110 protein-coding genes (1 of these 110 running past the window's edge) are annotated in these 115,343 nt (G+C 55.0%); 47 read left to right on the top strand and 63 right to left on the bottom strand.

Going from position 1 to position 115,343, the window contains the following annotated elements; translation table 11 throughout:
• The 4 genes from TH30_RS17930 to aptA form a co-directional block, all read right to left on the bottom strand.
• On the bottom strand, positions 1–80 hold the 5' portion of the coding sequence (locus TH30_RS17930; RefSeq protein ID WP_258548782.1) for an ABC transporter permease. The gene continues 850 nt to the left of window position 1, outside the view; 80 of the gene's 930 nt are visible here — the first part of the coding sequence; it begins with the start codon at positions 78–80; its stop codon lies off the left edge, out of view.
• Positions 70–861, bottom strand: a complete 792-nt coding sequence (locus TH30_RS17925) for an ABC transporter ATP-binding protein (protein WP_114099506.1) — start codon at positions 859–861, stop codon at positions 70–72. The genes TH30_RS17930 and TH30_RS17925 overlap by 11 nt, the downstream gene beginning before the upstream one ends.
• Before the next feature lie 262 nt (positions 862–1,123).
• A complete protein-coding gene (locus TH30_RS17920; protein WP_114099470.1) occupies positions 1,124–1,990 on the bottom strand; it encodes a nitrilase-related carbon-nitrogen hydrolase in 867 nt (288 codons plus the stop codon).
• Between the two features lie 241 nt (positions 1,991–2,231).
• The gene (gene aptA, locus TH30_RS17915) at positions 2,232–3,563 is read right to left on the bottom strand and encodes an omega-aminotransferase AptA (RefSeq protein ID WP_114099469.1); all 1,332 of its coding nucleotides are present in this window, start codon (positions 3,561–3,563) and stop codon (positions 2,232–2,234) included.
• A 453-nt stretch (positions 3,564–4,016) separates the two neighbouring features.
• On the opposite strand from aptA, the gene TH30_RS17910 reads away from it, so the two are divergent.
• The 3 genes from TH30_RS17910 (at position 4,017) to TH30_RS17900 (ending at position 7,304) form a co-directional block, all read left to right on the top strand.
• On the top strand, positions 4,017–4,694 hold the full coding sequence (locus TH30_RS17910; protein ID WP_258548781.1) for a TetR/AcrR family transcriptional regulator: 678 nt from the start codon (positions 4,017–4,019) through the stop codon (positions 4,692–4,694).
• Positions 4,695–4,814: 120 nt separating this feature from the next.
• Positions 4,815–5,666, top strand: coding sequence for a substrate-binding periplasmic protein (locus TH30_RS17905; RefSeq protein WP_258548780.1), 852 nt, complete (start codon positions 4,815–4,817; stop codon positions 5,664–5,666).
• Between the two features lie 138 nt (positions 5,667–5,804).
• Positions 5,805–7,304 carry an alkaline phosphatase D family protein gene (locus TH30_RS17900; protein ID WP_114099468.1) on the top strand — a complete coding sequence of 500 codons (1,500 nt, stop codon included), beginning with the start codon at positions 5,805–5,807 and terminating at the stop codon, positions 7,302–7,304.
• A 93-nt stretch (positions 7,305–7,397) separates the two neighbouring features.
• On the opposite strand, the gene TH30_RS17895 is transcribed toward TH30_RS17900, so the two are convergent.
• From TH30_RS17895 to TH30_RS17885, 3 genes are read right to left on the bottom strand one after another with little or no spacing between them, the layout of a single operon-like run.
• Positions 7,398–8,675: a Zn-dependent hydrolase gene (locus TH30_RS17895; RefSeq protein ID WP_114099467.1), complete on the bottom strand. Its 1,278-nt coding sequence runs from the start codon at positions 8,673–8,675 to the stop codon at positions 7,398–7,400.
• A gap of 34 nt (positions 8,676–8,709) precedes the next feature.
• Positions 8,710–9,987 carry an NAD-dependent dihydropyrimidine dehydrogenase subunit PreA gene (gene preA, locus TH30_RS17890; protein WP_114099466.1) on the bottom strand — a complete coding sequence of 426 codons (1,278 nt, stop codon included), beginning with the start codon at positions 9,985–9,987 and terminating at the stop codon, positions 8,710–8,712.
• Positions 9,988–10,012: 25 nt separating this feature from the next.
• Positions 10,013–11,371, bottom strand: coding sequence for an NAD(P)-dependent oxidoreductase (locus TH30_RS17885; RefSeq protein WP_114099465.1), 1,359 nt, complete (start codon positions 11,369–11,371; stop codon positions 10,013–10,015).
• A gap of 526 nt (positions 11,372–11,897) precedes the next feature.
• Here TH30_RS17885 and TH30_RS17880 point away from each other — a divergent pair.
• Positions 11,898–12,323 (top strand): acyl-CoA thioesterase, encoded by a 426-nt coding sequence (locus tag TH30_RS17880; protein WP_114099464.1) that lies wholly within the window; start codon positions 11,898–11,900, stop codon positions 12,321–12,323.
• Positions 12,324–12,543: 220 nt separating this feature from the next.
• The gene (locus TH30_RS17875; RefSeq protein WP_114099463.1) at positions 12,544–14,190 is read left to right on the top strand and encodes a U32 family peptidase; all 1,647 of its coding nucleotides are present in this window, start codon (positions 12,544–12,546) and stop codon (positions 14,188–14,190) included.
• A 107-nt stretch (positions 14,191–14,297) separates the two neighbouring features.
• On the opposite strand, the gene TH30_RS17870 is transcribed toward TH30_RS17875, so the two are convergent.
• Positions 14,298–15,800, bottom strand: a complete 1,503-nt coding sequence (locus tag TH30_RS17870; protein ID WP_114099462.1) for a SagB family peptide dehydrogenase — start codon at positions 15,798–15,800, stop codon at positions 14,298–14,300.
• Between the two features lie 6 nt (positions 15,801–15,806).
• Positions 15,807–18,077, bottom strand: coding sequence for a TOMM precursor leader peptide-binding protein (locus TH30_RS17865; RefSeq protein ID WP_181850386.1), 2,271 nt, complete (start codon positions 18,075–18,077; stop codon positions 15,807–15,809).
• A 250-nt stretch (positions 18,078–18,327) separates the two neighbouring features.
• Between TH30_RS17865 and TH30_RS22015 the strand changes: the two genes are divergently transcribed.
• Positions 18,328–19,068 carry a hypothetical protein gene (locus TH30_RS22015; RefSeq protein WP_147252044.1) on the top strand — a complete coding sequence of 247 codons (741 nt, stop codon included), beginning with the start codon at positions 18,328–18,330 and terminating at the stop codon, positions 19,066–19,068.
• A gap of 174 nt (positions 19,069–19,242) precedes the next feature.
• Positions 19,243–20,172 carry a GNAT family N-acetyltransferase gene (locus TH30_RS17855; protein WP_114099459.1) on the top strand — a complete coding sequence of 310 codons (930 nt, stop codon included), beginning with the start codon at positions 19,243–19,245 and terminating at the stop codon, positions 20,170–20,172.
• Positions 20,173–20,253: 81 nt separating this feature from the next.
• On the opposite strand, the gene TH30_RS17850 is transcribed toward TH30_RS17855, so the two are convergent.
• The 3 genes from TH30_RS17850 to TH30_RS17840 all read right to left on the bottom strand — a co-directional run bounded on the left by TH30_RS17850 (position 20,254) and on the right by TH30_RS17840 (position 22,580).
• The gene (locus TH30_RS17850) at positions 20,254–20,847 is read right to left on the bottom strand and encodes a DedA family protein (RefSeq protein ID WP_114099458.1); all 594 of its coding nucleotides are present in this window, start codon (positions 20,845–20,847) and stop codon (positions 20,254–20,256) included.
• Between the two features lie 84 nt (positions 20,848–20,931).
• On the bottom strand, positions 20,932–21,345 hold the full coding sequence (locus TH30_RS17845) for a DUF3830 family protein (protein WP_114099457.1): 414 nt from the start codon (positions 21,343–21,345) through the stop codon (positions 20,932–20,934).
• Between the two features lie 8 nt (positions 21,346–21,353).
• Positions 21,354–22,580, bottom strand: a complete 1,227-nt coding sequence (locus TH30_RS17840; protein WP_114099456.1) for an SLC13 family permease — start codon at positions 22,578–22,580, stop codon at positions 21,354–21,356.
• A 341-nt stretch (positions 22,581–22,921) separates the two neighbouring features.
• Between TH30_RS17840 and TH30_RS17835 the strand changes: the two genes are divergently transcribed.
• The 4 genes from TH30_RS17835 to TH30_RS17820 all read left to right on the top strand — a co-directional run bounded on the left by TH30_RS17835 (position 22,922) and on the right by TH30_RS17820 (position 26,621).
• Entirely contained in the window at positions 22,922–23,296 is a 375-nt protein-coding gene (locus TH30_RS17835) for a hypothetical protein (protein ID WP_114099455.1), read from the top strand.
• A 103-nt stretch (positions 23,297–23,399) separates the two neighbouring features.
• Entirely contained in the window at positions 23,400–24,383 is a 984-nt protein-coding gene (locus TH30_RS17830; protein WP_114099454.1) for a GNAT family N-acetyltransferase, read from the top strand.
• Between the two features lie 575 nt (positions 24,384–24,958).
• Positions 24,959–26,092 carry a type III PLP-dependent enzyme gene (locus TH30_RS17825; protein WP_114099453.1) on the top strand — a complete coding sequence of 378 codons (1,134 nt, stop codon included), beginning with the start codon at positions 24,959–24,961 and terminating at the stop codon, positions 26,090–26,092.
• Between the two features lie 22 nt (positions 26,093–26,114).
• Complete coding sequence (locus TH30_RS17820; RefSeq protein WP_114099452.1) at positions 26,115–26,621, top strand: GNAT family N-acetyltransferase; 507 nt, start codon at positions 26,115–26,117, stop codon at positions 26,619–26,621.
• A gap of 151 nt (positions 26,622–26,772) precedes the next feature.
• Here the strand turns inward: TH30_RS17820 and TH30_RS17815 are convergent, their stop codons facing one another.
• Positions 26,773–28,338 carry a YbaY family lipoprotein gene (locus TH30_RS17815; protein WP_114099451.1) on the bottom strand — a complete coding sequence of 522 codons (1,566 nt, stop codon included), beginning with the start codon at positions 28,336–28,338 and terminating at the stop codon, positions 26,773–26,775.
• A 204-nt stretch (positions 28,339–28,542) separates the two neighbouring features.
• Entirely contained in the window at positions 28,543–29,433 is an 891-nt protein-coding gene (locus TH30_RS17810) for an SMP-30/gluconolactonase/LRE family protein (RefSeq protein WP_114099503.1), read from the bottom strand.
• A 309-nt stretch (positions 29,434–29,742) separates the two neighbouring features.
• Between TH30_RS17810 and TH30_RS17805 the strand changes: the two genes are divergently transcribed.
• Genes TH30_RS17805 through fhuB form a run of 4 tightly spaced genes read left to right on the top strand, consistent with a single transcriptional unit; the run spans position 29,743 to position 34,463 of the window.
• The gene (locus TH30_RS17805) at positions 29,743–30,519 is read left to right on the top strand and encodes an ABC transporter ATP-binding protein (RefSeq protein ID WP_114099450.1); all 777 of its coding nucleotides are present in this window, start codon (positions 29,743–29,745) and stop codon (positions 30,517–30,519) included.
• A 51-nt stretch (positions 30,520–30,570) separates the two neighbouring features.
• Positions 30,571–31,542: an iron-siderophore ABC transporter substrate-binding protein gene (locus TH30_RS17800; protein ID WP_114099502.1), complete on the top strand. Its 972-nt coding sequence runs from the start codon at positions 30,571–30,573 to the stop codon at positions 31,540–31,542.
• Positions 31,543–31,545: 3 nt separating this feature from the next.
• Entirely contained in the window at positions 31,546–32,481 is a 936-nt protein-coding gene (locus TH30_RS17795; protein ID WP_114099449.1) for an ABC transporter substrate-binding protein, read from the top strand.
• Complete coding sequence (fhuB, locus tag TH30_RS17790) at positions 32,478–34,463, top strand: Fe(3+)-hydroxamate ABC transporter permease FhuB (protein WP_114099448.1); 1,986 nt, start codon at positions 32,478–32,480, stop codon at positions 34,461–34,463. The genes TH30_RS17795 and fhuB overlap by 4 nt, the downstream gene beginning before the upstream one ends.
• 49 nt (positions 34,464–34,512) lie before the next feature.
• On the opposite strand, the gene TH30_RS17785 is transcribed toward fhuB, so the two are convergent.
• The 5 genes from TH30_RS17785 to TH30_RS17765 all read right to left on the bottom strand — a co-directional run bounded on the left by TH30_RS17785 (position 34,513) and on the right by TH30_RS17765 (position 39,671).
• The gene (locus tag TH30_RS17785; RefSeq protein ID WP_114099447.1) at positions 34,513–34,914 is read right to left on the bottom strand and encodes a GFA family protein; all 402 of its coding nucleotides are present in this window, start codon (positions 34,912–34,914) and stop codon (positions 34,513–34,515) included.
• 91 nt (positions 34,915–35,005) lie between these two features.
• A complete protein-coding gene (locus TH30_RS17780; protein WP_114099446.1) occupies positions 35,006–35,419 on the bottom strand; it encodes a hypothetical protein in 414 nt (137 codons plus the stop codon).
• Between the two features lie 85 nt (positions 35,420–35,504).
• Entirely contained in the window at positions 35,505–37,925 is a 2,421-nt protein-coding gene (locus tag TH30_RS17775) for a TonB-dependent receptor (RefSeq protein WP_258548779.1), read from the bottom strand.
• An 87-nt stretch (positions 37,926–38,012) separates the two neighbouring features.
• Positions 38,013–39,071 carry a FecR family protein gene (locus TH30_RS17770; protein ID WP_114099444.1) on the bottom strand — a complete coding sequence of 353 codons (1,059 nt, stop codon included), beginning with the start codon at positions 39,069–39,071 and terminating at the stop codon, positions 38,013–38,015.
• 75 nt (positions 39,072–39,146) lie between these two features.
• Complete coding sequence (locus TH30_RS17765; RefSeq protein WP_114099443.1) at positions 39,147–39,671, bottom strand: RNA polymerase sigma factor; 525 nt, start codon at positions 39,669–39,671, stop codon at positions 39,147–39,149.
• Positions 39,672–40,160: 489 nt separating this feature from the next.
• Between TH30_RS17765 and TH30_RS17760 the strand changes: the two genes are divergently transcribed.
• Entirely contained in the window at positions 40,161–41,510 is a 1,350-nt protein-coding gene (locus TH30_RS17760; RefSeq protein WP_114099442.1) for a flagellin N-terminal helical domain-containing protein, read from the top strand.
• A gap of 115 nt (positions 41,511–41,625) precedes the next feature.
• Here the strand turns inward: TH30_RS17760 and TH30_RS17755 are convergent, their stop codons facing one another.
• The 5 genes from TH30_RS17755 to kdgD all read right to left on the bottom strand — a co-directional run bounded on the left by TH30_RS17755 (position 41,626) and on the right by kdgD (position 46,566).
• Positions 41,626–42,420 (bottom strand): NAD-dependent epimerase/dehydratase family protein, encoded by a 795-nt coding sequence (locus tag TH30_RS17755; RefSeq protein ID WP_114099441.1) that lies wholly within the window; start codon positions 42,418–42,420, stop codon positions 41,626–41,628.
• Between the two features lie 33 nt (positions 42,421–42,453).
• The gene (locus tag TH30_RS17750; RefSeq protein WP_114099440.1) at positions 42,454–43,743 is read right to left on the bottom strand and encodes a TRAP transporter large permease; all 1,290 of its coding nucleotides are present in this window, start codon (positions 43,741–43,743) and stop codon (positions 42,454–42,456) included.
• Positions 43,744–44,289, bottom strand: a complete 546-nt coding sequence (locus TH30_RS17745) for a TRAP transporter small permease (RefSeq protein WP_114099439.1) — start codon at positions 44,287–44,289, stop codon at positions 43,744–43,746. It lies immediately after the preceding gene.
• A gap of 108 nt (positions 44,290–44,397) precedes the next feature.
• Complete coding sequence (locus tag TH30_RS17740) at positions 44,398–45,390, bottom strand: TRAP transporter substrate-binding protein (protein WP_114099438.1); 993 nt, start codon at positions 45,388–45,390, stop codon at positions 44,398–44,400.
• A gap of 249 nt (positions 45,391–45,639) precedes the next feature.
• Positions 45,640–46,566: a 5-dehydro-4-deoxyglucarate dehydratase gene (kdgD, locus tag TH30_RS17735; RefSeq protein WP_114099437.1), complete on the bottom strand. Its 927-nt coding sequence runs from the start codon at positions 46,564–46,566 to the stop codon at positions 45,640–45,642.
• Between the two features lie 280 nt (positions 46,567–46,846).
• Here kdgD and TH30_RS17725 point away from each other — a divergent pair, with 280 nt between their 5' ends.
• A complete protein-coding gene (locus TH30_RS17725; RefSeq protein WP_114099435.1) occupies positions 46,847–47,611 on the top strand; it encodes a 2-keto-4-pentenoate hydratase in 765 nt (254 codons plus the stop codon).
• 101 nt (positions 47,612–47,712) lie between these two features.
• Here TH30_RS17725 and TH30_RS17720 read toward each other — a convergent pair whose 3' ends face one another.
• The 3 genes from TH30_RS17720 to TH30_RS17710 form a co-directional block, all read right to left on the bottom strand.
• On the bottom strand, positions 47,713–48,612 hold the full coding sequence (locus TH30_RS17720) for an SMP-30/gluconolactonase/LRE family protein (RefSeq protein WP_114099434.1): 900 nt from the start codon (positions 48,610–48,612) through the stop codon (positions 47,713–47,715).
• Between the two features lie 190 nt (positions 48,613–48,802).
• Entirely contained in the window at positions 48,803–49,519 is a 717-nt protein-coding gene (locus tag TH30_RS17715; RefSeq protein ID WP_114099433.1) for a FadR/GntR family transcriptional regulator, read from the bottom strand.
• A 128-nt stretch (positions 49,520–49,647) separates the two neighbouring features.
• Positions 49,648–50,634: an aldose epimerase family protein gene (locus tag TH30_RS17710; RefSeq protein ID WP_114099432.1), complete on the bottom strand. Its 987-nt coding sequence runs from the start codon at positions 50,632–50,634 to the stop codon at positions 49,648–49,650.
• A 163-nt stretch (positions 50,635–50,797) separates the two neighbouring features.
• On the opposite strand from TH30_RS17710, the gene TH30_RS17705 reads away from it, so the two are divergent.
• Positions 50,798–51,529: a FadR/GntR family transcriptional regulator gene (locus tag TH30_RS17705; protein WP_114099431.1), complete on the top strand. Its 732-nt coding sequence runs from the start codon at positions 50,798–50,800 to the stop codon at positions 51,527–51,529.
• Positions 51,530–51,533: 4 nt separating this feature from the next.
• On the opposite strand, the gene TH30_RS17700 is transcribed toward TH30_RS17705, so the two are convergent.
• Positions 51,534–52,319 (bottom strand): HAD family hydrolase, encoded by a 786-nt coding sequence (locus TH30_RS17700; protein WP_114099501.1) that lies wholly within the window; start codon positions 52,317–52,319, stop codon positions 51,534–51,536.
• A gap of 190 nt (positions 52,320–52,509) precedes the next feature.
• Between TH30_RS17700 and TH30_RS17695 the strand changes: the two genes are divergently transcribed.
• Positions 52,510–54,099, top strand: coding sequence for an FGGY-family carbohydrate kinase (locus TH30_RS17695; RefSeq protein ID WP_114099430.1), 1,590 nt, complete (start codon positions 52,510–52,512; stop codon positions 54,097–54,099).
• Positions 54,100–54,351: 252 nt separating this feature from the next.
• Here the strand turns inward: TH30_RS17695 and TH30_RS17690 are convergent, their stop codons facing one another.
• Positions 54,352–57,498, bottom strand: a complete 3,147-nt coding sequence (locus TH30_RS17690; RefSeq protein ID WP_114099429.1) for an efflux RND transporter permease subunit — start codon at positions 57,496–57,498, stop codon at positions 54,352–54,354.
• Between the two features lie 11 nt (positions 57,499–57,509).
• The gene (locus TH30_RS17685; RefSeq protein WP_114099428.1) at positions 57,510–58,676 is read right to left on the bottom strand and encodes an efflux RND transporter periplasmic adaptor subunit; all 1,167 of its coding nucleotides are present in this window, start codon (positions 58,674–58,676) and stop codon (positions 57,510–57,512) included.
• Between the two features lie 135 nt (positions 58,677–58,811).
• Between TH30_RS17685 and TH30_RS17680 the strand changes: the two genes are divergently transcribed.
• Together TH30_RS17680 and TH30_RS17675 are read left to right on the top strand one after the other, a co-directional pair.
• Positions 58,812–59,480: a TetR/AcrR family transcriptional regulator gene (locus tag TH30_RS17680; RefSeq protein ID WP_114099427.1), complete on the top strand. Its 669-nt coding sequence runs from the start codon at positions 58,812–58,814 to the stop codon at positions 59,478–59,480.
• A gap of 196 nt (positions 59,481–59,676) precedes the next feature.
• Positions 59,677–60,840 carry a hypothetical protein gene (locus tag TH30_RS17675; RefSeq protein WP_114099426.1) on the top strand — a complete coding sequence of 388 codons (1,164 nt, stop codon included), beginning with the start codon at positions 59,677–59,679 and terminating at the stop codon, positions 60,838–60,840.
• 225 nt (positions 60,841–61,065) lie between these two features.
• Here the strand turns inward: TH30_RS17675 and TH30_RS17670 are convergent, their stop codons facing one another.
• Positions 61,066–61,428: a hypothetical protein gene (locus TH30_RS17670; protein ID WP_114099425.1), complete on the bottom strand. Its 363-nt coding sequence runs from the start codon at positions 61,426–61,428 to the stop codon at positions 61,066–61,068.
• A gap of 167 nt (positions 61,429–61,595) precedes the next feature.
• Between TH30_RS17670 and TH30_RS17665 the strand changes: the two genes are divergently transcribed.
• The gene (locus TH30_RS17665) at positions 61,596–61,817 is read left to right on the top strand and encodes a hypothetical protein (protein WP_114099424.1); all 222 of its coding nucleotides are present in this window, start codon (positions 61,596–61,598) and stop codon (positions 61,815–61,817) included.
• A gap of 22 nt (positions 61,818–61,839) precedes the next feature.
• On the opposite strand, the gene TH30_RS17660 is transcribed toward TH30_RS17665, so the two are convergent.
• Positions 61,840–62,574, bottom strand: a complete 735-nt coding sequence (locus tag TH30_RS17660) for a Crp/Fnr family transcriptional regulator (protein ID WP_114099423.1) — start codon at positions 62,572–62,574, stop codon at positions 61,840–61,842.
• Between the two features lie 169 nt (positions 62,575–62,743).
• Between TH30_RS17660 and TH30_RS17655 the strand changes: the two genes are divergently transcribed.
• Positions 62,744–62,977 (top strand): hypothetical protein, encoded by a 234-nt coding sequence (locus tag TH30_RS17655; RefSeq protein WP_114099422.1) that lies wholly within the window; start codon positions 62,744–62,746, stop codon positions 62,975–62,977.
• Between the two features lie 114 nt (positions 62,978–63,091).
• Here TH30_RS17655 and TH30_RS17650 read toward each other — a convergent pair whose 3' ends face one another.
• From TH30_RS17650 to TH30_RS17635, 4 genes are read right to left on the bottom strand one after another with little or no spacing between them, the layout of a single operon-like run.
• Positions 63,092–63,964, bottom strand: a complete 873-nt coding sequence (locus TH30_RS17650) for a transglutaminase family protein (RefSeq protein WP_114099421.1) — start codon at positions 63,962–63,964, stop codon at positions 63,092–63,094.
• A gap of 54 nt (positions 63,965–64,018) precedes the next feature.
• Positions 64,019–64,822 (bottom strand): transglutaminase-like domain-containing protein, encoded by an 804-nt coding sequence (locus TH30_RS17645; RefSeq protein ID WP_114099420.1) that lies wholly within the window; start codon positions 64,820–64,822, stop codon positions 64,019–64,021.
• Positions 64,823–64,877: 55 nt separating this feature from the next.
• Positions 64,878–65,372: a hypothetical protein gene (locus tag TH30_RS17640; protein ID WP_181850384.1), complete on the bottom strand. Its 495-nt coding sequence runs from the start codon at positions 65,370–65,372 to the stop codon at positions 64,878–64,880.
• A gap of 29 nt (positions 65,373–65,401) precedes the next feature.
• On the bottom strand, positions 65,402–65,875 hold the full coding sequence (locus TH30_RS17635) for a hypothetical protein (protein ID WP_258548778.1): 474 nt from the start codon (positions 65,873–65,875) through the stop codon (positions 65,402–65,404).
• A 439-nt stretch (positions 65,876–66,314) separates the two neighbouring features.
• On the opposite strand from TH30_RS17635, the gene TH30_RS17630 reads away from it, so the two are divergent.
• The 4 genes from TH30_RS17630 to TH30_RS17615 all read left to right on the top strand — a co-directional run bounded on the left by TH30_RS17630 (position 66,315) and on the right by TH30_RS17615 (position 69,894).
• Positions 66,315–66,626 (top strand): hypothetical protein, encoded by a 312-nt coding sequence (locus TH30_RS17630; protein WP_147252042.1) that lies wholly within the window; start codon positions 66,315–66,317, stop codon positions 66,624–66,626.
• 222 nt (positions 66,627–66,848) lie between these two features.
• A complete protein-coding gene (locus TH30_RS17625; protein WP_114099417.1) occupies positions 66,849–67,835 on the top strand; it encodes an ABC transporter substrate-binding protein in 987 nt (328 codons plus the stop codon).
• A gap of 342 nt (positions 67,836–68,177) precedes the next feature.
• Positions 68,178–68,957: an ABC transporter ATP-binding protein gene (locus TH30_RS17620; RefSeq protein ID WP_114099416.1), complete on the top strand. Its 780-nt coding sequence runs from the start codon at positions 68,178–68,180 to the stop codon at positions 68,955–68,957.
• Positions 68,958–68,964: 7 nt separating this feature from the next.
• Positions 68,965–69,894, top strand: a complete 930-nt coding sequence (locus tag TH30_RS17615; protein WP_114099415.1) for an ABC transporter permease — start codon at positions 68,965–68,967, stop codon at positions 69,892–69,894.
• A 99-nt stretch (positions 69,895–69,993) separates the two neighbouring features.
• On the opposite strand, the gene TH30_RS17610 is transcribed toward TH30_RS17615, so the two are convergent.
• From TH30_RS17610 to TH30_RS17595, 4 genes are all read right to left on the bottom strand, one after another.
• On the bottom strand, positions 69,994–70,581 hold the full coding sequence (locus tag TH30_RS17610; RefSeq protein WP_114099414.1) for a HupE/UreJ family protein: 588 nt from the start codon (positions 70,579–70,581) through the stop codon (positions 69,994–69,996).
• 129 nt (positions 70,582–70,710) lie between these two features.
• Positions 70,711–73,125 (bottom strand): TonB-dependent siderophore receptor, encoded by a 2,415-nt coding sequence (locus TH30_RS17605; RefSeq protein WP_114099413.1) that lies wholly within the window; start codon positions 73,123–73,125, stop codon positions 70,711–70,713.
• A gap of 202 nt (positions 73,126–73,327) precedes the next feature.
• Positions 73,328–74,443 (bottom strand): FecR family protein, encoded by a 1,116-nt coding sequence (locus TH30_RS17600; protein ID WP_114099412.1) that lies wholly within the window; start codon positions 74,441–74,443, stop codon positions 73,328–73,330.
• A gap of 148 nt (positions 74,444–74,591) precedes the next feature.
• The gene (locus TH30_RS17595) at positions 74,592–75,074 is read right to left on the bottom strand and encodes a sigma-70 family RNA polymerase sigma factor (protein WP_114099411.1); all 483 of its coding nucleotides are present in this window, start codon (positions 75,072–75,074) and stop codon (positions 74,592–74,594) included.
• A 246-nt stretch (positions 75,075–75,320) separates the two neighbouring features.
• Between TH30_RS17595 and TH30_RS17590 the strand changes: the two genes are divergently transcribed.
• The 10 genes from TH30_RS17590 to TH30_RS17545 all read left to right on the top strand — a co-directional run bounded on the left by TH30_RS17590 (position 75,321) and on the right by TH30_RS17545 (position 86,987).
• Positions 75,321–75,704, top strand: a complete 384-nt coding sequence (locus TH30_RS17590; protein ID WP_114099499.1) for a c-type cytochrome — start codon at positions 75,321–75,323, stop codon at positions 75,702–75,704.
• A gap of 322 nt (positions 75,705–76,026) precedes the next feature.
• The gene (locus TH30_RS17585; RefSeq protein ID WP_114099410.1) at positions 76,027–76,749 is read left to right on the top strand and encodes a FadR/GntR family transcriptional regulator; all 723 of its coding nucleotides are present in this window, start codon (positions 76,027–76,029) and stop codon (positions 76,747–76,749) included.
• Complete coding sequence (locus tag TH30_RS17580; RefSeq protein WP_114099409.1) at positions 76,733–77,920, top strand: PLP-dependent transferase; 1,188 nt, start codon at positions 76,733–76,735, stop codon at positions 77,918–77,920. The genes TH30_RS17585 and TH30_RS17580 overlap by 17 nt, the downstream gene beginning before the upstream one ends.
• 32 nt (positions 77,921–77,952) lie before the next feature.
• Positions 77,953–79,221: an ABC transporter substrate-binding protein gene (locus TH30_RS17575; RefSeq protein WP_114099408.1), complete on the top strand. Its 1,269-nt coding sequence runs from the start codon at positions 77,953–77,955 to the stop codon at positions 79,219–79,221.
• Positions 79,218–80,159 carry a carbohydrate ABC transporter permease gene (locus tag TH30_RS17570; protein ID WP_258548777.1) on the top strand — a complete coding sequence of 314 codons (942 nt, stop codon included), beginning with the start codon at positions 79,218–79,220 and terminating at the stop codon, positions 80,157–80,159. Before TH30_RS17575 ends, TH30_RS17570 begins: the two co-directional genes overlap by 4 nt.
• A gap of 10 nt (positions 80,160–80,169) precedes the next feature.
• Positions 80,170–81,021: a carbohydrate ABC transporter permease gene (locus TH30_RS17565; RefSeq protein WP_114099406.1), complete on the top strand. Its 852-nt coding sequence runs from the start codon at positions 80,170–80,172 to the stop codon at positions 81,019–81,021.
• A 13-nt stretch (positions 81,022–81,034) separates the two neighbouring features.
• Positions 81,035–82,144 (top strand): ABC transporter ATP-binding protein, encoded by a 1,110-nt coding sequence (locus tag TH30_RS17560; RefSeq protein WP_114099405.1) that lies wholly within the window; start codon positions 81,035–81,037, stop codon positions 82,142–82,144.
• A 162-nt stretch (positions 82,145–82,306) separates the two neighbouring features.
• On the top strand, positions 82,307–83,086 hold the full coding sequence (locus TH30_RS17555; protein ID WP_258548776.1) for a substrate-binding periplasmic protein: 780 nt from the start codon (positions 82,307–82,309) through the stop codon (positions 83,084–83,086).
• A 129-nt stretch (positions 83,087–83,215) separates the two neighbouring features.
• The gene (locus TH30_RS17550) at positions 83,216–84,205 is read left to right on the top strand and encodes a GAF domain-containing DNA-binding protein (RefSeq protein ID WP_114099404.1); all 990 of its coding nucleotides are present in this window, start codon (positions 83,216–83,218) and stop codon (positions 84,203–84,205) included.
• 268 nt (positions 84,206–84,473) lie between these two features.
• Positions 84,474–86,987 (top strand): autotransporter family protein, encoded by a 2,514-nt coding sequence (locus TH30_RS17545; protein WP_181850382.1) that lies wholly within the window; start codon positions 84,474–84,476, stop codon positions 86,985–86,987.
• A gap of 74 nt (positions 86,988–87,061) precedes the next feature.
• Here the strand turns inward: TH30_RS17545 and TH30_RS17540 are convergent, their stop codons facing one another.
• Positions 87,062–87,985, bottom strand: coding sequence for an arylamine N-acetyltransferase family protein (locus TH30_RS17540; RefSeq protein WP_114099402.1), 924 nt, complete (start codon positions 87,983–87,985; stop codon positions 87,062–87,064).
• Between the two features lie 393 nt (positions 87,986–88,378).
• Between TH30_RS17540 and TH30_RS17535 the strand changes: the two genes are divergently transcribed.
• A complete protein-coding gene (locus tag TH30_RS17535) occupies positions 88,379–89,233 on the top strand; it encodes a D-amino-acid transaminase (protein ID WP_114099401.1) in 855 nt (284 codons plus the stop codon).
• A 97-nt stretch (positions 89,234–89,330) separates the two neighbouring features.
• On the opposite strand, the gene TH30_RS17530 is transcribed toward TH30_RS17535, so the two are convergent.
• Positions 89,331–90,191: an SDR family oxidoreductase gene (locus TH30_RS17530; protein ID WP_114099400.1), complete on the bottom strand. Its 861-nt coding sequence runs from the start codon at positions 90,189–90,191 to the stop codon at positions 89,331–89,333.
• Positions 90,192–90,287: 96 nt separating this feature from the next.
• On the opposite strand from TH30_RS17530, the gene TH30_RS17525 reads away from it, so the two are divergent.
• Both TH30_RS17525 and TH30_RS17520 read left to right on the top strand, forming a co-directional pair.
• Positions 90,288–91,226 carry a LysR family transcriptional regulator gene (locus tag TH30_RS17525; protein WP_114099399.1) on the top strand — a complete coding sequence of 313 codons (939 nt, stop codon included), beginning with the start codon at positions 90,288–90,290 and terminating at the stop codon, positions 91,224–91,226.
• Between the two features lie 45 nt (positions 91,227–91,271).
• Positions 91,272–92,153, top strand: coding sequence for a DMT family transporter (locus tag TH30_RS17520; protein ID WP_114099398.1), 882 nt, complete (start codon positions 91,272–91,274; stop codon positions 92,151–92,153).
• Here TH30_RS17520 and TH30_RS17515 read toward each other — a convergent pair.
• The 4 genes from TH30_RS17515 to TH30_RS17500 form a co-directional block, all read right to left on the bottom strand.
• A complete protein-coding gene (locus TH30_RS17515; RefSeq protein ID WP_181850380.1) occupies positions 92,150–92,608 on the bottom strand; it encodes a pyridoxamine 5'-phosphate oxidase family protein in 459 nt (152 codons plus the stop codon). The two genes, TH30_RS17520 and TH30_RS17515, sit on opposite strands and share 4 nt — an antisense overlap.
• A gap of 192 nt (positions 92,609–92,800) precedes the next feature.
• The gene (locus tag TH30_RS17510) at positions 92,801–92,995 is read right to left on the bottom strand and encodes a hypothetical protein (RefSeq protein WP_114099396.1); all 195 of its coding nucleotides are present in this window, start codon (positions 92,993–92,995) and stop codon (positions 92,801–92,803) included.
• Positions 92,996–93,116: 121 nt separating this feature from the next.
• A complete protein-coding gene (locus TH30_RS17505; RefSeq protein ID WP_114099395.1) occupies positions 93,117–93,998 on the bottom strand; it encodes a TIGR01459 family HAD-type hydrolase in 882 nt (293 codons plus the stop codon).
• 169 nt (positions 93,999–94,167) lie between these two features.
• Positions 94,168–95,298 (bottom strand): quinone-dependent dihydroorotate dehydrogenase, encoded by a 1,131-nt coding sequence (locus tag TH30_RS17500; protein WP_114099394.1) that lies wholly within the window; start codon positions 95,296–95,298, stop codon positions 94,168–94,170.
• 276 nt (positions 95,299–95,574) lie between these two features.
• Between TH30_RS17500 and TH30_RS17495 the strand changes: the two genes are divergently transcribed.
• The gene (locus TH30_RS17495) at positions 95,575–95,808 is read left to right on the top strand and encodes a helix-turn-helix transcriptional regulator (protein ID WP_114099393.1); all 234 of its coding nucleotides are present in this window, start codon (positions 95,575–95,577) and stop codon (positions 95,806–95,808) included.
• Entirely contained in the window at positions 95,792–97,141 is a 1,350-nt protein-coding gene (locus TH30_RS17490) for a HipA domain-containing protein (protein WP_114099392.1), read from the top strand. Before TH30_RS17495 ends, TH30_RS17490 begins: the two co-directional genes overlap by 17 nt.
• On the opposite strand, the gene TH30_RS17485 is transcribed toward TH30_RS17490, so the two are convergent.
• Positions 97,138–97,521 carry a winged helix-turn-helix transcriptional regulator gene (locus TH30_RS17485; protein WP_114099391.1) on the bottom strand — a complete coding sequence of 128 codons (384 nt, stop codon included), beginning with the start codon at positions 97,519–97,521 and terminating at the stop codon, positions 97,138–97,140. The genes TH30_RS17490 and TH30_RS17485 overlap by 4 nt on opposite strands.
• Before the next feature lie 164 nt (positions 97,522–97,685).
• On the opposite strand from TH30_RS17485, the gene TH30_RS17480 reads away from it, so the two are divergent.
• Positions 97,686–98,798, top strand: coding sequence for an NADH:flavin oxidoreductase (locus TH30_RS17480; protein WP_114099390.1), 1,113 nt, complete (start codon positions 97,686–97,688; stop codon positions 98,796–98,798).
• Positions 98,799–98,935: 137 nt separating this feature from the next.
• On the top strand, positions 98,936–99,184 hold the full coding sequence (locus TH30_RS17475; protein ID WP_114099497.1) for a DUF1413 domain-containing protein: 249 nt from the start codon (positions 98,936–98,938) through the stop codon (positions 99,182–99,184).
• On the opposite strand, the gene TH30_RS17470 is transcribed toward TH30_RS17475, so the two are convergent.
• Entirely contained in the window at positions 99,181–99,540 is a 360-nt protein-coding gene (locus tag TH30_RS17470; RefSeq protein WP_114099389.1) for a DUF952 domain-containing protein, read from the bottom strand. The two genes, TH30_RS17475 and TH30_RS17470, sit on opposite strands and share 4 nt — an antisense overlap.
• Positions 99,541–99,725: 185 nt before the next feature.
• Here TH30_RS17470 and TH30_RS17465 point away from each other — a divergent pair, with 185 nt between their 5' ends.
• Complete coding sequence (locus TH30_RS17465; RefSeq protein ID WP_181850378.1) at positions 99,726–100,037, top strand: helix-turn-helix domain-containing protein; 312 nt, start codon at positions 99,726–99,728, stop codon at positions 100,035–100,037.
• The gene (locus TH30_RS17460; protein WP_114099387.1) at positions 100,034–101,335 is read left to right on the top strand and encodes a type II toxin-antitoxin system HipA family toxin; all 1,302 of its coding nucleotides are present in this window, start codon (positions 100,034–100,036) and stop codon (positions 101,333–101,335) included. The genes TH30_RS17465 and TH30_RS17460 overlap by 4 nt, the downstream gene beginning before the upstream one ends.
• Here TH30_RS17460 and TH30_RS17455 read toward each other — a convergent pair.
• From TH30_RS17455 to TH30_RS17385, 15 genes are all read right to left on the bottom strand, one after another.
• Entirely contained in the window at positions 101,297–101,662 is a 366-nt protein-coding gene (locus TH30_RS17455) for a PIN domain-containing protein (RefSeq protein WP_114099386.1), read from the bottom strand. The genes TH30_RS17460 and TH30_RS17455 overlap by 39 nt on opposite strands.
• A gap of 6 nt (positions 101,663–101,668) precedes the next feature.
• On the bottom strand, positions 101,669–102,139 hold the full coding sequence (locus tag TH30_RS17450; RefSeq protein WP_114099385.1) for a helix-turn-helix domain-containing protein: 471 nt from the start codon (positions 102,137–102,139) through the stop codon (positions 101,669–101,671).
• A 115-nt stretch (positions 102,140–102,254) separates the two neighbouring features.
• Positions 102,255–102,743 carry a 3TM-type holin gene (locus TH30_RS17445; RefSeq protein ID WP_114099384.1) on the bottom strand — a complete coding sequence of 163 codons (489 nt, stop codon included), beginning with the start codon at positions 102,741–102,743 and terminating at the stop codon, positions 102,255–102,257.
• 11 nt (positions 102,744–102,754) lie between these two features.
• Complete coding sequence (locus tag TH30_RS17440; protein WP_114099383.1) at positions 102,755–103,207, bottom strand: cell wall hydrolase; 453 nt, start codon at positions 103,205–103,207, stop codon at positions 102,755–102,757.
• On the bottom strand, positions 103,200–103,514 hold the full coding sequence (locus TH30_RS17435; protein ID WP_114099382.1) for a hypothetical protein: 315 nt from the start codon (positions 103,512–103,514) through the stop codon (positions 103,200–103,202). The genes TH30_RS17440 and TH30_RS17435 overlap by 8 nt, the downstream gene beginning before the upstream one ends.
• Positions 103,515–103,602: 88 nt before the next feature.
• Positions 103,603–104,025, bottom strand: a complete 423-nt coding sequence (locus TH30_RS17430) for a DoxX family protein (RefSeq protein WP_114099381.1) — start codon at positions 104,023–104,025, stop codon at positions 103,603–103,605.
• 325 nt (positions 104,026–104,350) lie between these two features.
• Positions 104,351–104,656 carry a hypothetical protein gene (locus TH30_RS17425; RefSeq protein WP_114099380.1) on the bottom strand — a complete coding sequence of 102 codons (306 nt, stop codon included), beginning with the start codon at positions 104,654–104,656 and terminating at the stop codon, positions 104,351–104,353.
• A 290-nt stretch (positions 104,657–104,946) separates the two neighbouring features.
• A complete protein-coding gene (gene terL / locus TH30_RS17420; RefSeq protein WP_114099379.1) occupies positions 104,947–106,449 on the bottom strand; it encodes a phage terminase large subunit in 1,503 nt (500 codons plus the stop codon).
• A gap of 29 nt (positions 106,450–106,478) precedes the next feature.
• A complete protein-coding gene (locus TH30_RS17415; protein ID WP_114099378.1) occupies positions 106,479–107,405 on the bottom strand; it encodes a DUF2971 domain-containing protein in 927 nt (308 codons plus the stop codon).
• Positions 107,406–107,495: 90 nt separating this feature from the next.
• Positions 107,496–107,816 carry a hypothetical protein gene (locus TH30_RS17410; RefSeq protein ID WP_114099377.1) on the bottom strand — a complete coding sequence of 107 codons (321 nt, stop codon included), beginning with the start codon at positions 107,814–107,816 and terminating at the stop codon, positions 107,496–107,498.
• 9 nt (positions 107,817–107,825) lie between these two features.
• Complete coding sequence (locus TH30_RS17405; protein WP_114099376.1) at positions 107,826–108,923, bottom strand: phage head spike fiber domain-containing protein; 1,098 nt, start codon at positions 108,921–108,923, stop codon at positions 107,826–107,828.
• Between the two features lie 55 nt (positions 108,924–108,978).
• The gene (locus TH30_RS17400; RefSeq protein WP_114099375.1) at positions 108,979–110,421 is read right to left on the bottom strand and encodes a hypothetical protein; all 1,443 of its coding nucleotides are present in this window, start codon (positions 110,419–110,421) and stop codon (positions 108,979–108,981) included.
• Positions 110,422–110,425: 4 nt separating this feature from the next.
• Positions 110,426–110,875 (bottom strand): hypothetical protein, encoded by a 450-nt coding sequence (locus tag TH30_RS17395; protein ID WP_114099374.1) that lies wholly within the window; start codon positions 110,873–110,875, stop codon positions 110,426–110,428.
• Positions 110,875–112,842 (bottom strand): phage tail protein, encoded by a 1,968-nt coding sequence (locus tag TH30_RS17390; protein WP_114099496.1) that lies wholly within the window; start codon positions 112,840–112,842, stop codon positions 110,875–110,877. The genes TH30_RS17395 and TH30_RS17390 overlap by 1 nt, the downstream gene beginning before the upstream one ends.
• A 143-nt stretch (positions 112,843–112,985) precedes the next feature.
• The gene (locus TH30_RS17385) at positions 112,986–113,564 is read right to left on the bottom strand and encodes a phage connector family protein (protein WP_114099495.1); all 579 of its coding nucleotides are present in this window, start codon (positions 113,562–113,564) and stop codon (positions 112,986–112,988) included.
• 135 nt (positions 113,565–113,699) lie between these two features.
• Here TH30_RS17385 and TH30_RS17380 point away from each other — a divergent pair, with 135 nt between their 5' ends.
• Complete coding sequence (locus TH30_RS17380) at positions 113,700–115,325, top strand: tetratricopeptide repeat protein (RefSeq protein ID WP_181850376.1); 1,626 nt, start codon at positions 113,700–113,702, stop codon at positions 115,323–115,325.
• Positions 115,326–115,343: the final 18 nt, after the last annotated feature.

Raw genomic sequence — 115,343 nt, 5'->3', positions numbered from 1 at the left:
CCGGTCTGTCCCGACATCATCCGGGACCAGATCGACGGTCCGGCAAGGGACCCGGTCATGGTGGCAGTGTTACTCGTCATTGCTGTGCCCCGCGCGCAAACCTTCGCGAACCCGATGCGCGATCTCGAGGAATTCCGGTGTTTCACGGATATCAAGATTACGCTCACGCGGGAAATCGGTTTCAATCACATCAATGATGCGGCCCGGACGCGGTGACATGACGACAATCTTGGTCGACAGATAGACCGCCTCGGGGATCGAGTGGGTGACAAAGGCCACCGTCTTGTTGGTGCGCGCCCACAGCTTCAAAAGCTGTTCATTAAGGTGATCACGCACGATTTCATCAAGCGCGCCAAACGGCTCGTCCATCAAAAGCAGATCGGCATCAAATGACAATGCACGCGCAATTGAGGCACGTTGCTGCATCCCGCCTGACAGCTGCCATGGGAATTTCTTTTCAAAACCGTTGAGTTCAACAAGCTTAAGGGCTTCATGCGCACGTTTGATCCGCTCTTCCTTGGAAATCTCCATGATTTCAAGCGGCAAGGTGACGTTACGTTCAATCGAACGCCATGGCAAAAGGGCTGGCGCCTGGAACACATAGCCATAAGCGCGGTTTTCGCGGGCCTGTTCGGGCGAAACGCCATTGATCGAAATATCGCCCCCGGTGGCCTTTTCAAGGTCGGCGATCACGCGCAACAGCGTGGTCTTGCCACAGCCCGACGGGCCGATAAAGGAAACGAAATCGCCTTCATTGATCGTCAGATCAACATCAGAAAGCGCATAAACCGGACCGTCCGCCGTCTGAAAGGTCAGCGACAGGTTTTTGATATCAACAACTGCGTTCTTTGATGCGGGCATCTCAGCAACATTATTGACGACTTGTTTTAGCGTCATGGGGTTTCCCCTGATCGTATGTCTCTCTCGGAACCAGAAAAGACTTTTCTGGCACACTCGATGGAAGCTTCCCTTCAGGGACGTTGCCCTGGACCTTGCCAACATTTGATCAGATGCATGTGTTGCGTCTGCCCGGTCATTGCCGGGATTACGGGATCATGGCCCGTTCATGTCGGTCAAAGCAAAACGGCAAGCAGATCTTTGCCCGCTTGCCGGTATCCAGAAATCAGTTTCCGTCCGTCAGGCGCGTATAGGTCGACGGACGACGGTCGCGGAAGAATTGCCAGTTATTGCGGATTTCACGCACCATCGACATATCCATGTCATGGACCAGCAATTCGTCCTTGTCGCGCGAAGCCTGGGCTTCGATCTCGCCACGCGGATTGACGAAATAGCTTTGACCGTAAAACTCGCCAATATCCCACGGCTGTTCGCGGCCAACCCGGTTGATCGCCCCGATAAAGCAGCCATTGGCAACCGCCGATGCAGGCTGTTCGAGTTTCCAGATATATTCCGAGACGCCTGCAACCGTGGCCGACGGATTGACGATATATTCCGCACCATTAAGCGCCAGCGCACGCCAGCCTTCCGGGAAGTGGCGGTCATAGCAGATATAAACGCCAAGCTTGCAATACTGGGTCTCAAAGACCGGCCAGTCCGAAGCGCCCGGCTTGAAGAAGAATTTCTCCCAGAAACCGGCGACATGAGGGATATGGGTTTTGCGGTATTTACCAAGATAGGTGCCATCGGCGTCAATCACCGCAGCAGTGTTGTAATACACCCCGGTAATGTCTTCCTCATAGATCGGAACAACGATCACCATTTTGTATTTGGCTGCCAGTTCGCACATCAGTTGTGTGGTCGGACCATCGGGAATTTTTTCCGCGGCCGCGTACCATTTCTTGTCCTGGCTCGGACAGAAATAGGGCTGTGTGAAAACCTCCTGAAAGCACAGGACCTGCACGCCTTTTTTACCCGCCTCTTCAATAAGGGGCAGATGTGCGTCGATCATGGCCTTGCGGATTTCTTCGGGGGTCTGATCAGTTGAACCCTTAAGGCTCATTTGAATCAGGCCGCCTCTCAGCATTGACATCCGAGATACCTCCTTGATCTGATATTTTATGTCCTTGCCACTTTTGTGGTCTGACGGACTTATGTCCTTACGCGCCCCAAAGACCCTTTTGTTTTTATGCGGGTCTGTTCCCAGACGGGACGCGGTCGGAAAAATCGCGAAACAGATGTTTCCTCCGTGGCGTTGCCAGATCAGGTATTTTTTTGTCGATCCGGCAAGCCCCCATCGCCCGTCACCGGGCGATGGGTATCAGTCTTCGATCTTAATCGATCTCTTTAAGCACGTCGCGCAATGTACCAAACAGCTGATCGATATGTGATTTTTCAATGATCAGCGGCGGTGAAAGCGCAATGATATCGCCCGTGGTGCGGATCAGGATGCCTTTCTCAAATGCCTTGAGGAATGCACTGAAGGCACGCTTGGTCGGGAAACCTTCGATCCCTTCAAGTTCGATCGCCCCGATCAGGCCAAGGTTACGGATATCCTTGACGCGCGGCAGATCAATCAGGCTGTGAACCGCATCTTCCCAATACTGGCCAAGTTCCTTGCCCTTTTCATAAAGACCTTCTTCTTCATAGGTCTCAAGGGTCGCAAGGCCAGCCGCACAGGCAACCGGGTTGCCCGAATAGGTATAGCCATGGAACAGCTCGATCATGTTTTCCGGGCCGGTCATGAAGGCATCATGAATCTCGTCGGTCGCAAAGACCGCCCCCATCGGGATCGTCCCGTTGGTCAGGCCCTTTGCAGTCGTGACCAGATCGGGCTGAACACCGAAATAGTCAACCGCGAACGGCGCACCCAGACGGCCAAAGCCGGTGATGACTTCATCAAAGATCAGAAGGATGCCATGCTTGGTGCAAATCTCGCGCAGACGTTCCAGATAGCCTTTCGGCGGGATCAGAACGCCGGTCGAACCGGCAACCGGCTCGACAATCACGGCGGCAATGGTTGACGGATCATGCAGCGCGCAAATGCGCTCAAGATCATCGGCCAGGAACGCGCCATGTTCGGGCATCCCGCGGGTCACACCGTTTTCTTCTGGCAGATAGGTGTGACGCATATGGTCAACACCGCCCAGCATCTGGCCAAAGGTCTTGCGGTTGCCCGAAATACCACCAACCGAAATGCCGCCAAAGTTAACACCGTGATAGCCGCGTTCACGACCGATCAGACGGGTACGCTGACCGTCGCCGCGTGCGCGGTGATAGGCCAGTGCAATCTTAAGGGCGGTTTCAACCGATTCAGAACCGGAGTTGGTATAGAAAACATGGTTGAGATTGCCCGGCATCAACTGTGCCAGACGGCTGGCAAGTTCAAACGCCTTGGGATGGCCCATCTGGAATGCTGGCGCATAATCCAGTTCGTCCATCTGCGCCTTGACGGCTTCGACGATTTTCGGACGCTTGTGACCGGCGTTGCAGCACCAAAGGCCCGCAGTACCGTCAAGGATTTCACGATTATCGTCGGTTTTGTAATACATGCCATCGGCAGAGACCAGCATACGTGGGGTCTGCTTGAACTGGCGATTGGCCGTAAAAGGCATCCAGAACGCTGAAAGATCGTTCGGACGGCTGATTTTCGTGGTGGCTGTCATAAAAGGTCTCCCGTACCTTTTTTATTACTTCCCTGATCCCGGACGGATGGCGGGCACCCGTATTTCCGGCATCTGACATCTTTTATTCCGTTTGCCTGACAAATTTGGCCAAGTGACCAAAATGTCGCACATTCGATTTCCGGAACGGCCTGACAGGCAGGCGCGCAAAAATCGTTAGCATGAGACACGCCCACGCACTAGAGCTTAAACGCTACCGGGAAATTGTTTCGAATATTCGACCGTCAAACACCATTTCAGCGACCCTGTTTTTTATTTATGGCGTCTATTTTCTCTTTATCTTTCATCGGTGCTGTTCGATATTTCGGACAAACCCGACTCTCGACCCTGGTCAAGAACGACGCGCATAAAAAAGTTTCTTTTGCATATTTGTGGTAGAGGTTATTTTAACCTGACCAAACGGTCAAGATAAATGACACAAATCAGAGAGCACGAATGACCTCAGTAAAAAGCGGCTCGAAACAGGACACACGGATAGGCGCCAAACCCGCAGTAAACGGGGCACACAAGGCCGCGATCCGACAGGAAAACGAAGAACAGATTCTTGCCGCCGCAGAACAGGTTTTTGCCGATTACGGCTTCAAGGGGGCGACCACCGCACGTATTGCCGAAATCGCCAATGTGCCCAAGGCCAACGTGCATTACTATTTCAGCACCAAGGAGGCGCTGTATCGCCGGATCATGGAAGATGTCTGTGATCACTGGCTTGAAGCCGCCATGACCTTTGACAACAGTGCCGACCCGGCCGTGATCCTGCGCGGCTATATCGAAGCCAAGATGGATTTGTCGCGTGCCCGCCCCTATGGTTCGCGCCTTTGGGCCCATGAAATCATCCGTGGGGCCAAATTCTCGTCCGATTACATCTCGACCACCGTCAAGAATTGGCTTGATAGCCGTGTTGTGGTGATCAGGGGCTGGATCGACGAAGGCAAGATGGATGACATCGAACCCTATTCGCTGATGTATATGATCTTTGCCACCACCCAGCACTATGCCGACTTTGGCCGCCAGATCGAGATTTTCAACAATGACAAACCGCTTAGCGAAGAACAGTTCGCCGAGGCCAAGGAAAATGTTGTTAAAATCATCCTGAAAGGCGTCGGGCTTAACTGATCATTCGCCAGGAACCACCTCAAAGGGGGTGGACTGGCACCACTTCTGCATAGTTGTGCAAACGTCCGACCGGACAAATCTGTAGACGCAGTATCTGCAACATGATTGCCCGGGACCAAAATGACGCGTCACATATCGTCGACCCGCGTCGCAGGAGCTTGCATCGCAGTCATCCTTGTTGGTGGCCTGATTTCCTTGTTTGACGGCCTTGCGCTTGCGGCGGATGGATCTGAAAAATCCCCCCTGAACGGCACGCTGATGCGGCCTTGCAGTACCATGTCTGTTGGCGGAGCGGACGGGTGGGAACCGATTTCCTATATTGATGCCGATGGCCGGCAGGTCGGGGTTGCGATTGATATCTTGCGTCGCTATAGCGCCCAAACCGGCACGCATCTGTCGCTTCAGCTTGAAATTCCCTGGACCCGCGCCTTGCAGATGCTCGAACAGGGTGAACTTGATGTCATTGCCGGGGCCTATTTCACCACGGAACGCGACCAGATGTTCCACTACAGCACGGCTTTTGCGTCCGATGACATCATGGTCTTTCAACGACATGACAATCTTTTTGATGTCGAAGAACTGCGAGACCTGATCGGCTATACCGGTGCCCGCCCGCAAGGGGGCAGTTATGGCGACAAACTGGATCGCTATGCGCAGGATAATCTTGATATGATTTTCTCGCCGACCGGCAACAAGATTTTCAATATCCTGCTCAATGGTCGCGTCGATTACGTCATGCTGGGCCGCTATGACGGTCTGAGCAACCTGTATCGTGACAAACTGACCGACAAGATCAAAGCCGTTGAACCGCCACTGGTCCGTAACGAGGTCCTTTTCCTGTTTTCCCGCTCAAGCCCCTGTGTGCGCGACATTGCAAATATCAATCTGCTGATCGAGGCCCTTGATGAAGACGGGACACTCGAACTCTGGACACAGAATCACATCATTCTGAATGCCGAAAGCGGCAGCTAGGATGGTCTGACCATCAGCAGCTTGAATAAGGAATGTTTGCCCCTGCCCTCTTTTCCTGCCGTCGATTTCGACTTAAAGTTGTCAAAGTTATATTCAGGAAAACTTTAATTTTGCGGCCCGCACCGCAGGGGAGGATCAATGAAAATCCTGATGGGACCCGTTCTGTCATTCAAGGGATATGACAAGGCCAGCAATCGCTGGAAACTAAGTGCCCTGATCGTCACCGACAGCGATCAGCCCTGCCCGATATTCTTTACGAACGCCCATGCAGCCAATGCGGGTCAGCCGGAAACGATCTGGCAAAACGGTAACCGCTTTGCCCATTGCATCGCCTTTGATACAGCACTTGCCGATGTGCCCGCCACCCTGACCTATAGCATTGAAGACGGTGTCTATTATAACATTGCCCTCCCCGCCAAGGGGGATGCACCCAACATGTCCTATGCATCCTGCAACGGGTTTTCATCGCAAAAGGTCATGAAAGGTGTCGAGGTCAAAAACCGGATGTGGCAGGAAATGGCCAAACGCCATGACAACAAGCCCATCCATCTGATGCTTTTGGGCGGCGATCAGGTCTATGCGGATTCCATCTGGGAAGTCGTCCCATCCATCAAGGAATGGAACAACAAACCCAACGACGCTGCAAACAAGGCAAGCTTTACCAAGATCATGGAAAAGCAGGTCGAGGCATTTTATTTCAACCTTTACACCGAACGCTGGGCACAGCCGGAAGTCCGCGCCATGATGGCCAGCATCCCGTCGATTGCGATCTGGGATGACCATGACATCTTTGATGGCTGGGGCTCCTACCCGCCTGCCCGTCAGGACTGTGCGGTGTTTCAGGGGATCGGTGCCATCGCAACCAAAGCCTTTGGCGTCTTTCAGCAACATATCGCGCCGGGCGTTCAAAAGCCGGACGCCTATCTGGCCCCCGATTACGGGTTTTCGATGGGCCATGTGATTGGCGATACCGCCATTTTGTGCCTTGATATGCGATCCGAACGCAGCCAGCGTCAGGTTCTGTCAAACGATCACTGGAAACAGATTTATGACTGGGTTTCGGGTCTGGCCGACATCAAACATCTGTTTGTGATGTCGAGCATTCCGGTGGTCTATCCCGATTTCAATGTGCTTGAAAGCCTGCTTGGCGTGGTGCCCGGCCAACAGGAACTGGAAGACGATCTTCAGGATCACTGGAGCAGCCGAAGCCACAAGGGCGAACGCACCCGCATGGTTCACCGCCTTTTTGATTTCCAGAAAACCGGCATGCGGATCACCATTCTGTCGGGCGATGTTCATGTCGCAGCCCTTGGTATTCTGCAAAATGACCGCATGGAATATGGCGGCAAAACGCGCGTCATCAATCAGCTGATTTCATCGGCCATCGTCCATCCGGCCCCAAGCAAGATGGTACTGTTTGCCCTTCGCCACCTGCTGGATAACGACAAGGAAATTGATCCGGGCATTCAGTCGCGGATGGCAAACCTGCCGGGGGCGGATGTCAAATTTGTCGGGGCGCGCAACTTCCTGTGTCTTGAACCGGATGATCGCAATGGTCAGAAACGCTATTGGGCGCACTGGATTGCCGAGGGACAGGAAGAACCCTTTACCAAGGTCATTCACCCGGTCCCGGCCTAGTCCCGAAATCCGGACAAGAAGAAGGGCGGGTATAAAACCCGCCCCGCTCTGGGTGGCTGCATGGTCAGCCACGGGAGATCGAAAATCCTGAAATCAGTCTGATTTCTGCATAACGGTTTCGTCAGCCTTGGCCAGAACCGCGTGCAGCAGAACCTGTCCGCCAGCATCCGACCAGTGTTTGTGGACTTCCTCGATTTCGTTGTGCGAAATACCGTCCACACAGGGGATAAAGATCATTGCCGTCGGGCAGACCTGTGCGAGATAGCAGGCATCATGCCCGGCACCCGACACGATTTCACGGGCCGAGAACCCGCCAAGTTCCGCACCCTTGCGTACCGCATCAACACAGGATGCATCGAACGGCACCGGGGCGTAATAGAAAATCTGTTCAAGCTCGGTCTGAAGGCCGATCTCGGCTGCGATTTTCTCCACCCCTTCGCGAAGGGCCTTGTCCATATCGGCCAGCACCGCATCATCGGGATGACGGAAATCAACGGTGAAGAAGACTTCACCCGGGATGACGTTGCGTGAATTCGGATGGATTTGCATCATGCCCACCGTGGCACAGGCAAGCGGGGATCGATCCAGACCGATCTTGTTGACCAGATCAATCACGCGCGCCGCACCAAGCAACGCATCCTTGCGCGTTTTCATCGGGGTCGGACCGGCATGGGCTTCGACACCGGTGAATTTGATTTCGTACCAGCGCTGCCCCTGTGCATCGGTGACGATACCGATATCCTTGCCTTCGTCTTCAAGGATCGGGCCCTGTTCGATATGGGCTTCGAAATAGGCCCCCATCGGATGGGCATCAATGGTCGGCTCGTCCGGGCCCATATAGCCGATCCGCGTCAGTTCCTCGCCCATGGTCTTGCCGTCAACATCGGCCCGTGAATGACCGTATTCAAGGTCAAACACCTTGGCAAAAACGCCTGATGCCACCATTGCCGGTGCAAAACGTGAGCCTTCCTCATTTGTCCAGCACACAACTTCCAGCGGGGCTTCGGTTTCGTATTTGGCTTCATTGAGCGCACGGATGACTTCAAGCCCCGAGAGCACACCATAAACGCCGTCATATTTACCGCCGGTCGGCTGACTATCAAGGTGACTGCCCATCACGACCGGTGGCAGGTCGGGGTTGCGGCCTTCACGACGGGCAAAGATATTGCCCATCTTGTCGATGCGGATCGAGCATCCCTCGGCCTCGCACCATTTGATAAACAGATCGCGGCTTTCGCGGTCAAGATCGGTCAGCGCCAGACGGCATACGCCGTCCTTTGCAGTTTTGCCGATTTTGGCCATTTCCATCAGGCTGTCCCAAAGGCGGTCACCGTCAATTGACAGATTTCGAACACTGGGTTGAAGAGTCATTATTCAATCCTTTTAGGTTGGTGGCGCTGATGGATTATTCCGCAGCCATACGCATCGGGTTCAATGGATGTTCCGGCCAGGTCATTGGCGGCTTGTCGGTTTTGACCGGTTCCATCGTGATGCAATCGGGCACCGGACAGATGTGATAGCAAAGGTTACAGCCAACGCATTCCTCGTCGACAACCTCGAACAGACGGCCGCCTTCAGGCTTGTTGGTCATGGTGATTGCCTGATGTGAGGTATCCTCACATGCGATATGGCAACGGCCGCACTCGATGCAGTTATCCGGGTTGATCACGGCCTTGGTGTCAAAGTTCATGTTCAGCTCGTTCCAGTCCGCAACCTGCGGAACGGCGGCACGGGTGAACTGTTCGACACTGGTGTAGCCCTTGTCATCCATCCACTGGCTCATGCCGTCGATCAGATCATCGACCACACGGAAGCCATAGATCATCGCAGCGGTACAAACCTGAACCGCGTTAGACCCCAGCGCCATGAATTCGACCGCATCTTTCCAGGTGGTGATGCCACCGATACCGGAAATGTGAAGGTTCTTCGTTTCCGGGCTGCGCGCGATTTCAGCAACCATGTTCAGTGCAATCGGCTTGACTGCCGATCCGCAATAACCGCCATGCGTACCTTTGCCATCGACCATCGGTTCGGGCACCATCTGATCGATATCGACCGAAATGATCGAGTTAACGGTGTTAATCAGTGATACCGCATCCGCCCCGCCCTTATAGGCAGCCTCGGCCGACCACAGGATATTGGTGATGTTTGGCGTCAGTTTGGTAAAGACTGGAATATCAACGCTTTCCTTGACCCAGCGGGTGACCTGCTCAACCATTTCAGGCACCTGACCAATGGCCGAGCCCATACCGCGTTCGCACATGCCATGCGGGCAACCAAGGTTAAGTTCGATCCCGTGCACACCGCTTTCGGCGATCTGCTGGGCAAGGTCCTTCCAGGCGCGCTCCTCGATCGGGGCCATCATCGATCCGATAATGACATGATCGGGATATTCCGCACGGCATTCGCGGATTTCCTGAAGGTTGACGGCAAGCGGCCGGTCGGAAATCAGTTCGATATTGTTGATGCCAAGCAGACGGCGGTTCTGGTCATGATGGGCACCATAACGCGACGATACGTTGATCACGGGCGGATCAATGCCCAGCGTCTTCCAGACAACCCCGCCCCATCCTGCTTCAAAGGCGCGAACGACGTTGTATTTCTTATCGGTCGGCGGTGCAGAGGCCAGCCAGAACGGGTTAAGCGAATCAATTCCGGCGATTTTGCAGCTTAGATCAGCCATTTTTCTCTCTCCCTTTGGCTACGGTTCAAGCGGATTTCAGGAATGCATCGATGGCGATGGCGGCCTGTTTGCCGTCCTCGACCGACTGAACAGTCAGGTCTTCGCCACTTTTGATGCAGTCCCCACCGGCGAACACGCCCGGGGCTGTTGTCTGATAGTTTTCATCGACCACGATTTTGCCACCGGCGATCTCCATTCCGGCAAGGTCATCGGTTTTGATTTTCTGTCCGATGGCTTTCAAAATCTGGTCGGCACGCACTTCAAAGGTCTCGCCGGTTCCAACCAGCTTGCCGCTGGCATCCAGTTCGGTTTTCTCGAACTCCATGCCCTGAAGCTTGCCATTGGCCTTGATCGCAACGGGCTTGGCCCAATAGCGAACGACAACACCGTTGGTTTTCGCAAGATCCTGTTCGAACTCGGTCGCCGACATGTTTTCGGCACCGCGACGGTAAACAAGGGTGACTTCATCGGCACCAAGGCGTTTGGCCTGAACTGCGGCATCGATTGCGGTGTTACCGCCGCCAATGACAATCACATTATTGCCAACCGGCATGTCGGATTTCGGTTCGGTCTGACGGAGCTTCTCGATAAAGCTGATCGCGTCATCAACGCCCGGGAAATCTTCGCCCGTAAGTCCAAGATTGTTGGTCGATCCAAGACCGACACCGACAAATACCGCGTCATAGGAATCCTTAAGGGCAGCAAGGCTGATATCCTTGCCAAGCGCCTTGCCGTATTCGATGCGAATGCCGCCGATGCCAAGCAGGAATTCAACTTCGCGCTGGGCGAAATCATTGGTCATCTTATAGGCGGCCAGACCATATTCGTTCAGACCGCCCGGCTTTGCCTTGGCTTCGAATACGGTCACATTGTGACCCAGCATAGCGGCACGGTGCGCACATGAAAGCCCCGCCGGACCGGCCCCGATCACGGCAATATTCTTGCCGGTTTCCGGCGCACGCTTGAACGGATGGGGCAGATCGCGCGCCATCAGATGATCAACGGCAAAGCGTTGCAGGCTTCCGATTTCAACGGCGGTATCTTCGGCGACATTGCGCACACAGGCCTGTTCGCACAGAACTTCGGTCGGGCAGGCACGGGCACAGGTGCCGCCCATGATATTGGCCGACAAAATGGTCTTTGCCGCCCCATCCGGGTTGCCGGTGCTGATCTTGCGGATGAAGGTCGGAATGTCGATTGATGTCGGGCATGCGGTGACACAAGGGGCGTCATAGCAATAGAGGCAACGATTGCTTTCTGCCATTGCCTGAAGGGTGGAATATGCCGGATGCAGATCGGAAAAACCGTCATCTGCTGCATTGTGCCCGGCCCCACCATGGATGGCACCGGATTTGGAAACTTGCTTGGCCTGCAAGGTGGTCATTGGTTTTGTCTCCCTGCCAAAAAGGCGTCCTCTCCTGATGTCATCGAGAGACAAAACAAGAATGCAAAAACAGTCTGACCAGCGCGGGCACTGCGATCCCGCATACGGGATCAGGATAGATTTATGGCGTGCGCGGACGGGCGAGCCCGACCAACTCTGGGTCTTCCTGTTCTGACATTCTTGGCGTATCCGTCCGGACAATGCCGGACTTTTCCCAGTATCTAATCTGTCGTGTGATTATAGTTTCGGGGTTATCCCCGGTTGATTACACGTACAGATGCCTCTCTCTGACAGATACAGCATGTCCAATCCTGATCATTTGGTCAAGATTAAAAATCCGAATTCTTGTCAGGCTCTGAATATGGCTGAATTCCCCTTGAAACTCACCTCTGAAACGGCCCGGTCCGCATTGTGTTTCAGACTACGTGACATCTGGTAGAGCCCTGATTTGGCGATACTTTACGCTGGCTTTAATTAGATAAACTAAAGTAACGTTGCGCGAATAACCCATTTCGGAACGCCTGTAATGACATCAAAAGAAACCGCAACGGACATCCTTCCCGATCGTCAACCTTCGGTCCGGGCCGTTGCAATGCCTTCTGATACCAATCCGAGCGGCGATATCTTTGGCGGCTGGCTGATGTCGCAAATGGACCTTGCCGCGGGCACCGCAGCCGCACGCCGGGCCAAGGGCAGAACCGCCACGGTCTTTGTCGATACCATGTCGTTCCTGCGCCCGGTGCATGTCGGCGATGAAGTTTCGTTCTTTACCGAAATCATCCATACCGGGCGCACATCGCTTCGCATCAATGTCGAAGCCTGGCGTCAGACACGCTTTGCCGAAACGTCTGATAAAGTGACCGAAGGCGTCTTTACCTTCGTCGCCCTTGACGATGAAGGCCGTCCGCGCCCGATTGATCCCGATCCGCAGGATCCGGTTTCCAAAGCCTGATTGAGCGTCGGTCTGGCTGCAATCCCCCCCCAGTCGGCATACGATAATCCGCAGCCCTGCGCACCGGGCATGGCGGGTACGCAGGGCTGCGACCTATGCAAACGGGCTTGAATATGCGATTTTGGTCGGAAATCTGGTCGCGCCATGTTATGAAGCGCGCCAAGTCCCATATGAAACGGGACAGAGAGATTTCCCGCATACCGACGAAAAGACCCAAGTGATGAGTAATCAATCGCGCCGTTCCGAATTGCTGATGCCGGCAGGTTCGCTCGAAAAACTGAAAGTGGCTGTGCTTTATGGTGCAGACGCCGTTTACATGGGCACGCCCGACCTGTCCTTGCGTGTCAAAAGCCAGTTGTCGCTTGAAGACGTGGTCGAAGGCATCGACTTTGCCCATAGCCACGGTGTGCGCGTTTATCTGACGCTGAACCTGTTTTCGCATAACAAGGATATCGACAAGCTTCCGGAATATGTCGATACCGTGCGCAAGGTCCGTCCGGATGGTCTGATCGTTGCTGATCCCGGTGTTTTCATGTTTGTGCGTGAACATGCGCCGGAACTTGATTTGCATGTGTCGACACAGGCCAATGTCTGTTCCTGGCAGTCGGTGAAATTCTGGCAAAGCATCGGGGCAAAGCTTGTGGTGCTCGGCCGCGAGGTTTCCTATGCCGAGCTGACCGAAATCCGCGAAAAATGCCAGGACATCAAGATCGAGGCCTTTGTGCATGGTTCGATGTGCATGACCTATTCAGGTCGTTGCCTTTTGTCGAACTTCATGGCCGAACGTGGCGCCAATCAGGGGGCCTGTGCGAACTCGTGCCGCTGGAAATACAAAGTCCATATGAAGCTCAAGGACGGCACGGTCAAGGAACTGAACCTGACCGAAGAAAACCTTGAGATGTTTGACTTCTTCCTTGAAGAAGACATGCGTCCGGGCGAGCTGATGGAAATTCAGGAAGACGAGCGCGGCTCCTATATCCTGAACTCGCGTGATCTTTGCATCATGCCGAAGCTTGAAGATTACCTGAAAATCGGCGTCGACAGCCTCAAGGTCGAAGGCCGCGGCAAAAGTCCCTATTACGCCGGCCTCGTTGCCCGTGCCTATCGCATGGCGATTGATGACTGGTACAAGGATCCGGAAAACTGGTCAGCTGACGAATATATGAAGGAACTGTCGACCATTCCGAACCGGGGTTACACCCTTGCCTTCCATGATGGCCGTCTGACCAACTATGCGCATGGCTATGACAGCAACACCAATGTGTCGGATTGGGAATTTGCCGGAATGATCGAGGAAGTCGAAGACGACGCCTTTATCATGTCGGTCAAAAACCGCATGCTGCCCGGTGACGTGATTGAAATCGTCCCGCCGCGCTCGCGTCAGACCATTTTCATCCGCATGTATGAATTCATCGACGCCAAAACCGGCAAGGTCGGCGAAGCTGTCCACGCCAACACCCATCCGCGCATCCGCCTTCCGTTCTCGCTGTTTGAACAGGAAGACCCGGAATTCCTGCGTCGCGAAGTGCTTCCGATGACCATCGTACGCAAGGAAAAAGCCCTTTCGGAAGACGAATGGCAGCGCCTGAAACTTGATCAGGAAGGCCACAAGATCGAGATGGGCAAAGGCAATGAAGACCGCTATGACGCCAAACGCGATGCGCTTCAGACCGCCCTTGATGATCGTCAGAAAGAACGTTCTTTCCGTACACCGCGCGTGGGCACCAAAGGCTGTTGTGGCCGTGGCTGTAACGGTTGCCTGATCTTCTGGCACGATGACACCTATGCCAAGGCACGCGAAATCCTTGCCAAACGCAAACAGGGCGAGATGCTTGAAAAAGACGGCAAGACGATTGCTGCGGAATAAGCATTCTTCAGATTGCTGATCACACAAAGCCGCCGGACAATCCCGGCGGTTTTTTGTTTGGCCCACCAAATCCAAAGTCGGCAGTCCCCGGATCACTTCAGCCCGGATCAGTGATAGGATTTCTTGATCGGCGGGCCATTCAGGATGAATTCGCCAATCGCGGTTTCATGCTCGATGCCAAGACCTGTGGCAAGCGCAAACAGCGCGCTATCGCCGCTTCCGGTGGCACAGGGCGACAACCCCATTTCAGTTGCCACCAGATAGAAGGCTTCCATCATCACCCCTGCATTAAGCAGCGAAAGCCGATAACAGAGATTCTGGTATTTCCAGCCAAGGCGCGGCATCCGGCTTGCCATCACGATCAGACTATCGGGTAACTTGGAACCAAGACCCGTAGCACCGCTTGCCACACCAAGGATGGCTTTGCGCACCTGTTCACGAGCAGGCAAGGCATAAAGTGCATGTTCCGCCCCCTGATAATGATAGATGCCCGGTTTCAAACCATCGCAGCGATTGATGACCAGATAGATTTCGATCTCGTGGATCGCGCCACCGGCAGGAACCGGACGTTCCAGCAAATCCTGCGACGTGCCATGCTTGATATGTTTGCGGGTAGAAACAGACCGCCATAAAAAGCCGCCCAGATCATCAAGCCTCAGCGGGCGAGCGCCCGGTTCGCGGATGGATTTGCGCGCATCCATCACATCATAAAGCGACAGCGGCTTATGCTTGGCATCGGCTGAATTGTCATCCGGGCGCGGCAATGCGATCTTGTGGGCAGACATTGGCGCCTTGATCGCGGGCAGGGATGGCACCTTGTCCTTGAACCGATAGGTCCCGCCAATCATTCTCTGATCCAGAAAACTGCGGGATCGGGAATGGAACAGCCGTTCATGAAATTCCCAGCTTTGACGATCAAAACTGTCATGAGACGGGCTTTGCAAAAAGCCGAACCGCCACAGAAAATGCCAGAAACCGGGATAGACCAGTTTGCCTTCATCGCCTGAATTCATGCTATTGCCATGCTTCGGATCGCCAAAGATGTGGGCCAGCAACCCGTCACCCTGCGGACCAAGCACCAACCGCACACCGATCTCACAGTTTTCAAGAACTGTCTTGCCGCCTTCGCGCTGAACAAAGGCAAAGCGCGAAATCTCTGCATCCTCGGGCGCCGCCCCGATTTCAAGCGGCGTATAATAAAGCCGCGACCCTGACTCAATATGACACAGCGGCGCACCAGAAGATTTATCTGGCCAATACCACCACTGCAACGCCTGAACCTTGGCCAGCTCATGTAGCAATTGATCGGCCTTTTTCCAAACCTGTTCCTCGTTCAGTTCGGGGCAGATATCGCCAATCTGTTCACAGAGCGTTGCAACCGGCACCCCATTGTCGACACCCCAGGATGCGACCAGATCGACAAACCGCGGGTCTGACCAACCGGTTGGATGATCATAAAGCGTCGGTTCATCGCCAAAGGCCGTTTTCAACACCATGCGCCCACCGGTCTCATCGAATGAGACCGCCCGAACATGGGGACCAAGCCCGATACCAAGATAGGGGTCAGAAGATGCAAAAAAAGCAGATCCAGTCGATGCATTCGCAGTCATGACGCCTCACAGGAAAAAGGCCAAGGGGTGCAGATCGTCATAGCTATGGGGGTGATCAAGTGCGCCCATCTTGACCGGCGCATCAAACAGCCGTCCCGGCGCACGGCGGTTCCAGAAATGACGCAGACCCGGCACCACAACACGAACACAGGAAAGCGGCAGGTCCGGGCGGCTGTAATCGACAACAATGGTATCGAGCCCTTCTTCTGCCATCCGATCGACACAAAACCGGACTGCCTGATCAATCGTATCAAACCCGGCGCTTGGAAGATCATCGACCGACTTTTCCGCACCGGTCCCGGCAATATAGGGATGGTCGGCGAGATTGGCGGTTGCCAGCCATTCCATCATAGCATCTTCGATCCCGCCCTTGGTCTGGATCGTTGAGGGCTCGATATCATCATGCATCAAAATCTGGTTGAGTTCGGTCAGGGCACGCAAAGCGGCAATCCGCCCGTCAAGATGTGATCCGAAACCAAGCAATATCCGGCTGCCATCCTGTTTGGCTGATGCAGCAATCATCACCGGAATCCCAAGATCGGTGGTCAGATCAATCACCCAGAACGTTCGTCCCAGTGACTGGTAATGGGCCTGCATATTGGCAATAAACGCATCATCAAGCCCGTCAAGCGATACGCGCCTTGGCACAAGGCGGTTATACCACCAGATCGAAATCGCATCGCGTTCAACCAGTTCAAGCACCCCCTGCAGGATTGCTTCTTCGATGCTGCCACCTGTCGCACAGCCATTTGAATCCGCCATACAGAAATCATGATCACCGGGCGCATTACCCCGATATTCGTAATAACAGAACCGGGTCGGCACCCAGCGCGGCGCGTGATCCCGCAGCGACCAGGCCGGGGTCCAGTCAATCACCGCTGTCTCGTCAAACGGTTCGGGAATGCGGGCCATCGTGGTGGCATTCCGGTTCAGGCTTTCGCGGTTCTGATATTGCTGCGCGGCATAGTCCAGAAACGAAGCTGGATGCGGGGCATGTTCGCGAATTTCCCGCCAGCTTGCCTGATGGCGGGGTTCAGAGCCCGACCATTGCGCACTATAGCGTTCAACAGCCTCGGCCAGACAGCTGATCTTGGCCTGACTGTCACTTAACCCCTTGCCTGCGGCCCCGCCCGGACGCCCAAGCGATCGGTTCTGACGTGGATCAATCGACATCCGGCGTCCCTGCGAGGCGGAATAAACATGCAGCCCCTCCGCCAGATCAGCCTTGTGCAGATGGCCAACAATCCCGGTCAGGGGGCTGACAATCGGTTCCAGTCTGGCCAGTGCCTGTTCCGGGGTCAGCGCCCGCCAACCGCCATCCGCCCCATCCTGATTTTTGATCCGTGACAGGGTGATTGGTCGATGCATCTGATCGGGTGTTTGCGGTGTTGACTGCAGAGCATGTTCGGGACAATCGGCAAATAACGGCACGCCATGCTGCTCATTCACCCCATCGCTTAACGACCAGACCTGCAACTTCGTGCGAAGATCATCGCACAGGCCAAAACTCAGACGCACCGTTTCAAGCGCCGCCCGACCAAATGCAACCGCCAGACTGGCCTTGGTAAAGGCCCGTGCCGGACGGGCACCTTCTGGTGATGCCGGGGCCACTGTATCGCCCTGACGATGTTCGGCCAGTCGCCTTGCCAGACAGAAATAACAATTGCCCGCACCGCTATCAGCCCCAATGACGGGCCCAAACCATGCATTTAATCCACCTGGCTTGAACGGCACCCATGCCATTTCGCTTTTGGCCGCCATGCGGGCGAAATCCGAAAGTGCCGGTTGCAGATAATCTTCGGTCAGAACAATGGTCAGATTGGCATTTTTAAAATCGGTAATGCTGAAACCTTGCGCCATAAGCATCGCGGCAAGTTCGGACGCCTGCACCGACCCGGCAGCCCCATCGCGACCCAGCCCGACAACGCCAAGCTTGACCGACTGGGCAAAGCTTTCACATTCATCAGGTTGCAAGACATTGGCGCTCCAATATGCAGATCGGGCATGATCCGCCCATGGATCAATCGCAACGACATAGCCCCGCTTACGCATATGCGCGATCATCTCGGATATATCCGCAGGCGGAATGCGATCACCGAGCCGGGCGATAATCTCCTGCTCGCGCAGACGTCCATCAAGATAGGGGAACAAAATCCCGTATCTTTCGCCATTCAGGCGAAAACTTTGGGTTTCCGACAATAGCAAGTAGGTGTGATTGCCAATTGTGTGCAGGGTGAAATGTGGGGCAATCGCAAGGTATTTCTGATCTTCCGCCATTGCCATTCTTCCCCCGCAAGTGTTGTTATAACCGTCCAGATCTCAGATCAGGTTGCCCTGCCTTGCATCTTTTACGCAAGAGCAAAAACAACTAAATATCAATGCACAATCGGAAAAATCGCGCAATCTGCGTTGCACAGTATATTAGACATATGTTAGCGTATTTTTCGCGCCAAACGTTTGTGACACCAAGAATAAATAAGGGTGCCCAAGCAGTTCGTCGGGCAACCGGTTTCAGGAGTTTCTGGATATGACACAGGAAAATCTCGCTGCAGGGTCATTGCCGACACCAGCTTTCCTTCGTCTGTTTGACGATGATCACATCAGCGACAACAATCTGGCTTTCAGTCGTCCGCCCGCTCCGGGGCAGAGTATTACCATCCTGCGGCCAGAAAGTGATGATGTCACCGACAGCAATCTGGCTTTAAATCACCCGCCCGCTCCGTGCCAGTGTATTTGCACCTTGCTGCCAGAAAATGCTGAGCTCAGCGACAGCAATCTGGCTTTAAGTCACCCACCCGCTCCGTGCCAGTGTATTTGCACCTTGCTGCCAGAAAATGCTGAGCTCAGCGACAGCAATCTGGCTTTAAGTCACCCACCCGCTCCGTGCCAGTGTATTTGCACCTTGCTGCCAGAAAATGCTGAGCTCAGCGACAGCAATCTGGCTTTAAGTCACCCACCCGCTCCGTGCCAGTGTATTACCACCCTGCGGCCAGAAAGTGATGATGTCAGCGATGCCAATCTCAACGCCGCCCTTCCGCAGCCACCAAGTTTTTGCGTCAGGCGCGGTAAAGATGAACTGTCTGTTCAATTTGACGACCTTGATCTGAGCGCACCGCCTCCCGGCTTTCACACCCAAAGCTGCTCATGCGGTCTGGGGTGTCGTGCACCGGTCGCCGACAAGTCTGAATTCTCTGACAATGACCTGACGCTTAGTGCACCGATTCCCGGCGGCCCGAAACCCTGCTACTCGGCATGCGGTGTATGGTAATTTCCCTTACATAGATGCCCGGACCTGCCGTCGTGCGAACATCCCTGAAGACGGGGAAGCGACGTAAGAGGATTCCGTTCAGGCCAGTCCACATAATCAACATTTGGCCTGAACGGAGACTCTGGCGTGCCGTTGTTTGCAAACAGGCCCTGATCGAAAGCGTGCCGAGATATCATGTCTGACACCGATTTGGCCTTGCATGTCGCACAATATGATCCCGCCACGATGGAAGAACCGTTTCGCGCGTTGCTGACCGGTTGGGGAGTGCTTGAGCAAAGCTCTCCCTTCTATGATTACTGGCAACCAATCCTGAAAGACCATCGAACGGTCCTTGATGGATTGGTTATGGCCTTTGATGGAACTTCGATCATAGGACTGGCACAGATCAACTGGCGGCCGACCATTGATAAAAATTCGCGCTCGGTTTCCTATTTCATTGATCGCAACCAGCCTAGGGAAACAGTTGCGCGGGCCTTGAAGCAGCATCTCGATATACTGTTTCGCCAACGGGGATGGACCACGCAAGTCGCCTTTGCCCCCCCGGAACTTGCCGAATATAGTACCCTTTATGAAAAAGTCGGTTTTGCCCATCAGGCAGAATATGATTCAATGCGCATGATCTGGGATGGCGGTGATTATGCTAAGCCCGCCGTCGCAGGGCTCAGCATCCATCATTACGACCGCGATCATCCCGATCCGGTGATCGAGGCCGAACTGGCCACCCTGTTTAACCGCACCTTTGCCAATGAACCGGCCTGTGCTGACCTTGAAGGCAAGGACATTCGCAAACTGGCCACCCATGGCGGCACGTGGTTTGCCTTTGCCCGCGAACAGGCAACCGGGGCAATCGTTGCCTATGCCGAATGCGGCGTAGATGGAATGTTCTCTGCGATTTCTGTCATTCGTCCCTATTGGGGCAAAGGTGTTGCCGAATGGCTCGCCGCCCATTGCATGGATCATTTCAGGGCAAACGGGATCGACAAGCTCTGGAGCCTTGTACGCACCCGCAATGCCGCATCAATCCGGTTGCACGAACGGATGGGCTGGAAACGCGATGGCGACGGAATTTACCGATACTTTTTTTCGCAGATCGAGCAGGCCTGATCAGCGGACCCCACATTCCCTGCAACAGCACAAAGCCTGAATACAGAAACGGCAGCCCGTGTGGCTGCCGTTTCTATTTGATTACTTGATGGCGCGTTCGGCCTGCTGTTCGAGCTTGTCGATGCGTTTAAGCCCGAACCAGCCAAGCCCAAGGAACACAATCAGCAAGATCGGACTGAGCAGTGTGAGGTTGCGTTCAAGCAGTTCCGACATCCCCTCTCCCAGCACATAACCAAGTGCAAAGTAAATCCCTACCCAAAGCAGGATTGATGCGATGCAAAGCGGCAGGAAGCGCATGAATGACATCGAACTCATGCCGACCGGAAACACACTGATCGAGCGGATGGTATTGGGATAGCGGCACAAAAGGATATAGGCGACGCCATAATGCTCAAACAAACGCATGGTTTTGCCCAACCACTTTGACAGACCATCCGGGAGCTTGCGCATAATCACGTCACCATATTTGCGCCCCAGCCAGAACCGTATCATATCGCCGACAAAGGCCCCGGACAGCATCGCGACAATAGACGGCCCCGGCAACAGGCTTTCGGATACCACAAAGATGCCGACAAACACCGGCAGGATGCTGGCCTTGCTGACGCAATAGGTAAAGATCAGGGTGTAGACCAGCTGTTGGTGGTCCTGAATCCACAGATTGATTGTCTCGAACACGGCATCACTCGCCCGTTTAATAAAGATTGCAAGCCTTCTAGGGCAATCCGGGCCTCAAGACGAGTGTGCCCGTTCACAATGCGATCATGCAACCTCGAACCGGATCGGCTGGGCACCTTCCCACAGCGTCATTTTACCAAGTTTTTCAAGGTCATCGAGATTGCTGGTCACCGTGATGAAATGGTTCCCGGCAAGCTGGCCGACCTTGGAGGCGAAATGAACGCCGCCATAGGCAAGCAGGATTTCGGTTTCGCTGATCCCGCCGGGATAAAGGATGATCTGGCCCGGTGCCGGGAAGCTGGTGTGGTTTTCATAACCAACACCGAACTGATAATCGCCCAGCGGCATCCAGACACCCTCGCCGCTCCAGCGGACATGGACGGCCTTGCTTTCAAACGGCATGCGGTCAAGAAACGCCTTGCAGGTCTGCGGGGCTTTTTCGGTTTCAAGCACGCCGTCAAAGGTGAACGGGCCTGCGGTGATCTTAATCTTGGTCATCTTGGATCCTACGAAATCAGTGTCATCCAGCCCAGCGCCATTACAAGACTGATCAACGTGATCGGCACGCCAAGGCGCGCATAGTCTGTAAATGAAATCACCGTTCCGGCCTTTGCGGCCTGTTCAACGGCAATGATATTGGCGACCGAGCCGACAATCAGAAAATTACCCGACAATGTGCTGAAAACAGCCAGGCCATGCAACATGCTTTGCGACCAGTCCGGGCCAAGGGATAGCAACATCATCACCAGCGGCACATTGCCAATGGTGTTTGATCCGGCAAGTGACAGACCGACAAGAACCGCGGGCTGATCAATATGAAGCGTGATCAGGATGTCACGAAAGAACCCTGCAATCACGTCATCGCCCGACATTGCGCCGGTGACAATGAACAACCCGCAAAACAGTGCCAGCAAATGCCAGTCGACCCGCCCCAGGACCTGATCCGTGCCAAGCCTGCGGCTAAGCAACAGCATGGCAACAATCAGCAGGCACCAAAGCGCACGTTCATCGACAAGGATAAAGATCAGGATCACGGCAATGGTTGCCGCCACCGCCTTGATCAGCATCGGACGATCAGGCAACACGGCCGTTGCGTCCGAACCGGCTGCGATCCTTTCGACCTGCTGTAACGCGCCACGCGTCATCGGGCCATAGACCAGCACGGCATAAACAGTCAGCAACCCGATCAGGGCCGGAACACTGCAAACCATCAGGAATTCGATGAAATCAAGCTGCCCAAATTCGGCAATCATCAGGTTTTGCGGATTGCCGATCAGGGTCGCGGCCGATCCGGCATTGGCCGCACAGGCCACCGCTATGACAAAGGGTTTTGGATCAAGGCCGCGCGCGATCACCCCTGAGATCAGGATCGGCGTTACCGCCCAGACCACCACATCATTGGTCATGACCGCCGACAAGCCACCGCAAATCATGATCACCCCGGCAAGCAATCCGCGCGGTGTCAGATCAAGATGGGTAATGCGATTGCCGATCCAGTCAAAAAAGCCGCTGGCTGCATATTGAGATGACAGCACCATCAGGGTCAGCAAAACCGACAGGGTCGCAAAATCAATTGATGCCAGTGCCTGACCCCCGTTGACAGCGCCAGCCAGCAACAGGATCAGCGCCCCGATCACGGCAATTCCGGTGCGATTGATCGCAAGCCCCGGCCAGCGCCCCAGCGCCATGCCGAAATAGACCCCCGCAAAGACAGCAACAATCAACCAGTCCAATTTGCAACATCCTGTTCTGATAGAAGTCCAGACCCTGCGCGATGTTTAGCGCCAACAAACCCCTCAGGCACGATCATTTTTTGACTGTTCTCCCTTTCCCCACCCGGCAAGCATTAACGATGCCGTTTATGGGGCTTCAATTGAATGAACCTGCAGTTGCGCACCGTGAATTACTATTGTAAAGTTTTGCAAGAACAAGACCCGGAAAAAATAGAAAAATCAGGACTTTCCGGTACGAATGGTCAATTTTGAACCAATGTCACTTCCGTAATTGATGTTGGTTGATAGTTGGACTTGCGCCTCCACAGATCATCAACCTCGCCATCAGGAGTATCAGGGATATGACAAACGAAAACCTGACCGCCGGATCCGTTCCGTCGCCAGCATTTTACCGTCTTGCCAGTGACCAGGGTCGTCCGCTTTCGACCTCGCAGCCACAGAACAGTTTTTCCTTCGACCGTTCGGATGAGGATCTCGGCATTTTTCCCGGCCCGCGTCCGGGGGGACCATTTTGCGGTTATGGTATTACGGGCGACGCTGAAATGTCCCCCCCTGCAAAAAGCCTGACCCGTAATGACGAAGAGCTCGGCATGTCCGGCTACCCTCGTCCCTGTCAAGGTGGTTTCACACCTTGCATCATCTCTTCGGACGAGGAACTGAGTGTCTCGATGCATCAGATGCAGCAATGCTTCGGCTGCATTAGTGGTGATGTCTGAGGCACTTAAAGGCAGCTAAGAACCTCAAGCCCTGCATTTCAACGCGATTGCCGATATCGGCAATCGCATTTTTCTTGTCTTTTGCTCTGTCGAGAAACCCGCGATGCGATCCAGTCCTTCCCCGCTGACAGCAACGCTATCTGTTACGGAATATGATCCATCCACTATGCAAGACATGCTCTATCGCGCAGTTGAGGAATGGGGCTTGACCAAGCCGGAATCGAATTATTACGATTTCTGGCAATCCATCCTGAAAAATCCCTTCGACCGTCTTGCGGCACTGGTCCTTGCCACTCACAACGATCAGTGCATCGGTGTGGGCCTGGCGCACTGGCGTCCCTATTTTTCTGAAGGATGCAGAAGCGTTGTCTACATGGTTGCCGCCCCCTATCGCAATCAGGGCGTGGGGGATGTCCTTAAAGACGGGATGGACCGTGTTTTTCAACAACGGGGCCTGACACATCAATATGCACTGGTCACGCCCGAAAATGCCGAGATCATTCCGTTTCTTGCGCGTTGCGGATTTACCGAGAATCTGCACGAACGGAGCTTTCGTTTCTGCTGGGATGGCGCCCCCTATTCTTATATCCCCGTGCCGGGTTTGACCCTTTATCCTTTTGACCGCGACCATTTCGACCCCAAGGTTGCTGGCGAACTGGCCGATTTTTACAACCGAGCCTACAGTACCGAACATGTTCATCCGACAGTCACAAGCGATCTGATCTCGAAGCTGATCAAAACTGACGATGCCTGGATGGTTTATGCCCGTGACGATGCGACCGGACAAATTGCCGCCTGTACTGAATGTACCCGTTTCGGGATGTTTTCAGGGATTGCCGTCTTGCGCCCATGGTGGGGAACCGGACTTGCCAAATGGATCACCGGCTATTCGCTGGATGAGTTTCAAAAAATGGGGATAAAACCCCTTTGGTCGATGGTCCGTGAAAAAAACGCCGCCTCGATACGGCTTCACAAAAGTGTGGGGTCTTATGAAAACGGCTATTGCAGGCATTTTATCTCGGAAATCCCGGATCAAGATCCGGGTGCGCCTCAAACAGGTGAAACAGCCCCCGCAACGCGCCGGTAACGCTTCCCCGGTTCATGCAATTCCATACCATTGAGCACCTGTTTCAGACCTGACATGAAACATCACCCAGGTCCCGGATATGCACAAATTGCAATGCCCCATACCAAAATGCGTGAACTCATCTTCTTGCAAACCGAAAACACGGCCTTTTGAGCCATTTTGTGCGTTGCCGCATGTGTTCTTCGACGATCCTGCGATTGTTTCAGGACAAAAAGGGTGAAAATTTCACTTGCGCGGAAAAAGCAACAGGCGTAAATCGCGACTTGCCCAAAGTCGCACGTGCCTGTGGTGGTCCTGCTTACTGGAACCCTGTAGGACTTACTTAAAGCAACGACGGTGTAGGGCTTTTTTGGTCTCAGGTGGCGTCCAAATCCACCGACACTAAAGAGGCACACCATCATTGCCCACGTGCGGAACGGGACATCCCATTCCATAGCGAGGCAGACTTACTTCGCAGTTCCGGTTGGCCCCGGAGCTTTACAGCACGCAGGTAGTCCGCGTCACGCGCCTCCACCGCGCCCATACGCATCAGGTACCGGCACGCTGCCATATTCGTGGAATGGGAGAACGCCCCAATGGCAACTCAGCGTATTATTGATTTTCTCGCACAGAACCGACCGGAAGGCCCGTGCCTTGTTGTTGATCTCGACGTTGTTCAGCGCAACTACGAGACCTTTACCCGTGCCCTGCCGGATTCCCGCATTTTCTATGCGGTCAAAGCAAACCCGGCCCCGGAAGTTCTGAGCCTGCTTGCCGACCTTGGCAGCAACTTCGACACCGCATCCGTACCCGAAATCGAAATGGCGATGGCCGCTGGTGCGACGCCTGAACGTATTTCGTTTGGCAACACCATCAAAAAAGAACGCGACATTGCGCGCGCTTATCAGATGGGTGTTCGCCTGTTCGCCGTTGATTGCGTCGAAGAAGTCGAAAAAATTGCCCGTGTTGCTCCGGCATCGCGTGTGTTCTGCCGCATCCTGACCGATGGTGTTGGTGCAGAATGGCCGCTGTCGCGCAAATTCGGCTGCGCACCAAGCATGGCCCTCGAAGTTCTTGAACATGCCCATCACATGGGTCTGGACGCTTATGGCGTATCCTTCCATGTTGGTTCGCAGCAGTGCAACCTTGATGCCTGGAACACCGCACTTGCAGAAGCATCGGCGATCTTCCGTACCCTGGCCGACAAAGGCATTGTCCTTCGCATGGTCAATATGGGTGGGGGTTTCCCGACCCGTTACCTGCGCGACGTACCGGCGACCGAAGCCTATGGCTCGGCGATCATTGACGCGCTTCACACCCACTTTGGCAATCACATGCCCGAAACCATTATCGAACCGGGCCGCGGCATGGTTGGTGATGCCGGCGTGATCAAAGCCGAAGTCGTTCTGATTTCGCGCAAGCACGAAGATGATCCGGTGCGCTGGGTTTACCTTGATATCGGTAAATTCGGTGGCCTTGCCGAAACCATGGATGAAGCGATCCGTTACCCGATCACGACCATTCATGATGGCGGCGATGTTGCCCCGTGCGTGCTTGCAGGTCCGACCTGTGATTCTGCCGACGTGCTTTACGAGAAAAAACCTTATGACCTTCCGATTGCCCTGACCATCGGTGACGAGGTTCTGATCGAAGCAACCGGCGCTTACACCACCACTTATGCATCTGTGGCGTTTAACGGCTTCTCGCCGCTGACCGCCTATATCATCTGACCCTTTCGGGAAAGACAGATCAGTGATCACGTTTGATCGCGAAGGCCGCTTTGACCACGTCGAACGTGAAAAGCTGCTTGATCGCGTCATGGGTCCGGCGCGTTTTCAGAAATCTTCTGAAATCCTGCGCCGCGACCGGCTTCCGGCGAACGGTCTTGCGTTTGTCGCCCACGACGGCAAACAGCTGATCGGTACTGTCCGGTTATGGAATGTCAATGCGGGTGACAGTGGCTCTGCCCTGTTGCTCGGTCCGCTGGCCGTTGAAAAGGTCTATAGCGGATCGGGTGTTGGTGCCGGTCTGGTTTACGCAGCCCTTAACGCTGCGCAATCGGCTGGTCACCGTTCGGTTCTTCTTGTCGGAGACCCGGATTACTACGCACGCTTTGGCTTCAAGGCCGCACCGGCAAGCGGGCTTTTGATGCCCGGCCATTTTGATCGTCACCGGTTCCAGGCGATCAATCTTGGCAATGACGACGTCCTGACCGGCGCGCAAGGTATGCTTTGTGCTACCGGTGCCATGGCCCACTAAGGCAATAAAAAGAATTCCGACTTTGAAATCCCGGTATGGCTAGCCCCCTGCCGGGATTTTTTTATTCCAGACGGTGTACTTCTTGAAGCGAAGTCAAAAAGCCCCGCAGCATCTGCGGGGCTTTGTGATGGATATCCAAAACCGATCCGGACTAGCAGGTTTTTTCCGACAGCCAGCCAACAAAGGTCGCGCCGTCTTCAAGCCGTTCATGGCTAAAGCATTTGCCACCGGGATAGGCACCGGTTGCCGGGGTAAAGCGGACATCGTCTTCGCCGGGCAGAATGTTGGTGGTCGTTTCGACCAGTTCGGTATGAACCGTGCCAAGACCATCGGCCGGGACAAGGCAATCATAACGACCGCCATTGCCATTGACCGTGCGCACGCCAACCATGCCATGGTTCATCGGCCAGGCCTTAAGCACCGACACAAGATCGCCGGGATTTTCGGCAAGACAGGCGATGATGGCCGGTTGCAAATCTTCGAAATACTCGGTCCAGAGCCCCTTGCCCGCGGCTTTAAGCTCGGCCACCTTTACGACCGGGAAATTGCCCGGTGCCAGCGCAAGGCTGACAGTCTCGGCCGAAACGGCGCAATGAGTATCGCCTGACGGCGTTTGCCAGATTGCATCTTCGCCCTTGCCGCGCAATTCATAGATTTCATTGCCATAGCCATATCCCGACCCGGTCTCGATCCGAGACAGCGACAAGGGTTCGCGGCCCGGGAATTCAACAATGGCGCGTTCAATCCGCTTTTCGAAGGTTACCGAAAACCGGCTTTTGTCGTCGCAGACAAATATTTTCGGGCCAGCCGCCTCGGTCGGGTTGGTATTCATCTGGGCCAGCATGGCGTCAATGCGGCTGAGTGCGACCTTGCTTTGGGCCTGCGCCCCGCTGACTTCATGCTCATCGGGGCTGCTTGCGATACCATTGACGGTTTTGGTTCCCGATGAAAAGCGCCCCTGGGCAAAATCAAGCTGCAGGCTGTATTGAAGCGGCGTATCACTTTCCGCGCCCCCGAAATTGACACGGGTGGCATTTTCGGAAAATCGCAGCAACTGGTTGTTGCGGTAATAAAGCTTCACATCGGACTTGCCGTATTTGCCAAGGTCGCGATGCTCCTCGACCATCATCGGTTCGCCTTCAGGCGACACATAGGCCTTGTAGGTGACGGTATGATCGCTTGCGACATACTGACCGGGAATTACCCGCATGGCCGGAAGCCGTTCCTCGATCGCGGCAATGTCGCGCGAAATGTCCGTGCCGTTGGTTTTGCGCGCCCCGTCAGAAAGCGTATGTGCGACCGGACGTACCAGAATTTCAACATCGCTTGGCGCACCGCGCGTCAGAACCCCATAGGACTGATCATTGCGGAACAAGGTATCGCCATTTGCATTGACGATTTTTGCCTCGATCGCATAACTCATGCGCGGGTCGATCTTTGCCGCGTCATAGGGCAGAACGAAGACCATCGGCGGACTGGAAACCGGCTGACGCAGGGATGCGATTTCGACCGATGGCGCACCGGCGCGCGACACATCAAGCAGCCGCACGACAAGAAACGCATTGTCTGGCGACAATGCTATGCGTTCACGATAGGAAACCGATCCGGTGACCTTGGTCGTGCTGGTTTGAAGTGCAGCACAGCCCGATAAAATCGTGACCATGCCAACGGTAAATAACGCCCTTACCCACATTTTTGCGGACGATACTGGATTCATTGTGACCCCGGTTTGCTCGTATTTTGGAGTGTGCGTTGCTCTGCACACAATGTTGCCGCCAAAAATACCTAAAACCAAGGCCAAAAAGCGGCAAAGGTGTTATTTCCCAATCAAATGCTGCAATGCGGCCATTACGCCCCCCTGATCAGGACGCATATCGTCACGATCAGACAGATGCCCGGTATCCGGAATGCCCGTGGCTGATCAGCCGGCAAAACGGGTACAGGGCAGCCCGGCGACATCGGTCTGAATCGACAGAAGTGCGCCTTCAAGTTCGTTGCCATTGCCCTCAAGCCCGACCGAGGCAGAGGTGATGTAAAGGGTTTTAAGGTCCGGCCCGCCAAACACACAGCTGGTCGGCTGGGTCACCGGCAGATCTATGATCCTGTCGATTTCACCTGCCGGATTAAAGCGGATCAGACATCCCCCGCCCCAGCGCGCGTTCCAGATATAGCCATCTGCATCCATGGCCGATCCATCCATATTGCCACGATCCTGCGGACCAAAGAAGACGCGCGGATTGCTGGGCACACCGGTTTCCATGTCAAAATCATAGACATTAAGCGTGTTTTTGATCGTATCGCCAAAGAACATTCTGGTGCCATCTGCCGACCAAAGCAGCGTGTTCGAAATCCCGATGTCAGACAGGAAACGGGCTGTCTCCCCGTCAGCTCCGACCCGGTTAAGCGTCCCGGTCGAAGCCGTCACCGGCAGGTCTTCGCCATTCGGACCGATATTGTTTTGCATGGTCCCGTGCCAGAAACGCCCGGCCGGATCAACGCGACTTTCATTGGACCGATTACCGGCATGGTCGCTATCGGGGGCGACAAATGGCGTGGTTTCCCCGCTTTCCGGATCAAGGAAAGCCAAACCATCGGCAAGTGCAACCATAAGACCGCCATTCTCGCGCGGGACAATTGCAGCCACTGGCTGATCAAAGGTCCAGCTGCGTGATCCGCCATCATTGGGGCGGAGCGCATAGGCGGTTTTCCCGACGATATCCACCCAATACAGGACACCTTCCCGGGAGTCCCAATGCGGGCCTTCGCCCAATGTACATCGCAGGTTTGGCAATACGGTTTTCACGTTGGCCATGATTTCTCCCTGATATTCTGGGCGGTCTTCCGCGCTGGTTTGCCCGATCATTCAATGCAGTATCCGTTGACCCGCATCGGATCGAAGTCGTTATTTCTATTGCTACCCGGAATGGGAAGTTCTGAAAAGTCATTTTGTATGATGATTGTTTTTCCCGGCCAAAATTTTCTCCAGATGCAATCGCAACTCGGTTGCAATTTCTACAAGTAATTGATAGGCATTCTCATATCATCATTGGCATGCCGTCATGACCTGGCCAATTGGTATGGGCGGCCCTGCCCGATTACTGCATTTACGAGTTTCCAGCATATGTTCGACCTCCAAGACGTTACCTTCAAAAGTGACGGCAAAAGCCCAAAGACGCTGCTTGAGAACATCACGGTCAATTTCCCGACCGGAGCATTCAGCGCGATTGTCGGCCATAACGGATCGGGCAAAAGTACGCTTTTGAAATTGCTTGCCCGCAAGAACAAAAAGCATTCCGGCACCATCACCCTTGATGATGCGGTTCTCGAACATCACGGTACGCGCGATTTCGCCCGCAAGGTCGCCTATCTGCCGCAAAACCCGGTGGTGCCACCGCATCTGAGCGTGCGCGAACTCGTCGCATTCGGACGCTATCCCTGGCGCGGCGCATTCGGGCGCTATCGCGCCGAGGATCACGCCAGGATCGACCAGGCGATGGAACTGACCCATGTCACCGGCTTTGCTGACCGTCTGGTTGCCAGCCTTTCCGGCGGGGAACGCCAGCGTGTCTGGCTTGCGATGCTGCTGGCACAGGATGCACCGGTTCTGCTGCTGGACGAACCGACATCGGCCCTTGATGTCGGCCATCAGCGCGACATTTTGCAGCTGGTCGCCAATCTGAAAAATCACGGCAACCTGACCGTGATTGCCGTTCTGCACGATATCGACATGGTGGGACGTTTTGCCGACCACATCATTGCCTTGCGCGGCGGTCAAACCTGCTGGCAGGGCACAGCCCGCGATTTCATGCAGGGCGAAACCCTTCGCGATATTTTCCAAACCGACATTGATGTCATCCATCTGCCCGACCATGACCGTTTCGTCAGTTTTGTCGCCTAGCGCGCCTGACATGCGGAAATGATCGACCAACAGGGATCAGGAATATTTACCATGCGCACCCGTTTGATCAGCCAGATTACGGCAAGCTGCCTTGTGACCATGGCGTCATTGTCGCCCCTGAGTGCAACAGCCCAGACCGCAAGCCAGACTACCGGTCAGACCATCAGCCACGAAATGGGCGACGTGACCTTTGAGACCACGCCGACCCGCTTTGCCGGATCGAACTGGGCGCTGACCGAAAGTCTTCTGGCACTTGGCATTGATCCGGTTGCCGTGCCTGAGGCAGATGGCTATCGCGCGTGGGTCGTCGAACCGGAACTTCCGGCCGAGTTTGCCGATCTGGGCACCCGCCGCGAACCGAATTTCGAGGCGCTGCGCGATGCCAAACCCGACGCGATCCTGATCAGTGCAGATGTTGCCATGGCCTATGACAAACTCTCAGTCATCGCCCCGACACTGGTCTATTCGATCTATAATACCCAATCGGGCGAACCCGCCATCGACCGTGCGGAAATGTTATTGCGCAATGTCGCAAAAATCGCGGGCAAATCCGACAAGGCCGAAGAAGTCATCACATCGGTCAATGCACGGATTGATGCCGCAGCCGCGCGTATCCGTGACGCGGTTGGTACGGACGCCAGATTTGCCATCGTCCGTATCATCGACGAGGCCCATTTCCGCATCCATGGCAAAACATCGCTGTTTGGCTCGCTGATTGAACGCATGGGTTTTGCCAACGCCTGGAAAGGTGACGTCAATGGCTGGGCTTTCCATAACGGCGATGTGTCCGATCTTGCCGGGATGGGCGATGTGCATTTTGCCTATATCGAGCCGATTGCCCCGACCGTTCAAAGCCGTTTGCTTGATACCGCGATCTGGAAGGCCATGCCCTTTGCCCGCAACGACCATGTTTACGCCGTGCCCGCAAGCTGGACCTTTGGCGGGGTTTTGTCCGCAGCGCGCTTTGCCGAACTTCTGGCCGATGCCGTGACCGGCACCCGGACCACCGCAACCGGATCGTAAATCATGAAGACCATACGCGCTGCCTTTCGTTGTCTTGTCCTTTGCATCGGCCTTGTTGCCGTGAACGGCACATACGCCAAGGCTGATCCGATCCGGATTGAACATGAACGCGGGATCCTTGAACTTCCGGCACCGGCAAAGCGGGTGGCGACGATCAACTGGTCCTTTACCGAAACAGTGATTGAGCTTGGCCTGTCGCCCGTCGCGGTCGCCGATCCGCAGGATTATGCCGACTGGGTCGCAGAACCGAAACTCCCCGATGGTTTTGTCGACCTTGGTCAACGGTCATCCCCCAATCTGGAAGCCCTGCGTGCCGCCAAACCCGACCTGATCATCACCATTCCCGATATCGGCATGAGCTATGAAAAGCTTTCCGAGATAGCCCCGGTTCTGGAATTGAAGCTGTTTGATGAAAAGCGCCCGGCATTCGAGGCCGCACGCGATGTTTTCGCCAAGATCGCCAAGGCCACTGGCCGCGAAGCCGAAGGACAGGCATATCTGGCACATGTTGATGCCAAGCTTGCCGAATATGGCGAACGTATAAGGATGGCGCTGGGCCCCGATCAGAAACTGAATGTCATTTATTTCTTTGATGAAAGCACGATCGGCATTTTTGGCGGCACGTCCCTTCCCGGATCGGTGATGGCCGCGATGAATGTGCCCATGGGTTTCACCGGTGAGGTCAATAAATGGGGCTTTGCACGTGGCGGGCTTGAACTTATTGCCCCCTATGCCGAGGGAAGCGTGGTTTACACCAACCCTGTACCCGACACCATTCTGGAGAAAATGTTTGCATCCCCGATGTGGAAATTCATGGCCTTCACCCGCAACAACCGGGTCTATGAGCTTCCGGTCGTCTGGATGTATGGCGGTGTTCCATCATCGCTTCGCTTTGCAAGGCTTTTGACCGAAAGCATCGAGAACGGCCCGCATCGATGACCAATACCCGTTCCCGGCTTCCCGCTACCTTCCTGATTCTGCTTGGTCTGTCCTGTGTCGGTGTTCTGATCACGGATTTCTGGCCGTTCCTGCAGAAAGGACTGGCTGGGCAAGTCATGTTCAGTCCCGATGAAACCGACTTTGACCAGATCCTGTTTCATTACAGCATCCTGCCCCGGCTTGCGATGGCGTTCCTGTGCGGGGCGGGACTGGCCTTGGCCGGTGCGGCAATCCAGACAGTGTTGCGCAATCCGCTGGCCTCCCCGACCACCCTTGGCGTCGGGGCCGGTGTTGAATTTGCCCTAACCATTTTCCTGCTGATTGCCCCGGCATCAATGGCACTCTTTCAGGAAGCCTTTGCCCTTGCCGGGGGCATGATTGCATTGGGTGCGGTGTATCTGATTGCGTCAAAGCGCGGCAATGCGACACTGTGGCTTATTCTGGCCGGAATGATCGTCAATCTGCTGTTGCAGTCGGGATCGCAGATCGTCTTGCTGTTTAACGAGCAATATCTGCAATCGATCTTTATGTGGGGGGCCGGTGATCTGGCCCAGAATGGCTGGGAAGCAACCGAATTTGTGCTGCCGCGTGTGATCATTGGCATGATCGCGGTTCTGGCCCTGTCGCGTCCGCTGGATTTGCTGGCACTGGGCGATGAGACGGCCAGTTCGCTTGGCGCCAAAGTCACGACCTTACGTTTTTTGATCCTTGGCTTTGCTGTCTTCATCACCGCATCGGTGATTTCGGCTGCGGGCATGATCGGTTTTGTCGGGCTTGCGGTTCCTGCCGCGCTGCGTATTGCCGGACTGACCCGGTCACGCGATCTTATGATCTGTTCGGTTGTGACCGGCGGGTTTGTTCTGGTGCTGATTGATTTTATCGTGCGCCAGTTTAATGGCCTTGGCGGCGATGTTTTGCCGACCGGGGCGGCAACCGCGCTTTTCGGGGCACCTTTTATTATCCTGATCCTGCGCAAGGCCCGGATCATGCCGGGCACCCAAAGCGAAGACCAGCACAGCGATCAGGAAATCGTATCCAAAACGCGGCTGACCGTGATCCTTGGCGTCACGCTTGTGGCTGGTATCTTCGTCTCGCTGTTTGTGTCGCTTGATGGCAATGGCCTTGTGTTTCTGGGCTGGAATGCGGACAGTTTAGATATCCTTCTGGGTCGCTCGGAACGCAGTTTTGCCGCGATGATTTGCGGCGCGGCACTGGCGGTTTCAGGCACGCTTATCCAGCGCGTCGGTCGCAATCCGCTGGCCAGCCCGGAAATTACCGGGGTCAGTTCGGCCACCGCGCTCGCCATGATCATTGCCCTTGCCATTTTCGGGTTCGGGCAACGTGCCGAACTGATGATGATCGGGGCAGCAGGCGGGATCATATCGCTGTTTGTGTTGCTGATCCTGTGCCGCAAATTCACCCATGCTCCGCATTACATGCTGCTCAATGGTCTGGCCCTGACCGCGATCCTGGGGGCGATGGTCCGCATCGTTCTGACGCGCAGCGGCACACAGACATCCATGCTGATGTCCTGGCTGGCCGGGACGACATACTTCACCAATATGGATGAAGTCCTGATCGTTGCCGGGGTGACGGCGGTGTTGCTGGTGGTGGCGATTGCGCTTCGTCGCCCGCTTGAACTGGCATCCCTTGGCACCGATCAGTCGGTGTCGCTGGGTCTTGGCATCACCGGTTTCCAGTTTGCCATGATGTTACTTGCAGCAATCCTTGCGGCCAGTGCCACCCTGCTTGTCGGGCCGCTTAGTTTTGTCGGCCTGATGGCCCCGCATCTGGCGCGCGTTGCCGGTTACCGGCTGGCGGGCGGGCATTTGCTGGGGGCTGTTCTGATCGGGGTCAATGTGATGATGGTGGCCGAATGGCTGGCACGGAACATGATCTATCCGGCACAGCTTCCCACCGGGCTTATCGCCGCCCTGATCGGCACCGGATACTTCCTGATCCTTGCGGTGCGCAAACGATAATAATCCCGTGCGTCAGACAATATCTGACGCACGGCACATGCACCCGGCCTTACTGATCCGCGATATAATCGCCTTCGAATTTCCTGAGCTCGTCGGTGATTTCATACCAGTCGGGTTTGGATGCGGTATGGATATGAAGGGATGGTCTGATCTTTGGATCATCATCAAGGGCCGATGCCGCAACCACGTAAATCGAGCCCGAAGACATATCGCCAAGCGATGTGCCGCATTCCTTGCAAAAGCAGCGTTCGAACTTTGAATCAGGTCCGCTGTACCGGCCAATCACATCATCACCTGATCGCAGATGAAAGTCATCGGCCTTGCCGATCACCACAGCGGAAAACACGCCTGCCGCTTTGCGACAGCGCGAACAATGGCAGTAGCTCAGCGATGATGGCGTGCCCGAAATTTCAAACCGGACCTTGCCACACAAACAGCTTCCCTTGATCATTTCTCATCCCTTTATTTTTAATTTCAGAGAAAAGAACATAACATGAACATTTATCACATTCCAACCCCGTCACAATAATTTATCAATGAGATCAGTCTGCTGACACTGATGGCCAATCGCGCGCTAGGGCAAAGGCGTCGTCACGTGTGACGACATGCCGGACCGGAAATGGCAGCATGCGGGCAAAGTTGCTGTGTTCAGGATCATCGCTGCCATGGCTGTGAACATTTCCGTCGCCATGATGATGGCCTTCATCAACGCGAATAAGGCCCTTGGCGAAATGCCCCAGCCGGTCGCGATTGTGCTTAAACCAGATTGCCGCCTGTTTGCGGATTTCATGATCCTGATCGACAAAACCCGACACAAGAAAAATCAGGATTACCGGATCGCTACGCGCGGCCAGATCATCGAGTGCAGCCAGATAGGCCTGCCCGTCCGCATCACTTTGACGGTCGATCATTTCAAACAGTACAATATCACTGGCGGGTTGGCTTGCGCGAAACATCCCGGACCTCCTGTGCGCGAATGGCCCGGCGAAAAATCACCGGGCCATCGTGTGGTGTTAACTGGATTAACTTCGGACAACCTGATCAGAATTCACGACGGAATCCGATGGTAATGCTCCGCCCGTGCCCGGCAACGGCATACCCGCGAAGGGCCGTTGCTGCCGGGTTTTCGTAACTGGTATCAAGGATGTTCTCGATACCAAAGCGCGCGGTCCCGCCCAGCACCGGATAGTTGCCCATCAGGTTAAAGACGAGGCTTGGCTTGATCTTGGCGGTTTTGATCTCGTTACGCGCCGCCGTATAGGTCCCGTCAAGGCGCATATTCAGATCCCCCCAGACATAGCTGTCGACATATCCGGTAAAGCGGAACGGCGACGGAATGCGGTTATTGGGAAGCGGACTGTCAAGATCACCATCCTTGTTGGTGTCATAACGGCCTTCGACATAGGAAGCCAGGGCACCGACATAGGTATCGTCAGTGATGTCATATTCCCCGGTCAGTTCGGCCCCGAGAATGCGTTCCTTTTCCTGACTGAGCGAGTTGGTCGCAGCATCGAAATTGTCGCCACGTTCGTTGGTGCTCATGTAAACAGCACCCGTGGTACGGAAATCCTGCCCGTTATAACGCGCCGCCAGCTCGTAGGTTTTAACCTTGGAGGCCTCGACATCCAGTGCGCTGAAATTCATTGGCACGCCGCTAAGACCGGCACGACGGGTATAGGCCCCGACATCAGGAACAGAGAAACCTTCGCTATAGCTGAGTGAAGTGTCGAACCGGTCTGTCCAGTGAACAACAGCAGAGGCGTTATAGGTCACCGCACTATAGGTCGTATTGCCCCCGGTATATTGCGCGGCGGCAAGGATGGCCTGACCTGCACCGGCGTTATAGCGCATATAGTTCGGACGCAGGAAATCCTTGACCGTCAGGTCGTATTTTTCATAACGCACCCCGCCGGAAAGGTCGACAAACCGGGTTACCGGCGCACTCAGCTGCGCAAATACGGCCCGGCCATCCTGTTTCATCGGGGCACCGATATCACGGCCGCTGATCGTACGATATTTGACATCATCAAAGGTCAGATCCCCACCCCAGGTCAGGGTAAGTCCGTCATAGGCGGCATCAAGGCTGGTATCGGTCGAAAGCTTCACCCCGTATTTGACCGTATCAATCACCGACTGCCCCAGCGGGTCTTCGACCGAACCGGCATCGGACAGCGCAACCAGTGCCGGGTTGTAACTTGAATGGTAATCGGCACGCGCAGCCTGTTTGTAGCTGTCATTGTAAAACAGCTTCAGATCGCCGGTACCGATCTTGCCGAAATCATATTCGTATCCGGCAGTGAAATACTGGCTTTCATCTTCCAGCGGCTGGGCGGTGTAGGGATTATCATAGTCAACCGACACCGGATGGGTCGTCAGATCGACGTTATATTCAATGTCCTGACGGAACCGGACAATCTCGGTCGACAGGAACAGGCGATGCCCGTCGGCAACAGTCACACCGGCCTTGCCAAACAGGTTCAAATCCTCGGCATTGTCAAAGCCCCCCTGCCCCAGCATGGCATCGGATGGCACCTGATTGCCATAACCGTCATACGCATTGCCGGTTTTCGAAGCCGTCACACTGGCGGCAAGATCGATCGCACCGACACCGCCACTGCCCGAAAGCGTCAGCGACGGCGAAAAACTGTCACCGATATCATCGGTATAGCTGGTCATATGACCATCGACGACAAAGCTGTTATTTCCGACTTCGCCGGTCCTGGTGATGATGTTGATGGTTGCCCCGGTCGCTCCATCACCATTCATGGCATTCGACCCCGGAATGACTTCGATGCTGTCGACCTGCGCGATATCGATCATCGACAGAATGCGGCTGCTGTTACGAAGCGGCGTATTGCGCGACACGCCATCGACCAGCACCTGGACATCACGGCCCCGGAAAGTTTCCGTGCTTGAAATCAGGCTTTGATCATCGAACATGAAGCCCGGCACGGTGTTGCGAATGACATTGGTGATGTCGCTGCTTTTGGCCATCTGGGTTTCGATCTGATCACGACCAATCACCACAACCGATGGCGACATGGATTTGATCGAACGGCGTGAACGTGTCGCGCTGACCACGACATCGGGCAGGACCATGGCACCGTTATCCCCCATGCTTTGGGTCGGCACCGGTGCAATGCGCACACTATCATTGGTGACAAATTCAAACTGGTAACCACTTCCGGCCAGAAGACGCCCCAAGGCATCAGCAGCACTTAGCTCGGCCGATATTGCCGCACTATCAAGTCCCGCCAGGTCCCCCTGCACGATCAGTTGCAGACCGAACTGGTCGGCCACCCGATCAAGGGCCGCACGCAGATTGCCCGCGGAAATGCTGACCTGTTGCATGGCGGCGGTTGTATCCTGTGCCGATGCCATCGGCACTGCCGTAATCATCAATGTCGCCACAAGCGCGCTGGTTCCCAACAGGCGCGACATCCCGAAATTCTCAGCTTTCAAAGCTTAACCCCTTCGCTCGAAGATAATAATGCAAATCACTATTATCCTCATGACGAATGGCATCAGGATTTGAGGAGTCCATTTTTTCTATTTTCTTGAAATTATTCTGAAGCCGCCCGGAAATGCGCTTTCCTGCAAACCATAGGCGGCCAGAATTGCATCATGGGCACTTTCGGGTTTCGCAAGATCAAAGCTTCCCGATACGGTGATTTCATCCAGGCGAGGATCACGTACAAAGGTCAGACCACCCAGAAGCGGGGAAAGGCGCGCCAGCAACTCATCAACGGGCATGTCATCGACAATCCAGCGGCCACCGCGCCAGAGGGCGACGCGATCCGGGGCCACATCGGCATAATACAGGTCACCATCCGCATCCTGCCATGCAGACCGCCCCGCGGTCAGCCTGGCCAGACGCATCTTGCGATCTTCGAGATCGACCGTGCCCTCCGCAACCTCGATGCGGGTATGACCGCCCCATTTGGATGCACTGAACGCGGTTCCAACGGCAATGGCCGTGAACTGATTAAGATGAATGCGCAAGGGACGGGTTGCATCCTTGGCGACTTCGATGAAAATACCGCCGTCCAGAACCGTGATATCGCGCAGGGTATCGCTGTAATTCAGGCTGACGCGGGTTCCGGGCTCCATCCAGACACGCGATCCGTCTGGCAGGGAATGAACTTCTGTCACCACCGAAACATTTGCCGCCGCCACCAGATCGGGGGCCGGTTGCAGGGCAGAATAGGCAAACAGCCCCACCAGCAACAAACAGGTTATCAGGGCAACAAGCGGGCGCGGCCGACGCTTGGCCGATCGCATTCCGGGCAACCGCCCATCCCCGCCTTCAAGTGCGCCCAGCCGTTCCAGATCACGGCGAATACCCTCTTGATCAACCGGCCGTTTGTCCTGATCAGAGGCAGATGAAGATGGCCCGGACAACGCCGTGTCGGCCGCCACAATTTCCATGCTTTGCCAAAGCTGACAGGCCAGCACAAGGCGTTGCGGGTTTTTCGGATCGGCATCCTGCCACGCGGCAAATGCGGCTTCTTCAGCCGGGGTCAATCCCGATTGATCAAGGCGCACTGCCCAGAAATCAGCAATGTCATCATTGCTTTGGCAGTCTTCGGGATAGCGGAATTCTGTCATGGCAAAGGCATTATCCGGCTTCTGGCTGCGTGACCTGTTATCTTATAGACGTCGGGGCGCGTCATTTGAGGATGTCTAGTTTTCATGACGCGCCAGAACCTGTTTGCAATGTCCAAGCGCCTGACGCAAATGCTTTTCCACCATATTGCGACTGACACCAAGATGTTCAGCGGCCTCGGTCGGGCTGAAATGATCGCGTTTGCACAGCAGGAACACCTCGCGACAGCGTGGCGGCAGATCATCAATCGCACGTCGGACGATCTCAAGCCGCTGGCGATCAGAACTGATCTGTTCAGGCGTGACAGACTGCCTGCCTGCACCATCCATCTCGCTGATCGCGACCGGGTCATTGAATTCAACCGGATTGCGTTTGTGACGACGCAAGGCATCAATTGCCAGATTGGTCGCCATACGCATCAGAAAGGCCGGAGGATTGTCAATCTGGGCCGGGTCGACATTGCGATGGCGCAGCTGCACATAAAGATCCTGCAACACATCCTGGCTTTCGTCGCGCGTCGGCAGGTATTTTTGCACCTGTCGCAACAAACGGTCATGATATTGCTGATAAAGATTATCCCAGGAACGGTCACAGACCGCCATAGCTGCACATCCAGAATTCGATAATGATAACTGTTATCATTTTCATTCATGCTTATAAGCAATCCTGACCATGCGTCAATTCAAAAAGCATACGCCCTCTTCGACCATTCCCCACGGGAAAGGCCCGGGTTTGAAACCTGCATAGCGATCTGAAAATCTTGCTGTGTTCGCTACACAACAACTAACGATTTAAGCCCCAACTCTGTGCCGGATCTGTTCTAATGACAGAGTGCGAAACCGCCAGACGGTGCGAGTCCCGGCACAGAAACCCCACATGTGCTCTCAGAACGGCATTGTTTCGCCCTCTATTAATCGAAAACAACCGCCCAAAACCCACCCTAAAGAGTAGGAATGAACTGTCTATCCGTCGTGTAAATTAGATTTTGCTCGACAAGAGGATATTTTACTTATAGTTGTTATTCTCGCTTTATTACTAATTGCGAACTTTACACGTAGTAAACCACCGCCACTTTCCAGGTAGGAAAACCAATGGCACTCAACATTATTTCCAACTATGCGGCAAATGTTGCGCATCGCAATCTGACTGCGTCTGATGCAATGGCAACCAAGTCGCTTTCAAAGCTGTCATCTGGCACACGTATTGTCTCAGCCCGGGACGATGCGGCATCGATGGCAATCGGCGCGCGCCTTAACGCGACGACGCAGGCGCTTAAAACTGCCTCGGTCAATGTCGGGCAAGCCAACTCGATGTTGCAAATTGCCGACGGCGGCATGGCCACCATCGACGACGTTCTTGTCCGGATGAAAACACTGGCCGTACAGGCATCGTCAGGCAACCTGTCAGACGTGGAACGTGGTTTCCTCAATGACGAGTTCGTCCAACTGCGTGACGAGATCGACCGTATCGCGTCCTCTACCAACTTCAATGGTATCCAACTGCTTGGCGATGGGGGTGATGTTGCAATCAATCTCACGCCTGCCATCAGCAATGCAGCGCTTACGCCCGCTTTCGGCTTTGACCAGTTTGCTATCACTGACAACAATTACTGGGCACAGGACGCCACTGCAGATGGTGTCGACGATAACGGGCTGGAGATACGGATCCAGGAGATTGGCGGCAATCAGGTCATTATGACGGTATTGACGGCGATTGATGGCACGCTGGACCGGACCCAATCAATCGACGTCACTGATTTTGCCGCGACCGGCGGGTCACAATCCATTGCTGCTGGCGGGAGCAAGGTGCTCAATTTTGATGAGCTCGGACTCACAATTACAGTAAACACCAACTTCTCGGACTCAGTTGATTACGTTAGAGCCGGTGCCGCAGGTTCCAATGATTTCGGGTTTAACTCGGCCAATACGGATTTCATGGGATCTGGCATCGATACATCCGGTGGCCAGTTCTTCTTCATGGAAGAGGACAAGGGCCAGCAGCTTTCCGACTCAATTGATTTCCAGGTCGGTGGCGGCAACACCGCAAATGATCGTCTTTCGATTAATCTGACCGCCGTTGACTCTGCTGTACTGGGATCATCTGGTATCGGTCAGGAAACGCTCGAGGATCTTGGTGCGAACGCTGTTAACACTGCTGCTGGCGCCCAGAACGCGGTCGAAGTTGTGACACGGGCGATTGACGACCTTCAGCGCGCTCGCGCAGCCATCGGCACATCCCAAAACCGTCTGGACTTTGCGGCCCAGAACCTTGCTTCGACGCAGGAAAATACGGAATCAGCACGTTCCACTCTGCTTGATCTGGATGTTGCCGCCGAAATGACGTCCTTTACATCCAAACAGATTTTGGTTCAGTCCGGGGTTGCGATGCTGGCCCAAGCCAACCAGATGCCGCAAAACCTGCTGCGGTTGCTGCAAGGCTAGTGAACGACATCTGACAAACTTTTTGACGCACCCTACCTGATGCAACGATGGCCCGAACGAGTTTCGTTCGGGCCATCGATTTTAGGCGGTTCCGAGATCGAAAGCCGATCTTGGATCAGTCTTCGAAATGGCCCTTGGCGGCAAATCCACCGCCCTGATAGATCACCGCCGGATCATGGCGATCTTCCGGGCCAAAGGCCGCTTCGATCTCGGCACGGAACTGTTCGGAGCTGTCTTGCGGTTTCCAGCCAAGGAAGTCCGCATGATCATTGCTCCACCATTTGGATTTGTTGTCCGACACACCATAGACCACCAGATGACCGGTCATGGGGGCATCAAAGATCGCCTTCATCAGCGAGATAAAGTCACGCGGGCTTAGCCAGGTTGACAGCATCCGGCGATCACGCGGTTTTTCAAAGCACGATCCGATCCGCACCGAAACCGTTTCCACATCGAACTTGTCGTAATAATAGCTTGCCACCGCCTCGCCATAGCATTTGGTGACACCATACAGGCTATCGGGGCGCAGTTCGGATTTGTCATCAAGCTTGGTGGTGCGCTTGTGGAAACCGATTGCATGGTTGGAGCTGGCAAACATGATGCGTTTAACGCCGTTCTGACGCGCCCCTTCATACAGGTTATAGGTCCCGGCAAGATTGGCCTGAAGAAGGTCGTCAAAGGCTGCTTCGATCGAAATACCGCCAAGATGAATGATGCCATCAACATCCTTGGTCAGTTCGATCACCGCTGCACGATCAGACAGGTCGCACTGCACGACTTCCTCGTTCGGACCGGCCGGGTCCATCGGGGAAATGTCGGACAGGCGAATGACATCGGCATAGCCCTTAAGCCCTTCGCGACAAATCTTGCCAAGGTTTCCACCAGCACCGGTAATCAGCAAACGTTTCATAGGTATCCTCTTTGATATCGGTTTTGCCCGCGGTCAATTCGCCCCGAACACAAGGTTAGGCAGCGTCATTGAAATCGCCGGAATATAGGTTGTCAGCAAAAGCGCACTCAAGATCGCCAGATAAAATGGCCAGATCGACTGAACTGCCTTTTCGATTTTCACCCCGCCAATCGCACACCCGACAAACAGGCACGAACCAACCGGCGGCGTACACAGGCCAAGGCCCAAATTCATCATCAGCACCATCCCGAACTGGATCGGGTCCATACCAAACTGTACCGCCAGCGGCAGGAAGATCGGCGTACAGATCAGGATCAATGCGGCCATATCCATGATCATGCCGGCAATCAGCAGCATGATATTGATCAGCAACAGAACCATGATCGGATTGTCGGTAATCCCGGTGATCGCCTCGGCCAGCGCATCAGGCACCTGATAGAAGGCCAGCATATAGCCATAGGCCGATGCACAGCCGACCAGCAGCATCACAAGGGCTGTGGTCTTGGCCGATTGCCGCACGGCGGCAACAAAGCCTGTCCAGCTGAGTTCGCGATAGACAAGCCCGGTAATGATCAACGCATAGGCAACGCCGATGGCACCCGATTCCGTAACCGTGAAGACACCGCTTAATACCCCGCCAACAATGATGACCGCCGTAAAGAAGCCCGGGATCGCCCGCACCGCCGTGCGCCAGACAACGCCCCAGCCCGGAAACGGTTCAGCCGGATAGCCATGCTTGATCGCCACAAGCCAGGTGGCAAGACCAAGCAGCAGGCACATGATCACGCCCGGAACAACACCGGCCATGAACAACTTGGAAATCGAAATCCCGCCGCCTGCGGCCACCGCATAAAGGATCATGTTATGGCTGGGCGGGATCATGATCCCGGCAATCGATGATGTCACGGTGACGTTAACGGCGTAATCGGCGCGATAGCCTTCCTTTTTCATCACCGGAATAAGGATCGATCCAAGGGCGGATGTATCAGCCACCGCCGATCCGGAAATGCCGCCAAACAGCATGGATGAAAACACGTTCACAATGCCAAGACCGCCCCGGCGACTGCCGACAAGGGCAGTTGCAAATTGCACAAGGCGCGAGGCAATCCCGCCGTGAAGCATCAGCTCGCCGGCAAAGATAAAGAACGGAATAGCCAGAAGTGAAAAGGCCGAAATGCCCGATCCTATACGCTGAAAGGCAATCAGGGTCGGAAGACCTTCATAGAAAAATGCGCCAAGGGCCGCAATGCCAAGTGCAATGGCAACGGGCATGCCAATCAGAATACCGATGGCAAACACGCCCAGAAGAATGGTCATGCCCATTTATTCAATATCCTCGTTTAACAAATCGTCATGGTAAAGGCTGGCATTTGAAATGGTTTTCCAGCGGGTGATGATTTTAAGAATATGCACCAGACTGTAAAAAGTGATCCCGGCCCCGCAAACCGCCATCGGCACCGAACGCCATCCGTCAGAAATATGAATGATCGGCATCTGTTTGGCCCAGTTAAAGGCCACCAGATCCATCCCGCCCATCAGCATCCAGTAGCCGAACCAGGCCATGGCCGCGTAGCTGATCGCAGCGACAATTGCCGCAATCCTTGGCGGCAAGGCATCGCGAAAAAACGATACCGAAAGATGGCTGTTGTCGCGCATACCGGCCGCTGCCACGGGAAAGGTAATCAGAACAATAAGGATCAGGGAGATCTGTTCGACCCAGGTCGGTGTTTCGTTCAAAACATATCGGCCAAAGACCAGCCAGGCGAAACTCGGGATCAGTGCCACAAGAGCCAGACCACCAATAAGGTTCAGAACCCCGGCAATCCCCCCGCCCAGACGGTCAATCAAATTGATAAAGCTGGAAAACATCTATGCGCCGCCAGAATTGGATTAATCAGCAACAGAACCAGAAATAGAATAACCACAGACAGAAAGAAGGGCGACGATATCATCGCCGCCCTTCGGACCGTTCATGTTTTATTTCTGAGCATCCTGGATGGCTTTGACCAGATCGGCCAGATCCGGGTTGGACTTCAGGAAGTTGTCATAGACCGGCTGCATTGCATCCTGGAAAGCCTGCTTGTCGGCAACTTCGTTGACCGCGATACCGGCAGCAATGACTTTTTCCTTGGATTTCTCGGCACGTGCGGCCCAGGCAGCGCGCTGTACGGTGACCGATGCATCAGCCGATTCCTGAACGATTTTCTTTTCGTCGTCCGACAGGCTGTCATAAAGCGCCTTGTTGATGCACAGGCATTCCGGAAGGATCAGGTGCTGGGTCACCGAGTAGTATTTGGCAGCTTCGAAATGACCCGAGCTGTCATAGGACGGATAGTTGTTTTCCGCACCATCAATGACGCCGGTTTTCAGCGACTGGTAAACTTCGCCATAGGCCATCGGGGTTGCGTTACCACCGAGGGCCGCGACCATCTGGACATAGAGATCGTTGCTCATCACGCGGAATTTCATCCCCTTGAGATCCGCCGGGGTCTTGATCGGGTGCTTGGTGTTATAGAAGGAACGCGCACCGGAATCATACCAGCCAAGCGGCTGCAGACCGGCCTTGATCAGGCCATCGGCGATCTGCTGACCGGCCGGACCATCCATGACCTTGTGCATGGCATCGACGTTTTTAAAGATGAAGGGCAGCGAAACAACGTTTGCTTCGGGGGCAACCTCACCAAGCGGGCCGAGATTGAAAACAGCCCAGTCCAGACCGCCAAGACGGACCTGCTGGATCGCATCAGGCTGGTTGCCCAGAACACCGCCGTGATAAACCTTGGCTTCAAGGTCGCCACCGGATTTTTCATTGATGATTCTGGCGAATTCTTCCATGCCGGTCGAAACCGGATATTCCGGCGGATGGATGTTCCAGCCGCGCCATTCTTTTGCCTGCGCACCGGCTGCCAGCGCCATCGATACCGCCGCTGCAGCAATCGTCAGCGTCGTGGTTTTAAGAAGATTGTTCATTAGGTTTCCTCCCGAGACATTACGTCACTTGCGTTAAAGCCTTGTTTTCCCTGATGGGAACTTTTTATTGTCGTATAATCTTACAATTCATCACTTGTAAGGACAACTGTAAGATTAGTTAACAACTAGTCTAACAGACCAGGTGGTCATTCTGTGCGCCTGTTTTTTTTGTGGCGTCACAAATCGTGATCCCGGCAGAACCACCTGCCGGGATAAAAGGCAGGCCCCAAGTCATTGCGGCCCACCCGCCTAGGTCATACGCAACGCACCATCGCCATAGGCATTGCGGATGACCTCGGCCAGCATGTTGTGTTCTTCGTCGGTCAGATCGGTCAGCGGACTGCGAACCGGACCGGTATCGCGACCAATCACCCGCATTCCCGCCTTGACGATGGACACGGCATAGCCCTTGCCGCGATTGCGGATATCAAGATACGGATAGAAGAATTCCCTGAGCACGCGGCTCATCGTTTCATCATCATCGCGGGTCAGCGCGTCATAGAAATCAAGCGCCTGCTGCGGCAGAAAGTTGAAAATTGCCGATGAATAGGTGGTGACACCCGCGGCCTTATAGGCCTTGGCAAAGACTTCTGCGGTCGGCATACCACCGATATAGGACAGGCGATCACCGATCAGGGTGCAGACCTTGGTCACCATTTCGATATTGCCATGACCGTCCTTGAACCCGACCAGGTTCGGGCAAACGTCACACAGCTTTGCCAGCGTCTCGGCGGTGATGATCGAATTATCCCGGTTATAGACAATCACACCAATCTCGACGGCATCACAGACTGCCTTCACGCGGGCAAACAGACCTTCCTGCTCCGCCCCGATCAGATATTGCGGCAACAACAACAGGCCATCGGCACCGGCGGCTTCGCATTCCTTGGCCAGTTCGACCGCCATCGCCGTGCCATAGCCACAACCGGCAATGATCGGCGTATCGCCCGCAACTTCCTTGGCCGCACGCACGGCCTGTACGACTTCTGCCGGGGTCAGCGAGAAAAACTCGCCGGTTCCGCCTGCTGCAAACAATGCCGTGGCGGGATATTGCGACAACCAGCCGACATGTGCGCGATACGCATCAAGGTCAAGCTTGCCCTCGGCATCAAAAGGCGTCACCGGGAACGAAAGCAACCCGGCCCCAATGGCCTTTTTCATCTCAAGATAATGCATCAAGCGTCCTTCAAGTCTGAATAGATCAAAATAACTATGATGACTCTATAAATTCATCATATTACTTTGTCAAACATATTACCAAGATGACCTGTAATGCGCAGAAAACTGCGCCACACACCGCTTACAAGGCGATATTAGAACCATTGCACTTTGGTATGATGACTTGGTTTTTGGCGATAAAATGGCGAATCGTACAGATTGATATGATGACTTTACCGACAAAGCCGATTAGGGTCGGCCATAACCTGTTTCACCCTCACAGCCGAGAAGACCGGGAATGACTGATATCAAAGCCGCCAGCCGCATTCTGGCCGATGCCTTTGTCAATCACACGCTGATTGAACCGCTGCCTGCCGACATTGCGCCGAAATCATTTGACGAGGCCTATGAGGTGCAGAATGCAACACTTGCCCTGACCGGGGCAAAACAGGCGGGATGGAAACTTGCCGTTGCCACCCGTGCGGCACAGGAAAAAATTGGTGCCGACGGCCCGCTGGTTGGCCCATTGCTTGACGGCCGCATTCTTGGCGAAGGTGCAAAACTGACGACCAATGATCTGAACTTCCCGAATATCGAAGCCGAAATTGCCGTGGTGATGGCAAGCACCCCTGCCCCGGATGCGACATCAAGCGACATTCTCGATCATATCAAGTCGATGCATCTGGCCATCGAGATTGCTGACCGTCGCTATCACGAAAAACAGGACCCGGTTCAGACACTGGCCGATCTGAATTCGACCGGCTATTTCGTGCTGGGTCAGGAAATTGACGGCTGGCGCGACCTTGGTTTCATCGGCGGTACGGTGACCACCAAAAGCGATGGCAATGTCCTTGCCACCAATGATGATCCCGATGCCTGGCCGGAAATCTTTGGCGGGCTGGAATATCTGGTCGGCTTCCTTGCCAAACGCGGTCAAAGCCTGAAAGCCGGTGACGTCATCACCACCGGTGCCTGCGCGCTTCCAACCATCACCCCGCATGGCAAGATCGAAGCGATCTTTGACGGATTGGGCACAGTGACGGCCGAGATCAGCAAGGCGTGATCTGCGCTGGCGTTTAGCCGGTATACGCCGACAAGGTCTAAAACAGAAAAGCCATGCGGCACATCGCCGCATGGCTTTTGCCTTGACCGGCAAAAATCGATCTAGACCTTTTCGCGGAACCGGGTAACCGGCACACCGGGAACTTCAACGCGCAGCGACACCAGCTTGCCAGCATGCGGGAACTGGGCACGCTTTTCTGCGCTATAGCCTTCCTGATGACTGGTGACATAAAGCGTTTTCATATCAGGCCCGCCAAAGCATGGCATGGTCGGGTTGGGCATCGGCATCGGGATGGATTTCAAAAGCGTCCCGTCGGGCGCAAAGCGGTTCAGGTTGCCCGCCGACACACCGGCCGACCAATAGCAGCCTTCCATATCAACCGCCGCCCCGTCCGGACGCCCGAGCGTGTCATCAAGATCAAGGAAGCGCGTGCAGTTGGAAATATCGCCGGTCGCGACATCAAAGTCCCAGCGATTGACCCAAGGTCCGCGAGAGTCGGAGTGATACATCTTCGATCCGTCCGGCGACCAGGCGATACCGTTGGAGATTTTAAAGCCCCTGGCTTTTTCTTCGATCTTGCCATCGGCTGTAATGCGATAAAGCGATGCAATTGCCTGCTTGTCGGCATTGTCATCCATGGTGCCAACCCAGAACGCCCCGTCCGGGCCGATCTTGCCATCATTGGTGCGGCTTTTGATCCCGTCTTCAATCTTGCAAAGCGGGGTGCGCTCATCGGTTTCGGGATCAAGGAACAGGATGTCCTTGCGAAGGGCCACAATGATCCGCCCGGCATCGGTCAGGCCAAAACAGCCCAGTTCACTATCAAATTCCCAGACATGCCGGTCACCTGTTTCGATATCAAGCGCATGCAGCTTTCCGTTCAGGATGTCTGTCCAGTAAAGCCGGTTTTTCAGGCCATCCCAGTTCGGGCATTCCGCCAAGGTGAAAGTTTCATCGCGCAGGATTTCCGGCTGATAAAGCCCGTGATCTGTTCCCGACATGCAGCCCCCGATAAATTCATATGATCAATTTTGATGGTCTCTGGTGTGCCCATCCGGGTCGCTGCTTGTCAACATTATTTGCCCGTTCAAATGACAGTCAGTTGGGCCAGGACATGCCTGTGCACCAACCCCAAAAGCCCGCAAGCAAAGAGCTGACGGGGATTTGGCGCGGATCGCGATGTTAGGAAAATTACATCTCGCAGGCGTGATCGGTGACGCGCTGGCGGGCCTGATGGAGGTGATAGCGCATCATGAGTTCGGCACTTTCACCGTCCCGTCCCAGAATCGCATCATAGATTTGGCGATGTTCGGCCAGCACCCGTTTGGCGCGTTCAGCCGATCCGGAACGGGTGATATTCAGTGCAACATTCATCGATTTCTGCATCACATTGTGCAGGGAATTGAGAATGGTGAGAAAGATTTCATTGCCACTGGCGCGGGCAATTGCCATGTGAAAATCAAGATCGGCCTTATCGGCAATATCCCCGGCGGCAACACCCTGTTCAAGCATTTTAAGGGCGCCTTCGATTTCGCGGTGATGACGCATACTGGCTCGTTCGGCGGCCATCCGTGCGGTTGCACCCTCAATCGCGGATCGCGCTTCAAAGCAGCGCAAAAGGCCAGCAACATCATTCACGCCGCCAAATTCAATCAGGCCCTGTGGCGGGCGCTTTTTAACAAACGATCCGACCCCTTGCCGGGCATAGACCAGCCCGTCGGATTGCAGTTTGCGCAATGCTTCGCGCACCACCGGTCGCGAGACGCCAAAAGATGCGCAAATCTCGTTCTCGGATGGAAGCTTTGTCCCCTCGCTCAGATTTCCCGAAACAATCTGTTCCAGTATCTGGCCATAAAGCTGATCCGCAAGTTTTTCGCGTTTCTGAGCCTTAAGCAGCAATTCTGCCATTCCGTCCCCCGGACCTGCTTGTAATCTTGTAAAACTTGCTTGTAAGTTTTATCGGCAAATCACCCGGCGGTAAAGCCCGTCAACCACCACCCCACGGCGAAAAATCACGCCAACAGATGACCGCATGGTCAGTCTACCAGCGAATAATCCCGGCTTTCGGGCTGTGCGATATCATCGTCATCGACAAGCCCGCTATCAGGGCGCGCAAGCAAGGTCGGGATCAATGTCATGCTGCCCGACAGGGTCTGGTTACGATCCAGAACCAGCACATCCCCGAATTCCTTGAATTCCGGACGATTATGCACATTGGGCACATGCGATACCGGCTCGACGCAAAAGGTCTTGCCGTCTTCGGGGATATAGAATTGCAGGTTCCCGAACCGCTCGCTTGCCAGCATTTTCAGGCTGTAACCGGCATCTTCCCAGACCATGTCCGCTTCGCGGTGCCAGCCGGTATAATGCACATCCAGCCCGCGGTTATGACGGATCATCTTGGAGTCCGAAAAATCGCGCCCAAGATCAATCACCGTGCGGGTCGTCGGCAACATGTCTTCGTCCGTGCCAAAACAGTCGGTGGCGATGAAGGAAACCGACACATCGTCGCCACCGGGGAACCAGGGGTGCAGGCCAATGCCATAGGGCATCGGTGTACGGCCCAAATGGCGCACCCCGATTTCAAGCGTCACATCCTGTGCGGTGACCTTGAATTCCTGCCAGGCGACATAGACAAAGCCGCTTTCGGGATCGTCATATTTGTGATTGAAGCGCAGGCTGTCGACCGTCGGGCGTTCAATATTCCATTCCGAGCCCCGGCCGAAACCGTGAATGGCATGCGGACTGGGCGGGCGGTTTGCCGGAACTTTTACGATACGACCGTCAAACTCGAACTCGGCAAAGGCCAGACGATTGGCAAAGGGCACCATCGGAAAACAGCCAAGGCTCGAAGGATTGCCCGATGCAATGTCCTGTTCGGTCACCGGACGTAACAGATTGATGATGCCCTGACCATCGGGGCGTATCCAGTCAATGCGGGAAATCGCCCCGCCCTGGGGAACAATCCCGATCTGAAATGGTCCGCTGTTCCAGCGATATTCCGCGTCGCCCTTTTTGGACATCTTGTGGTGCCTCAATTCCAACCAAAATCATATGATGACTTTACATCACCATCTCCGTTCGATTATGTGAAGATGGTAAAGCCCATTGCGCCAATCAAAGATTAACGCCGGGCTGTCATTTTTATATCCGGTTGTTTTATACCGGATTTATCGGACACGCAAAATGAAGAAGACCAGTGCGTCAAACACGCCGCGAAAAGTTTCACTGACCGAAAAGGTCATTGCCAGCCTGAGGCAGGAAATTGAAAGCGGTCAGCGCGAACCGGGCAGCAAACTGCCAACCGAACCGGTTCTGACCGAACGGTTTGGCGTCAGTCGCACGGTCATCCGCGAGGCCATTGCCGCCCTTAAGGCCGACGGACTTCTGGAGCCGCGTCAGGGGGCGGGTGTATTTGTTCTTGCGCCACAGGCACCGAGCAATGACAGATCAATCTTTGCGGTCGATTATGCGCAGGTATCGGACGTACTTGAAATTCTGGAACTGCGCATGGCGGTCGAGATCGAGGCCGCCGGTCTTGCCTGCACGCGAAGCTCGGTCGCGCAGCAGGCCAAGATCTACGAGGCCATGGAGAAAATGGAACGCGCTGTTGAAAAGGGCGAACCGACTGCACTGGCCGATTTCGAATTCCATAGCGCGATTGCCGCAGCCACCAATAATCGCCGCTTTGCCGAATTCCTTGAACATCTTGGTGACAAGACAATCCCCCGTGCACAGCTGCGCCGCCGCCCGCCCGAGGCCGAAGATCACAAGGCCTATATGGACATGATCCTTGGCGAACATCGCCGCATTTACGATGCGATTGCCACGCGCGATGATGACGGCGCACGCAAGGCCATGCGCGATCACCTGAGCCTGAGCCAGACCCGCTATCAGAAACTTCTGACCCAGCGATAAGAAATCAGGAACCAAGTGCGGCGACCAGAACCGCCATATCAGAAATCACAATATCAGCCCCGGCGTCATAAAGCCTGTTTGCGGCAATTTCTTCCTGACCGGCATAATGACCACCACCGACAAAGCCAATGCATTTCATGCCTGCGGCCACCGCCGCCTTCACCCCGGCAACGGAATCCTCGATCACGATGGTTGATGCCGGGGCATGGCCCATATCGGCACAGGCATGCAAAAACAGATCCGGGGCCGGTTTGCCGTTCCTGACGAAGTCGGCACTGTAAATCCGGTCCTCAAACCACGGACCAAGCCCGGTCACCCTCATGGTTTTTTCCAGTCGCTCGACCGAGCTGCTTGATGAAATGCAAAAGGCAATAGCGCGCTGCTTAAGCGCATCAAGGACCGCGTCAATATTGCGGATGCTGAAAAGCTCGGTCTCATAGCGCGCAAACAGTTTCTGATAAAAGAACGGTTTGAACTGTGCGCCGACATCCTGCCCGGTCAGGGCACGAATGTGATCAATCGGGGCGGAGCTTGACCGGCCGGTAAATCTTTCAGCGACCTCTTCCAGAGTCAGCGGGGCTCCGAAGTGATCAAGAACATCGACAAGGGTCGCAAGCGAGATCGGCTCGCTATCGACAAGAACACCGTCGCAATCAAACAGGACAATCTTGCACCCGTCAAACAGCCTGGCAATTGATGCCGTCGTCAGCGGCACATCGTCGATACCCGGAAGCGGTTTGCTTCCGCCGTCGTTTCCCGATCCGTTTCCATCATTGTTTTTTGTGGCCATGTTGAACCTGGCTTGTTTCATTTGTGTGATGAAAGCAGCGTAACGAATGAAATGTTTCAGCGTCAATAAAAATGAACATTTGACCAACTATTGAACTTTTGATCAAATCAGGATGAAAGAGGCCAACCAAAAGAGCATCCGGCAATCAGGGCAGACCTGAAAGCTGGGGAAATGCGGAGGAATACCCATCATGAGTCCCCAGGACACCTGCTTTATCGGTGTAGATGTCGGTACCGGCAGCGCGCGCGCAGGCGTGTTTGATGCCAATGGCAAATTGCTTGGCAGTGCCGTCCATGCCATTGCGATGAACCGGCCGAAACCCGACTTTGTCGAACAGGACTCGGAAAATATCTGGCAGTCGGTTTGCCAGTCCGTGCGCGACGCCTTGCAAAAATCGGCCGTCGCACCGGAAAAGATCGCCGCCATCGGATTTGATGCCACCTGTTCGCTGGTTATCCGCGATCAGGATAACCGTCCATTGGGCGTCACACCGGGCGAGGCCAATAACTGGGACGTAATTGTCTGGATGGATCACCGGGCAGTGCGCGAGGCAGAGGAATGCACCACCACCGGCTCACGGGTTTTGCAATATATCGGCGGCACCATGTCCCCGGAAATGGAAATGCCCAAACTGATGTGGCTTAAACGCCATAACAAACCGGCATGGGACAAGATGGGGGCGGCCTATGATCTTGCCGATTTTCTGTCCTTCCGCGCGACCGGAAGCAACGCGCGGTCCTGCTGTACGGTAACTTGCAAATGGACCTATCTTGCCCATCAGGATGAAACATGGGATCACGATTTCCTGTCGGTGATCGGCATGGAAGACCTTAATGACAAGATCAACATGCATGAAAGCGCCCTTGCCGTTGGTGAACGGATTGGCACCCTTGATGCACAAGGTGCGGCTGATCTTGGCCTGACCACCAATTGTCTGGTCGGGGCGGGTTTGATTGATGCCCATGCGGGTGCGCTTGGCACCCTTGGCGAATATCTTGATGGCGATCTTGATCAGCATTTTGCGATGATTGCCGGGACGTCGACCTGTCATATGGCCTTGTCAAAGGACCCGCGCTTTATCAAGGGGATCTGGGGTCCCTATTTCGGGGCGATTGCACCGGGGCTGTGGCTGAATGAAGGGGGGCAGTCGGCAACTGGTGCGCTGCTTGATCATATCGTTGCCATGCATCCTTTTTCGCACGATATGGGCCGCGACGCCCACAAACTGGCGGGCGAAAAGCTGTTGCCGCTGATGGGCGAAAAAACCGATCTTGCCCCGCGCCTGCATGTCTTGCCCGATTTTCATGGTAACCGGTCCCCGCTTGCCGATCCCGAAGCCCTTGGCGTGATATCGGGCCTGACACTTGATCAAAGCGAGGAAAGTTTTCTCAAGCTTTACTGGGCGACGGCCTGTGCCATTGCCTATGGCACCCGCCATATTATCGATGCGCTAAATGATACCGGCTATGACATCACCCATATTCATCTAAGTGGCGGTCATACCGCCTCAAAGGTGCTGGTCAAGCTTTATGCCGATGTCACCGGCTGTCACGTCGTGATGTCTGATTGCGAAGAACCGGTCTTGCTGGGCTCGGCTATGCTGGCTGCTGCGGCCCTTGATAGCGAAGGCGGACTGGCAAAGGCCGCCCGCCAGATGGCGGGCAAGGAAACGCTTCATGCCCCCGATGCGGGTGCAAAGGCCGATCATGACCGCCGTTATGCGATTTTCCATCAGATGCATACCCATCGCCAAGCCCTTGATGCCCTGAGCAAAAACTGACCCACAAGGTCAACTTCGGGCCGGGCATGAGCCACCCGGCCCGCCTTTCTCCCTGAGGGTTCTGTTCAAAAGGCGCTTGACGCTTCTTTTGGATAGGGCCAAAACAAAAGGGCCGATGCAAAAGCATCGGCCCTTTCTTACGCACGCGCGACGGCGGGGTCGGGGGATCATGCAGATTTAAATTTCTGCACCGCCACGAGCACGATGCCTTACAAGGCCGGTCCGGTTTGGACCGGCCTTGTTTGTTTATGCCTATTCAGCCGGATGTTCGTGGGCAGCCTTGACGTCCCCGCGTTTGGAGCGGTTCTTGGCAAAGGTGCCAACAATCAGGACGAAGAACAGGGGCACGAAGAAGATCGCAAGCACGGTCGCAGCAATCATCCCGCCCATCACACCTGTCCCCACCGCCACACGGGCAGCAGCACCGGCACCGGTCGAAATCGCCAGCGGCACGACGCCAAGGGTAAAGGCCATCGACGTCATGATGATCGGACGCAGACGCTGACGGGCCGCCTCGACGGTTGCCTCAAGAAGCCCCATGCCCTGGTCGTAAAGTTCGCGGGCGAACTCGACAATCAGGATGGCGTTCTTGGCCGACAGACCGATCGTGGTCAGAATTGCCACCTGGAAGTAAACGTCATCAGGCAGGCCACGCAGAAGCGCTGCGATCACGGCACCAAGAACACCAAGCGGCACGACCATCATGACCGAGATCGGAATGGCCCAGCTTTCATACAGTGCTGCCAGACACAGGAAGACCACGATCATGGACAAGGCATACAATGCCGGTCCCTGCTCGCCTGCTTCGCGTTCTTCATAGGACAGTCCCTGCCATTCAAGGCCGATACCACCCGGAAGTTTCGCAACCAGTTCGTCCATGGCCTTCATCGCATCACCCGATGCAACACCCGGTGCGGATGCACCCTGAATGTTGAGCGATGCCAGACCGTTAAAGCGTTCCAGACGCGGCGAGCCGAAGTCCCAATTCGTGGTCGAGAATGCCGAAATCGGCACCATCTCGCCCTGATTGTTACGGACATACCAGTATTCAAGGTCTTCGGGCATCATGCGATATTGCGCATCCGACTGCATGTAAACGCGCTTGACCCGCCCGTTTTCAATGAAGTCGTTGACATAGCTCGACCCCCAGGCCGCAGCGAGCGTCCGGTTGACGTCAGACAGGTTAATGCCAAGCGCACTTGCCTTTTCCTGATCAATATTGATCTTGAATTGCGGCATGTCATTCAGACCGTTCGGACGCACACCGACCACGCGCGGGTCCTGTGCAGCCATTCCCAGAAGCTGGTTACGGGCTGCCATAAGGGCTTCGTGACCATTGCCGCCACGATCGACAAGCTGAAGGTCAAAGCCGTTGGCAGTGCCAAGCTCGATAATCGCAGGCGGAGCAAAGGCAAAGACCATGGCTTCGCGGATCTGGGCAAAGGCCCCATAGGCACGACCGATGACCGCACCAACCGCCTGATCGGGACGAGTACGTTCAGACCAGTCCTTCATGTTGACAAAGGCGATACCGGCATTCTGACCACTCCCGGCAAAGGAGAAGCCGGCAACCGTGAACAGACCCTGTACGTTTTCCTTTTCATTCTCAAGGAAATGGGTTTCCAGCTTCTGGAGAACCTCGACCGTGCGTTCCTGCGATGCACCAGCAGGCAGCTGAACCATCGAGAACATGATGCCCTGGTCTTCGTCTGGCAGGAACGAGCCCGGCAGACGCATGAACAAGGCGGCAAGGCCGCCAACAAGCACCCCATAGACAATCAGGTAACGCCATTTGCGATGCACAACGTGATCGACACTGCCCTGATAGAACCGGTTGGTTCTATCAAAACCACGGTTAAACCAGCCAAACGGACCTTTTTTCGTCAGCGGGTCGACATGGGTCGGTTTGAGCATGGTCGCGCAAAGTGCCGGTGTCAGGACAATCGCCACAACAACCGACAAGGCCATTGCCGAAACAATCGTGATCGAGAACTGGCGATAAATCGCACCGGTCGATCCGGCAAAGAAGGCCATCGGCACAAACACCGCCGACAGAACCAGCGCAATACCGATCAGGGCGCCGGTGATCTGGCCCATGGATTTCCGCGTTGCCTCGCGCGGCGGAAGTCCGTCTTCATGCATCACACGTTCAACGTTTTCGACCACAACAATCGCGTCATCCACCAGAAGGCCGATGGCGAGAACCATGGCAAACATGGTCAGTGTGTTGATCGAATAGCCAAAGGCCGCAAGGACACCGAACGTTCCAAGCAGAACCACCGGAACGGCAATCGTCGGGATCAGCGTTGCCCGCCAGTTCTGCAAGAACAGCAGCATCACCAGGAAGACGAGGATGATCGCTTCAAACAGGGTATGAACAACTTCCTCGATCGACACTTTGACGAACGGGGTGGTGTCATACGGATAGACGATCTCGATCCCCTGGGGGAAGAACGGCTTGAGTTCGGCAAGACGGGTCTTGACGGCCTCGGCGGTATCAAGCGCGTTGGCACCGGTTGCCAGATAGATACCAATACCCGTTGCTGACTGGGCATTGTAGCGGGCAACCACGTCATAGCTTTCGCCACCGATCTCGATGCGTGCAACGTCACCAAGACGCACCTGCGCACCATCGGTTTCGACCTTGAGCAGGATGTTGGCGAATTCATCAACCGTCTGCAGTTTGCTCTGGGCGGTGATGGTCGCGTTGATCTGCTGCCCCGGAACCGACGGCGCACCACCGATCTGACCGGCAGTGACTTCGGTGTTCTGGGCTTCGACCGCCGCGCTGATGTCTGAAACCGTCAGGTTATAGGACAGCATCTTGTTCGGATCGAGCCAGATGCGCATCGCGTGCTGGGCACCGAACACCGTGACCGAGCCAACGCCATTCACACGACCCAGCGGATCCTCGACCGTCGAGACGACAAAGTCCGAAAGGTCTTCGGCATTCATCGAACCGTCAGAAGACACAAAGCCGACAACCATCAGGAACGATCCCGACGATTTGCTGACATTGACGCCTTGCTGCTGCACTTCGGTCGGAAGCGACGACATTGCAGCCTGCAATTTGTTCTGGACCTGAACCTGTGCGATGTCGGGATCGGCTTCGGGTTCAAACGTCAGTGTGATCGATGCCTGACCGTTTGCCGACGAGCTCGACGACATGTAGCGCAGATAGTCAAGACCGGTCATCTGTTGTTCGATTACCTGGGTAACCGTGTTTTCAACAGTTTGGGCCGACGCCCCCGGATAGCTTGCCGAAATCTCGACAGATGGCGGCGCAATGGACGGATACTGTTCCACGGGCAATTGCCACAGGGAAAGTCCCCCCGCCAGCATAATCACCAGGGCAACGACCCAGGCGAATACGGGGCGATCAATAAAGAATTTTGCCATTGAATAAGTCCTTATTCGGCGGCTTTGGCGGTTTCGACAGGCTGTGCTGCGACCGGTGCACCCGGTCCGACACGCTGAAGACCATCAACGATCAGCTGATCGCCATCTTCAACGCCAGCGGAAACCAGCCAGTTCTGTCCCTGAGACTGTTCGATGGTGACGTCCTTGGAGACGACTTTTCCATCCGCGACAACATAGACATAAGCCGACCCGTCCGGGCGACGCATGACTGCTTTTTGCGGCACAAGGAATGCACCTTCGAGGTGGCCCTGACGGACCTGACCGCGCACAAACATGCCCGGCAGAAGCGTTCCATCCGGGTTCGGGAAGACAACACGCAAACGAATGGTCCCGGTGGTTTCATTTACCGTAACATCCGAGAATTGCAGGGTTCCCTTGTGCGGATATTCCGCCCCGGTTGAATCAATAATCAGGGAAACTTCGACCTGACCGTTTTCAACACCCTTGATGCGACCATTGGCGATGGCCTGTTTGATCTTGAGAAGACGGCCACCCGCCTGGGTGACGTCGACATAAATCGGATCAAGCTGGGTGATCGTGGTCAGTTTGGCCGACTGATTGGCCGTTACCAGCGCACCTTCGGTATAATCGGACGAACCGATGCGACCGGAAATCGGTGCGGTAACCGTGGTATAGGCCAGGTCAATGCGCGCCTGTTCCAGTTCGGCACGGGCTGCGGCAACAGATGCCCTGCCCTGTGCTTCGGCGGCAACCGCATCGTCATAGGTCTGCTGGCTGACAGCCTGCGACTTGATCAGCGGATCATAACGCTTGCGGGTTTTGACCGCCTGTTCATAGGTCGCATTCTGGCGGGCCAGTTCAGCCTGTGCGGCATCGACCTTTGCCAGATAGACATCCTGATCAATCATATAGAGCTGCTGACCGGCTTCGACAAAACCGCCTTCGGTGAAGTTGCGCTCCTTGATGATCCCGTCCACCTGCGGACGGATATCAGCCTGACGGAAAGCAATCGTGCGACCGGGCATTTCTTCGACAAGACCGACGGTCTGGGCTTCAAGGGTGACGGTACCAACCGGCGTTGCGGGCTGTTGCTGAGGCGCAGCCGCCTGTTGTTCACCACCTTCTTTTTGCTCGCTGCAGGCAGCGACCATCAAGGCAAGCGCAGCCATCCCGGCAAATTTTAAACAAGATCGCATGGACAAAATGCTTTTCCTTCTAAGTCCTGTGCAAAGCATTCAAGACGCTTTGCCATTGCTTTTCGAAATACTGTACGGTACAGTACACATTGTGCACTGCACGATCAAGAGCCAAAAACAACAGAACAAAAAATCATGAGTGAAACGCCAGAAAAGTTTGAAAAACAATCCTCTCGCGGGTCTGCGCGGCGGCGCGCCATGATGGATGCGGCCTGGCAACTTCTGCTAGAGCGAGGGTTCGCTGGCGTCACACTTAATGATGTCATTTCGCAGTCGGGTGGCTCTCGTACAACCCTTTACGAAGCATTCGGCGGAAAGGATGGCCTGCTTGAGGCCGTCATGACAGAACGATGCGTGGAATTTTCCGCGGAACTTCAAATTTCGCTGAAAACCGATCTCCCTCCTCGTGATGCCCTGACGGACTTCGGAACCAAACTGGCCAACAAGATAGTAACCGAGGAAGTCGCCCGCTTCACTCAAATTCTGTATTCAGAGGGCCAGCACTTTCTACCCCTGATCGAAAAGTTCTTCGAGATCGGCCCTGACAGTACCCGCAAACATCTTGCCGATTATCTTTCGCGCCAGCAAAAGCTTGGTCGTATCCACATTGATGATCCGGATCACGCGGCCGAAATCTTCGAGGCCATGGTGATCGGCGACTGGCAATCACGCGTCATGAAACACCATCCACGACCGCCAATGACAGACAGCGAAATCGAAAATCGCGTATCGCGCGCTGTGAATATCTTCCTGTGCGGAATTGCGACAGACGATCACCGCAAAACGTTCGGATGTGGCAACTGAGCTCCCCCTGTTTGTGATCAAACTCAGTTGTTTGTAACGCGCCCCTCCTGACAGCATCCTGTCAGTTGTCGTCAGATGACACATAATTTTTGGTGAAATTTGCCCTATCTTCACCAAAATTGCGCTAAACAATACAACCTGTCGCAATTTGATCGTTCCATCTGTCCGGACCGATCCAGTCAAGGGGCATCACCTTATGCGCGTGCGCCACGCTTTGTTGGGATTTGGTATCTGTGCAATTTCGCTCGTTGCACTGCACACGCGCGCCCAGGCGATCACTGTCGAAAAGGCACGCAACGCCATTGATGCCATTCTGATGCAATCGGGTATTGCGGCAACCGAAACCGATGCACGCCTGATAGACGGCGATGCCGTCACCCTGACATATGACGGCATATCCCTTGATCTTCGCGGTTATTCAACGGCGCGCGAGCTGTTGATGGACGGGGTTAATGTCACGGTGCGCGATACCGACAATCCCGATCATATCGATCTTGATATCAAGCTTCCTGAGCGCGCCAGAATGGATGCCGAAGCTGCCAGCGACCGGCGCGAGCTGACCCTTCGCAATGCGGGCGGGTATCTGCGCTGGGATATTGCCCGCAACGCCCCGATGACTTTTGACGGCTTTGCCGATTTCCTGATCGGGGAAGAACCGATCACGCGCAAACACTGGATGATGAATGGTCTGATCCTGCAATGGTTGCCCGAACTGGCGCGCATTGCATGGCAGGGTGCGGAATGGACCGGCCCCAACCGGGAAAAAATGGGGTCGATCAAATCGGCAAGCTTTACCCTTTATCCCGGCGAAGCAGGCGAGACCCATCTGGATTATGCCCATGACGGGCTTTGGTTACCCAGCCTGTTTCAGCCGCGCACCGTGCGCGTCAAAAGCAGCAGCACCGGCCTGCCCTGGAGCGATGCCAAACCGATCATTGAAAAAGGCTTCCACGATATTCTGACCGGCACCGCCCCGCGCCTTGCCCGTCGCCAGATTGGCGATGCCCTGTGGCAAAAGGCCGCACATAACGGGGCTCCGGTCAAGGTCGACGAATTCTATGTGGAATCGCGCGGTCTTGAGGCATTGGGGGCGGGCGAATTCATTGCCCAGGCTGCCGCACGCTATGGCTTTGCCGGTGAATTTGATTTCAAATTGCTGGGACAGGACAAGCTGGTTGACCTGCTGGGCACCCCTGACAGCCCGACCCTTCTGGGTGCTCTTTTGCCCTTTGCGGTCAATGGCCTTGCCGCCGGACGCCCCGGCCCGCAAGGGACGACCGAATATGACGGACAGCTGCTGCCAGATGGCCGGGTGGTTGTGAATGGCATGACCGTGTTTCGAACAGCTGATGGCAGCTAGGCCCTGAAAGCGCCGCACGCCCAGGACACCCCTGATATCCTTGTCGGCCCGTGCAACCGCATTGTGACTTCCTGATTGTGATCTATTGCCTGAATATCCGGGCCATAGTGGCGTTTCACGGCGCGCATTTCGGATTGCAGGCCTGAAATCGGGCAAAGAATTCGGAGCATCATGTCGCCAGACGCCCCTGAACTCAATCGCCTGACACAAGAATATTCCACACGTCTACTTGACCGACATTCCCTCATTCTCACTGCGTTCAATTGCAAGGCGATCAAACGGAGAAATCTTCGAGCGGCCTCGTACTGCGCAATGATCCTTCAAATACCTTGCTCCATCTTGCAGGGCTGCCCGATCAAAATCATCAGGATCAATGCCGCAGACGCCGATCTCGATCGGAGCCCCCGATTTGGGAGTAAAATACAAACGTGACTTAACCCACCTGAAATCAAGACGACCACGCCGTGACGATAACGCTTCTTCTATCTCTATGCTGTAAAGCCCCGGCAGAAAGCGTTGGGCGTAACCGTCCAGGCTGAACGGATGGGTAAACGCGTATGTTTTATGTGTTGTTCTTGTCGTATTCATGACGACCAACTTTCTTGATATTAAGAGAATAAAACTTGAATAATCAGAACAATCCCATGAAATAAAAACAAAATAAACATCATAGGTTAGCTTCTGAAATTAAAATTCATTCATAATGAAAATCACAAAGAAAGATCAAAATTCACAAATAAATAAAAGGAAAAATCATGTTTGGATTTAAAGGTGGCGAAACATCCGATACCGTCATCCGGAAAAAAGGGTATCTTGCCGACGCCCAAAAGAAGTGGAACTTCCTGACACACTACGATCTATCGACCATCAAAACCAAGGGTCAGCTCTGCAACATGATCAAAATTCGCAGGGCGGTTTCCGAGGAAGAGGCCGTTGCTGACGTTGAAAAATGGATGGCTGGCAAAGATTTCTCTTAAGCACATGCAACGCGCCGAATGGCTATTTTACAAGGATGGGACCAATCTGATCCAGATAACCCATTTCGAATTCTGCAAGTGCCGTCAACCTTTCCAGATCATCGAAGCGCACAAGTCCCTTTTGGAAAGTCACCAACTTCTGTTCGCGCAACTGGCGCAAGACGCGATTGATGTGAATGGCACTCAGCCCGAGCGTATCGGCAAGTTGATATTGCGATAAAGGACAGGGATATCCCTGTGCAGTACCGACACCAATTAGTCTGAGCCGCGCACCAAGTTCCAAAAGGAAGTGCGCGGTTCTTTCAATTGCCGAGCGCCTTCCGATATTAACGAGATGTTCCACAACCATCGCCTCGTCGCAGGACACAGCCCACAGGATCGCCATCGCCAGTCGTGGTGAAGATGAGAAAGCCGACAGCATGTCATGTGCCTTGACTTCGGCGACCCGTACATCCGTAACCGCTTCAAAGCTGTGATCGGACGTACGTAACAGCAAACTGCGCAACCCCAGAAAGTCACCGGGCACCTGAAAGTCAATGATCTGTCGCGCACCTTCGGGAAGCAACTTGTAGGACATCACCCAACCGTCCTGAAGAATGAAAGCACGATGACCGCTTTGCCCCTCGTGGACGATGTCCTCGCCCGCAGGAATCATCAACGACCTGCCCGGCATTCCAGCAAGTGTGCCAAGTTCCTGATCGGTCAGGTCGATATAGTTTTTCAGCTTCTTTGAAACTGCCTCGGTCGGGGAAATCATCAAACCCGGTCTCCTCATGGAATATCGGAGCCCCTCAGTGTCGCAGTGATATGAGAATATCCTTGCTCAGACTAACCTGTGTATGCAGCGCAGAAACGAAGTGATGGTATGAAAACGCAGCGTCCAAATCGCTTTTCTTCAAACCAAAACTTAAAAGAGGGCACGAACCATGAATTATTCGATGGAGATCCAGGGATCTGCGGCACTCTCGATATGCGAGTCTACTCTATTATGCCTGGGCGATCTCGGAATTCTCCGCACAGAGGATATTGTCGGCATTCTTAAGGATGCCAAAAACGCACATGTTGCAGTGCCGCCCCACATTTCAGTCCAAACAGACCATCAGGCTGTCAACAGCCTGATCGATAGGATTATCAAGGGCGGCAACAGGCTGAAACTCTGATAATCACGTTCGCAGGCACGAAAACCAAGTCGTTTGGGGATGCTTGCCCCCATCATTTTCAGCAAAGCCAACCCGGCTTTTGTGGTTGTTTGCGGTTGGCCTGCCGTTATCTGACTAGCGCTCTGTTACCGTGATACTGACCGCAACGTTCATTTCAAGAAGGGCATCATTGCCCCCGGTGAATTCACCGGCGACCGGAACGGCCTGTTTCATTTCACGAACCACTGCCACCGCAATAAGGTTGCCAGAACCGACACTCCGATTTGTCGGATCAAAAGCGACCCACCCCGCACCGGGAAGGAACACCTCGGCCCACGCATGGGTAGACCCCGAACCGTCCGATCCGCTCAACCAGCCACCCGTATTCACCAGATACCCTGACACAATACGTGCCCCAAGTCCAAGGCACCGCGCCGCCGCCACAAACAAGACAGCGAAATCGCGGCACGACCCTTCCTGTTTATCAAGCGTTTCAAGCGGCGTCTGCGTGCCCTCGCTCTCGCGCACCTGATAGATCGTTCTCCGGGATATCCCGACGCTAATGTCCTTTAGCAACGAAAGCGTGTCTGTCGGGCACCCGAAAATAAAACTGTTCACCCATTCTGATAGCCGCCCCTGCGGGTCGGGATAATGCTGTGCTGTCAAAGCACCAAGATCGATCCAGTCATTGTCCGAATATGAGAACGGAAAACTGCACGCATCAGCCGAGATCGCAAAAACCGGCCATTGCGTGGCACTCATCTCGATCCTGGACTGGCTTATAATTTCAAGATAATCGGTCTTATCCTTGAAATTTGCTGTTGCGATCGCATTGTCGGCAACATCATGCGTCCAGATCAACTCCGTGTCGGGGTTCATCCTTACATCAAAGGAGACCAGTCGCGTTTCACGCACCTCGCGCGGGCGAAGCATCAATCTGTGCGGGCCGAGCAACACCGGCCGACGATACCGATAGGTCGTTGAATGGATAAGCTCAAGAGACAGCATAAGACAGCCCCACTACCCCGTAACAGGGTTCTTCAGATCCATATTGGCAACGCATCATATTTCTTCTGTCCACACCCGGAAGTCACGCAACGTGCTTTCGCCAAAGGTCTGCAGCAACGGCACATCGGCCGCATCGCGTCCTCTGGCGATCAGGACACGCCCGATCCGCGGGGAATTGTTTCTGGGGTCGAAAACCCACCATCTGCCCGAAAGATACACCTCCATCCATGCATCAAAGTCACCGCTCGGATGCGGAAGAGGTTCGCCAATATCGCTAAGATATCCGGTGCAATATCGCGCCGGTATATTCATGCAGCGGCACAGTGTGATCGCAAGATGTGTGTAGTTGCGGCATACACCACGTTGTTCGGACATCGCCTCGGACGCTGTGCGCGTCGCGCGTGCGTCCAGATATCCAAACGCAATATGTTGATGGACGAAATCACATATCGCTTTGACCCTGACGGATCCTGGTGTCGTATTTTCAAAAAGCCGCCAGGCTTCATTTGACAGAAGATCTGTGTCGCAATACCGGCTGCCAAGCAGATAAACCAGTACATCCGATGGCAAATCTTCGACCGCATGCTGTTCCGCGTTCTGACAAGGCTCATCTTCGGAACCATCATCAAGGATGGTTCCATCTGACTTCAGAACAAATGTTCCAACCGGCGCTATCAAACGCGTGCAGATATTCCCGAACCCGTCGACATATGGCGTTTGCACCACTTCCGGGACTGTCTGCAGGCAATCTTCGCCCTCCAGATCATCCACACGGGAATGATGCACATTCAACAGGGCAATCATTGGTGTGATCTGCTGCAGCTCATACTGAAAATGGCATCCAATGCTTAGGCGCATTTGTATTGTCCTGACCAACCAGAGCAGCACATCGGAACAGTCGCGCACTTAGCACTCATGACAATGCCAGCTTCGCAAGAGCCTCAGCTGCAAGGGCTTGCTCCCGGTCATGATAGTGCGCCCGAAAAACGCCATCCACACTGATTTCCCAGATACTGTTCTTCTTGACCAGTTGCACGCGCTCAACCCGCCCGGTGCGCTCGATACGCTCTGCATAGGGGGCGTGAGCAGGGCTGATAACACCTTGCTGTTTGTTGGCAGAACTCCTGTTCAGTTTGGATTTATCACCACCTGACAGGCCTTTCGCCTCAAGCAGCATGACAGCACGAATGAAATCTTCGGCGTATTCGTCTGTTTCCTTGTAGTCATGCTCGTGAGACACCCGTGACATGGGTAAAACGAACCTGGCCTGCAGATGTTCTACAAACTTGGGGTCGCTTCGTGACATAAACGCAAGAAGGGATTGCAATATCCGCTCATGCGCAAGAACGCGCCGTTCCAAAGCTGTCGCTTCCGGCGGCAAGGGAGAGGTATTTCTCTCATCAGACACTGTGTTTATCTCCTTGAGTTCAGCGGTTATCACAGCTCTGGTTCAAGAGCATCGAAACAGGCTTGTGCAAGATCACGATTTGGAATTTCTGTGCCCGGCATTGTCGCCCAACCAGCGTCCATCACGGCTTCTTGTTGGCGGTAACTTGAAGCATCCCGGATCGTTTCCAGTTTTTCTTCGCGATTTGAATCCGCGTTTGCCTTGGCAACACAAACCGGCACTAGCGCCGCAATCACATTGTCATGGGACATTGTTTCTGACATCTGACGCGCATCTCCGCCCGTCTTCCAGTCTCCCCATGTAAAGCCGACCACCATTGCAAAAGCTGCACCGGAAGCCGCACCAAGAACATAGGGCTTTAACCAATCGGGATAGTTCATGTCTTGTCCTCCTGAAAGGAAGATGAATGGCTTGAATGTCCGGATTTTTTCGTGTGCAAAAAGAGATCGATGAAAAATTGCTCTTTTGCCTCTCGAGGAGCTCGCAATATCGAAGGCGAACATGCCTCTCATTTTTCAAATGATTGGAAAATTACTGAAAAATACGGCGACCAGAAAGACCCTGCATAAAGCCCGCAGGAAGATACCTTTTTGATCTGAATCCAAGACCACACTTCGTAGCCTTCGATCCGGCATCGCAGAACATTCAATGAAGACTATTCTTATACAACGAGTGCGAGCCGAACGAACTAATCGAGGTTAGCTTTAAGAGAATTGTCCGCGCCCATCTCGACGCAACCGGCTTCGGATTTTGGATTTTTCGGCCAGAACATAAAGCCAACCAGATGCACAAAGCAGCTTAATGAACGGATCGACTAATCCACATTAAGTCCTCCAGATCCGGCTTGGTCCATAATGTCAGCAAAACGCGATTTAACCATCTTGGCTAAATCAGGTCTCTCGACACAGACCTTGCGCAGACATTTTCATGGATTGATCAGGCATGACGGAAAACAGACCAACCGGCCTCGACACAAGATACGACCGTTTTTTGCAAACAAAAATCGGCGCAGGTTCAAACGGAACACCTGTCACGACACTTTCCATGTTAGCCAGGCTTGGACTTGATCCCTGGCAGGTGGCACACGAGCTCAGCACAATGTCAAAAGAAGCAGCTCGCGAGAAACTTGACACCGTTATGATCAATTTCACCGACATAACGCACTCGGCTGAAAATCGTCAGAACATCGTGACAGGCCTGATTATGTCCCTGCATACGCCGAAATCATACGGACCAGCGGGATCACGTCCGTGATGACATTATGTTCGGGCACGCCTGATTAATGCCGGTCTGGATGTCGGCCCGATCCATGCCCCGGACAATTACCGGTTTGCAAATTTGCAACGTCCGAAACGCATTCGAATAATATGTAGGCAATAATACAGAGGATTGACGTTCTTCTTGGAACTTCGCATGATCCGCACACAAGGTTGGCGCCCCAAATGCCGACCCGAAAGAATCAGGGAGTTTCAGTGAATGAAAATGAATAAATCGGGCCTCCTTTCCGGACTGGTCCTGGCAGGCAGCCTTTTCGCATCCGTCACCAGCGTATCGGCCGAGGAAATCAAGGTCGGGATCGCCAATTTTGGCGAACATCCGCAGCTGAATGCCGCGATTGCAGGCTTCAAGGAAGCCATGTCTGCAAACGGCTTTGTCGAGGGCAAGGACGTTTCCTATTCCGAAAGCCACACCAATTTTGATGCGTCTCTGGTCCCCCAGATGATCACCAAGCTGCAGTCGGAAAACCCGAAACTGATCTATACGATCACCACCCCGGTTTCCCAGATCGCCAAACAGGCGCTGGCCGGTTCGGGCATTCCGATTGTGTTCTCGGCCGTCACCGATCCGGTTGCAGCCAAGCTTGTGCCGTCCTGGGAAGCAGGCGACACCAACATGACCGGCGCATCCGATCTTCAGGATATTGCAGCCGTTCTGGAATTCACCCGCAAGCTTCTGCCTGATGCCAAACGTCTGGCCCTGCCCTATAACCCGGGCGAAGCCAACGACACCGCCCTTCTGGAAAAGGTCGAAGCCCTGGCACCGGCTGCCGGTTTCTCGGTTGTTCCGGTTGGTATTGATAACGTCAACGATATCCAGCAGCGCATTACCTCGGTCGCAGGCAAGGCCGATGTCATCTATACCCCGGCATCGAACCTGATCCAGCCGGCCATTGCCGCTGTTTCGGCGGCGGCCCGCCAGATTGGCGTTCCGATTGTGAACTCTGACAGCTCCGCTGTTGCCAATGGCACCGTTCCGGCCAGCTTCTCGGTTGATTACAGCCAGGTCGGCAAAAATGCAGGCATGATTGCCGCTGAAATCCTTAAGGGCAAATCACCGGCTGACATTCCGCCGTCTGCACCGACCTATGAAACCCATGCGCCGATGATTTCGAAATCGGCTGCTGCGGCATTCGGGATCGAAATTCCGGCATCGTTTGACGATTGCGGCTGCATCGTCGAATAAGCTCGTCCAGACTTGAACAAACATTGGCGCCGTCAGGGTCAATCCCCCTGCGGCGCCAATGAGCTTGGGCCCATTCTCATTCACATGAATGTACCGGCACTCGCTAAGAAAGCGAAATACAAGGAAAGACCCGCAGTGCGGGGCGTCCCCCGCTCAAGGGGATTGACGTAGGAGTTCACTTTCTTAGCGAGTGTCCTTCGGATTGCCCGGATTTGCACGGGCTGACTTTGTCGCAAAACCTTGAAAGATTCACATCTTCCTGCAATTTTGCTCCGCGTATCCGCACAAATCCGGGCAACCGGTACGATTATGTGAATAAGAATGGACCCTGGGAGAAGACGGATGCTTGAAATCCGATCTGCACGCAAAACCTTTTATGCCGGGCAACCCGACGAAAAGGTCGCACTTGATAATCTTGACCTGACCTTGCAAACCGGCGAATTCGGCGTTGTCATCGGCTCGAACGGGGCTGGTAAAAGCACGATGCTCAATGCCGTATCAGGCGCACTGTCCCTTGATAGCGGTGCCATCCTGATCAATGGCGATGACGTCACCAGTACACCGGTGCACAAACGCGCCACCCGGATCGCCCGGGTGTTTCAGGACCCGATGCTGGGCACGGCTGCCAGCATGACGGTTGCTGAAAACATGTTGCTTGCCGAATTGCGCAGCAAGAAACGCACGCTTGCGCGTGGCCTGAATGCCAAGCGCCTTGCCGATTACAAGGAACGGCTTTCGGTTCTGGGCCTTGGCCTTGAAAACCGCCTTGAAACCAAGGTCGAACTTCTTTCGGGCGGACAGCGTCAGTCGCTGTCGCTGATCATGGCGGTTGGCGGATCGCCGGATTTGCTGTTGCTTGATGAACATACCGCTGCCCTTGATCCGCGTACTGCCGACCTTGTCATGCAGGCAACCGTGCGCGCCGTTGACAGCCTGAAACTGACCACATTGATGGTCACCCATAACATGCAGCACGCGGTTGATTACGGCCATCGCGTCATCATGCTTGATGCCGGTCGCGTCAAACTTCAGATCGGTGGCGAAGAAAAAGCCAATGTCACGGTGGCAAAACTGGTCGACCATTTCGCGGTCAAAACCGACGCAATGATGCTGGGGGCATAAGAATATAATGGAATTCCTTTCCTCAACCTTCACCAGCTATGTCGCCCTTGTGCCCGTTACCCTTGCGCAAAGCCTTATTCTGGCCTTTGTGGTTCTGGGCATCATGATCCCGTTCAGAACGCTTCATTTCCCCGATCTGACCAGCGAAGGTGCCTATCCGCTGGGCGGCTGTGTTTGCGGTATCCTGATTGCGGCTGGCGTCAATCCGGCACTGGCGATTATTGCGGCCCTTGCCTGTGGCTTTGTCGCGGGGTGCTGTACTGCGCTTATTCACTTGCGGTTCCGCATTCATACCCTGCTTGCCGGGATTTTGATGATGACGATGCTTTACAGCATCAATCTGCGCATCATGGGCAAGTCGAACCTGTCGATCTTTGGCTCAGACACGGTTTATAACTGGGCCCCGTTTGTTACGCCCGGCTTCCCGGTCAGCAAGATCATCATTGCCGGGATCATCGGGGCGGGTGTGTTTCTGGCCCTTAACTGGTTCTTCAAAACCGAAAAGGGCACAGCCCTTCGCGCGGTCGGTTCCAACCCCGCCATGGCCGAGGCACAGGGCATCTCGGTCTGGATTTCGACCATTGTCGGTGTTGGTCTTGCCAGTGCGTTTTCGGCAACCAGTGGCGCGCTGATGGTTCAGTCACAGGGCTTCGCCGATGTGAATATGGGTCTTGGCATCCTGATCAACGGCCTTGCTGCGCTTATGATCGGCGAGGCGGTTGTTGGCAAAAAGTCGGTATTCCGCCAGCTGCTGGCCCCGTTTGTCGGGGCGATCATCTACTATCAGCTGGTGTCGCTTTGTCTGGCAGCTGGCATGCCGCCGCCCGATCTTAAACTGGCGACCGGCCTGTTTGTTCTGGCCATGCTGGCCCTGCCAACGCTTAAGCGCGGTCGCGGTGCCGGTGGCGCGCCCGCCCATGAAAAGCTGCGTGAATAGTCAAACCTGACCTCATCACGCCCATAAAAACGGCCGCCCCTCATTTCCGAAGGGCGGCCGTTTCTGTTTTGGTTATTGGGAAGCTCTATCGCGCCCCAATCAGGCGGCAAGCAGGAAAACGCCAGCAGCGGCAATCGCACCACCGCCTGCGCGCAGAGCAACCGGTGCGGTTTTCTGCGCAATCTGTTTTACCGTCAGGCCCAGACCAAGACCGACCGCATGCAAGGCCGCCGTTGCAAGGGCAAAGCCGACACCATATTCAACGCCGCTTGCCGTGGTCGGCATTTCCGTACCATGGGCATGACCATGGAAGACCGCAAACAGCCCGACCAGCGCCATCGCCGCGCCGGTTGGCAAATGTTTGCCAAGGGCAATGACCGCCCCCAGAACAATGACCGAGCCGACAATGCCAAGCTCAACCAGCGGCAAGGCCACGCTGGCAGCACCAAGGATGCCACCGACAATCATCATCGCGACAAAGGACAGCGGCAGCAGCCAGATCGATTTCCCGCCCTGCTGGGAAGCAAGGATGCCAACCGCAACCATTGCCAGCAAATGATCAAGGCCCCCGACCGGATGCCCAAAGCCCGATGCAAACCCCGAAACCGTACCAGCACCGGTATGGGCAAGGGCCGGTGTTGCCACCAGCGTTGCAATGGCAAATGCCACAAAGGAAGAACGCCGCATTTTGAAATCTCCTTGGGATGCTGAAATCTGAAATTATGAAGTTTCGTAAATTTATCATACGACTGCGGAAATGCCAATGACGCAAAAAGGGCGGGGAATTTCCCCGCCCTTTTGTCTCAGGCTGTTTGCTTACCAGCTATATTTCAGTGTCGCCAGTACTGTGCGGCCATCGCCGTAATAGCGACTGCCAAAGGTGTTGGACGATACATATTCACGGTCCGTCAGGTTGGTTGCATTGACCGACAGGCTGACATCATCGGTGACCGCATAAATGATTGCCGCGTCAAACAGCGTGTAACTCCCAAGTGTTTCGGTGTTGCCGTCATTACGTGCGCGTTCGCCAGTAAAGCGCATGCCACCACCGAGCGTCAGGTCACCAAACGCACCCTGCCCCGGAATGGTGTAATCAAGCCATGCCGATGCCTGATGTTCAGGCACGTTTGCCGGGCTGTTGCCGATATTGGCTGCGGCAATGTCGTCTTTGATTTCCGCATCGAGATAGGTATAGGCAAGTGTCAGGTTGGTCTGTTCATCAAGTGACATCTTGCCTTCAAGCTCAAGCCCGCGCGAATTGATTTCGCCGATCTGCTTATAGCTGCTCGTACCTGAATTCCACTGCGACACGTTTTCCTGGGTCAGGTCAAACAGGGCGGCGGTAAACAGGGCATCAATGGCTTCGGGCTGATACTTCACGCCGATTTCATATTGCGTGCCTTCCTGCGGTTTCACACCCTCCGGGCGCGACGCCAGACCGGAATAGACCGGCTGGAAGGATTCCGAATAATTGCCATAGATCGAAACTTCGCTGGTCGCCTTATAGGTCAGGCCAAGACGTGATGTGAATTTATGATCATCGCGTTCGCTTGTCGTACCGCTGCTGATGGTGTCGGTGTCACTCTGCACATAGTCAAAACGCCCGCCAACGGTGGCAATCCAGTCATCAGCAATCGTCAGCTGTTCCTGCACATAGGCCCCATAAGTCGCCTGCGTGATTTCCGTATCGGAACTGCTGGTAAAGGTGATGCATGAAAGCCCGCAATAGGACGGGTTATAGGGATCAATCGCGGTTGCCGTACCGTCACGGCGGAGCTCCCGGTTCTGGTCGCGGTTGTAATCAATCCCGATCAGCGTCTTGCTCTCAAACATGTCGTTGAGTGCGGTGTCATATTGCAGCTGGTTATCGACACCAAACCGGTCCAGTTCCCCATAAATCGCAAAGGCATAACGATTGCCAAGCGGGGTGGTGTCATTAAGGTAAACCGTCTCATAGGTCAGATCGACATTGGTGTAGCGCGCATTCTGACGGAATTCGAGCTTGTCGGTAATCTGATGCGAAAACGCATAACCGATATTGGTTTCCTCGGTATCGAAATTGTTGAAATCCGGTTCACCGAAAAACGCATCGCGGCTGGTTTCAATCCCGATCGGATATCCATAACCAAGGCCGCTGTCACGTTCGCTATAGCTTGTCAGGATCGTAAGCTCGGTGCCTGCCTTGGGCTTAAAGGTAAAAGCCGGTGCAAGATAAAGACGGTCATCCTGCGAATAATCCTGACTGCGTTCAGCATCCTGCCACAGACCGGTCAGACGATATGTCCAGTTGCTGTCCTCAGCAACCGGCCCGGTAACATCGCCACCTGCGCGCAGATGATTTTCCCCAAAGGTGGTAAAGACTTCACCGGCCGCCACATCTTCGGGCCGTTTGGTTGTCATATTGACCAGACCGCCGGGGCCATTCAGGCCAAACAGGCTTGATGTCGATCCCTTAAGAACATCAATCTGCTGCAAGCCATAGGGTTCCGGGCGGCTGTTGGTGAAATTGTAAACCCGGACCGGAAGACCGTCGCGATAACTGCCAAGCGACGTCTGGCCAAAGCCCCGGATGCGGACATAGTCATACCGATAATCTGACCCGTATTCGGCGGCCTGGACACCGGCCGTATAGGAAACCGCCTGCTGGATGTCCTGCACATTGCGGGTTTCCATTTCCTTCTGGGTCACGACCGAAATGGCCGAGGAATCATCAAGAACCGGGGTGTCGGTTTTTGATGCCGTGCGGCTGCGCAATGCGACAAAGCTATCCGTGATGGCGGTGTCCGGACCGGATGCCTCGGCACTGTTGGCTTCGACCCGGACCGGATCAAGAACCTCGCCCCGGGCGGCATCGCCGCTGACGACTGCCTCAATCACGATGGTCTGGTCATCGGTCACGACATAAGTCAAGCCCGTCCCGCGCAACAGGCTTTCAAGCGCACGTCCCGCGCGCAGGGTGCCCGAAACGGCACTGGCATCCACATTGCGGGCAAGCGCGCCATCGACAGTTACCTGCAACCCCGTCTGCACCCCGAATTGCGCAAGCGCGCGCGTCAGCGACTGGGCCGGAATGTCAAAATCATACTGACCATCAATGCCCTTTGATGCGACCTGTGCGGCTGCCGGTGATGCCAACATCACCGGCGCAAGGGCCGTGCTCATCATCAGGGCGCTGGCGATAATTGCAACACGACCACGATTGCGCAGTTCGGTTGCTCCCCCATTCTTCATTCGTCTTGATCTCCGTTTCAGGTCATATGCCTCAACCAGATTGAGAATGCAAATGCTTCTCAATGGCGCATAAAGACAAAACGGACGGGGATGCAGCTTTTTCAAAAAAACTTTCGAAAAATCAGAACTTTTTTGAAATTGGCGATTTTCTGCGGGTTTCAGATAATCCGCATTTGCGGGATCATGGACAGACCAGAACGGATCAGGACGGGGAAACGATCAGAATCCAGGGGGTCACTTCGCGTACATTGGCCTTGTGCGCGCGCGCGATACCCCGCAATGCCGATACCGGATCATCCAGCCGATAGACCCCGGTCACGGTTTGCCGGGATAAAGTTCCATCGGTGATCAGGATGGTGCCATCATAATAGCGGCGCAGGCGATCAACGATCTCGCCCAATGGCTGATCCTGTGCGATCAGCTGGTTGTTGCGCCATGGCGCGATCTGATCGACCGGCGTGGTCGACCGGATGACTTTGCCATCGCGGGTGACGCGCGCCTGCTGACCGGGTTCGAGAATTTCCGAAACATCCGGGACATTGGCGGCATTTTCAACCCGCACCAGACCATGTTCGACAGCAACGCTTGACTGACCGGTCCCTTCGGACACATCAAACCCCGTGCCCAGAACCGTCACGGTAACATTGTCCGCACCGACCCTGAACGGTTGATCGGGATTTGGGGCAACCTCAAAGAACGCCTCACCGCCAAGCAGTTCGACAAGGCGCGTTGCCCCGTCATAATGCACCTTGATCGCGCTTTCGGGGGCCAGCGTCACCGTGCTGTTATCGGCAAGGGTGATGGTGCTGATTTCTGCTGTCCTGGTGAAATGATCGGCCTGCATTTCGGTCGCAATACGCGGGCCAAACACGGCGGCAACAAGGGATGCCGCCACGGCAACACCACCCAGACCAATCCCGCCCCACGACGTATTGCCGCGCTTTTTAAACCGGCTTTGTGCCGAGATCACCTTTGCGGTTTCTTCGGCCTGGGCGGCGATCGCATCTTCGCCAGCAGCCGTGCGAACGCGCAGCAAATCGGTGTCCGACGCACGACGTTCTTCAAGGAAACGCTGCCAGTCGGTTTTGTCGTTGGGGCCCGCTTTGTCGCCATTGGACATTACGGGCGCAATACCCGCCATCAGATCCGCAGTACGAACCGTTGCATGCCAGGCATCAGCATGAAGGGGACTTTGCGCGCACCAGTCCTCAAACCGCGCGATCAGGTCGCGGTCATCGGGGGCTTCCTGCAACAGGATGAACCAGTCGGTTGCCTCTTTGGCGGCCTTGGCGGCTTTGGCTTGGGCCGAATTTGTCATGCCTGTCTTCACGCTGCTTTGCTGTTCGTGCGATGCGGGGCTGCGGCCCGGAACAATTCGTTTGAAAACCTTTTCCGATCAAGGCCAAAGGGCTGATCGGCGTTCCGACCTTCTACACTGAAAAAACCAGTAAGGTCATGCATTACCTTCATGGCCATCCGCCCAGCCGTTCACGGCAATGATCGATCCCGTCTGCCACCAGTTTATGGGCAAGCGGCACGGAAATATCGAGATATTCGGCAATTTCGCGCAGCTTGGCCCCGCCGAAACGATGCATTTCACAGGCAATGCGCGTGCGTTCGGGAAGCTCGCCCAGCGCCTGCATCAGCCGGGCATAGTCGTCCTTATAAAGCGCGACCGTTTCCGGATCCGGTGCCTCATCAGCCGAGATATTGGCAATGACATCATAATCCGCCGCACGGGTCACACGGCTTTCCTGTGCATCGCGTCGTTTGCTATCAAGAGCAAGATTGCGCACGATCCGGTACAGATAACCGGTCGCGTCTTCCAGAAAACGGCCTTTTGATGCCTCGTCAAAGCGCAGCCATGCTTCCTGTACCAGATCTTCGGCCTGAACCCGGTTGCCGATGATCGAGCTGGCATAATTCACCAGCGCCGAACGCTGCGCCATGAACAGGATCAATGATGTCGAATTACCGGGCAAACAGGACTTCCTTCAAGCACAGCTTTCATCAGGGCTTTCGATGATGCTGATCCTTAACGTAGGTGATATTGATTATCAATAACTTTCGAATTGACGATCATCCGCGCAAAATCCGGTCCACCCCACCCCATACACAGCTTAGGAAATTCGTTACCAAACCCTGTTAGGGTCTTGCGATATCAACAAGAAACACGCAGTTCCGGGGAGATCACCTTGCAGAAAATAAGCCTTGTCATTCTTGTGACCGGTGTCGTTGCCGCAGGCATGTGGGGGATCAGCGATTATCTGTCGCGCAAGGGCGAAGAGCACGGCGATGTGACACGCGGTCAATCGATTGCCGAACAAACCTGCCTGCGCTGCCACGCGAAATTTGATGGTGATCCCCTGCCCGATCCGTCAATCACCGACGCACCGGCACTGGCCAGTTTCGGGCAACGCTGGCCGCTTGAAAATCTTGAAGAAGCACTGGCCGAGGGCATCACGGTATCCCATGACAATATGACGATGCCGGAATTTTCCTTTACCCCGGAAAGCATCGCCGATCTTCTGACCTATATGGAAAGCCTGACCCGGGAAGCCGAAGCCAAGAGCAAATAAACCCCCATCGTTTTCCCCATCGTGTAAATCCGTCATCAGGTCCCCGCCGATTCACAGCCGGTTTCCGGCTTGCCGGTTTAACAGATCAGCACCTGTCGCCATGCGTGCACTGCGAATTTGCACGTCTTCATACGGTCGAAAATGCTGCTAAAACCGCTATTTGGCTGTATTTCGCACATGCCAAAATCGCCATTCGGTTGAATCCAGACTTGACTTGAACCGATTCAATCTAAAAATTGGTCTGACGTCTGATGACTGACCAAACTGACTTTTGCAAGTCGGGCCAGATCGGACACAGTGATGACAAGCATGAAGGTGCGATGTGCCGCAAGCGGACGGAACGACCATTCGACCCATTGAAACATCGGGACGCCGTGATGCGATCCTTGAAGCGCTGACCGACTTCATTGTCAGCTCGGAACTGACTCCGGGCGACCGTTTGCCGCCGGAACGCGAATTGATGGCGGGCTTGAAAGTCGGCCGCTCCAGCATCCGCGAGGCCATCGGCCACATGCAGGCACTTGGTATTGTGGAAATTCGTCGCGGATCGGGCACCTATCTGAAACGACCGGTCAGCGAAAAGACGCTTTTCATGCCGCTCTCGATTGCCACCCAGCGTGACGGGTTGCTGCAAACCCTTGAAGTCCGCCGTGGACTTGAAGTCGAAGCAAGTATGCTGGCTGCCAGGCGCGCCACGCCCGAGGACATTGATGAAATGCGGACTGCCCTTGATGCAATGGAGGCAGAGCATCTTGAGTTTGGAACCGCCGGCGAGGCCGACCTTGTATTTCACCTCTCGATCTACAAGGCATCGGGCAATCCGCTATTTGAACAGCTTCTGGGGCAGATGCGTGAAGCCTTTGAAAGCTTCTTTGCCCAACCGTTCAACCGGCCGGATTTCGCCAGTTCATCCTTTGAATTTCACCGCATGTTGTTTGACGCCATCGTTGCCGGTGATGCCGAACTCGCACGCAAACACACCCTTGCCATCCTTGAAGTCGTCGAGAACGACATCGTGAGAATGTCTGATGAAGAACAACAATAATCCTGCCGATCCTGATCAGTTGCCACGCGCCCCCGAAAGTGTGGTCGCCTATGACGCCGAGCATTTTGCAAATGCCGTCGTTCCACCGATCTTTCAGAATTCTCTGTTCACCTTCGAGAATTTCGACGAAATGGTCGAAACCTATGCCGGGCGCAAGACCCGCCCGGTCTATTCCCGTGGCCTGAACCCCACCACACGCGCCTTTGAAGAAAAGATCGCGCAGCTTGAAAGAACCGAAGACGCCCTTGGTCTGGCAAGCGGCATGGCTGCCATTTCGTCGGCGGTTCTGTCTGTTGTCAAACCGGGGGACCGGATCGTGTCGGTCGAACATTGCTATCCCGATGCCTTCCGCTTTTTCGAGATGTTCCTGCGCGACATGAATGTCCGTGTTGATTATGTCGATGGTCGCGACCTTGATGCTGTGCGAAAGATCATGCCCGGTGCCAAGGTTCTCTATCTTGAAAGCCCGACCAGCTGGACCTTCCACACGCACGACATCGCCGCCCTTTGCCAGATCGCCCGAGATCATGGTGCGGTTTCGATGATTGATAACAGCTGGGCTTCGCCGGTTTTCTGTCAGCCCGCCACTCTTGGCTGTGATGTCGTTATCCATTCTGCATCGAAATATATCGGCGGGCATAGTGATGTGGTCGCTGGCGTGATCGCCGGAAGCAATGAATTTATCGGCCGCGTGCGCTCTCATATCCTGCCGTATCTTGGTGCGAAACTGTCGGCCTTCGATGGCTGGTTATTGCTGCGCGGCTTGCGCACATTGCCCGCACGTATGCGCGAACATCAACGTTCTGCGACGATCATTGCCCGCAATCTCGCCAATCATCCCAAAGTAACCGCTGTGCATTATCCCGGATTGATGGAACCGGCTGCACCGGGACTAAGCGGTTCTTCCGGACTTTTCTCATTCGAGTTCGCCCCCGAGGTCGACATTCCGACCTTTGTTGATGCGCTGCGCTTTTTCAAGATCGGCGTGTCGTGGGGCGGGCATGAAAGCCTGATTGTCCCCGCACTGGTTACGCGGGCGCAAGTGGGTGGACCCAATTCGGCGATACGCTTTGGCGTGCCCGAAAATCTGGTCCGCCTGCATATCGGCCTCGAAAGCGCCGAAGACCTCTGGTCTGACCTGGCGACCGCAATCGAGGCAAGCCTGAAGTAAGAAAACTATCGTTAAAAACAGGGAACTTCACAATGAACTGGAAAACAACGCTACTGGCAGGTGTGACGTCTATTGCGCTCACAAGTCAGGCCTATGCCGACACAACATTGAAACTGGTGGAAGTCATCTCCAGCCCGGAACGTACCGAAACCCTTAAAGGGCTGGTCGCCGAGTATGAAGCCGCGAACCCCGGTGTAACGGTCGAAATCACCTCCCTGCCCTGGGGTCAGGCATTCGAGAAATTCGCAACCATGGTTTCAGCCGGCCAGACGCCTGATGTCGTCGAGATGCCCGACACCTGGCTGACGCTTTATGCCAATAACGGTGCCCTGGAAAGCCTGGAACCGTATCTGGCAAAATGGGATGGTGCCAAGACGCTGAATGACCGTGCACTGGAATTTGCGCGTTCGGCAGGCAACACCGCCTATATGCTGCCTTATGGTTTTTACCTTCGTGCGATGTTCTATAACAAGAAACTGTTCGAAGAAGCCGGTGTCACCGAAGTCCCCGCAACCCTTGAAGATTTCCGGGCGGCTGCCGAAAAAGTCTCGGCCCTTCCGGGCAAATACGGCTATTGCATGCGTGGCGGACCGGGTGGTTTGAACGGCTGGGTGATGTTTGGTGCCGCCGAAGCCGGTTCGAACAAATTCTTCACCGAAGACGGTCAAAGCACGTTTAATTCCGAAGGCTGGGAAAACGGTCTGGAATATCTGATCAATCTTTACAAAGACGGTCTGGCACCGAAAGACAGCCTGAACTGGGGCTTTAACGAAATTGTCGCCGGGTTCTATTCCGGGACCTGTGCGATGCTTGATCAGGACCCCGACGCACTGATCGCGATTTCCAGCCGCATGAAGGAAGAAGATTTCGGCGTGACCACCATGCCCAAAGGTCCGTCAGGAAAGGCATTCCCGACCATCGGGTATGCCGGTTGGTCGATGTTCTCGAACAGTGAACATAAAGACGAAGCCTGGAAACTGATCGCCCATCTTGAATCCAAGGAAAGCAACCTGACCTGGAACAAGCGTATTGGTGCCCTTCCAATCCATAATGGCGCCGAAAGTGATCCGTTCTTTGCCAGCCCGCAATTTGCCGGATGGTTCGCCGAACTTTCCGATCCGGATGTCCATCCGACCGTGATGCCGACCCACCTTGAAGAATTTGCCTTCTTCAAGGACAGCCTGGTCATCCGCACCAGTCAGGAAGCGATGCTTGGCCGGATCAGCCCGGAAGAGCTTGCCAATCAGTGGGCAGACTATCTGACCCCCGCACAGAAAAAATGGATGCAGGCAAATCAGTGAACACTGGAACCCAAACCGGAAAACTCCCCGTCGAAAGACGGGGAGGCTTCTCAAGGAAGTTTTCCGGGATCATCGAACCTTATCTTTATGTCTCGCCGGCCCTTGTCCTGATCATTGCGGTGATGTTGATGCCGCTGATCCTTGGACTGAGTTATGCCTTTCGCGATATCCGTATCCTTAACCCGTTCAGTGGCGGCTTTGTCGGTACGGCCCATTTCGAAGCCCTGATATCAGATCAGGCGTTTCTGGACGCCCTTGCCAATACCGCATGGTGGACATTCGGGTCGCTGCTGTTTCAGTTCGGCCTCGGGCTTGTTCTGGCACTTCTGCTCAATCGGCAATTCCTTGGACGCAGACTTGTGCAGGCGCTGGTTTTCCTGCCCTGGGCGGTTCCGACATTTCTCTCGGGTCTGAACTGGGCCTGGATGTTTAACCCGGTTGTCGGTCCGCTGCCGCACTGGATGACATCGCTTGGACTGATGGCCGAACCGTTCAATATCCTGTCGGATCCCGACCTTGCCATGTGGGGGCCGATCATCGCCAATATCTGGTTTGGCATTCCGTTTTTTGCCATCACCCTGCTGGCGGCCCTGCAATCCATCCCCAAGGAATTGTATGAAGCGGCCTCGATTGACGGTGCCACGACCCGCCAACAATTTATCAGCATTACGCTGCCCTTCCTTGCGCCAACCATTGCCATCACACTGATGCTGCGCACCATCTGGATTGCCAATTTCGCCGATCTGATCGTTGTCATGACCAATGGCGGCCCGGCAGATTCCACCCAGATTGTTGCTTCCTACATCTTTACCCAGGCCTTCCGCCGACTTGATTTCGGCTATGCCTCGGCGATTGCCGCAGTCCTTCTTGTTCTGTTGCTGGCCTATGCGCTCAGTGTGATTGCGCTTCGTCGTGCCATGACGCATACAGATAGCTAGGGAATTCCCCATGACCCTGACCGGACAAACTTCCACACGCAAGCTGCTTTACTGGGGCAGTCACTATTTGATGATTGCGGCCTTTGTGATCTTTGCGTTGTTTCCGCTTTACTGGTTGCTCAAGGTATCGGTAACGCCCAACGACATCCTTTATACCGAAGGCGTGCGTTTGTGGCCGTCCCGCACCTCGTGGGAGAACTATGCATTCGTTCTGACCCAAAGCAACTTCCCGCATTACTTCCTGAATTCCGTGATCGTATCGGGCACAACCGCCCTCGTCACAACACTGATTGCCGCCCTTACCGGTTATGCATTTTCGCGTTTTGCCTTTCGCGGCAAGGTGATCATCGTCGCTCTGATGCTGATCACGCAGATGTTCCCGCTGGTCATGCTGATCGCACCGATCTTTAAAATTCTGGCGCCACTTGGCCTGACGGACAGCCTGACCGGACTGATTATTGTCTATACGGCCTTCAACGTCCCGTTTGCCACCTTCCTGATGCAGTCCTTCTTCGACGGGATCCCCAAGGATCTGGAAGAAGCTGCAATGATTGATGGCAATACCCGCTTTGAGGCTTTCCGGGCGATCATCCTGCCCCTGACCCTTCCGGGTGTTGCGGCAACGCTTGGCTTTGTCTTTACCGCTGCCTGGAGCGAGCTTTTGTTTGCCCTGATGCTGGTCAGCAGTGAGTCGGCGTCAACCTTCCCGGTCGGACTTCTGTCATTCGTTTCAAAATTCAGTGTCGATTTCGGTCAGATGATGGCTGCCGGTGTGCTGGCACTTGTTCCCGCCTGCCTGTTCTTCCTGCTGATCCAGCGTTATCTGGTGCAGGGTCTGACGGCTGGCGCGGTCAAAGGATAAGAGGACGTTTCAAATGGCTTCCATTCAAATTGAAAATGCGCGCAAAAGCTATGGCGCGGTTGATGTCCTGCACGGCATTGATCTCAATATCTCGGACGGCGAATTCATTGTTCTTGTCGGCCCGTCCGGTTGCGGCAAATCGACCTTGCTGCGCATGATTGCCGGACTTGAAGACATCACATCGGGCGCTATTTCGATTGCCGGCACCGTGGTCAATGAATTGCAGCCCAAGGACCGCGATATCGCCATGGTGTTTCAATCCTATGCGCTTTATCCGCATATGTCGGTTGCCGAGAATATGAGCTACGCGCTTGCCTTGCGCAAAACCGCAAAGGAAAAGATATCGGACGCGATTTCAGGCGTCGCCGAAATCCTCGGCCTGACGGCCCTTCTTGACCGTCGCCCCAAGGCACTTTCCGGCGGGCAACGCCAACGTGTCGCCATGGGGCGCGCCATTGTGCGCAAACCCCAGGCATTCCTGTTTGACGAACCGTTATCAAACCTTGATGCCCGGTTGCGAGAACAGATGCGCACAGAGATCCGCAAGCTGCATCGTCGTCTTGGCGCGACATCGGTCTATGTCACCCATGACCAGATCGAAGCCATGACCATGGCCGACCGTATCGTTGCCATGCATGACGGTATCATCCAGCAGGTCGGAAGCCCGGTCGAAATCTATGACAGGCCCGCGAACATCTTTGTCGCCAGTTTCATCGGATCACCGGCGATGAACTTCCTTGAAGGCAGCTATGAAATTGCCGACGCCACCACCGCAGGCATCCGTCTTTCGGACGGGGCGCTGATTTCGGTTCTGCCGGTTGCCGATGCCAAGCCCGGTCAGGCCATCACGCTTGGCGCACGCCCGGAACATATCTCGATTGTTGCCGATGCTCAAAGCGGCGGTCTTCCGGCAAAGGTCGAACTGATTGAACCGATGGGCCTTTCCACCCTTGTTCACGTCACGCTTGCCGGAAAGCCAATCAAGATCTTCACCATGGATCGACCTGATTATCCGGTGGACAGCTTCATCCATATCGCCTTTGACATGGCAAAAATCCATGTCTTTGATACCGCATCGGAAAAGCGCCTGCCCCCTGCCAATGCAGCCGGTATTCTGACCTGATCACCGGGCCTTTCCAACCAGCATCCCGGCAACAAAGGGTATCGTATTTGACCCCCACGGTTGCCGGGATGTGGTGCAATCGGTGATTTCGCGGTGACGGCCTCTGCAAATCAGGAAATACATCGCCATATGTTTCAGATCGCCAAGTATCTGAGATATATAATGATCATCACCGCCCGAAATCTTTTTATGTTGCTTGCCTTGATCTGCGCACCGTTCCTTGCGCGTGCAGATCATACCCTTGTGATTACCACCAATATCTATCCGCCCTATGTTCAGGAAAATGTCGAAAACAGCTTCCTCCCGGCCCTGTTTTACGAGATCGGCAAGATCATGGGTGTCACATTTGAAGTCAGGATAGAACCCTGGAAACGCGGCGAACAATCGGTCATCAATCTCGATGCATGGGGAACCTTTCCCTATACCCTTACCCAAGAGCGCAAGGACAGGTTTGCCCTGTCCGATCCGATCTATTTTGAGGACTCGCGCTTTTTTGCCTATCGCGATCCCGGCACAAGCGCACATGTCTTGCCGCCCGAAACCTATGAAAAACTTGACGAGCTCAAGCGATGGCATATTGGCGGCATTCAGGGATATTTTTACGAGCAGATATTTGCCGAGGCCGGTATTGCGGCCGATTACGCGCTGAATGAAAGTCAGAATTTTGAACGCCTGAAACTGGGACGGATTGATCTGTTCCCGGCGGCAACCACGGTTGGCTGGTATCTGATCAATCAACTGTTCCCCCCGGAAATCGCCGCCAATTTCTATACCCTTGACCCACCGCTTATTGCGCATGCCCCGCTTTTTCTGATGACCTCAAAAGACTATCCCGATAACGATAGCCTTCTGGTCAGGTTCAACACCGCTCTTGCCGAAATCCGCCAAAACGGAACCTTTAACGGCCTGATCGAACGGTTCGGGCTGGTCATGCGGTACTGAGCACATGCTCTTTTGTTGCGAATCACTCCTAAACATGCAACCCTGACACGAACAGGTCCGATAAAGCGACTTAAACGGACCTGACATAATAATAAATGAACAATATTCAGGTTGCAGGAACATACGAGTATGCTGTTGGACGAGCCATTTTCTGGCACGCCGGATGTTGCGTGCCCGCCTTTCGAGATTTTTGATCATCTGACGGGGGACACGCCCCCCGATAGTTCTAAAACCGGAACTAACTGGCTGTTTCAAGCCGCACAAATGCTGCTGTCAAAGCCCTGCGACGATGCGATTTCCCGCATTCTGGCATATATCGGCACCGCCGCCCGGGCCGACCGGGCCTGGATGTTTGAATATGATGAAACCGGGCTTTTGTTTCGCAATACCCATGAATGGAGCCGCGAAAACATTTCCTGTCATGTCGCGGATTTGCAGGACACCCCGGTCACCATGATTGCATGGCTGCATAGTCAGCTTGCCGCTGGCAGGGCTGTGATGATCAATGATGTTGCCGCACTTCCCCATGCTGCCCGTGATCTTCAAGCCGAAATGCTGCGTCAGAATGACAAAAGCGTTCTGTCTGTGCCGATCTTTTCGCGGGGAGTGCTTCGCGCCTGCATCGGGTTTGATGCCACGTCCTGTCATATGCGCTGGGGATCGGAAACCATTATTGCACTGGCACAATGCGGTGTCCTGATTGCAACAGCCCGCTACGAACGGACTACTGGCTTGCAGCCGGACGGCAATGAAAATCCCAAAACACCGCTTCCGTCTGAACCGCTGATCCATCTGCGCAGTCACGGGCTGGTACGCGGTGTGACCAGTGTAGAAATCTCCGGACTGCATTCATCCCACGATTACACAACCGTCTATCTTGATGATGGTAGCCAGATCACCGATCTCAGGCCTTTATCGGTCTGGAGTGGTCTTTTGCCCGCCAAGCATTTCCTGCGCATTCACCGGACAAGCGTGATCAATCTTTTGCATGTGCGCCATCTTGACCGTCACGCCGGTTCCAGCGGCCAGCGATGGGAAGTTCTTTTGCGTGGAACGGACAAACCCTGGACGGTTTCGCGCCCCTATCGCCGGGATTTGCGCTATCGGCTTGGCGTCTGAGTCGCCTCAACAGCCTCCAGATTTCTGTCTAAGCCCCCGAAAACACGCCATTTTCCACATATGACACTGTATTTCATGTCACTTCGTCGAACATACATGTCAAGTATTCTGTTTCCGATTGCACCGCGCATCGACACACCCTAAAGGCGAAGAAAGACAGGCGGGCAACACCTTAAAAACAAGATCCCCGCCCCGGTTGACGGGACAAACGACGATGCGGACATTTCCATCGCGGCGGTACTTTTGTGCCCTGCTGCACGATACAACTGTGCTTTGCGGACTTTCCCTTGGCGGGGGATTGATCACCCTTGTTGCGCCACAGATTGCACTGGCGCAAATCTACGTTGCCAATGGCGACAGCCAGACCGCCACGGGCATCGTTGCTGCCAACGGTGGAACGATTGAAAATAGCGGCAGTTACACCATTAACGGCCAATTTGCCAATAGCGGTGCGAGCACACTGACCAATAACGGCACACTGACCAATAACGTCACGTTTACCAATGAGAATGGCAGCACGCTGAAGAATAGCAGTGGCAGCACATTTACCAATAACGGCACGTTTACCAATAACGGCTCCTTTGATGCTGACGGCACGCTGAACAATAGCGGGACTCTGACCAATAACAGTTACATGCTCCTAAGGACCACGCTTACCAATACCGGCACCCTTAATAACGCGGGGACCCTCTCGGTAAGCGGGGGGCTGTTGGTTGGCAATATCTACAATACCGGCACCTTCACCATCACATCCACCAGTTCCAACACATATTCCGGGGTCATGACCGGCAATGGGCAGTTCAACAAGAACGGTAACCATACCCAGATTTTAACAGGGGATTCGTCTGCTTATACCGGAAGCACAGACGTTGGGCAGGGAACGCTTCAGATCGGCAATGGTGGCACCACCGGGGCGCTAGGCGGCAACATAACCACCTCCAGCAACGGAACACTTGCCTTTAATCGCAGCGATGATCAGACCTATGCCAGTGTGATTTCCGGTGCAGGTAAAGTAACCAAACTGGGTGCTGGAACCCTGACCCTGACAGGCACCAACACCTATTCCGGCACCACCACCGTTTCGGGTGGCACCTTGCTGGTGAATGGCTCTGCCAGTTCGTCGGCCTTCACAGTCCAGAACGGTACCACCCTTGGCGGGACGGGCACGGTTGGCGCGACCACCCTGCAATCGGGCGCCATTCATGCACCGGGTAATTCGATTGGCACCCAGACCGTCAATGGCAACTATACCCTTACCAGCGGATCGATCCTTGCGATCGAGGTCAATTCAGCAGGCAATGCCGATCAGGTGATCGTCAATGGTGCGGTTGATCTTGGCAGTGCGACGCTCCGCGTTCTTGGCCTGCCCGATAATGATATGTCGGGACAGAACAATTATACCCACATCATCATCGCCAATGACGGGGTCGATGCAATTGTCGGCACCTTCAACAGCATCGATAACAAACTGGCATTTTATGATGCTTCTGTTTCCTATAGTGGCGGTACCGGCAACGATGTAACACTTAGCCTCACACGCAACGACACCGATTTTACCGATCATGCCGTTACCGGCAACCAGACGGCAGTTGCCGCTGTCATTGATGATCTTCCGGGGACGGACGGTGCCGCCATCCGCACCGCCCTTCAGGGTCTGACAACCGCCGAAGTCCAGCGCGCCTATGAACAGCTTTCCGGTGACGTTCACGCCAGCAGCACCGCCATCAATGGTCAGATCGCCCAACAGGCGGGCGGGCAGATCGGCGGGCGCATGGCGGTTTTGCGGTCCGGCGGGGCCAATGCCGGAACGCTTGTTGCCGCCGAAACGCTGAGCCCTGCACAATTGACCGGCTTTGCCGCGTCCGGCCCGGCTTCCAGTGACATTATCCGCACAGATGGCGCGACCGACGCCCCGATGCTGTCGCTTGGCGATCAGGTGATGCAACAGGGGGCCTCTGTATGGTTACAGGCCATCGGTGGCAAGGGCCGTATTGATGGCGACAGTAATGTCGATACTACCGATTATAAATGGACCGGCATGATCGGCGGATATGACACAAACATGTCCGCTGACACCCGGTTCGGGGTCTATTTCGGCTATGCCGATGGCAACAGCCGTCAAAGCAACCGTGATGCCACCCTTGAGGCAGGAAACTATATGGCCGGTCTTTATGGCGACCATGATCTGGGCGATGACTGGCGGCTTTCCGGGCAGGCCGGATGGACCATGATCCGAACCGAAAGCAGCCGAAATCTTGATTTTGGTTCAATTGACCGCACCGCCTCTGCTGATTACACCGATAACGCCCTGAATGGTGAAATCGAACTGGCAAAGGGCTTTGCCCTGAACAGGAACTGGCGGATAGAGCCCTTTGGCGGATTGGGCATCTTGTGGAATGATTTTGACAGCTTTGACGAAACCGGTGCCGGTTCGGCCAATCTGTCACGCGAAGCCGACAGCCTCCTGACCGGGACTGCAAGCCTTGGCCTACGCATGGCGGGCATGATTGATACCGGCAACGGTCAAACCATCATTCCGCAATTCCGGCTGGGATGGGATCGCCATCTGGGTCCGACCACCAGCACCACCACCCTTGCCTTTGCCGGAACCTCGTCCTTCAATGTGACCGGCGGTGAAACGGATCGCGATACACTGGTTGGCAATATCGGCATGGCCCTGGCCGATGAAAATGGCTGGAGCTTCTATGCCGATTACCAACCGTCTCTGTCAGAAAATCGCACCGAACATGCACTTGCAGCAGGATTCCGAATGAACTTCTAATAAAATCATGGAGCGGGGAGCCGAAACTCCCCGCCCTTGATCATTCACAGGCGGCATAAACACCGCACAATCGTTTATCCGTTACTGTGTCTGATCATTCTTGCAAAGGCCCCCTGCCAGGCCGGATCGGGTTCGATGCCAAAGATGTCCTTGAGCGTCTGGGGGATGTCACCAATGCTGAGCGTATGTTGCTCTTCCTCGCCGGTGACAAGGCGGATGGTCAGACGGTTATTGAGCAGGGTAAAGCGCGCAAACGGGGCAGACCGCGCCACCATCAGCGTCTTGCAAAAACCGCTTTCGGGGTGATCGGATGCGTACCAGTTCATGACCTCGTAATCGATGTCACCGACCGGGGCGATATCGACTTCATGCACCGCCTTCCACACACCATCGCGTTCCAGTTCGGTGCGATAGCTGTGTTCGCCCCGGATCACGCGATAGGTATCATGCGGGGTGACCTGCGGCATGGCGGTATCCAGCAACAGCGGCGCGGTCGGCACACATCCGCCAAGCCCGACATCGGCAAGCCATGCCTCGCCATCAATGATCACCCGGTTGGCCATATGGCAGCGCGGACGGGGCATGTCAGCTTCGCTATATCCCCACAAAACCCGCCCGGCCAGTCCTTCGACCTTAAAACCAAGGCTGCGCAATACCCGGCGAAACAGCCCGTTTTGTTCAAAGCAATATCCGCCGCGCCCGCCATGGATCAGTTTCTGGTCAACCCGATCCGGCGCGATGCTGATCGGCGTGTCATTGAACACGTCAATCGCCTCAAACGGGATCACGGCCGGATGCAGGGCATGCAGGGTTTGCAGGACTTCAAGGGTTGCTTCGCGCGGGCCGTCATATCCGATACGCGCGAAATAGGCATCGAGATCGACCTCTGGCCGCGGCACAGGAACCGGTTTGGCCCAACTGGCATCGATCCGGGTTTGCACGCTGCCCCGGTCATTGGCGACAAGGACGTCACGGTTTGCGGGCTGGTGGCTATTCATCTCGTGGCTCCATCTTTTTTCGATGATGTTGTGGTCTCATGGAGCAGGACGATAGAACCTCAACTTATGTTAGGGTCAAAGGAAAAATTCTTCATTTTCAATTTTTTTGATCTGCCAATTTGAAATCGAATAATCTGCGACGATTCACCCATATTCGGGGCCAATCATCATTCATCAATCCCTATTAAGGCCCCATACAAGCAACATTCGATCATTTGAACGCATGATCCACAGCTTTTGCACGACAGGGCCCCTCGCTCTGTGATAATCAATACCCAAATAGTTCTCAGACGGTCGCCGTGACATGTGCTGCATCCGGCCCGACCGCAGGAAACGTCGCCATATCCAACAAAGACGGATATCCCTATCCGTTCCTGAGCCAGGAAAGTTGCCATGCGTACTGTTTATGTGAACGGCGAGTTTTTGCCGGAAACCGAAGCCAAGATTTCGATCTTTGACCGATCCTTCCTGTTCGCCGATGGCGTTTATGAAGTGACCTCGGTACTTGATGGCAAGCTGATCGATTTCATGGGCCATATGAAACGTCTGGAACGTTCGCTTTCCGAACTTAAATTTTCCTTCAAGCCTGATATCGATCAGCTGCTTGAAGCCCATCGTGAGCTGGTAAAGCGCAATGACATCACCGAAGGCCTGATTTATCTTCAGGTCTCGCGGGGGTCGGCGGGTGATCGTGATTTCGCAATCAACCCGGAAACCACGCCGACCATCGTTATGTTCACCCAGTCCAAGTCGCTGATCAAATCAGCCCTGGCCGAACGTGGACAGAAAATCGTCACCTTCCCCGACATCCGCTGGCGCCGGTCCGATATCAAGACCGTGCAGCTGCTTTATGCGTCGCTTCTCAAAACCGAAGCCGCAAGCAAGGGTGCCGACGATGCATGGATGGTTCTGGATGGCTTTGTCACCGAAGGATCATCAAACAACGCCTATATCGTCACCCAGGACGGCACGATTGTCACCCGCGAACTGTCGACCGACATTCTGCATGGCATCACCCGCGCATCGGTTCTGAAATGCGCCGAGGAGCTCCAGCTGAAAGTCGAAGAACGCCACTTCACCATCGAAGAAGCCCAGAACGCCAAGGAAGCCTTTTCGACCTCGGCCTCGGCATTCGTCTGCCCGGTTTCTGAAATCGATGGCAAGAAAATCGGCGATGGCGTTCCCGGCCCGATCGCCAAGCGCCTGCGCGAAATCTATATCGAAGCCAACCGCGCAACCGCACTCTGATTGGCTCCATCATCTGCGTCCCAACGCAAACGCCGCCCGGCTTCGGGCGGCGTTTTCTTTTGCATCGGGGTTTGATTTGCGGGGTTTGCTTTGCGTTTCAAACCGTTGCCTGCATCGCGGCAAGTTCTTCTTCGGTAAAGTCCGCTGCAAGGGTGACGTCCTTGCCAGCTTCAAGCACCGCCAGGCGTTCGGTCAATGCCGCGCGCACACCGGCATAGGCATCCGAGCCCAGCAACAGACGGAAGGGCATTTGGGGCGCATCCGAAGCCGCAATCATTGCATCGACCATCCGGGCCGGATCGCCCTTGATCACCCAGCCACCGCCAAAGGCCGCTTCTTTCAGGTCATGGGCTGGCGTGCCATCATAGGCAGCAATCGGGTCAGGCTGAACGATGGAGCCGATAAACGGGGTTCGTGCCGGTCCCGGCTCGACAATCATGAATTCGATGTCAAATGGCGCGACTTCCTTGGCAAGGGATTCAACAAAGCCCTCAATCCCCCATTTGGTCGCGTGATACAGGCTAAAGCCCGGATAGGCGATTTGGCCACCTTCGGACGATACCTGAATGATGCGCCCCGATCCTTGGGCACGCAGATGCGGCAAGGCGGCCTTGATCAGGACAATTGACCCCAAAAGATTGGTATCAATAATCTGGCGCATCTGATCAATGCCGGTTTCTTCGGCCGCACCAAGGATGCCAAAGGCAGCGTTGCTAACGATGAAATCAATGCGTCCGACATCGGCAAAGGCCCTATCAACAGTCGCCTGCACCGCATCAGTATCGCTCACATCAAGATCGGCGACACGAAGCTGTTCACCATATTGCGCGATCAGATCGTCAAGCGATCCCGTGCGCCGCACCGTTGCGATCACCCGATCTCCACGTGCAAGCAGCTTTTCCGTAAGCCCGCGACCAAACCCGGACGATGCACCGGTAATCAACCATGTCTTGTCCATGTCAGTTCCTTTCTGTCTTGCTCTGAACATGGGGGGACTATAGAAACCAAAGATTGATGCGATAACTACGCTTAATTTGGATTGGTTAGTGAAAATATGCCAGCAATCAGTCAGCCGACCTTAAATGACATGCGGTTCTTCATCGCGGTTGCCGAACATCGCAGCTTTCGCAAGGCGGCTGATGCGCTGGGTGTTGCGCCCTCCACACTCAGCCATGCGCTGCGCAACATGGAAAGCAATCTTGATATCCGTCTGTTTCATCGCACCACGCGCAGTGTCTCGCTGACCGAAGCAGGCGAACAGCTTCTGGACCGGTTGCGCCCGGCACTGGTCAACCTTGAAGAAGCCATCGGCACGGTTGACAGCTTTCGCACCGGCGGGACGTCAGGCACGGTGCGCATCAATACATCCGATGGGGCTGCGCGCCTTTTAACCCGTCATGTTGTGCCGGAAATGCGCAAACGATATCCGGATGTGGCGATTGATCTTGTGACCGAAGGACGGCTTGTCGATATCGTCGCCGGTGGATTTGATGCCGGGGCACGATTGGGCGAAAACGTGCCACTTGATATGGTGGCAGTCCGCTTTGGTCCGCCATTCCGGTTTCTTGCCGTGGCTTCGCCGGACTATTTCAAAACCCGCCCGCGCCCTGTCGTACCTGATGATTTGCAAAGCCATGATTGCATCCGCCATCGTTTTCCCAGCGGCAAGATCTATCACTGGGATTTCGAAAAGCAGGGTCAGGAAATCTCGATTGATGTGTCCGGCCCGCTAACACTGGATCGACATGATCTGATGGTCGATGCCGCCCGTCAGGGGCTTGGCATTGCTTACGTGTCAGAGATTTATGCCGCGCGCGCCATTGCCAGTGGTGATCTTGTCACCGTACTGGATGACTGGTTGCCCGAAATTCCGGGGCTGTTCCTGTATTACCCGGATCACCGGCGCGTTCCCCCACCCTTACGCGCCTTTATTGATGTGATGAAATCGCTCGACCCTGCGTTGCGAACCGGATATCTGGAAAGGGATATCTGATTTTAACAATGACAAAAACCGGATCAAAACGCGGGGACAGGGGCGATGACGTCCAGCAACACATCACGCCAGAACAACCTTGTCGGCATCATGACCATGTGCGCCGGTGTGGCGGCCCTTTGCATCAATGATGCGCTGGCCAAAAGCCTGATGGATCATTATTCCCCGTTCCAGATCATCTTCCTGCGCAATATGATCGCCCTTCCCTTTGCCTTCCTGCTCGCACTTAAAATGGGGGGCTATCACGGGTTGCGCTCGACCCGGGTAGGCGTGCATTTCATGCGCGGTGTGATCTGGATTGCCGCCACAGTCATGTTCTTTACCAGCATCCATCACCTTGGCCTGGCAGAGGCAACCGCACTCGCCTTTGTCGCGCCGCTGTTCATCACGGCCCTTTCGGCGATTTTCATTGCCCGCGTGGGATGGCGGCGCTGGCTTGCGGTCATTGTGGGTTTCATGGGTGTTCTGGTCATTGTCCGGCCCGGCGCAGCTACGTTTGAGCTCATATCTCTCCTGCCGATTGCGACCGCGCTTGCCTATGCGTTTTTGATGCTGAGCGCGCGCTTTGTCGACACCCGCGAAAGCATGTGGACATTGCTGCTCTATCTCAGCCTGACCAGCGCCATTCTGACCTGTATTCCGGCCTTGTTTGTCTGGACACCTATCCGGGCCGAGGACATCTGGCGGTTTGTTGCGATTGCGGCTTTTGGCTCAGTCGGAATTACCATGATCACACAGGCCTTCCGCTTTGCCGAGGCGCCGACAGTCGCCCCCTTTGACTACACAGCCCTGATCTGGGCCACCGCCCTTGGCTGGCTGTTCTGGGGCGAAACGCCTGACATGCTGACCTTTGTCGGGGCAGCAATCATTACCGCAAGCGGCCTGTTCGTCATCTTCCGCGAAAGCAAGGTTGCGTCCGAGAGCTAGTCGCGCGGCTTGACCCCATAAGTCCGCATGGCCCCGTCGCGCATATCGGCCTCGGTAATGTCCTTTTTGAAACGGTAACTGGGGGCAAGGATTTCATTGGCCTTGGTCACCGTGACATCAAACAGGGTCGCCACCCGAAAGGCATCCCCGGCCATGCCCTGCAAGATGACCTGGCGATCCTCAAACCCCGCATCGCCTTTGCGCATCAGGGTTGCAGCACCATAAAGCTGCCAGCCGCGTTGGGAAAACACATCAACGAAACTGACGCAAACGCGCGGATCACTGGCGATATTTTGCACCGATTGCGGGGAGGCAATATTGGCAATGATGATCCGGTCCTCGCCATAACAGGCAAAGATTTCCTTCGGGCTGACCGACGGTCCGTCTTCGGAACCGGTCGCCAGCCAGCACAGAACCGACCGGTTGGCATAATCACGGATATCATCATTGAGCATGGGGCATTTCCTTTTTGTGGTACCCCATTCTGTCACCCCATCCCCATACAGACCAGAAGAACCAGCAGGGGCAGCGCGCACCAGCGATGACAGAATATCGGGACCCCCGCACCACACGCGCCAAAACACCCCGCCCGAAAACAAAAAACCCGCCATCCGAAGAAAGCGGGCGATACAACCAGTCCAGCCAGATCAGTAATTGGCCTTGAATGGCGGTTCTTCACCACGCTCAAGCGCCGCAGCGGCAATATTGCGCAACAGTGCGCGCTTGCTTTCGGTGCGTCGACGACCGGAATTTGGTTGCACAAAGCCGCCACCAGAATAGCCCATCTCGGCTTTCTTCTGGCTGACTTTCGCTGCCAATTCCTCAATCGTTATCTCGCGCATCACTTACCTAGTATGACAGTCTGGACAACAGTACTTGCAACCATCGCTACTGTAGTAAATCGTTTTAGCTTTGGCGACCGCCCCATAGCCCACCCTCAATGGGTGATCCGAAAGTAGCGGCTCACCAGCAAAAATCCCCAATCGCATAGGTGATGTGACGCCCCGTTGCCGCCAGAAGCGCATTGAGCTTTTCACGGGTCGGAAGGGTACCACGCGGGGCATCCAGTTCGGCGGCATGGATGCCTCCCGTCACGAGCGCCACATCAAGCCCGGCATTGTTCGAACCGGCAATATCGGTCGAGATACTGTCGCCGACGACGAGCAATCTGGCATCCGGGCCCTTATCGAACATCTGCAGGCAGAAATCATAGGCACTGGCGAACGGCTTGCCTTCCCAGCGGACATTGCCGCCAAGTTCCTCATACCGCCCGGCAATCGCACCGGCACAGATGATACGCTTGCCACCCCGGATCACTTCGCGGTCCGGGTTCGGGCACAGGACCGGAAGGTTGCGGGCCAAAAGCGCATGCAGCAGGTCTTCATATTTCGAGACCGGATCGAAATCCTCGTTCGGGCCGGTGATCAGGACCCAGTCGGCATCTTCGACGGTTTTGACGATCTCGACATCCTGATGTTCAAACATCGACATATCGCGCACTGGCCCCACCATCAAAACCTTGCGGCCCAGCTTCGCATACCAGGGATCGGTACGATCCACGAGCTGGCGATAGGCGATCTCGCCCGATGCCACCGCCGGACCATAAAGATCGCGCGCAATGCCCATCTCTTCCATCCGGCCGGTGACGACCGATGAACGACGCGGTGCGTTTGATAAAAGGGCCACCGGAATGCCGGCTTCCTTGAGTGCGGTCATCGCCGGGATCGAGTTTGGATAGGGATCAACACCGTCATGCACCACCCCCCAAAGATCAAGGATCACGGCATCATATTTGCCGATCACTTCCGAAAGGCCGTTGATCATTTCATAGGGGGCAGTTCGCATTTACATGTTCCTGTTCAAATATGATTACCTGCGGGTCGAGGCCCCCGCCTGCGCGGGGATGGGGATGGGGATGACGATGCCGGATCATGGCATTGAAAACTCATCCGTCCTGCCCGCGAAGAGCCTGTGCCCGCGAAGGCGGGTACGGGCATCCATCAATCAAGCGGGCTCAATCTTTCTTGGCTTCAACCGCATCCTTCGCAGCACGCGCCTCATCCACCGGGATATTCTTGCCCGAAATTTCCGGGAAGGCCGCTCCGACCGCATCCGCAACATTGGCAAAGCCATCCTTGCGAAGTCTGCGTTCAAGGTCTTCCTTGATCTCGGTGACAAGCTCAAGCCCGTGATAGACCAGCGATGAATAAAGCTGCACAAGCGATGCACCGCTCAGGATTTTCTCATAGGCATCCTTGCCCGATGCAATCCCGCCAACCCCGACCAGCGGCACCTTGCCCTCGGTCAGGCGATAAAAATCGGCCAGAACCTTGGTCGATGGCTCCATCAAAGGCGGGCCGGAAAGTCCGCCCTTTTCATCCTGATCATAGGAGTTAAGCCCGACCGGCCGGTCAATGGTAGTGTTCGAGACAATCATGCCATCGACCTTGACCTTAAGCACGACTGCGGCAATGTCGGATTTGTCCTCGTCGGTCAGGTCCGGTGCGACCTTAAGCAAGACCGGCACCCCCTTGGCAAAGCTGTCGCGTGCCTTAAGCACCGCTTTCAAAAGCTTTTCAAGCGGCGCACGGCCCTGAAGGGCGCGAAGGCCCGGCGTGTTGGGCGAAGACACATTGACCACCAGATAATCGGCATAGGGGCCAAGGGCTTCGACCCCCTTGACGTAATCATCGGCCGCATCTTCGGAATATTTGTTTTTGCCAAGATTGGCCCCAAGGATGCCACGGCGCGCACGTTTGCGCAGGCGGGCGGCAACGACCTCCGCCCCGTCATTATTAAACCCCATGCGGTTGATCACCGCGCGGTCGGAATAAAGACGGAAAAGACGGGGTTTGGGATTGCCCGGTTGCGGCAAAGGCGTGACCGATCCGATTTCAACAAAACCGAACCCGTGCGAAAGTGCGGCATTGGGGACTTCGCCGTTTTTATCGAACCCTGCGGCAAGGCCGACCGGATTGGCAAATTTGCGCCCGAACACTTCACATTCAAGGCTTGGCGTTGCGTCGGTTGCATCATCCGCACGCGGCACCAGATTGTTTTTCAATGCCCAGATGGCAAGACCATGTGCGGTCTCTGCATCAATCCAGCGGACAATCGGCAAAACCAGTGACTTGTACCACCCCACGCGAGCTGCTCCTTTTGCGTATGACAACCTGTCCTGTTCTTACGCGTGGCGGCCCAACAGGGCAAGGGACAATGGCCTCATCCGGATTGAAACGGCAAATTCAGCATCACAGCAAATATGCCAATATCCTTCACCCCAAGACGAAATGTCAGATATATATAACATTATTCACAAGAGTAACGCCACCACCAGCAAAAGTTATATATTCCTGACATTTGTTGACTTTCCTGGAAGAAAGCATAAAATGTCAAATATTCCTGACATTTTGAGGTTGTCATGCTCACCCTTATTAGAGACACATCCGACCTTGCAAGGGCAATCCGTCAACGCCGCAAGACGCTTGGCATGACGCAAGCCTACCTTGCATCCATGATGGGTGTCTCCCGGCAACTGATTGGCGAGCTGGAAAAGGGCACACCGGGCGTCAATGTCGGCCTGGCTTTGGATGTTTGCAGGGAACTGGGCCTGAAACTCGGATACGAGGGGGCACTTCATGACCATACTGCTTGATGTTTATATCGAAGGATGGGAAGCCCCTGTCGGCCAGCTTGTTGGAAATGAAGATAACTCCCTTGGATTTTCCTATAGCCCTTCGGCATTTGACGCCAAAATCCAGTTGTCATTATCCATGCCGGTCACACAGGAACGCTTTCCCGATCATATAACGCGCGGCTTCTTTGCCAATCTGTTACAGGAAAATAATTCTCTTGATCAGGTCATGGCAAAACACCGGATTGACCGCGATGATATTGCAGGCTTGCTTTACCATGTCGGGCGCGACTGCCCTGGCGCCATATCCTGCGTTCCGTCCGGCGAGAAACCGGCAAAAATGCCCGGCAATATCATCGAGGATTATGACACCCTGTCAGAAGATGACCTTGGCGATATCGTTATCAATCTGCGGGATCGGCGCAGGTTACGCGACATGCAAAAGGATCCTTCCCCCTTGGCTGGCGTACAGGGTAAAATTGCCGTCACCAAACTGGAAAACGGGAAATTTGGTCTGCCCAAATCAGGATCCGGCGCACCAACAACCCATATCGTAAAAGTTCCCAAGCGCGAGGAAGAAGCCCTTGTTTCACAAGAAGCTGCCTTGATGGCTCTTGCGGCAAAAGTTCTGGAAATGCCTGTTGCCAATGTTGAGGCCATCGAGATTTCTGGCTGCAAGGCCCTGTTGATCGAACGCTTTGACAGAAAGATTGACGGCCCGTACATCCACCGCATCCATCAGGAAGATTTCTGTCAGGCACTCTCGCTGGCACCGGTTCTTAAATATGAGCGCAATGGCAATGAGGATCACAAATTCTCGGCAGCCAGCCTGTCACGCATTCTGGGTGAAACAGACGTTCCTTTGATCTCCCGGAACCACTTTATCGCATTATCGATTTTCAACCTTGCAGTCGGCAATACCGACAATCACGCCAAAAACCACGCGATCCTGTATCCGGACCTGGGAAGCAAACCGGTCCTTGCACCGGCCTATGACATTGTCCCAATCTGGCTTGATCCATCAGTTACCCATGATTTTTCATTCAGGATCGGGCAGGCGGACCGGATTGAGAATCTGGAGAATGCCGATATCACCGCCTTCATTTCGGCCCTTGGCCTGTCGCGCCCCATGAACAACAAAACAGCCCGCCATCGGTATTTTGAGGAATTGGGCAAACTTCTTCAGGATATCGAAGACAATCTGGATATGCTCGACGGCACGGCTCTTAAATCTTGCCGCGACATGATCTCGCAAAACATTGCGATCCTTGCCGATATTCTTGATGTTTCTGTCACCCAAAAAACCCGCGACACCTTCATCGCACAAGGCGGCGGCTGGGGGATGGGCTCCTAGGTATTCTCTTTCATCCGTTCGTCAAACGCCGCGCGCGCGGCTTCGACTTCGGGCATTTTTTCCTTGGTCCAGTAATAAAGCGCCTTGAACGGCTCGATCAGGGTGCGGCCCAGCGGGGTGATTTCATATTCAACCGCCACGGGCGATGTCGCGATCACATTGCGCGAAATGATGCCGTTGCGTTCAAGCTTGCGCAACGTCTGGGTCAGGGCCTTTTGCGTGATGCCCTCAAGCCCGCGCTTGATCGCGTTAAAGCGTAGCGGCCCGTCGGCCAGCACCGCCAGGATCATCATCGACCATTTATCAGCGATCTGGTCAAACAGGTTCCGGCTCGGGCAATCGGCCCGGAATTCCCTGACCGAGCATTCCTTCATTTCCATGACGGATCCTTTCCAACGCGCAGTTTAATGGCCCCAACCGCCTCAACCAGAGCTGTGCGGTTTCCTTGAGTATACCTGGTTTCCTCAAGGTGCCTCATTGACACCAAGTATATAACATATATCTAGTCTCCAACATAGACTTTCATGAACCGGAGATTTCCGTGATGACCAATACAGATATTCTGTTTCAGCCTTTTGCGCTGAAAACCCTTGATCTGCCCAACCGCATTGTCATGGCGCCGATGACCCGGACCAAGGCCGAAAACGGCATTCCCGGCGCGATCAATGCCGAGTATTACCGCAAACGCGCCGAAGGCGGCGTTGGCCTGATCCTGTCCGAGGGTACGGTGGTTGACCGCCCGGCTTCGCGCAATGATCCGGGCATTCCGTTCTTCCATGGCGATGCGGCCATTGCCGGCTGGAAAGCGGTTGCCGATGCCGTTCATGCCGCCGGTGGCAAAATGGGCCCGCAGATCTGGCACACCGGATCAACCCGCGCCTCTACCGAATGGGAACCCGATGCCCCGGTCGAAAGCCCGTCGGGTCTTCTTGGCCCGGATCAGCCACGCGGCAATACCATGTCTGACTCCGACATTGCCGACACCATCGCAGCCTTCGCCAAGGCCGCCCTTGATGCCAAAAATGCCGGTTTTGACACCTTTGAAATTCATGGCGCGCACGGCTATCTGATTGATCAGTTCTTCTGGTCGGGCACCAACCTGCGCACCGATCGTTTTGGCGGCAAGACCATTGCCGAACGTTCGACCTTTGCCCGCGAAGTTGTGGCGGCAATGCGTGCCGCCGTTGGTCCGGACTTCCCGATCATCCTGCGTGTCAGCCAGTGGAAACAGCAGGACTTCACCGCCCGTCTTGCCACCACGCCTGATGAAATGACGTCATGGCTGGCCCCGCTGGTCGAGGCCGGTGTGGATATCATCCACGCCTCCCAGCGCCGTTTCTGGGAACCGGAATTCCCTGAAATTGACGGGGAAAAGGGCCTGAACTTTGCCGGTTGGGCAAAGAAGCTTACCGGGGCTGCAACCATTTCGGTCGGTTCGGTTGGTCTGAATTCCGACTTTATCGGCGCGTTTTCCGGTGAATCCTCGCAGAAATCCAGCCTTGATGGTCTGGTGGAACGCATGGAACGCAACGAGTTTGACCTGATCGCGGTTGGCCGTGCGCTGATCACCGATGCCCAGTGGCCCAACAAGGTCGCCAAGGGTGCATTTGACCAGCTCGAAGATTTCAGCCCGGCCGCACTGGCAGAACTGGTGTAAACCCTCTGCCCACTGCCTTGCACATGCAAAACAGCCCGCCAGGATCCTGGCGGGCTGTTGTCGTATCAGGCCGGGTGTTTTTCGCACTTTGCGCCAGAACAATGCGCAGGGCTTTTGACAATGGTCTGATGCCTGCCATGACGGAACTTGATCTCAAATCCCTTTGGGCCGCCCTTGCCACCCGCAATCCGGGCCCGTTCCATTTTGCCGCGCTTTATGGCCCGGCATGGGCACAGCTTTATATCGGTGACAAGGTCAAATACGGCCACGCCTTCCTCAATGCCGTGCGCGCAGGAAAGCTCCCCGGCGTGATCGATACCGGCACGAAAAAGGGCGGCGGGCGGCTATATCTGTGGCAGCCTGACGGGCCGGAATTCCGGCCTTAACGCAAATCTTCGGGCAGAATGTGAACACCGTTTTCATCAAGGCGGATATCATCGACCTTGGTGACATATTCGACCGACAGGGTGTCATAAAGATGCGGGAACAGCGTGCCGCCACGGGCCGGTTCCCATTTCAGCTTGGCGGAAATCGGTGCTACCGGCACCCGCAAAAGCTTCAGATGGTCCCGCCCGGCATAATGCAGCGCAAGCGTTGCCGCCAGCGTGTCCTGGGTCGAGAAATGGATAAAGCCATCGGCAATATCATGGGGCGCACCGTCATACTGTCCGGCACTAAGGGCCTCCGCCCATTCGTCCGAACCCAATACGCGGTAAATGGTTTCATGTTCTATATTTGTCATGGACGGAATTTAGGATCAGAACGCAGCAACAACAAGGCAAAAACGCACCTGACCAAACTTTACCCACAAGTAAACTTTTGATCTCCAAGCTCTGAATGAAGGTAAAATTTACCCAAAGGTAAACTTACATTGAATTTCCTCTGTTCATTGTCTATATTTACCCATAGGTAAATTTGGAGGATATGGTGCACATCTCCAGCATAAACCAGCTTGGCCCCGAAATCCGCAAGGCCCGCAAGGCGCTCGGTTTATCGCAGACCGACCTTTCGCTTGCGACGGGCCTTAGCATCAAATTCCTCAGTCAGCTCGAAACCGGCAAGGCCGACAATCCGGGCCTTGCCAATGTGATTGATATTGTCCGCGCCCTTGGCGGGCAGATTGACATCAACTGGCTGGAGGTCACGGCAAGCTCCGATCCAGATACCGGTGACGGTGACGGTGACGGTGACGGTGACGATGCCGGTGCCGATGAAAACCCCGACGGAGCCCGGGCATGAACAAGTCACTCCTTGTTCTTGCCAATGGTCAGGATCGCGTCGGGACCCTGAATGCCGATGATCGCGGCTATATGTCCTTTGAATATGCCCCGGAATGGCTGGCGCGTTCGACCTCCTATCCGGTCTCGCAAAGCATCCCGCTGCGCACAGGCCCGTTTGACCATACCGCTATCGAGCCGTTCTTTGATGGTCTTCTGCCCGATAAAAAGGATGTCCGCCGCCAGATTGGCGAGCTCTTTGACGTCGCCCCCACCGACGAGTTCGGCATGCTTGAACATATCGGGCGTGATTGCGCCGGGGCCTTGATGCTGATCCATCCTGATCAGCAAGCCACATCCGACGCCCCAGAGCCACACCTGATGCCAATCGCGCCGGATGATCTGGCACACCGCATTGCCGAGCTACCGCAACGCCCGCTTTTCATTGACGAGGATGAAGTCGTTCTGTCCCTTGCCGGGGTCAATGACAAGGCAGCGGTTTATATTGATCCTGATAGCGGCGCGATTTCCCTGCCGATTGGCGGCTATCCCAGCACCCATATCCTCAAGATCGATATCGAACGCCTGCCGGATTCCACCCGGACCGAGCATTTCTGCCTGAAACTTGCCCGCACCATCGGGCTTGATGCGGCACACACCAAAATCCGGATCTATAACGACCGCCCGGTGCTGTTCGTCACCCGATTTGACCGCGCCTATGCCCGCACATCGGACGGCATGCGCGTCACCCGCCTGCATCAGGAAGATTTCTGTCAGGCGACGGGCATCAACCCGGACCTGAAATATGAAAAACAGGGCGGACCGGACCTTGCTGCCATGTTTGCCATGACCAAAAAGGCCGCAACGGTTCCGGCCCGCGACATTCCGAAATTGCTCGGCTTTGTGATTTTCAATGTCCTGATCGGCAATCCCGATGCGCATGCCAAAAACTATTCGCTGATCTATCGCCAGAACCCGAAATCGGTCCAGACCGCGATCAGCCCGCTTTATGACGTCAATAATGGTGCGGCATTCCGCGATTGCTTCAAAAGCCAGCGCCCCCGCCTTGCGCAATCCATCGGCGGCGAATTTGACCCGACCAAACTTGACTGGTCCCACTGGGAATCCCAGGCACGCACCATCGGAAGCTCCCCGACCGCCCTTCGCAAACAGGTCAAAACCATCGCCAAAAAACTGCAAGACGCCCTCAAGCCGCTCCGCGAAGAGCTGCGTAACAGCGACGCCGACAGCCCAAGACTGGACATCATCGTTGACGATGTATCAGACCGCTGCAAACACTGGCTGACACAACTCGGGTAAGCATGATGAATGAAAAGCTGATATTGCCGCCGCCACAACATGGCAATCATTCACGTCTGGCAGCGACACCGCCGGGATGAGTGCTTCATACCCGGTCACGCAGGCATCCCGAAACGCCCGCTCAATTACCGCACGCTGCTTTTTACCGTCAGCTTCACCCTTGGTAATTTTCAGGATCGCCCGTTCGGTCTCATCAAGGATTTGGGGGCTCCAGCGCGGACGAAATAGCTCAGCTCGCGCCAGACTGAGTAGCAAATTCCGTTTGAACACATCGGCCAGAACACAGGCATCAAGAAGCGCTGTAAAATGATCTGCCCGATATGTCATACGCGCTCAGTATCCTTTCAGAAGAAGCTCTGCGTCCATCTTCGCCAACTCAGACAAAGCCTCGTCACGCTCTGCATCCCGCCGGGCTTTATAGGCAAACAAATCCTCTGCCTTGATCCGGCGATGCCGCCCGACGGTGGCGTACGGGATATCGCCCGCCTCAAGCAGCTTGATCAAATAGGGCCGCGACACATTCAACAAATCTGCCGCCTGTTGTGTCGTCAAGTCTGCCGAAAGCGGGATCATCTGAAACCCCTGACGGCCAGAAACAAGGCGCAACAAATTCATCAGGCTTTCCGTCAGGGCCGGGCTGAGCGTGATGGTTTCCGCTCCGCCTTCACCATGCATGACAGTAAGCTTGGTATCCTCACCTTCCTTTGCCTGCGAGGCAATAATCTGACACAACTGATCGGCCGTATCACTCTCAATCTGGGTTGGCAATCGACCGCCAAAGTCGTCTTTGCGAATTGCGGACATATTGCAATCTCCATTTCACTTTCCGGCGCACGGCTACAATTTTTCTTGTAGCTTTCTTACTTATACACACGCGCCCATCTATTCGCAATATTCGAAACATTCGCAATAAACGAAATCACTGGATCTTCTTGTCCGCACTCCTTTTCACCACACTCACCCCCAAGACCCCCAGCGCAATGCCCCAGATCGGGCTGGTATTGACCAGCGCTGCGATGATGGCAGGGGCCTGAAGCGGGGTCAGGATGATGGCATAGGCAATTGCGCCCATGGTCATGATCCAGGTGAGTGCGACCGCATAGCCAAAGCTTGGCCGCCAGCGCCGCACGAACGCGTCTTCGCTGGCGACCTCGGCGCGGATCGTGCGATTGACCGATTTAAGCGTCCCGGTATCGCGCGCCAGTTCAATCTCGGCCATCCGTTCGGTGTGGCGGTTGGCCTCAAGGATTTGGGCGGGCGTGACGTCGCCCTTGGTGACGGCAACTTCTACCTGTTTAAGGCCCTCGGCCGCGGTTTTGGCGATCGGATTATCGATATGATCAAGTCCGGCCCCGACCGCCTTGATCAAAAGCGGCAGGCCGATCTGGGCAAGCAATGCTGGGATCACGTGATACCTTCCTATCCGATGTTTTTGTAAAAAACATGATTGCCGATCTCGGCAACCGGCACCTGCCCGCGCGCCCAATAGGGGTCAACCGCATGGGTATGGTAATGCGTCGCCCCGTCCGTCAGATCGGGAAGCGCGCCGGTCACTGCCCGTTTGGCGATGCGCTTGCACAGCCGATAGGCCGGGTCGCGCGGATTGATCGCCAAAAGCTTCTTGCGGTTGGGATCATGGGCGTTCCAGCAGGAAAACTGCCCCGGCTTGAGGCACACCGATGTGATGTCATTGCCCCACCAGTATCGACCGCGCTTTTTGGCAAAGGCCACGCGGTTAAGGATCACCGATGCCACCGCCTCGATCCCGGCAAGGTCTTCGCCGCGCGCCTCGCCATAAAGCGTTCGGGCCAGAATTTCGGCCTCGGGCAATGTTTCCGGTTCCGTCACCGGGCGGGTCATAAGATCAGTCATGGATCAGTTCCTTTTTATGCGGGCTGTCAAGTTTGGCCTCGATCCGGAGCAAATGACCGGTCAGGCGTTTTTCAATATCCTTGAGATACGGGATCGAGACATAGTTGCGCGCCACATCAAGCTTGAAGTCGGCAAGATCGGCGCGCAGATCACCGGCTTCCCGATCATGGCGAATGCGCTGATCCTCGATCCGGCCAAGCAGCTCGGAGCGCATCCGCCAATGCAGCCAGAACAGGCTGGCAACCACCGGGATTTCGACCGCCGTGATCCACCAGATCACATCCACAGGCTGGCTTGGATCGTTCATCGGGGGGCCTCGTCATCTGGTCAAAGAAAAACCCGCAAACCGGAAGGCTTGCGGGTCCATAAAATCGGGATATGCCGTTAATGACGGATCAGGCTGAAAGCCCTGCGATCTTGCGTCGAAGGTGGCTGGTGATCGCCGCAGCCATCAGACCGCCAATAACCACAATATGTTCAAGGGCAAAGAACATGGAAATCTGTGCTTCTGCCCCGGTCTTGTTCCAGAATGTATGGACAATCAGGATGGTCAGGAACAGGAAACCGCCCAGCATCCCGGCGGCCAGCCAGACAGCCCGGTCGATCAGGATCAGAACAGCACCCGCCAAAAGCGTGATGATCACAAGGACGTTGAAAAGTGCTGCTGGCGCAAGCCCGGCGGCCTGCATCTCTGCCATGCCTCCGTCAAAATCGATCAGCTTCGCCAGGCCGGAGGCAAGAAACATCACCACCAGACACAACCTTGCCAAAAACCAGAACCACCGGCTTTCGAGAATTCCTGAAATCACTTTCTGCATAACATGCCTTTACTTGCATCACGTCGCCCAAGATCTGGCGACCAGAGCCGGGCACCCTACAACCTGAACATAAGTTAAGGTAAAGTGAAAATTTATCATATTTTTCAGCAGCATAGATGAACCATCTCAGGATTACACTGCAAAGAAAAACCCGCAAACCGGAAGGTTTGCGGGTCAGTTCAGGGAGGTCATCGTGACCGGGGCAACACCCCCGGTTTTGATGAGCGGCATAAAACTTGTGTTGGCAAAGGGTGCAGCACAGATCAGTCCGCGCGCAGGCCCCATGCCCGTGACCAAAGCTCAGGAGGCATCAATTCAATGCCTTCTAGGCAGCCGGTCCCTTGATCTTTTCTTCCAGTTCCTGCCAGGCTTCGCCAGATGCAACAAGGCAGCTGGGCCCGGACGGATAGGTAAACAGGATCGTCCAGGTCTGCCCGTCGGGTGCCTTGAGCACCTCGATCACGCCACCATTGGACGTCACGCCAACCGCAACCGGTTCTTCAGAATATTTGGCACTCAGACTGTCGATAACCTTGCTACGGTCACCGCACACCGGAGAAGCCGAGGCTTCGGGGATTGTCACTGCAACGGCAGCTGCCATTACAGCCATCAAGCTCAATGTTTTCCACATGGTCAGGCCTCCTGACAGTCAGGTGCGCCCACAGGGGCGTCTTGGTGTCCTGAACTGCTAAATTGATCAAAAAATCGATCTGGCCGTTTCCTGCAATCAACGTGTCTTGTGTCGGCTTAAACCGCCCTTTGGTATAGGATTAAAATCGCAATACTATTCTTTCATATAATAAACGTAGGGATAAAAGCTGAAAATTCCATGAATATTTCACATTTGTGATACGCAAGCCCGCTAACCATTTGGCATTGTGAGAAAAGTTTTTTCTCTCGCTCAGGTTTCCGGCCTGCTTTTCACGGATTGAAATGTTTCTCGGCACGAAAAACACCGCCATTTCCCCGCCAGTCGGCCCGATAAAGCGGCAAATCGACCCGTGGAAGGCGCACCGGTTCGGCCAGAATGCATCCGGCCACCGCATCAAGCCCGTCATCATGCCCGCTGCCATCGGGGTGCCATTCACGAAGCTGGCGCAGAAACGGTGTTTTGGTCACCGCTTGCCCGATATGAAGCAATCTTGCCCCCATCACCGCGCCAAAGGCATCCTCGATCCGGGTGGTCTTGTTGGTGGCTTCATAATGTTCTACGACGCTTGCCGCCCATCCGATTGATTTAAGCTCGCGCCGCAGGATATTGGGCAAAAATCGCCCGATACCATTGGTCTCGACCCGCAATGATGGCAAATGATTGCGCGCGACAAATGCCGCGACCTGCGCGCAAAGCTGGCTTGCCTCGTCGCGCCAGGGCGTTTCGCCGCTTTGCCCGCCGTCAAGCGGGTTGGTTGCGCGTAACCAGGCGATATCATGCAGCCAATATTCGCCCTGATCACAGATATAAACACACGCCACCACCGCCCCGTCACCGCGCAGCCCGCCAAAGCTCGGATCAAAATGGCAGGCACTTGCGACCATGGTGCGCCCGGCAATCGAAAGCCGCATCCGGCCATTGCCATATTCAATGTCGGTTTCCGCGTCGTAATGATGCAGGCGCGCCGGGTCAAACGGCCCGGCATTGGGCGCAACCATTTCAAGCATCATCTGGCTTTGAAATTTATGCGCGGGCGTTCTGGCCCGGATCGCTTCAATCGCCTTTTCATCAAATCGTTCGGGCCAGTTTGATGATCCATGTCTATTGACGATGGGCAGCACAAAACGTGAGAAATCGTTTAAGAACGGTGCAACCTCGCCGGTTTCCGACCGGACTTCATCGGCATAGATCGAATAGTAACTATGCGGTGTGCCGACATAAAGCTGTGCGCCGCCCGGCGACAGGACATAGGAAATCTCGGAAAGCTTCTCGCGAAGCTCGGCGCGCTTATGCGCGGTATCGCTGTTTTTCGGGACCTCGACATCATCACAAATCACGATATCGGCCCGTGATCCGGTGATATTTCCGCCAATACCAACCGCCTGCATCGATGGATCGCGCAAGACGCCAGTTCGTGCCACCGTAAAACGCTCGCTCCCCCAGTCGATCAACCGTTCGGGCACGTGACCGGCCATCAGGGGATGGCGTTCAATCACGCGTTTGACGTTGCGCACCATCTTTTTCGCAAGATCAAGATCAGCCGCCAGAACCAGAATACGCAGATTGGAATCACGATACAGCAGCCAAGCACAAAACAGCCCGACAAGCGTTGATTTCCCGGAATTACGAAACGCCATCAAAAGCATTTCGCGCTTGCCCGACTGCCAGCAGTTTTCGAGCCAATCCGCCATCCTGCGATGATGCCGCGGCAGGCCAAGCCCCAGCATCTGATCCCAGATCCACACGAACTCGGCAAAACTTGCACTCATCATGGCCGTTTCCGCATCCTAGGTTAAAGATATCACTCCACAAACTCTCTTTGGCTGTCTAGCGAACGTAACGGGTAAACTGATGCCAACTCCTCGACATTCACTTCTCTTCTAGTAAGTTCAAACGTCGGGCGGCTTTCTACGATTTCGTAAAAACTCACAGACCTAGCTCTGTTTTTTAAAGCATTACATACTGCGAACTTCACAGCCATTGCACACCTCAAACCAAAGGTGATTTCCTCCAGCTCTAACGGGCTACGTTGAACGCCTCGGTTACCAGTTAACCTCCACTCACCTTCATAAGACCAACTTGGTGCTTTGTGGAGCAACACACCTCCATCAACCTGTTCTTTGGCAAGCTGATCACCATTCAACATTGCAAGAACATCACTGGCTCTGACCGTCCGTTCCCTGTCATACTCAACTTTTCGAACCGATACATTTGAGCACTCAGGTATAGAGTATCCGATGCAAAGTCCCTTGTGTTGCTCTCCATAGTGGCTCCACATCAACGGACAATTCGGTCTTTCTGCAAGACTAAAAATACCCGCTTCATACCTCTGCAATAGCTCCCTTTCGATTTCGACAGCTAAGAGGATTTCGCTTACATTTTCGTGCTCATCAATGAGCCCACCGGCAAGACACAGAACGTTGTCGACTGCACCATGACCAGCCTTTTGACTGTAGCGCTCAATATGCTGCTTTGTTTTAGGGCCACGATAATTGAGTGAGTTCGCCGCACTTGACATTTCCGCGAGAACTCTCTGCTGAACCAAAGTATTCAACAAGCCCCTCAGTTCCATTTCGTTCACGTTCACCTCTAAGCAAGGTTTAGAATCTAGGGGATCGTTGAATGTTGAAGGGTCGGCGAAATATAGCTCGTCGGACACTATCATCCTTAAGCTGAGATCACTGAAACTACGGTATTTATACAATCGGTTGGGAATATTGGCTGCCATATCAAACCATCTGACTGGTGAAAGCTACTCAAAGCAACTTATAGAAGGATAGTAGAGCCTTCCTCAACCAAACATCGATAGGCCTAACACTCAAGTCGCTGTCAGTTTTTGCCTAGCTTGGGAAATTAAGTCACCTATAGTTGCACCATTACAGTCGACAGAATGTTCTTCTCTCGCCCGTTCCGCCCCCTCACTCGCCCAGCGCAAAAGCTTGATCAGGCTATCAAGATGCCCGAGTGCGGTCTTACACGCTGCCTGATGCGCGTTGAAATCCTTGGCATCGCGCAGAAGCGCTGCCTGCTGTGCCGCCCGGCGATAAGCATTGCGCACCCGTTTGATATCGCCGGGCAAATCGCGCAGGATTTCTGCCCGCAAACTCGCGATTGGATCGGTCTTTTCTGCCTTGGTCATCACCTGTCCTTAAACCACCGAAAGCCCAGCCAACCGCGCATCCGAAAGCCGTTCCGGCCAATAGGCCAGATTGCGCAAATGCCCGTTCATGTGCTTGTCGGTTCCCCCGTATGATCCCAGTACGATATTGGAAAAATTGCGCGGCATGGCAAAGCCCGGAGGTGATGTCAAAACCACCCCGCCAAGTGCGACGGCGATACCATCATCCTCCCAGGCCAGCGCAATGCGATGGCGGGTATCGGGCGATAATTGGCCATAAAGTGACTGGGTGATGATCGGCGTACCTTCGCGGCGCAAGGATACGCGCAACTGACCGGCATCACTGTCATAACCAAGATCAAGATGGTCATCATCAAGACTGCCCGAATAAAGCTGCACAATCCGCCAGATGCCGCGCCATGCCGACGCAGTCTGCAAATCAAACACCATTGTCCCGGCCCCTTGCGCAAACCAGTCGCCGGGATCAAGCGTCACGCCCTCGGCGGCACGCGAGGCCGGAATGCCGTTGCTGATGATATCCGATGTCGGCGCAGACCCGGCTTCCAGCTGCGCATTCCAGATCAGGACAGATGCAGGAATCCCCGAAACTGCGGTGCTGATTTTCGGATATCGGGTCGTGCCCGATGCCGGTTCGGCGATTGAAACCCGTTGCCAGTTTTCACCCAATGAAATCGCATGCATCGATGGCCCGTCAATCCCGCCAAGCGTGATGTCCGCGGTTCCCGAAACCGCCCGCATCCAGATGGCAAAACTGTATGTCTCGCCACTGACCAGCGATCCGACATTCTGATAAATGCCATCTGTGCCACCGGGCAGATCCAGCAACATGGCATTATTGCTGCCATCAGGTGCCATGATTGCACTCGGGCCAACCGTCACACCGGCATTCTTTTCCCAAAGCGCGTTTGAAAAATCAGTGGAATAGCGCAACAGATTGGTCGCAGATGCCTCGATCAAAAGCCCCAGACGCCGACCAAGCGCGTCATGATCAAAACCGGGCTGATCCTTGCCAAGAGTTTCGATCAAGCCATCCTCCCCCCGGATCAGTTTGAATGAGGCCCGCGCAAACCTGATCGAGGCCGCAAGCGGCTGATAACGCAATCCCATCGGATGCACTCCTTGATATGAAATCGGGAATTTTGTCCGGCACGCACCAGATGCGCTAACCGCCAATCCGGTGCAGATGCAACCAGGTCAGCAAATCACTGGCGCCGATATTGCGCGTCTGGGCATCGCTATGAAGCAACCGCACCCGAAGACCGGTCGCAGGGGTTGCATCAATCCGTGCCACACCGCTAAGACGCAGGCTATGTTCCGCCCCGCTGCCGATTGCTGTGATGTCGCGCGATCTGAGGTGATAGTTCCAGCTTGTCCCGTCAAACCGTTCGACAAACAGGCTGGTCATCACCGCCTCATTCGTGATCGGGAAACAGACGCCGATATCGATCTGGTAAAATCCCGGCGCAAGCCCGGTGATCGCATGGTTGCTGCTGTCATAAAGGCTGTGGCTGTCTTCGACCACCTGATCCCATTCAATCAGGAACGATCCCCCTGCCGGAATGCCTTGCGCATTGGTGCGCAACAGCTTGACCACAGGCCCGCTTTCGCGCACCGGACAGGCAAACCACCGGGCGCTAGTCCCGCCAGTACCGCCAGCACCTCCCGTGCCCCCGCCATCACAGACCAGATCAACCATATCGCCCCGGATTGGCAGCGGATAAAGGATGTTTTCCGCCCCGCCATGGACCGGCGCAATCACATCGCCACTGGCCGCCGAAACATCAACCATGGTGCCATCGCCATTAAACACCCGATACCGCACGCCATTGCGCGCAAGCGACGCATCCGGAAGGCTTAACCGTGCGCCATTTGACAACCTGACAAGTGATCCGGTTTCACGAATATCCATGATCCGGCTGGTTGATGCATCAATCACCGGCATGCGGCGTTCATCTTCCCACACCAGGGCATTGGCACTTCGGAAATCAAGATCAAGCAACGCACCGGCATCATTTTGCACAAATGATTTCAGTGCGGTTTGTGACCGCGCATCGGCGGCCTCTGCCCGGTTGGCGGCATCCTGTGCAAGGCTTGCGTGACTTGCGGCCTTGGCGATTTCCACCCCGTCCGGCCCGTTCGCCAAACCATCACCCGCCGGGTTCCAGATAAGGACCCTGCCCGCCGCGATCCTTGGAAGTTTTGCCGATGCCTGATCACGATCTGCCGCATCAAGGCGCAGCGTAGCTGCCAGTGCGCCGTCAAGATCACCCATCGCCGCCGTGATGAAATCAAGATCACGGTCAATCGCATCACCGCGCGGAACTGACATCGCGTCATAGTCACTCAACCGGCGTAACCGCAACATCCGGGCAATGACGATCAAGCAGCCGTCTGCCGGGGGCGTTTCAAACGTCACCACGCCACCCGCAACAGCATCCCCGCGCGCCACTGTCACGTGAAAGCCGGTATCAAGGGCGACACCATCAAGGGTGATCTTGATATCGCTGTCGTCAAATACCGCAAAATCAAAGCCAAAGCTGACACGCACGCCATCACCGACAAAGGCGCGTGATGCGCTGGTCTGATTGGTAAAAACCGTTCCCATTGCCTTATCCCCCGAACCCGTCACGCCGCGCAAACCAGGCGCTTAGCCGTGCGGCCGTGTCATCCTGTGCCGTGCGCAAAAGCGACTTTTCCCGCCAGCTGGCACTGGCATTGATCTGGTTGCGCTTGCGGGTGGCCTCGGCACGATCCGTTGCCTGATCATCAAGGGCGGCTTTTTCATATCCGGCCAGAACCGCACTGGCCGAACCGGTGCCACCGGCCATCAAACCCGATGCCCCCTGTCTGGCGCGCAAGCTTGCCTGACGGCGGCGCAGGGTCTCTTCGCGCTCGGTGTCCTGTTGCTTTTGTCTGGCGTCGATATCGGCCAGTTCGGCCTTGCGCGCAGCGTCAAGCTCGGCAACCCGGCTTTGTGCACTGGCCTGACTTGCCTGAATTTTCTGTCCGGTCTGCAAGGCCGATGCGGCCAACGGCACGATTGATGTAAATCCGCCCATCAGTCATTCACCCCCATTTCCGATGCACATCCCAGCAATAAAAAAGGCCGGGGAAAATCCCCGGCAATCCGCCATAAACCCGCCGAAATCGTACCGCCACTGCCGCGCCGCCAGCCAAGGCTTCGCACTGTGATATCGCCACTATAAAGCCCGTCTGCATCATCACCTGTGACCGGAAGGGTAATATCGCGCATGCCGCGCCCGGTATCGACGCGAAGCTGCCCGCTTTTTTGCAATCGCAATGTCAGGGATACCAGCCGCACGGCATTGCCGCCATGCGGGCGGCTGCCATCCGATGCCGCTGGCGGCAGGGCAAAGATTTCATGAGTAAACGGCAAACCGACGGCGATTTCCGATACCGCACCGGTATCAAGCGGTAGGGTCACGGTCCCGCCCGCCACCGCCAAATCGGTAATCACAATGCCATCAGCCAGACCATTAACCACCAGACCATTAACCACCAGACCATTAACCACCAGACCGGCAACCACCAGACCATCAAGTGCCTCAAGCCTGCCCCAGTGACGGCGTGCTTCCTCGCCCGCGCCAAGGGATTGCGACACCTGCAAGTCAAAGCCGCAATCCTCGTCAAACAGGCCAAGATAATAGCGCTCGCCACGGCGCAGACTGACATAGACATCCCCGCCCGACACCGCGACCGATGTAAAATCACAATCCTTTACATTCTGTGCCGACCAGGCGGTGATTGCCTCGGACCGATAAAGCGTCAGGGTGGCAAGTGATCCGTCACGCATCACCACATGCAAAAGCCGCCGGTTGGCGTCAAAGGTCTGATCGACCGGGCGATTGACCAGATGGCGCGACAATAATGCCAGATCGGCCGATCCATAGGCCTGCTCGACATCGGTAAACAGGAATTCGCGGATTTCACGCCCGCTGCGCCCGGCAAAGATCGTCGCCCCGTCAATATTGACCAGTGGCACGGTACGGTCACTCTGACTGCCAATCCGGGTTTGGCGCGTGACCTGAATATTGGCGGGCGTTAACGGATCCCCCGTCACCATCCATTCCGATCCGCTGGTAAAAACCTGAAGATGGCGACCGGCAAAAACCCCCGTAATTGCATTGACCTGATCAGCCAGAAGCGCAAATTCAATTGCCTCGTCATCAAGGCCCTCGCCCAGCTCGAAATTGAAAAGATCCCCTGATTGCGACATCCAGAGCCGGTTGGGCAAATCCCGTGATCCGCCAATCACCATGCGGTCCTGATGAAATGTCACACTGCGCGGCCAGCCCCGGACACCAGAAAAGGCCTGCTCGGCGAAATCGGTTGTCGCACTGCTATCTGGCAAGGATGCCTTAAGCACCATGGTCGCGGTTCTTGGCCCCGACACAGCCGTCATTTCGCCCTCGATCCCGGCAATCCGCCACAGGGTCCCGACATGACCGCCAACAAACAGATCAAGATCAGCCGTAACCGTGATCGTCCCGCTGACCCCTGATGGCGTCAGGGTCGCGGCCGGATCGGTGAATTTGTAATAGGGCTGGCTGGTCAGCTGACCGGTTGCCCGCCATGCCCATGATGTGACCTGCCATCCCCCGGTCGCAGTCCGGCTGATCCTTACTGGCGGCGCATCGGGATGCACAACCAGAAGCGTGTCCGCACTTTGCGTCCAGTTCAGAAGATCGTGGTGCTCGACCCCGAACGGCGTTTCAAACCACAGGGTCGCAACACCGTTTTCAAACACGGTTGCCTTCATATCCCCAAAGGCCAGGATATAGGTCTGCTCTGTATTGAACTCGAACTGGATCAGGCGCACCGGCCCGTCCAGCCCGTCAATCAGACGAATGCCCGGACGACGGCGCACGCCACCGGACGGCTCGATAAACACATTGCGCAGCCGTGCCGCCCCGTTGGCATAGGCATTCAGATCGGACCGCCCCCACAATTCCGGAGCCAGTTCCCCGGTCGAGAAGGTATTTTTCTCAAGAACCCTGCGGGCCATGAATGCCTCCTTGTTTGGATATCGCATCTGATGAGCTTACGGACCAAGATCCCCGCCTGCGCGGGGATGACGCTGGTGTTTCTGCTTCCCTTACCCGTCGCTCCCGCGCAGGCGGGAGCCCATTGTGCCGGAGGCTCCGCCTCTCAATTCCGGGCCGATATAAGGGAAAAATCGTCAATCGCATGCGGGGTGGATTGTTGGGCATCGGCAAGGCGGGCGGCGCGAAACTGATCCTCGGACCGCTTGAACAGATATTCCGCCCGTGTGCTGCTTTCGGTCAGCGGCAGACAGAATTCCGCTGCCAGTCGCACAATCAGCGCCAGATCAAACCATGGCGGAAAACTGCCCTCGGCCAGACGTGCGACATAGGAAAGCCAGGCCGCATCCGCCGAACACAGCACCGCCCGGTCACGCAGCTCGAACCGGGTGATTTTGCCGCCGTCATTTTCAAGCGACAGCAAGCGGATAAAATCGCGCGGCATGGCAAAAAGATGCGATCCATCACCGGGATCACGCGCATCATCGGTATTTGCCAGTCGCGCCAACCAGCACCCGCGCGCGGCAAATCGCCAGGGATAGCTTGCCAGCATGCCGTCACGGATGGTCGGATAAAGCAGGCGGGCAATTTCGGCCTCGGCACTGTCTTCGTCAAAGGATGACACCGGGCTGGCCCCGATCATCACTTGCGCGCGCACACAAAGCGCTATGTCACTGAGTGCCATGTGCTTTTCCTCCTCCATATCCGGTTAATTTCAGTTGCCGTTCAGGTTGATTTATTGTCAAAATCAGGCCAACCGGTCGCCCAAGATGACCAAAGCCAACGGCCCGCAAGAATGGCCGCCTTTGCTGGAGCACGCATGTCCCGATCCCCGTTTGCAGTCCCGTTTGCAGGAATGATCCTTGCTGCCCTGATTGCTGCTATGCTGCCCGTGTCGACTTCACGTGCGGATGAAACGCTTGATGCGGTCCGGCGCGATGCCTATGCCGGTGATGCCACATCCCAGCGCCTTTATGCGATCATGCTGTCTTATGACTATGCCGAGGATGACGGCGAGATCGACGAATACGAGGCCAAACAGATCATCCGCTGGTTTGAATGTGCGGCCCTTCAGGGCGATGACATCGCCATCGAACAATTGCAAAATGTGCCCTACAATTTCGACATCAGCGAAACCGGCGAATGCGAATTTACCGGGGCGGGCTACACCGCCGACGATCCGAAACCTGAGAGTTCGTCGACGGCCACGGCATCCATTTGGGGCGGCCATACCGACATGTGGGCCGCAGCAATGGATGGCTATCCCGATGCCCAGTTCAAACTGGGCCGGAATTTCGAGCCGACCCTGTTTGATCCGGGCAATATGGAAGTGGCCGAAGCTTGGTATAATTGCGCAGCAAGGCAGGGCTATCAGGAAGCCATCGACTTTCTCGAAAATGATCCGCTTTTCAGGCTTTATCCCGCCTCACAGCCCTGCACCTTTACCAACAAGATGCGCGATGAAAACGGCAATCTGACCCGGGTATTTTCCTCAAGGCCGATCCCGGTAACAGGGGCGTCGGCACCTTCATCTGAAACGGCCCCGGGAACCACAACCGCCCAGCCCGCGGACACCGCCGACGTCCCCCAAACATCATCATCGCAAACAGTTCCGACACCGACACCGACACCAGCACCTCCGCCATCCGTCTCGCCGAACGATGCCAAGGCGGACGAACTCTATGGCGCGGCCTATGATGCCTTTTACGGTATCGGGCGCGCACAAAGCTATGAAGATGCCTTCTCGCTCGGGCGCGAGGCCGCGGTACTCGGACATGCGGGCGCGTTCAACTTGTTGGGGGTGCTGTATCGTGATGGTCTGGGCGTTACGAAGGATGCAACCGAGGCTGCCTATCATTTCCGCCATGCCGCCGAACTTGGTGAAGTGATTGCCATGGTCAATATCGCCGATTGCTATTTGCATGGCACCGGGGTCGAGGTCAACCTGACCCGGGCGATTGAATGGTATCAAAAGGCCGCCATTGGCGGCAATGCCGGGGCGCAATACAATCTGGCAGCAGTCTATCAGTCCGGGGGCGGCGATATCGCACCTGATCCGGTCCTTGCCCGCCACTGGATGGGGCTTGCCGCCGAAAATGGTGATCCGGATGCCCCCTATTATTACGGCCATTTTCTTGAATATGGCATTGGCGGTCCCGAAGAACCGGCAAAGGCCGTGCCCTGGTATCAAAAGGCCGTGGAAAACGGCAATATCGACGGCTATGCCGCCATGGGACGGATGTATTATTACGGCGAACATGTCCCGGGCGATCTTGAACGCGCATGGCTTTATCTTGCCATCGCCGAGGATGGTGGCCATCCCGATGCCCCCGAATGGCGCGAAACCATCGAACCGGAAGTTTCCTATGAACAGCGCAGCCGCGCCATCGTCGAACTGAGCAAATACCGCGCCCAAAAGGCCGAAGCCGAAAACAGCCGGAACTGAAACGGGGCCCGGAAAACC

It is taken from the genome of Thalassospira profundimaris, from assembly GCF_003326795.1.
Classification (GTDB): domain Bacteria; phylum Pseudomonadota; class Alphaproteobacteria; order Rhodospirillales; family Thalassospiraceae; genus Thalassospira; species Thalassospira profundimaris_C.
This window is presented reverse-complemented; position numbering and strand designations above follow the sequence as displayed.

What these genes read in the sequence shown, in the direction of transcription:
- TH30_RS17495 (WP_114099393.1), top strand. Translation starts at nt 95,575, where the DNA reads ATGCTCACCCTTATTAGAGACACATCCGACCTTGCAAGGGCAATCCGT.
- TH30_RS17510 (WP_114099396.1), bottom strand. Translation starts at nt 92,995, where the DNA reads ATGCGCGAGATAACGATTGAGGAATTGGCAGCGAAAGTCAGCCAGAAG.
- aptA (WP_114099469.1), bottom strand. Translation starts at nt 3,563, where the DNA reads ATGACAGCCACCACGAAAATCAGCCGTCCGAACGATCTTTCAGCGTTC.
- TH30_RS17745 (WP_114099439.1), bottom strand. Translation starts at nt 44,289, where the DNA reads ATGTTTTCCAGCTTTATCAATTTGATTGACCGTCTGGGCGGGGGGATT.
- TH30_RS17680 (WP_114099427.1), top strand. Translation starts at nt 58,812, where the DNA reads ATGAGTGAAACGCCAGAAAAGTTTGAAAAACAATCCTCTCGCGGGTCT.
- TH30_RS17560 (WP_114099405.1), top strand. Translation starts at nt 81,035, where the DNA reads ATGGCTTCCATTCAAATTGAAAATGCGCGCAAAAGCTATGGCGCGGTT.
- TH30_RS17910 (WP_258548781.1), top strand. Translation starts at nt 4,017, where the DNA reads ATGACCTCAGTAAAAAGCGGCTCGAAACAGGACACACGGATAGGCGCC.
- TH30_RS17880 (WP_114099464.1), top strand. Translation starts at nt 11,898, where the DNA reads ATGACATCAAAAGAAACCGCAACGGACATCCTTCCCGATCGTCAACCT.
- TH30_RS17555 (WP_258548776.1), top strand. Translation starts at nt 82,307, where the DNA reads ATGATCATCACCGCCCGAAATCTTTTTATGTTGCTTGCCTTGATCTGC.
- kdgD (WP_114099437.1), bottom strand. Translation starts at nt 46,566, where the DNA reads ATGCATTATCTTGAGATGAAAAAGGCCATTGGGGCCGGGTTGCTTTCG.
- TH30_RS17740 (WP_114099438.1), bottom strand. Translation starts at nt 45,390, where the DNA reads ATGAACAATCTTCTTAAAACCACGACGCTGACGATTGCTGCAGCGGCG.
- TH30_RS17710 (WP_114099432.1), bottom strand. Translation starts at nt 50,634, where the DNA reads ATGTCCAAAAAGGGCGACGCGGAATATCGCTGGAACAGCGGACCATTT.
- TH30_RS17620 (WP_114099416.1), top strand. Translation starts at nt 68,178, where the DNA reads ATGCTTGAAATCCGATCTGCACGCAAAACCTTTTATGCCGGGCAACCC.
- TH30_RS17805 (WP_114099450.1), top strand. Translation starts at nt 29,743, where the DNA reads ATGTTCGACCTCCAAGACGTTACCTTCAAAAGTGACGGCAAAAGCCCA.
- fhuB (WP_114099448.1), top strand. Translation starts at nt 32,478, where the DNA reads ATGACCAATACCCGTTCCCGGCTTCCCGCTACCTTCCTGATTCTGCTT.
- TH30_RS17895 (WP_114099467.1), bottom strand. Translation starts at nt 8,675, where the DNA reads ATGACTCTTCAACCCAGTGTTCGAAATCTGTCAATTGACGGTGACCGC.
- TH30_RS22015 (WP_147252044.1), top strand. Translation starts at nt 18,328, where the DNA reads ATGACACAGGAAAATCTCGCTGCAGGGTCATTGCCGACACCAGCTTTC.
- TH30_RS17430 (WP_114099381.1), bottom strand. Translation starts at nt 104,025, where the DNA reads ATGCAGAAAGTGATTTCAGGAATTCTCGAAAGCCGGTGGTTCTGGTTT.
- TH30_RS17785 (WP_114099447.1), bottom strand. Translation starts at nt 34,914, where the DNA reads ATGATCAAGGGAAGCTGTTTGTGTGGCAAGGTCCGGTTTGAAATTTCG.
- TH30_RS17470 (WP_114099389.1), bottom strand. Translation starts at nt 99,540, where the DNA reads ATGACAAATATAGAACATGAAACCATTTACCGCGTATTGGGTTCGGAC.
- TH30_RS17695 (WP_114099430.1), top strand. Translation starts at nt 52,510, where the DNA reads ATGAGTCCCCAGGACACCTGCTTTATCGGTGTAGATGTCGGTACCGGC.
- TH30_RS17605 (WP_114099413.1), bottom strand. Translation starts at nt 73,125, where the DNA reads ATGAAGAATGGGGGAGCAACCGAACTGCGCAATCGTGGTCGTGTTGCA.
- TH30_RS17855 (WP_114099459.1), top strand. Translation starts at nt 19,243, where the DNA reads ATGTCTGACACCGATTTGGCCTTGCATGTCGCACAATATGATCCCGCC.
- TH30_RS17520 (WP_114099398.1), top strand. Translation starts at nt 91,272, where the DNA reads ATGACGTCCAGCAACACATCACGCCAGAACAACCTTGTCGGCATCATG.
- TH30_RS17450 (WP_114099385.1), bottom strand. Translation starts at nt 102,139, where the DNA reads ATGTCCGCAATTCGCAAAGACGACTTTGGCGGTCGATTGCCAACCCAG.
- TH30_RS17905 (WP_258548780.1), top strand. Translation starts at nt 4,815, where the DNA reads ATGACGCGTCACATATCGTCGACCCGCGTCGCAGGAGCTTGCATCGCA.
- TH30_RS17385 (WP_114099495.1), bottom strand. Translation starts at nt 113,564, where the DNA reads ATGGCACTCAGTGACATAGCGCTTTGTGTGCGCGCGCAAGTGATGATC.
- TH30_RS17535 (WP_114099401.1), top strand. Translation starts at nt 88,379, where the DNA reads ATGCGTACTGTTTATGTGAACGGCGAGTTTTTGCCGGAAACCGAAGCC.
- TH30_RS17550 (WP_114099404.1), top strand. Translation starts at nt 83,216, where the DNA reads ATGCTGTTGGACGAGCCATTTTCTGGCACGCCGGATGTTGCGTGCCCG.
- TH30_RS17715 (WP_114099433.1), bottom strand. Translation starts at nt 49,519, where the DNA reads ATGGCAGAATTGCTGCTTAAGGCTCAGAAACGCGAAAAACTTGCGGAT.
- TH30_RS17630 (WP_147252042.1), top strand. Translation starts at nt 66,315, where the DNA reads ATGACGGAAAACAGACCAACCGGCCTCGACACAAGATACGACCGTTTT.
- TH30_RS17825 (WP_114099453.1), top strand. Translation starts at nt 24,959, where the DNA reads ATGGCAACTCAGCGTATTATTGATTTTCTCGCACAGAACCGACCGGAA.
- TH30_RS17530 (WP_114099400.1), bottom strand. Translation starts at nt 90,191, where the DNA reads ATGGACAAGACATGGTTGATTACCGGTGCATCGTCCGGGTTTGGTCGC.
- TH30_RS17460 (WP_114099387.1), top strand. Translation starts at nt 100,034, where the DNA reads ATGAACAAGTCACTCCTTGTTCTTGCCAATGGTCAGGATCGCGTCGGG.
- TH30_RS17645 (WP_114099420.1), bottom strand. Translation starts at nt 64,822, where the DNA reads ATGCGCCTAAGCATTGGATGCCATTTTCAGTATGAGCTGCAGCAGATC.
- TH30_RS17390 (WP_114099496.1), bottom strand. Translation starts at nt 112,842, where the DNA reads ATGGCCCGCAGGGTTCTTGAGAAAAATACCTTCTCGACCGGGGAACTG.
- TH30_RS17625 (WP_114099417.1), top strand. Translation starts at nt 66,849, where the DNA reads ATGAAAATGAATAAATCGGGCCTCCTTTCCGGACTGGTCCTGGCAGGC.
- TH30_RS17675 (WP_114099426.1), top strand. Translation starts at nt 59,677, where the DNA reads ATGCGCGTGCGCCACGCTTTGTTGGGATTTGGTATCTGTGCAATTTCG.
- TH30_RS17885 (WP_114099465.1), bottom strand. Translation starts at nt 11,371, where the DNA reads ATGACCACCTTGCAGGCCAAGCAAGTTTCCAAATCCGGTGCCATCCAT.
- TH30_RS17755 (WP_114099441.1), bottom strand. Translation starts at nt 42,420, where the DNA reads ATGAAACGTTTGCTGATTACCGGTGCTGGTGGAAACCTTGGCAAGATT.
- TH30_RS17600 (WP_114099412.1), bottom strand. Translation starts at nt 74,443, where the DNA reads ATGACAAATTCGGCCCAAGCCAAAGCCGCCAAGGCCGCCAAAGAGGCA.
- TH30_RS17595 (WP_114099411.1), bottom strand. Translation starts at nt 75,074, where the DNA reads ATGGCGCAGCGTTCGGCGCTGGTGAATTATGCCAGCTCGATCATCGGC.
- TH30_RS17515 (WP_181850380.1), bottom strand. Translation starts at nt 92,608, where the DNA reads ATGCTCAATGATGATATCCGTGATTATGCCAACCGGTCGGTTCTGTGC.
- TH30_RS17540 (WP_114099402.1), bottom strand. Translation starts at nt 87,985, where the DNA reads ATGAATAGCCACCAGCCCGCAAACCGTGACGTCCTTGTCGCCAATGAC.
- TH30_RS17490 (WP_114099392.1), top strand. Translation starts at nt 95,792, where the DNA reads ATGACCATACTGCTTGATGTTTATATCGAAGGATGGGAAGCCCCTGTC.
- TH30_RS17765 (WP_114099443.1), bottom strand. Translation starts at nt 39,671, where the DNA reads ATGGCGGTCTGTGACCGTTCCTGGGATAATCTTTATCAGCAATATCAT.
- TH30_RS17660 (WP_114099423.1), bottom strand. Translation starts at nt 62,574, where the DNA reads ATGATTTCCCCGACCGAGGCAGTTTCAAAGAAGCTGAAAAACTATATC.
- TH30_RS17475 (WP_114099497.1), top strand. Translation starts at nt 98,936, where the DNA reads ATGACGGAACTTGATCTCAAATCCCTTTGGGCCGCCCTTGCCACCCGC.
- TH30_RS17655 (WP_114099422.1), top strand. Translation starts at nt 62,744, where the DNA reads ATGAATTATTCGATGGAGATCCAGGGATCTGCGGCACTCTCGATATGC.
- TH30_RS17485 (WP_114099391.1), bottom strand. Translation starts at nt 97,521, where the DNA reads ATGGAAATGAAGGAATGCTCGGTCAGGGAATTCCGGGCCGATTGCCCG.
- TH30_RS17725 (WP_114099435.1), top strand. Translation starts at nt 46,847, where the DNA reads ATGACTGATATCAAAGCCGCCAGCCGCATTCTGGCCGATGCCTTTGTC.
- TH30_RS17425 (WP_114099380.1), bottom strand. Translation starts at nt 104,656, where the DNA reads ATGTGGAAAACATTGAGCTTGATGGCTGTAATGGCAGCTGCCGTTGCA.
- TH30_RS17670 (WP_114099425.1), bottom strand. Translation starts at nt 61,428, where the DNA reads ATGAATACGACAAGAACAACACATAAAACATACGCGTTTACCCATCCG.
- TH30_RS17455 (WP_114099386.1), bottom strand. Translation starts at nt 101,662, where the DNA reads ATGACATATCGGGCAGATCATTTTACAGCGCTTCTTGATGCCTGTGTT.
- TH30_RS17410 (WP_114099377.1), bottom strand. Translation starts at nt 107,816, where the DNA reads ATGACCAAGGCAGAAAAGACCGATCCAATCGCGAGTTTGCGGGCAGAA.
- TH30_RS17435 (WP_114099382.1), bottom strand. Translation starts at nt 103,514, where the DNA reads ATGAACGATCCAAGCCAGCCTGTGGATGTGATCTGGTGGATCACGGCG.
- TH30_RS17650 (WP_114099421.1), bottom strand. Translation starts at nt 63,964, where the DNA reads ATGCTGTCTCTTGAGCTTATCCATTCAACGACCTATCGGTATCGTCGG.
- TH30_RS17845 (WP_114099457.1), bottom strand. Translation starts at nt 21,345, where the DNA reads ATGACCAAGATTAAGATCACCGCAGGCCCGTTCACCTTTGACGGCGTG.
- TH30_RS17400 (WP_114099375.1), bottom strand. Translation starts at nt 110,421, where the DNA reads ATGGGAACGGTTTTTACCAATCAGACCAGCGCATCACGCGCCTTTGTC.
- TH30_RS17635 (WP_258548778.1), bottom strand. Translation starts at nt 65,875, where the DNA reads ATGTTCGCCTTCGATATTGCGAGCTCCTCGAGAGGCAAAAGAGCAATT.
- TH30_RS17800 (WP_114099502.1), top strand. Translation starts at nt 30,571, where the DNA reads ATGCGCACCCGTTTGATCAGCCAGATTACGGCAAGCTGCCTTGTGACC.
- TH30_RS17900 (WP_114099468.1), top strand. Translation starts at nt 5,805, where the DNA reads ATGAAAATCCTGATGGGACCCGTTCTGTCATTCAAGGGATATGACAAG.
- TH30_RS17770 (WP_114099444.1), bottom strand. Translation starts at nt 39,071, where the DNA reads ATGACAGAATTCCGCTATCCCGAAGACTGCCAAAGCAATGATGACATT.
- TH30_RS17505 (WP_114099395.1), bottom strand. Translation starts at nt 93,998, where the DNA reads ATGCGAACTGCCCCCTATGAAATGATCAACGGCCTTTCGGAAGTGATC.
- TH30_RS17690 (WP_114099429.1), bottom strand. Translation starts at nt 57,498, where the DNA reads ATGGCAAAATTCTTTATTGATCGCCCCGTATTCGCCTGGGTCGTTGCC.
- TH30_RS17870 (WP_114099462.1), bottom strand. Translation starts at nt 15,800, where the DNA reads ATGACTGCGAATGCATCGACTGGATCTGCTTTTTTTGCATCTTCTGAC.
- TH30_RS17395 (WP_114099374.1), bottom strand. Translation starts at nt 110,875, where the DNA reads ATGGGCGGATTTACATCAATCGTGCCGTTGGCCGCATCGGCCTTGCAG.
- TH30_RS17705 (WP_114099431.1), top strand. Translation starts at nt 50,798, where the DNA reads ATGAAGAAGACCAGTGCGTCAAACACGCCGCGAAAAGTTTCACTGACC.
- TH30_RS17615 (WP_114099415.1), top strand. Translation starts at nt 68,965, where the DNA reads ATGGAATTCCTTTCCTCAACCTTCACCAGCTATGTCGCCCTTGTGCCC.
- TH30_RS17925 (WP_114099506.1), bottom strand. Translation starts at nt 861, where the DNA reads ATGCCCGCATCAAAGAACGCAGTTGTTGATATCAAAAACCTGTCGCTG.
- TH30_RS17720 (WP_114099434.1), bottom strand. Translation starts at nt 48,612, where the DNA reads ATGTCGGGAACAGATCACGGGCTTTATCAGCCGGAAATCCTGCGCGAT.
- TH30_RS17920 (WP_114099470.1), bottom strand. Translation starts at nt 1,990, where the DNA reads ATGTCAATGCTGAGAGGCGGCCTGATTCAAATGAGCCTTAAGGGTTCA.
- TH30_RS17405 (WP_114099376.1), bottom strand. Translation starts at nt 108,923, where the DNA reads ATGGGATTGCGTTATCAGCCGCTTGCGGCCTCGATCAGGTTTGCGCGG.
- preA (WP_114099466.1), bottom strand. Translation starts at nt 9,987, where the DNA reads ATGGCTGATCTAAGCTGCAAAATCGCCGGAATTGATTCGCTTAACCCG.
- TH30_RS17610 (WP_114099414.1), bottom strand. Translation starts at nt 70,581, where the DNA reads ATGCGGCGTTCTTCCTTTGTGGCATTTGCCATTGCAACGCTGGTGGCA.
- TH30_RS17480 (WP_114099390.1), top strand. Translation starts at nt 97,686, where the DNA reads ATGACCAATACAGATATTCTGTTTCAGCCTTTTGCGCTGAAAACCCTT.
- TH30_RS17525 (WP_114099399.1), top strand. Translation starts at nt 90,288, where the DNA reads ATGCCAGCAATCAGTCAGCCGACCTTAAATGACATGCGGTTCTTCATC.
- TH30_RS17780 (WP_114099446.1), bottom strand. Translation starts at nt 35,419, where the DNA reads ATGTTTCGCGCAAGCCAACCCGCCAGTGATATTGTACTGTTTGAAATG.
- TH30_RS17685 (WP_114099428.1), bottom strand. Translation starts at nt 58,676, where the DNA reads ATGCGATCTTGTTTAAAATTTGCCGGGATGGCTGCGCTTGCCTTGATG.
- TH30_RS17665 (WP_114099424.1), top strand. Translation starts at nt 61,596, where the DNA reads ATGTTTGGATTTAAAGGTGGCGAAACATCCGATACCGTCATCCGGAAA.
- TH30_RS17575 (WP_114099408.1), top strand. Translation starts at nt 77,953, where the DNA reads ATGAACTGGAAAACAACGCTACTGGCAGGTGTGACGTCTATTGCGCTC.
- TH30_RS17875 (WP_114099463.1), top strand. Translation starts at nt 12,544, where the DNA reads ATGAGTAATCAATCGCGCCGTTCCGAATTGCTGATGCCGGCAGGTTCG.
- TH30_RS17830 (WP_114099454.1), top strand. Translation starts at nt 23,400, where the DNA reads ATGCGATCCAGTCCTTCCCCGCTGACAGCAACGCTATCTGTTACGGAA.
- TH30_RS17835 (WP_114099455.1), top strand. Translation starts at nt 22,922, where the DNA reads ATGACAAACGAAAACCTGACCGCCGGATCCGTTCCGTCGCCAGCATTT.
- TH30_RS17795 (WP_114099449.1), top strand. Translation starts at nt 31,546, where the DNA reads ATGAAGACCATACGCGCTGCCTTTCGTTGTCTTGTCCTTTGCATCGGC.
- TH30_RS17380 (WP_181850376.1), top strand. Translation starts at nt 113,700, where the DNA reads ATGTCCCGATCCCCGTTTGCAGTCCCGTTTGCAGGAATGATCCTTGCT.
- TH30_RS17580 (WP_114099409.1), top strand. Translation starts at nt 76,733, where the DNA reads ATGAAGAACAACAATAATCCTGCCGATCCTGATCAGTTGCCACGCGCC.
- TH30_RS17700 (WP_114099501.1), bottom strand. Translation starts at nt 52,319, where the DNA reads ATGGCCACAAAAAACAATGATGGAAACGGATCGGGAAACGACGGCGGA.
- TH30_RS17810 (WP_114099503.1), bottom strand. Translation starts at nt 29,433, where the DNA reads ATGGCCAACGTGAAAACCGTATTGCCAAACCTGCGATGTACATTGGGC.
- TH30_RS17440 (WP_114099383.1), bottom strand. Translation starts at nt 103,207, where the DNA reads ATGACTGATCTTATGACCCGCCCGGTGACGGAACCGGAAACATTGCCC.
- TH30_RS17815 (WP_114099451.1), bottom strand. Translation starts at nt 28,338, where the DNA reads ATGAATCCAGTATCGTCCGCAAAAATGTGGGTAAGGGCGTTATTTACC.
- TH30_RS17415 (WP_114099378.1), bottom strand. Translation starts at nt 107,405, where the DNA reads ATGGCAGCCAATATTCCCAACCGATTGTATAAATACCGTAGTTTCAGT.
- TH30_RS17565 (WP_114099406.1), top strand. Translation starts at nt 80,170, where the DNA reads ATGACCCTGACCGGACAAACTTCCACACGCAAGCTGCTTTACTGGGGC.
- TH30_RS17760 (WP_114099442.1), top strand. Translation starts at nt 40,161, where the DNA reads ATGGCACTCAACATTATTTCCAACTATGCGGCAAATGTTGCGCATCGC.
- terL (WP_114099379.1), bottom strand. Translation starts at nt 106,449, where the DNA reads ATGATGAGTGCAAGTTTTGCCGAGTTCGTGTGGATCTGGGATCAGATG.
- TH30_RS17865 (WP_181850386.1), bottom strand. Translation starts at nt 18,077, where the DNA reads ATGGCGGAAGATCAGAAATACCTTGCGATTGCCCCACATTTCACCCTG.
- TH30_RS17750 (WP_114099440.1), bottom strand. Translation starts at nt 43,743, where the DNA reads ATGGGCATGACCATTCTTCTGGGCGTGTTTGCCATCGGTATTCTGATT.